The sequence below is a fragment of the Blautia caccae genome (assembly GCF_040095955.1).
Classification (GTDB): Bacteria; Bacillota; Clostridia; order Lachnospirales; family Lachnospiraceae; genus Blautia; species Blautia celeris.
In genome coordinates this window covers 1-115,343 of record NZ_JBBMFP010000017.1, presented here as the reverse complement: position 1 = coordinate 115,343, position 115,343 = coordinate 1, and the positions used below count along the sequence as shown (strand labels likewise).

Genomic DNA, 115,343 nt, shown 5'->3' with positions numbered 1-115,343 from the left:
AGACACTGGCAACCGTCTATGACGATGAATATTATGAATATGTAAACGGCAAACCGGTAAACAACTGGCTGACAGGCAGCTTTGGCGGCCCTACCACCATCCGGGAAGCCATCGTTAATTCTGTCAACGTTGTGGCAGTAAAATGTATCACAGATGTAACCCCTCAGCTTGCTTATGAATATCTGCTGAAATTCGGCTTTTCCACCATTGTGGACACCATGACTGTGGATGGAAAGGTGTACTCTGATATCGGACAGCCTACCGCTCTGGGCGGTATCACAAGGGGTGTCAGCAATCTGGAACTGACCGCTGCCTATGCGGCGATCGCCAATAACGGAACTTATATCAAGCCTATGTTCTACACCAAAATTCTGGATGAGGACGGCAATGTCTTCCTTGACAACACACCGGAGAAGACAAAAGTCATCAAACCCAGCACCGCCTATCTGCTCACAAGCGCTATGGAGGATGTTGTGGACCACGGTACCGGAACCAGGCTTCAGCTTAACAACATGCATGTTGCCGGTAAGACAGGTACCACAGAGGGTTATAATGACCTTTGGTTTGCAGGCTATACACCATATTACACCTGCACAGTCTGGTCAGGATATGATGACAACACGAAACTGCCTTCCGGCGATTACAGAACCTATCATCAGGATTTATGGCGCAAGGTCATGCAGAGGCTTCACGAGGACAAGACAGATACAGACTTCAAGATGCCGGCAACCGTAGAAAAAACTACCGTCTGCAGTGAGACAGGACTTCTTCCCAATTATGCCTGCCCTACTATCACGGAGTATTTTGAAACAGATGAAATTCCGAAGAAGCGGTGTAATGTACACTCCAATAAAGTATACACGCCGCCTGCAGAGGAAAGCAATGAGCCTTCCGATACACCGACGGATACGCCAACAGACAACAACGGCAATCCGCCGACGGATAACAACGGCGGCACACCAACGGATAATCCCGATGACACACCGACAGATAACCCCGGAGGCGACACACCTACGGACAATCCTGATACGCCCGATACTCCGGATACACCGGATAACCCGGACACACCGGCTCCCCCTGAGGGAGGCGGCGAGGACCCCGGCGGCGGCGAGACAGAATAACGCATAAAAAAAAAGCATTTCCAACCTAATCCGATTGGAAATGCTTTTTTATTCCCTTTTATTATTTGCTGAGGATCAATTTCGCTGCGCCATAGATTCCCGCATCATTGCCCAGAGTCGCAAGTTTGATCTTTGTATCCTTGCAGGCTGTAAATGCATACTGTCTGAAATACTTTTCAACACAGTCGATCAGGACCTGTCCGGCCTTGGAAACCCCGCCGCCGATCACGATCACATCCGGGTCAGCCACACAGGAGAAGATAGCCAGTGCATTGCCCAGATAGCGTGCAAACTGATCTACCACTTTCGCTGCCAGCGCGTCTCCGTCCTTATAGGCATCGAACACATCCTTTGCTGTCACATTCTCCATACTGCGCAGTATGGATTCTTCCTGGCCGGAGGCCATGGCACGTCTCGCCAGTCTTGCGATTCCGGTTGCTGAAGCATACTGTTCCAGACACCCTTTGTTACCGCAGTTGCAAGCCTCCTCTTCCTCCATCTCCACAGATGCGTGTCCAATCTCGCCGCCGGCCCCGTGTGCGCCTGTGACCATTTTTTCATTGACAATGATACCGCCGCCTACACCGGTTCCCAGAGTGACCAGGATCAGGTTTTTAGAGCCCTGACCGCCGCCCTTCCACATCTCGCCCAGTGCTGCCACATTAGCGTCATTTCCGGCTTTTACCACAAGACCTGTCAGTTCTGCCAGTTCCTTTTCAATGTTTTTTCTGCCCCAGTGAAGATTTACCGCACAGGCGATCTCTCCGTTCTCATCTACCGGTCCGGGGATTCCGATTCCCACGCCGGCTACATCCTCTTTCGCGATCTTCTTCTCTTCCATCTTAGCCAGAATGGTTTTTGCTATATCAGGAAGGATCTCTTTCCCCTCGTTCTCCACGCGGGTCTTGATCTCCCACTTCTCTTCCACTGTGCCGTCTGTCTGAAACAGTGCACATTTTACGCTTGTTCCTCCCAGATCTATTCCAAAACACCATGCAGTCATCAGTCTTCGTCCTCCTCGTTTCTCTTCTTTGCCATATTCTCCTGTACACGGCGGTACAGCTCCTGTGCCGCATTATAGCCCATCTTTTTCTGTCTGTGATTAACAGCCGCGGATTCCACTATGACAGCAAGGTTTCTGCCCGGACGGATAGGGAGAGAATGGCATACGATCCTGTTGCCAAGAAATTCTGTATATTCCTCCTCCATACCCAGACGGTCATATTCTCTGTCCTTGTTCCACTCCTCCAGCTTGATGACAAGGTCAATAGACTGGGTGTTCTTCACGCTTTCCACACCGAACAGGGTCTTCACATCAATGATTCCGATGCCGCGCAGTTCGATAAAATGGCGGGTGATATCCGGCGCTGAACCTACCAGCGTCACATCACTGACACGACGGATCTCCACCACGTCATCACTGACAAGGCGATGTCCCCGCTTGATAAGCTCCAGAGCTGCCTCACTTTTTCCAATACCGCTCTCACCCATGATCAGCACACCTTCACCGTATACATCCACCAAAACACCGTGGATGGAAATACACGGCGCAAGCTGTACATTCAGCCAGCGGATGATCTCAGCCATAAATGTGGAGGTTGTCTGCTCTGTCACCAGAATGGGCACCTCGTATTTCATAGCCAGATCCAGCATATCTTCATCGGGCTCCGTCATGGTACTGAATATCACACAGGGAATCTGGCTGGAGACAAAACGCTCAAAAGCCTCTATTTTCTTCTCACGTCCAAGATGAAGCAGGTATGTGTACTCTACATATCCGATTATCTGTACCCGCTCATTCTCAAAATGCTCCAGATACCCTGTCAGCTGCAGTGCTGGACGGTTAATATCCGGTGTGGTGATTCTTTTTTTGGAAATATCAATATCCGGTGTCTTATTATACAGTCTTAGTTCCTGTATCAGCTTTTTCAGTTCTACACCTTTCATATGGCACGCTCTCCTTTTCATATTCTTCCTATTTAGTTTATCATAAGGCATTTGGAAGTTCAACAAGCCTGTCCAAACTATTCCTTTTTTTCTTGTTCCTCATGAAAAAAACGGTAAACAGCTTCCGCTGCCCGCTCATTCATGGAAGGAACTGCCTTTAACTCCTCAAGGGATGCCTCCCTCATCTTATCCGGCCCCTGGAACTGCTTCATAAGCGCCTTTCTTCTGGTCGGCCCAATACCGGGGATATCGTCCAGAATGGAATGCACCTGCCCTTTGCTTCTTAAGGATCGGTGGAATTCAATGGCAAAACGGTGGGCTTCATCCTGAATCCTGGTGATCAGTTTAAAACCTTCGCTGTCCCTGTCTATGGGAATCTCCTCATTGTTGAAATACAGACCTCTGGTCCTGTGCTTATCATCCTTTACCATACCGCAGACCGGAATCTGCAGGTTCAGTTTGTCCAGCACTTCCAGGGCAATATTGACCTGCCCCCTGCCGCCGTCCATCATGATCAGGTCCGGGAAACGTGTAAAACTGCCGAATTCCTCATCCAGATTTTCCTTTCTCCTGGCTTCCTGCTCATCCAGGCCGTGCACAAAACGCCGAGTCAGGACTTCTTCCATACTGGCATAGTCATTTGGTCCCTGCACAGATTTGATACGGAATTTTCGGTAATCGCTGCGTTTTGGCTTACCCTTCTCATAGACGATCATGGAACCTACAGACTGGAATCCGCTGATATTGGAAATATCATAGGCCTCTATCCGCTCCAATCCCGGCAGGGCCAGTTTGCCGGCAATCTCTTTCACAGCACCGATGGTTCTGCCCTCCTCACGCTTGATACGCTCCTTGTCCTGGCTGAGTACAAGCTCTGCGTTCCTCTGGGCCAGCTCCACCAGCTTTTCCTTGGTTCCTTTCTTCGGAATCCGTATGTGCACTTTCCTTCCCTTTCTCTTTTCCAGCCACTGAGTGATCACTTCGCGGTCCTCAATCTCCTCCTGGATCATGATTTCTTTTGGAATAAAGGGTGTTCCCGCATAGAACTGTTTCAGGAAGCTGGAAATGATCTGGGCCCGCTGGTCCTCCTTGGCAACTTTCAGGTAGAAATGATCCCTTCCTATGAGCTTGCCGCCGCGGATAAAGAATACCTGCGCCACTGCGTCCTCTCCATCCTGGGCAACCGCCACAACGTCCTTGTCCTCCCCATGCTGGTCTGTGATCTTCTGCCTCTCCCCGATCCGCTTTACACTCTGTATCAGATCCCTGTACTGGGCTGCATCCTCAAAATTCATCTCCTGGGAGGCTGCCAGCATCTTTTCTTCCAGTTCTTTTAAGATTTCCCTGTGGTTTCCGTTGAGGAAATCCAGCAGCTTATCCACCTTTTTCCTGTATTCTTCCTTTGAAATATATCCCTGGCAGGGCGCGTCACACTGATGGATCTGGTGATAGAGACAGGGGCGCTCCTTACCGATATCCTTGGGAAGATTTCTGCTGCATGTTCTGAGGCGGTAGAGCTTTGTGGTAAGCTCCACCACATCCTTCACCGCCATTGCGCTGGAGTAGGGGCCGTAATAGCGGGATTTATCTTTTTTCACTCTGCGGACGATCTGTATCCTGGGATAATCCTCCCCCACAGTGACTTTAATAAAGGGATACGTCTTGTCATCCTTCAATAGAATGTTGTATTTTGGTGTGTGTTCTTTTATGAGGTTGCACTCCAGGACCAGAGCCTCCAGCTCGGAATCTGTGATGATATATTCAAATCTGGCGATCTGCTCCACCATCTGTTCCTTACGGATTCCCAGATTACGGCTGCCCTGAAAATACTGGCGCACCCTGTTTTTCAGGCTGATGGCCTTGCCCACATAGATGATGGTGTCGTCAGCATCGTGCATGATATAGACACCGGGCCTGGCCGGCAGCTTTTTCAGTTCTTCCTCTATGTTAAACATGTATTCCTCCTCACAGCTTCCGGTTGTAAAAATATCTGTCTGCCCGGAAATATTAAAGAAAAAGAAGTTACCGCCATGCGATAACTTCCTTTATTCTATCATATCCTCCTGTTAAAAGGAACAGGTGTACGATTATTTTTTTTCTTCCTCTTCCGCTGTGCTTCCTGACACGGTGTGGATCACCGGATTCTGCTCGGGTTCCGAAACTGCGGGAGCTGCTGTCCCGTTCTCCGCATCCATCGGCCCGTTTATCGCCGGGGCTGCCGGAGCTGCTGCATCTCCTGCTGTCCCGTTCTGCGCATCTGCCGGTACGTTTATCGCCGGGGCTGCTGAAGATCCGTCTTTTTCAGCAATACGTTTCTTCTCCTCCGGCTCCTTGATTCCCTTGATCTCCCTGAAAATCTTCATGAACTCTTTGCCTGTGATCGTCTCACGCTGGATCAGGAAATCAGCGATCTTATCAAGCGCTTCCCTGTTGGCACTGAGCAGGCGTTTCGCCTCATCGTAGGAAACCTTCAGAAGCTTCATCACTTCATGGTCAATCTCTGTTGCTGTTGCATCGCCGCAGTTTAACACCGCGCGGCCGTCCAGGTACTGGCTCTGGGTATCTGCAAGTCCCATAAGACCGAAACGGTCAGACATACCGTACTGGGTTATCATGGCACGGGCCACTTTTGTAGCCTGTTCAATATCGTTGGCGGCACCTGTAGTCACAGTGTCAAACACGATCTCCTCTGCCGCACGGCCGCCCAGATATCCGACCAGCATGGCTTCCAGCTCTTTTCTGGTATTCAGGAATTTCTCTTCCTCCGGCACATGCATGACATACCCCAGGGCACCCATGGTACGCGGTACAATGGTGATCTTCTGAACCGGTTCGGAGTCCTTCTGGAGCGCGCTCACAAGAGCATGGCCCACTTCATGGTAAGAGACGATCTTGCGCTCCTCTGCGCTTAAGATCCTGTCTTTCTTCTCCTTACCTACCAGTACTACCTCCACGGCTTCCAGCAGGTCCTTCTGGGAAACTGCCTTTCTGCCGTTCTTGACAGCCAGGATAGCTGCCTCATTGATCATATTCGCCAAGTCAGATCCTACAGCTCCTGACGTTGCAAGGGCAATCGCCTCCAGATCCACGGTCTCATCCAGAGAGACGCTTTTTGCATGTACCTTGAGAATATTTACCCTGCCCTTCAGATCAGGCCTGTCTACGATAACGCGTCTGTCAAAACGTCCCGGACGCAGAAGTGCCGGGTCCAATACTTCCGGCCTGTTGGTTGCCGCAAGGATCAGAAGACCTTTTGATGTATCAAATCCATCCATCTCAGCCAGAAGCTGGTTCAATGTCTGTTCACGCTCATCATTGCCGCCGAATCTGGTATCACGTGTCTTTCCGATGGCATCGACCTCATCAATAAAGATGATACACGGGGCATTTTTCTTGGCTTCCTCAAACAGATCCCGCACACGGGAGGCACCCACACCTACGAACATTTCCACAAAGTCCGAACCGGACAGGGAGAAAAACGGAACATGGGCTTCTCCGGCCACTGCCTTGGCAAGCAGCGTCTTACCGGTTCCCGGAGGGCCTACCAGCAGGGCACCTTTGGGCAGCTTGGCACCAATGGCCGTATATTTCCCCGGATTGTGAAGGAAATCAACCACCTCCTGGAGAGATTCCTTGGCCTCATCCTGGCCTGCCACATCCCGGAAGGTGACTCCGGTCTCTTTCTGCACATAGGCTTTGGCCTTGCTCTTACCGACGCCGCCCATCATACCGCCGCCTTTATTCATCCGGCGGAACATAAAGCTGAACAGGGCAACCATCAAAACAACCGGTATCAAAATACTCAGCAGGCTGTATATCAGCTCTCCTGCTATGTTGGGCTGCTCCTTGTCAAAACTTTTAACACCTGCTTTTTCAAGACGTTTGGTAAGTTCACTCAAATCCTCCATCAGTGTAACCGTCTTGGTCTGCGCTGCCATGCCAGTACCATGCTTCAGGGTAACTGTCAGAGTATCGGATTTCAGAACTACACTCTCTACTTCCCCTTTGTCCAGCATTGTGATAAATTCACTGTAATCAATTTTGCTGGTATCTTTTTTGCCTATATTTGTCATCATATTCATACAGAGCAGCATGACTATGATACAAATCAGGAGCACCAAAAGGGACTGCTTATTTTGAGGACTTTTTTTATTTGGGTCCTGGTTTCTATTTTGGTTTTGATCCATCTCTTTCCTCCTATTATTATCTCTTCTATTATACGGATTGGGGCTTGATAAATCAATAAGAAGATTGTGAAAAAGCCGACACATTTATAAAACTTTTGTTAATTTCCCTGTTATTCTGTGTAATCTGAACAAAATGATATATTTTTCCCTTAGCTACTGGAATTTCCTCTATCTTTTGTAGTATACTATGGAAGGCGACATCACATACCCCAATATTTTGTAGAATAGAGGCATAGAAAAAAATGAAAATCGGATTTGATAATGACAAGTATTTGTCCATGCAGTCAGAACACATCCGCCAGCGGATCAATCAGTTTGACAACAAACTGTATCTGGAATTCGGCGGAAAGCTTTTTGACGACTACCACGCATCCAGGGTTCTGCCCGGCTTTGCCCCTGACAGTAAGCTTCGCATGCTGATGCAGCTCAGCGATCACGCAGAGATCGTTATTGTTATCAGCGCCGGTGATATTGAGAAAAATAAAGTCCGCGGGGATTTAGGCATTACTTATGATATTGATGTGCTCCGCCTGATAGACGCCTTCAGAGGCAGAGGCTTTTATGTGGGAAGCGTTGTCATCACCCAATATTCCGGGCAGAACAGCGCCAATAAATACAAAGATAAGCTGGAAAAACTGGGCATCAAAGTTTATCTGCACTATCCCATAGAAGGATACCCCAGCAATATTCCCCTCATCGTGAGTGATGAAGGCTACGGCAAAAACCAATACATTGAAACCACCAGACCCCTTGTGGTTGTCACAGCACCCGGTCCCGGAAGCGGAAAAATGGCCACCTGTCTGTCCCAGCTCTACCACGAGCACAAAAGAGGGGTCCATGCAGGCTATGCAAAATTCGAGACCTTCCCAATCTGGAATATCCCGCTGAAGCATCCGGTAAACCTGGCATACGAAGCGGCGACAGCAGACTTGAATGACGTAAATATGATCGACCCCTTCCATCTGGACGCTTACGGTGAAACTACGGTAAACTATAACCGAGATGTGGAGATTTTCCCTGTGCTGAGTGCAATCTTCGAGCGCATCTTCGGACAGTGCCCATATCAGTCCCCAACTGATATGGGTGTCAATATGGCAGGAAACTGTATCATTGACGACGAAGCCTGCAGGGAAGCCTCCAAACAGGAGATCATCCGCCGTTACTATCAGGCCATTGACGGCCAGGCCGAAGGGACCCGCACACAGGAGGAAGTTTTCAAGCTGGAACTTCTCATGAAACAGGCTCATATTTCCACAGAAGACCGCAAGGTCACATCAGCGGCTCTTTTAAGAGCCGAAGTGACAGGATTCCCTGCCGCTGCGCTGGAGCTGGAGGACGGCCGCATTATCACAGGAAAGACCTCCGATCTGCTGGGCGCCTCCGCTGCACTGCTGCTCAATACCTTAAAGGAGCTGGCAGAGATACCTCATGAGACCCATGTTATTTCCCCGGCCTCCATTGAGCCTATCCAGAAGCTGAAAACAGCCTATCTCGGAAGCAAGAATCCTCGCCTGCACACAGATGAGGTGCTTATCGCCCTTTCAAGCTCCGCTGCAACCAGCGATGTAGCTAAGAAAGCACTGGAACAGCTTCCAAAGCTGAAAGGCTGCCAGGTACATTCCTCTGTGATGCTGTCCGCTGTGGACAGGACTATTTTCCAGAAGCTGTCTGTGCAGCTTACCTGTGAACCGGTCTACGAACACAAAAGATTATATTAAAACCAAGCAAAAAAACAGCACACCATATTCTGCATGGGGTGCTGTTTTTATATAAAATCTTATTTTTTATTCCTCATAACCGTTCGGATTGTTTGACTGCCATTTCCAGGAATCCGCACACATTTCCTTGATTCCGAATTCCGCTTTCCATCCCAGTTCTTTTTCCGCTTTCTCTGCACTGGAATAGCAGGTGGCAATATCGCCTGCACGGCGGTCTTTGATCACATACGGGATTTTTACGCCGGTTGCTTCCTCAAAGTTTTTCACAATGTCGAGAACGCTGTAGCCGATGCCGGTTCCCAGATTGTAAACCTTCAGGCCTGCTTTCTCCTCAATCTTCTTCAGGGCTTTCACATGGCCCTTTGCCAGGTCTACCACATGTATGTAATCGCGCACGCCGGTTCCGTCCGGGGTGTCATAGTCATTGCCGAATACGCCCAGTTCTTTTAATTTACCCACAGCTACCTGTGTGATATATGGCATCAGGTTGTTAGGGATTCCGTTGGGGTTCTCTCCGATCATGCCGCTCTTATGGGCTCCGATGGGGTTGAAGTAACGCAGAAGCACTACATTCCATTCCGGATCAGCTTTCTGGATATCCATTAAGATCTGCTCCAGCATGGATTTTGTCCAGCCATAAGGGTTGGTGCACTGTCCTTTCGGACACTCTTCTGTGATAGGCACAAAAGCCGGGTCCCCGTATACGGTTGCGGAGGATGAGAAAATGATATTTTTTACGCCATGTTTTCTCATGACATCCACCAGAGTCAGGGTTCCTGCAATATTATTCTCATAATATTCCCAGGGTTTCTGTACAGATTCCCCTACAGCCTTCAGCCCTGCAAAATGGATACAGGAATCAATGCTCTCTTTCTCGAAAACAGCATTCAGCGCATCCCTGTCAAGAATGTCTGCCTTATAAAAGGTAACCGGTTTGCCTGTGATCTTCTCCACTCTCTGTAAAGATTTCTCACTGGAGTTACTGAGGTTGTCCAGTACCACTACATCATATCCTGCAGTCTGCAGTTCCACTACCGTATGGCTTCCGATGTAACCAGCACCGCCTGTCACTAAAATTGCCATTTTACAACTCCTCCTTCTAACTATCCTGTTTTAAAACATATTTTCTGTTCATAACTACTTTAACACTTTTTTCCTGAAAAGAAAAGGAAAATTTTTCTCTACCTGTATTTATCTACAATGGCGTTCATGGCTGAGAGCTTTTTCTCCATATCCGCAACCAGCTTGAACTGTGTACGGCACCGGTCCAGATTATGACCCTCCCGGTGTGTCTTGAAATAAATGTCCCCGTCCAGATAATCGGCCAGAAAGCGCATTCCGCATTCATACGTCATAACCATGGCGCCTATGGGCAGCATGTCCAGCTCCTTATCTGTCAGACTGCCTGCGCAGCCCTCCACAAATCCCTTTGTATACAGCTCAAACAATTCCATGTCACATGAGACTTTTGACAAATCCCTCTCATCCTCATCCGCAGTACTGGCGCCGAAACGGATGGAATCCCCGAAATCATTGACTGCCAGTCCCGGCATTACCGTATCCAGGTCAATGATACAGATTGCCCTGCCTGTCTTATCATCTATCATAATATTGTTGAGCTTTGTATCATTGTGGGTCACCCGAAGAGGCAGCTTCTTCTCAGCCTGCAGCTCCCCCAGCACATGGGCCAGGTTCTCCCGCTCCAGCACAAACCGGATCTCCCTCTGCACGCTGCCGGCGTAACCGCAGGTATCACGTTCCACGGCCGCCTTAAAATCCTCAAGCCTGCTTGCCGTGTTGTGGAAATTTACGATCGTCTCGTGCAGGGTCTCTGCCGGATAATCCGACAGCATTCCCTGGAAATGCCCGAAAGCAACTGCACTCTGGTAGAAATCTTCTTTGTTCTCCACCTTGTCATAACAGCTTGCGCCCTCGATGAACAGATACGCTCTCCAGTAATCACCGGCACGGTCCAGATAATAAGGCCTTCCGTCCCTGGCATGGATAATGTTCAGGGTCTCCCTGTCGGCATCTCCGCCGTTTGCCAGAATCTTCTTCCTGAGCCAGGATGTGACACCCACAATATTCTCCATCAGCTCCACAGGTTTGTGGAAAATACTCTTATTCATCCTCTGGAGGATATATCTCCTCCTGCCCTGCTCCGTCTCAAATACCAGACGGAAGGTATCATTTATATGTCCGCTGCCGTATGGAATCTCCTCCACCAGCTTTCCCGGAAATGCAAAGTTCTCAATTACCTCTCTGCGTATCAGTTCCTCGCCGCTCACTTGTTATTCCTCCCAAAGTTTCTCCGGATAGAGGCCGCTTTCTTTTAATGTTCTGATGGCAGCAACTACCACCGGCTTATCCTCTTTATATGTAACACCGTACCATTTATCCATGGATTTGAGGACTTCCACTGTAGCCTTGTCTTCTGCCAGCAGCTCACCCACCACTGAGGGCAGGAAATACTCACACTTCATGGGATTGCTCTGCAGGTTTTTCTCAAGGAACAGGGGGAATCTGTCTCCAAGCTCTTTCAGTATGCTGGCTGTAAAGCCCCACATATTCATGGAAACCGTGCTTCCCTTTGGAATCTCTGTCCATGTTCTGCCTTCATCCTCTGTGTAAGCCGCTCCATCCGGCCGCTTCTCAATATGGGTCCTCTCATGGATTCCCACAAGATAATGGTTTTCGTCTGTCTCGCAGACGCCTCTTGCCACGTGTCCGTTCTCCGTGAGAGTATTCTCCAGCACATAGCCAACCATGGTATAACGGTATTTGTCATTGTCCTCATGTGTGGTCAGGTAATCATAAATCATCCGAAAGGCATGGGCACCGTAGTAATCATCTGCGTTGATGACTGCAAAAGGCGCATCCACCACGTCCATACAGCTAAGTACCGCGTGTCCGGTTCCCCAGGGTTTTACCCTGCCCTCGGGCACTGAAAATCCCTCCGGAATATTCTCCAGCTCCTGGAATACATATTCCACCTGGATATGTCTGCTCAGACGGTCACCGATCGCCTCACGGAAATCCTTCTCATTGGCTCTCTTTATTATAAATACTACCTTTTTAAATCCTGCCTTCACTGCGTCATAGATGGAAAAATCCATAATGATATGCCCCTGTTCGTCAATGGGGTCAATCTGTTTCAGGCCGCCGTAACGGCTTCCCATCCCTGCTGCCATAACTACTAATACCGGTTCTTTCATCTTCATTGCTCCTCCTTACGAATGCATTTTCCGGATGCAGGTTATCTCTTTGTTCCTGCCTGTTACCCATTATACTACACATCCTTTTTTTTCACCACATGTAAAAGCAATGGAAAGATACACTTTTTCAGTATACCATATTTGTACGATTGTTCTTTACACAATTTGATATGTTATTTATCTTAATAAATTCTTAAATTATATTTTTCTGCAGAAATCTACAATTTTTGACGATTTTTTTATGCATATAACACTATAAATAGAGTAAGCGCATCTAAATTTGACAAGTTATATCCTACAGGCAGACATAATATTTTTACTGGAAATGCAATCTGATTGTACAAATGCGGTTTTTGTTTTGACCTGGTGATATTTCTGATTACAGACAGCACCCCCTGCATTTCTTGCTGTTTTTTTTCCGTAATAGTCCAACTGACGAAACTGTATGGTTTTTCTGAAAAAGTTGTTTTATAATGTATTCATGCTATGGAGGTGTCTTATGCCGTTTGAAAGTCTTGAATTAAGAGAAGATATCAGTATCTCCAAAGTTGTCACCATACACTATTTTGAATATATGAGTGACTTTAGCTTTCCCGGTGAATCCCATAATTTCTGGGAATTTCTCTGCGTTGACAAGGGAGAGGTAGATATCATGGCAGGTGACCGGCCCCACACACTGAAAAGGGGACAGATCGCTTTCCACAAACCAAATGAATTCCACAGTCTGAAGGCCAATGGCCGGATCGCGCCAAATCTGGTGGTCATTTCATTTGAATGTAACTCTCCGGCTATGCAGTATTTTGAGGAGCTGATCACAGATATCAGTGAGACAGCCCGCTATCTCATGGCCCAGATCATCTATGAGGCAAGACGATGCATCGCCACACCGCTTGATGACCCGTATACCACACATATGGAGCGGCTCCCGGAAGCTGCATTCGGTTCAGAACAGCTCATCAAGCTTTATCTGGAGCAGCTCCTCATACACCTTGTGAGAGAGCAGATGAAAGGCCGCAGCACAGCGCCTGCTGTTGTCAAATCCATCAAGCAGAAAAACGATGCCATCATTTATAAGCGGATCACCACTTACCTGGAAGAACATATCCGCGAACATCTGACCATTGACGAGATCTGCAGGGCAAACCTCATCGGGCGTTCCCAGCTTCAAAAACTTTTCCGGGAGCAGAACCAGTGCGGTGTCATTGAATATTTCTCACGGCTTAAAATCGAGCTGGCCAAACAGCTCATACGGGAGAACCATCACAATTTCACCCAGATATCAGACTTTCTCGGCTATACTTCCATCCATTATTTTTCCAGGCAGTTTAAAAAGCTTGCAGGCATGACCCCTTCCGAATATGCCTCATCCATCAAGCTGCTTGCCGAAAGGCCATAATTCTGAAACTTCTTTCAGAATTTTATCATTGTTTTACAAGACTATTCATATTATAATGAAGAAAAAGAGCACGGTTCAATGGGGGCTCGCAATAAAGGAGAATGTGTTATGAAAATCTACAGAACAAAAGACTACGATGAAATGAGCAAAAAGGCAGCACACATCATTGCTGCTCAGATTGTATTAAAACCTGACTGCGTTCTCGGTCTGGCTACCGGATCAACACCGGTGGGCACATATAAGAACCTGGTGGAATGGTATAAAAACGGAGATTTGGACTTCTCCACACTTTCCTCCTGCAATCTCGATGAATACAGAGGCTTAAGCCCGGAAAATGACCAGAGCTACCGTTACTTCATGAACACAAACCTGTTCGACCATGTAAATATCCGCAAGGACCACACCTTCGTACCGGACGGACTGCAGGAGAACAGTGACCAGGCCTGCCAGATGTATGAGCAGATCATCCGTGACTTAGGCGGTATTGACCTGCAGCTTCTGGGCCTTGGCCATAACGGACACATCGGCTTCAACGAGCCAGCAGAGGACTTCCCGAAGATCACACATTGTGTTGACCTGACAGAGAGCACCATCCAGGCCAACAAGCGTTTCTTTGAAAAAGAATCCGACGTACCGAGACAGGCTTACACCATGGGGATCGGCACCATCATGAGCGCAAAGAAGATCCTTGTTGTGGTAAGCGGTGAGGACAAAGCGGAAATCCTGAACAAGATCATCAATGGACCTATCACACCTCAGGTTCCTGCATCCATTCTGCAGCTTCACCCGGATGTGACCATCGTTGCCGACAATGCAGCACTTTCCAAAGTAAAATAACCTTTGACCATCTCTTTTATTTTAAAAGAGGGAACAGCCATCTTGACTGCTCCCTCTTTTTTATCATTTCCTTTTATCTCATTTTCAAAAGTTCTTTCATTTTCAACTTGTTCCCATAATGCAGAACGGAGGCGCTGTACACTCTTATGGACACTGCTGCGATCACAAGGATAAAGATGAGCAGAAGTCCCATGGAGACTGCCAGATCCCCGGCTTTCATCCCTCCGGTCAGAAGAGTGAACGGCACAGAGAAGGGGGAGGAAAACGGCAGGTACATGGCAAACTTGGTAAGTCCGCTGCTTCCGCCTCCTGCAATAGCTGTGAAATACCCCAGATAAAAGCTTCCAAGGCTGATGAACATCACAGGCATCATGGCAGAATTCAAATCTTCCACTTTGCTCACAGCCGCGCCGCACACAGAGTTCATCACTGCGTACAGGGAATATCCGAGGACAAAATAAACCAGTAAGATCAACAGTGTGAACGGCGTAATACTTGAAAAATCAATGGGCACTCCGCCTATGTTAAAATTGGAAGGAACAAAAGCGGTATAACATATAAGGGCAAAGGCAATAATCCCCACCATCTGAAGAAGTCCCAGTACACCCATTGCCAGACATTTTCCAATCAGGATCCTGGACGGCTTTGCAGAGACGACCAGGGTCTCCATAACACGTGATGTCTTCTCAGACGCCACGGACATAGCCACGCCGTATCCATAATAATATACTGCGAAAAACATGATAAATACCACAGCAAGCCCCAGAATATAACCGGTAATGTCCATATCACCTGCTGCTTCCTCCGTGTATGGCAGGGAAATGGTAGACCTGGCTATGGTTTCACCGTCAACACCGCTCTCCTCCAGGATATTCTTCTGCCATATTTTATTACAGATATCCGATATTTTCTGGGAGCTTATGCCCTTCATGAAATTGGCATTCACCACACGGATATAGGGTAGACCGTCCTTCTCCTCAATGGAGATCAGAGAATTGTTCTCATTCTCCCTGATATCGCTACGGATACCTTCCTCCTCTTCCTTTTCCGCTGCCTTAAAATTCCTGTCCGGATATACACTTTTCAGGGTATCCAGATTCTTCTCAAAAATCCCTGTCTGGTCAACCAGATAGCAGATGGCCGCGTCATCGCTTACAGCCGCCTGTTCTGCGGAATTTTCCGTACCGGTCTGTTCTTCCTCCCCGCTGCCCTTCACTGCGGAAATAATACGGGGGGCCAGACACAGGGCCAGCACCATGATCATAATGATCACGGTAGATACAATGAAGGCCTTCTTTCTGGCAGCCTCTTTTAAGGTATATGCAAATACGGTTGTTATCTGTCTCATTCTGTCTCCCCTGCCTTTCTGACAAAAATCTCCTGTAGAGATGGTTCCCTGATTTCAAATTTGTCGGGATAGATTCCCGCGTCCAGCATTCTCTTCAGAAATCTGTGTGCCATCTCATCTCCGTCAATTTTATACTCTGTCTCAGCGGCACGTTTTTCAAAGACCTGAAGGCCTTCCTCCTGTGCCATTCCATCCACATCTGCATTGACTGTGACGCATAGATTTGTATGCCCAAAGGCTGACTTTATCTCTTTTAAATTACCCTGCAGGATTGTTCTGCCACGGTTCAGGATTAGAAGATTCTTACAATATTCCTCCACAGTCTCCATCTGGTGGGTGCTCAGGATAATGTATTTCCCTTCGTCCACAAGCTCAGACACCAGATCCCTGAGCATCTTTCCGTTCACCGGGTCCAGACCCGAGAATGGTTCATCCAGAAAAACAAGCCTTGGGTTGTGGATGATTGCAGAGATGAGCTGGATCTTCTGCTGGTTTCCTTTTGAGAGCTTTTCGGCCGGCATGTTTTTATACTCCATAACCTCAAGGCGTTCCATATAGCCAAGAGCCGCCTTCTTCGCTGCTTCCCGCTTCATGCCCCGGAGCATGCCGAAATAGACAAGCTGTTCCAGAACCTTTGTCTTCATATAGATGCCGCGCTCCTCCGGCAGATAACCGAAAGCCAGCGTCTCCCTGTTGATTTTCCTGCCGTTCCACTGGGCTTTCCCCTCATCAGCTTCCATGATACCCAGTATTGTCCGGATCGTTGTGGTCTTACCGGCTCCATTGGTTCCCAGAAGGCCAAATACCCCCGGTGTCTCCATGGAAAAGGACAGGTGGTCAACCGCGGTTTTTTCTCCGAACCGCTTCGTCAGATTTTCCACTACTAAACTCATATACTCCTCCTTGTTTCATACCTCTTAACGTTTCTTTTCATAGCTGCACATATATAGAACATTCTGGAACGTCCAGATAATTCCCAGTATAAGAAATGGCAGTACGCCAATGTCTACCGCAACAGTCAGCATCAGCATAAAAATAAAGATTCCTGTGTACAGAACAAAGGAATTTTTGTAGACAATATAGGCCGCTTCATACATCCTGGCCTTTTCCTGTTCATCACAGCTTCCGACCCAATCCCGGTTAAAATGAAGGGAAAGGGCATTTCCTTTTTTCTCAGGGTTCATTTTCTTGGTCTGCTCCACCAGCAGATGCTCTGAAAAAGCACACCACAGACTGTACAGTACAAACAGCGTTGACATGACTACAATGTTGGGCAGACTCTGTGCTCTGTGAAACGCATAGACAATGTTAACGCCGCTCAGCACCATTGTGATGGTAGCACAGCATGTTATGATTCCCTGACAGCGGTTGTTGTACTTTTCTATCTGTTCCGCTATCTCGTCATCCTCTCCATCCCAGTCCCGGCATTTCTTTCTGACACTCATAACCATATATATATTGGCAATACTGCCCAAAATGGACATAAGTACGATCAGATAAAAGGCGCCCCTGCCAATGACACTTTCCAAAAACCTGCCCAATTCCTCCACATCCCTGCCGTGATCGCCGATGACTAAAGCTCCGACACCGCCGAAGAGACCACTGACCAGAATGATTATCATAAATTCCAGATATCCTTTTTTCTCTTTTCTATTCCTATTCATTCCCGTCCTCCACATACCAAAAAATATCCTCCACAGACGCTCCGCATTCTTTGGCTATTTTAAGCGCCAGCGTAACAGACGGAGAGTAATCTCCACGCTCGATCAGGCTGATGGACTGCCGGGATGCTCCGACACGCCGCCCCATTTCCTGCTGGTTGATATCCAGTTTTGCCCTGTATTCTTTCAGGCGGTTGTGCAACGACATTCCCACCCCTCCTTTATGACAAAATCCTTTGTCATTTTGACAACTTTTCTTGTCATTGATTATAGCACCTGACAAAGATAGTTGTCAACCGGATATATAAAAAAACGGTGATGCCGCTGTTATATGGCAGAAGCCCAGCAGCGTGATCACCGTTTCGCACTGTTTTATTTCATTGATACCTGGTTATCGATACAGATAATCCTCGTTTTTCCGTTTTTCCCATATATACAAAACCACCAGGACACCTGCACATACCAGGGTACCGAGAAAGATTCCCAACACACTGAAATTAATTACAGATATCACCTGTCCGCTGAAGTTAATGATAAAATGGCAGAGCATGGATGCCTTCAGGGTACCGTATTTCTTAACCAGTCTGCCCAGGATCAGACCCATTAAAAAGGCATAACAGCCCTGTATCAGATTCATATGGTAAAGGCCGAAAAACAACGCCTGGAGGAAATTCGCCGCCCAGAAAGGAAAGCTTCTCTCCAGTATTTTCAGACAGAGCCCGCGCATGAGAAGCTCTTCCGCCAGGGGTGCCATCACGACCACATAGAACATAGACAGTATGGATGGCTCCGCCATGCCCAGCCCTTTCATCACTTCCATATAATGCCCCATCAGATTTGGTGCCACCACTGCAAGTATATTGAGAAGGCTGGTGACCGCAAACTGGATGAACAGGGCCACAAAAAAGATTCCCAGAATTGCGCCTGAGTTAAGAGCGGCCTTGTGGCCTCTCTCCAGATAAGCGGCACGTCTGTCAGCCATCACCCTGCGGTACCAGAAATATCCCGCCAGCAGAAAGATCCCGTAGGAGGCAGCACTGACAATATACACATACTGGTTCACTACATAATCCATGACCGGCGACTGGTACACATGGATCGCGGTCATAAATTGGCCTGTCAAAAGTATAAGAACCTGTCCGCCCAATGCCGCGGCAATCTGAATGATATACATAAGGGCAATGGGTGTCAGACTCAGCAGCAGTGTCTTTGCTTTTTCTATCATTCCTTGTTATGCCTCCAGGTCTTTAAAATGGAACTGCTTTTTGCCGCCCGCGTAGTCCCCCACAATCTGTCCGCTGCCGAACAGTTTATATTTATATGTCACAAGCCCCTCCAGTCCCACGGGACCCCGGGCATGGATTTTACCGGTACTGATTCCCACTTCCGCGCCGAATCCGTAGCGGAAACCGTCAGCAAACCGCGTGGAGCAGTTCTGATATACACCGGCAGAATCCACAAGCTGCATAAAGGTCAGCGCAGTGTCCCTGTTCTCTGTGATAATGCAGTCTGTGTGATGGGAGCCGAACCGGTTAATGTGTTCCACTGCTTCCTGTACACTGTCCACCAGTTTCACAGATAACACCAGATCCAGATACTCTGTATCAAATGCGTCCTCCTCCATGATTTCACAGGGAATGATTTCTGCCACTTCACGGGTTCCTCTCACTTTTACATGGTTCTCTCCCAGAGCTTTGCTTATGACCGGCAGAAACTCCTCTGCTGCCTCTCTGTTTACAAGCAGCGTTTCCACAGCGTTGCAGGCTGCTGTATACTGTGTCTTGGCATCTATGATTATGGGGACTGCCTTTTCCTTATCGTAACATGCATCCACATAAATATGGCACACCCCGTCGGCATGACCCATAACCGGTATTTTCGTATTGTTCATAATATACTGTACAAACTGATTGGAACCTCTGGGAATGAGCAGATCTACTGTCTCATGGCAGGACAGCAGTTCGTCGATCTCATTATGAAGCTCGGCCTGCAGCATACACCCTTCCGGCACGCCTGCATGCACGGCTGCCTGATAGATGATCTCAAACAGAACTTTGTTGGTCCTCGCTGTCTCTTTGCCGCCTTTTAAGATGGCACAGTTCCCACTCTTTAAACAGAGGGAAGAAATCTGTACCAGCGCGTCCGGCCTGGCTTCAAATATGATGCCGATCACACCGATGGGACACGTCACCCGGTAAAGTTCCAGACCTTTATCCAGTTCCCTGGCAAGCTGCACCTTTGAGAGCGGGTCCGGCAGTTTGATGAGTTCAGCGATTCCGGCGGTTACATCCTGCAGCTTATGCTCATCGAATTTCAGTCTTTTCATCACAGCTGCCGCGATCCCTGCCTTTTCAGCCGCTTCCATATCCTCATGATTGGCTTTGAATATGGCTTCCCGGTTAGCAAGAAGAGCGATTCTTACTGCCTCTAAAGCGGCATTTCTCTGCTCCCCGCTGAGGGCTGCCATGCGGAAACTGTCCTGTTTCATTTTTCTGGTTGCTTCTTTTATATTCATAGGTCTATCCTCCTGTTCTGTTTTGCTCTCTGTTACCATTCGATTTTCTCCACCGGTATGGGGTGGTCATTTTTTGTTATCTCTGTCACTTTACCGCTCCTGAATCGGATCACACGGTCAGCCATGGGGGCCAGCGCAGAGTTGTGGGTAATGATAATAACAGTCATGTGTTCCTTGCGGCAGGTGTCCTGCAAAAGCTGCAGAATCTGTTTGCCCGTATTATAGTCCAGAGCACCTGTGGGTTCATCACAGAGTAAAAGCTTGGGGTTCTTGGCGATCGCCCTGGCAATGGCTACCCTCTGCTGCTCACCGCCGGAGAGCTGTGCCGGAAAATTAGATGTCCGCTCCGCAAGCCCTACTTTTCCCAAAACAGTGGCTGGGTCCAGGGAATCTTTGCATATCTGTACAGCCAGCTCTACATTTTCAAGGGCGGTTAAGTTTGGAACAAGGTTATAGAACTGAAATACAAAGCCCACGTCATTGCGTCTGTATGTGACCAGATCCTTTGCTTTATATTCATTTACATGTCTGCCGTCCACAATGACCTCTCCCTCGGTGGCACTGTCCATACCGCCCAGAATATTAAGAGCTGTGGTCTTCCCTGCTCCCGATGCACCCAAAATCACCGCCAGCTCGCCTTTTTCCACAGAAAAACTGGCGTCATCCAGAGCTCTGATCTCCACTTCATTTTTACTGCCGTATATTTTTTTCACATGTTGGAATTCTATAAATGACATGCTTCTATCCTTCCTGCATTCTAAATAAAAACGCCTCTGCCGTTAGGCACCACTGCCGTTAAGCACACTCCGGCCCTGGGGCCAGATGTTATTTCCCATTATATCTCCATTTTGACCGGGCCGCAATCAGGTTTTTCAACAGGAGGGGGTATTTTTGATTTCTTTTACTTTTTTCTTTATTTATATTGACTTTTTGGTCTATTCATATTAATATATGAACAGATATTCATATGTTTAATATACTATAGTTACATAGATAGAAAAATAGATTTGGAGGGACTGAATATGAAGCAGGAAAAGAAAGCCTCTTCCGGTGAACTGCGGAAGCCTGAAGGTGAGAACGTTCATCAGCAGACGCATGATGAGCATTGCGGCTGTGGCTGTGAACACAGCCATGACGGTCATTCTCATGAACATACACACGAGCATACGCATGGCGAGCTTTGCGATTGTGGCTGTGACCATGACCATGGCGGTCATTCTCACGAACATACACACGAGCATGCGCATGGCGAGCTCTGCGATTGTGGCTGTGACCATGACCATGGCGGTCATTCTCACGAACATACACACGAGCATGCGCATGGCGAGCTTTGCGATTGTGGCTGTGACCATGACCATAGCGGTCATTCTCATGCACATGAGCATACGCATGGCGAGCTTTGCGATTGTGGATGTGACCATGACCATGGCGAACATTGCAACTGCGGCTGCGACCATGACCACGGCGGCCACTCTCACGAACATGCGGGCTCACATCACACCCCCGGGCATCCGGCGGACTGCCAGTGTGAACTCTGCCATCCACATGAGGAATACTGCGATATCTGCGGCGAAAGCCTTGCCAACTGCAGGTGCCATATGCCTGATGCCGACTGTGAAAAGAAAGTTTATATTTTAAAAAATCTGGGCTGCGCAAACTGTGCTGCCAAAATGGAGGCCAAAATCAAAGAGCTTCCCGGTGTGGAATACGCCTCCATTACATTTGCCACCAGTCAGCTCAGACTATCAGCCAGAGACCACGCCGCTCTGCTGCCGCGTATCCGGGAAATCTGTACTTCCATAGAATCCCAGGTTGAAGTGGTACCTCGTTTTAAAATGCCCGGTTCTTTTACCACGAAAACATACCTGATCGACAATCTGGGCTGCGCCCACTGCGCATCCAAAATGGAGGAAAAGATAAACGCCCTCCCTGAAGTGTCAAGTGCCACTCTGACATTTGCCACACGCCAGCTCCGCATTACCGCCAGACGAGATCCCGACCTTCTGCTGGACCGGATCCGGAAAATCTGTACAGATATTGAGGATGGTGTGACCATCAAGCCAAAAGACACCACTCCGAAAAGCGCAGACACGCTTCCCATTCAGGATGTCGTGCCCGCCACAAGAGTGCTCTCACAGGATACCAAAACCATTCTGGCCCTCTGCACCGGCGCTGTCCTTTTCATTGCAGGGGAAGTGCTGGAGCATATGGGGATGGAGCTGCCTTCCCTCGTGGTACTTCTTGCTGCCTATGTCCTGCTTGGCGGAAGAATCGTGCTGACTGCACTCCGCAACCTGACAAAAGGCCACGTATTCGATGAAAATTTCCTGATGAGTGCCGCTACCATCGGCGCTATTGTCATCCAAGAATATCCGGAAGCCGTGGGCGTTATGCTGTTTTACCGCATCGGAGAATATTTCGAGCACAAAGCAGTTGAGAGAAGCCGCTCCCAGATCATGGACGCGGTGGATATGAGACCCGAGACAGTCACCCTGGTAATCGGTGATGACACAAAGACCATAGCCGCCCAGGATGCTGAGGTGGGGGATATTATCCTGATCCGCCCCGGCGACCGGATCCCTCTGGACAGCGTGGTCATTGAAGGAGAAAGCCGCATTGACACTTCCCCGGTAACCGGAGAACCGGTACCTGTCAAAGCAGGATTCGGAGATGAACTGACTTCCGGCTGTGTCAATACCTCCGGACTTTTAAAGGTACGTGTTGAAAAAGTGCTGGAGGAATCCATGGTAACACGCATTCTGGATTCCGTGGAAAATGCCGCTGCCAGCAAACCTAAAATTGACCGTTTTATCACACGTTTTGCAAGGGTATACACACCTTTTGTAGTATTTCTTGCACTGGCAACCGCTGTCATACCATCCCTGATAACAGGCAACTGGAACCACTGGGTATACACAGCACTCACCTTCCTGGTGATCAGTTGTCCCTGCGCCCTGGTTTTAAGCGTTCCTCTTGCATTTTTCTCCGGTATCGGAGCCGGCTCCAAGCGAGGCATCCTATTCAAAGGCGGTATCTCCCTGGAAGCCATGCGCAATGTAAATGCAGTTATTATGGATAAAACAGGAACCCTGACGGAGGGTAACTTCGTCCTGCAGACGGTTCTTCCCGCAGACTCTGTAAACGCAGATACCCTGCTGGAACTCTGTGCAGCCTGTGAATCCACCTCCACCCATCCCATTGCGCACAGTATCGTCTCAGCAGCACAAGGAAAAGGAATGACAGTCACACGGCCTGATACCGTGGAGGAGATCGCAGGCTGCGGCATACACGCAGTCATAAACGGTTCCCAAGTACTCTGCGGAAACCGCAGATTGATGGAAAAATTCCATGTTTCTATGGAAAACATTACAACAGACGGCCTCGGTGCAGAAGTATTTGCAGCTAAGGACGGCACTTACATCGGCTGTCTTATCATCGCCGACACCCTGAAAGGGGACGCCAAATCCGCAGTCAAAAAAATAAAGGATATGGGCATCACACCTGCCATGCTCACCGGCGATGCCCGGGAAACCGCTGAGGCTGTTGCCAGAGCAGCTGGTATCGACGAAGTACGCGCCCGTCTCCTGCCTCAGGATAAGCTGAACGAACTGACGCGCCTACGCAGCACATACGGCTCCGTCATGTTTGTAGGTGACGGAATCAACGATGCTCCCGTACTGGCCGGTGCGGATGTAGGTGCTGCCATGGGAAGCGGTGCGGATGCCGCCATAGAGGCCGCCGACGTGGTATTTATGAATTCTTCCATGGAGGCCGTTCCCCAGGCACTGTCTATCGCAAGAGCCACCAGCCGTATATCCTGGCAGAATGTAATTTTCGCCCTGGTGATCAAGGTTCTGGTCATGATACTTGGCCTTTTCGGATTTGCCTCCATGTGGATGGCAGTCTTTGCCGACACCGGTGTGGCAATTCTGTGTGTATTAAATTCTATCCGCATTCTTTACAGAAAAAATCTGTGATATGCGTTGGCAGTTTTCCTGCCAAAAGAGAGGCTGTGTTCCGTCTGAAAATTCAGCGGAGCACAGCCTCTCTTTTACATCTGCTTTCTCACGATTTTATATTCATCATTCATCTGGAAGTAAGGACAGTTCTGGAATGTGTTCGTCATGAACCTGCCCATCTCGTCCTCATCTAGGTCCACATCACAGGTGTAATATCCGTATTCTTCGTCATAGACGTAATTGCTGCAATACTCACAGTTGGCTGTTTTCTTTTTCCCCATTTTCCGCTCCCTTTCCATCTCTTTTGAGTTAGGTATAGCAGAATCTTTTCTTTTTGTCAAATTTCACTATATTTTTCCTATAAATTACAGAAAAATTTATGATTCTATGATTTAAAAATACTGCAAGTGGTGTTATAATGATTGGACGATATCCCTTTATAAAATCTTTATGTCAGGTATATTTTTTTTATACAATTTTAATCTCTGGAGGAAGTTATGAAAATCATCATTTTAGGCAGTGGTAAAGTGGGCCGTACCCTTGCCGAACAACTCAGCAACGAAGGACACAATATAGTTATGGTCGATATCATCGCCAAAAAGGTCCAGGACATTACAGAAGACGCAGATATCATGGGCGTGCTGGGCAATGCATCCAGTATCAACACCCTGCTGGATGCCGGCATTGAGACTGCCGATATCCTGATCGCTGTGACCGGTTCTGACGAACTGAATCTTCTCTGCTGCCTGATCGCAAAAAAAGTCAGCAAATGTCACACCATTGCCAGGGTCCGAAACCCTGTGTACAGCAAGGAGATTGGGTTTATCAAAGAGCGTCTGGGCATTTCCATGATCATCAATCCCGAACATGCCGCCGCTATTGAAATATCCAGGCTGCTGCGTTTTCCCTCTGCCATCAAAATCGATACATTTGCAAAGGGCAGGGTAGAGCTTTTGAAATTCAAAGTAAAACCTGAATTTCACTTAGACCAGATGACCGTCATGGAAGTAGCGGAACGCTACAAGAACAATATCCTCATATGTGCCGTAGAGCGCGGAGACGAGGTAAGTATTCCCTCCGGTAATTTTGTATTGAGAGACAACGACATTATCTCTATCATTGCCTCCCCTGTCAATTCCGCACTTTTCTTCAAGAGAATCGGAATCCACACACACCAGGTCAAGAGCACCATGATCGTGGGAGGAGGTACCCTTTCCTATTATCTGGCCAAGCTTCTGCTCGCCATGAAGATCCGGGTACTGATCGTGGAAGCCAATAAGGACCGCTGCGAACAGTTAAGTGAGCTTCTGCCTGATGCTACGATCATCAACGGTGACGGCACGGATAAGAATCTGCTTCTTGAAGAGGGCCTGACACGTGTGGAATCCTTTGTAACACTCACCAATCTGGACGAGGAGAATATTCTACTGGCTCTGTTTGCCAAAAAGAACAGCAATGCAAAACTGGTGTCAAAGGTAAACCGTATTGCCTTTGATGATATCATAGAAGGCCTGGACGTGGGCAGCGTTGTATATCCCAAATACCTGACTGCTGACTATATCCTGCAGTACGTGCGTGCCATGCAGAACAGCATCGGCAGCAATGTGGAAACCCTCTACCAGATTCTGGACAACAAGGCAGAGGCCCTGGAGTTCTCCGTACACGAGGACTGCCCGTTTCTGGACACCCCTCTGGCAGAGCTGAATATCAGGGACAATCTTCTCGTTACCTGCATTAACCGGAAAGGAAAAATCACCATTCCACGGGGACAGGACAGCATTCAGCTCGGAGATACAGTGATCGTGGTCACCACTGTAAAGGGGCTGCACGACATTAAAGATATACTGAAAAATAAATAATTTACGAGGGATGAAATGAATTACTCAATTATTTCCTACATCATAGGATGGATCTTAAATTTTGAGGCACTCTTTATGCTCCTTCCCTGTATTGTCGCCGTGATATACAAGGAATCCAGCGGATGGGCTTTTGTGCTCGCCATGCTTCTGTGCCTCCTCATTGGCATACCTCTGACTCAGAGAAAGCCAAAGAACAAAATTTTTTATACAAAAGAAGGGTTTGTCACTGTGGCGCTGAGCTGGATCGTGCTCAGTATCATGGGAGCGCTGCCGTTTATATTCAGCGGCTCCATTCCAAACGTGATCGACGCTGTTTTCGAAACGGTGTCGGGTTTTACCACCACCGGTGCCAGTGTTCTGCCGGAGGTGGAGTCACTTTCCCACTGTATCCTGTTCTGGCGTAGTTTTACCCACTGGATCGGAGGTATGGGTGTCCTTGTCTTTCTGCTCTCCCTGCTTCCGCTGACAGGCGGCGGTTATCATATGAACCTGATGAAAGCGGAAAGCCCGGGACCTTCTGTGAGCAAACTGGTACCGAAAGTGCAGTCTACGGCCAAAATCCTGTACGGCATTTATCTGGCACTGACTCTGCTTGAGATTCTTTTCCTGCTCTGCGGCGGTATGCCTGTGTTTGACGCGCTGACTACCTCCTTCGGTACTGCCGGTACCGGCGGATTCGGTATTAAAAATGACAGTATTGCCGGCTATTCCACCTATATCCAGGTGGTTGTCACAGTATTTATGATTTTATTCGGTGTAAACTTCAGTGCTTATTTCCTGATCATCAGCGGTAAGCTGAAACAGGCCCTGCATATTGAGGAGATTCGCTGGTATCTGGCTATTATTGCCATTGCCATAATCACCATCACAATAAATGTGTATCATATTTACGGAAGTATCGCTGAATCACTGCAGCAGGTATCCTTCCAGGTGGCATCCATCATCACTACCACGGGATTTGCCACCACGGACTTTAACACATGGCCGGAAATGTCCAGAACGATTCTGGTCATCCTCATGTTTGTCGGTGCCTGTGCAGGCAGTACCGGCGGCGGCGTCAAGGTGTCACGTTTTGTCATCCTGATGAAGACCATTCAAAAGGAACTGCGCCAGTATCTCCACCCGCGCAGCATTAAAAAGATCAAAATGGATGAAAAACTGGTGGAGCATGAAGTTGTCCGTTCCACCAATGTATTCATGATCGCCTATGTGCTGGTGTTTGCATTCTCTGCACTGTTCATAAGCTTTGACAATCATGACCTGATAACGAACTTCACCAGTGTGGCGGCGACCCTGAACAATATCGGGCCCGGTCTGGAACTGGTTGGGCCTACCCAGAACTTCTCTATCTTTTCGGGGGGCGCCAAATTAATTCTGATTTTCGATATGCTTGCAGGAAGACTGGAATTATTCCCGATCCTTCTGCTCTTCACCAGGGATACCTGGAAAAAATTCTAAACCGGACAGATACCTGCTGCCCGGCTGCTTAAAAATGCCGTTATCTGAAAAGCTGCTGTTTTTCAGATAACGGCTGTTTTTTAGATTGGTCCTGGCGTGCAGTGTACTCCCAACCATATGCACCGGACTAATTCTGAAGAAATTTTTTATCAAATTCCGGATTGAAATAATAGTAATTATTGGAATCCAGTCTCTCTTTTGTCTTCTCCAGTGCCTCTCCGAAACGCTGGAAATGCACAATTTCTCTTGTTCTTAAAAACTTCAGCGGTTCTCTCACTTCAGGGTCTGTTATCATTCTCAAAAGATTGTCATAAACCACTCTTGCCTTCTGCTCTGCAGCCAAATCCTCTGTCAGATCCGCAATGGCATCCCCTTTTGACTGGAACTCCAGCGAAGTAAACGGAACACCTGCTGCTGCCTGAGGCCACAATGCTTTGGTATGGTCTATATAGTAGGCATCAAAGCCTGCCGCCTGTGCCTGTTCCACAGTCAGATCCCTGGTAAGCTGATAAACCATGGCACATATAATTTCCATATGAGCCAGCTCCTCCGTACCGATATCTGTCAAAAGCCCGCCAACGGTCTTAACCGGCATGGTATAACGCTGTGAGAGATACCGCATGGAAGCCGACAGCTCTCCATCCGGACCGCCGTACTGGCTGATAATAAGCTGTGCAGTTTTTGGACATGTTTTCGTGATCTTTACCGGAAACTGCAGTCTTTTTTCATAAGTCCACATCAGATACACGCTCCTTCCCATGGCATGGGACCTTCGCCCCAGCAGCCAATACAATCCTTTGTTAAAGCATAAAATTTCTCATCGAATTCTTTCAGAAGTCCTTTTCTCTGTTCAATGAGATTTTTCCTCAGGTCCATGGCCTCAGCGGATTCCGGATGGGTATCCAGATACAGGACGGTGTCGTCCAGTGCAAAACTCAGCGCACTGATTTCCTTCATCAGACGTTCTCTTTCCTGCTGCTCGGGTGACGCATTTTCGTCCGGCTTAAACTCAGTCTCGAAAGAGTTTTCTTCCAGCACGAAAAATGGCTTATTCAGTCCCGGAAAAATAGTTCCTGTTGCCAGTGCCTGATCCCAGTCATAAAGTGTCTCCCAGTTCTGCATGGGAACGGAGGCAATTGCCAAATGCTGCTGTTCCATATCATCGTCTCCTTTCATAAACAAAGACATTCTTTGACAAAATCCATCAAATTTTTCTCTGCAATGATAGTATGCGCAGAAAAAAAGCATTTCACAAAGGTAGTTTTTTCAATTTTAAATATACATTGACAGGCGAGGTATATATATGATTTAATGTAGCTAAGAAAAGGAGGTATGCTATATGTCAATCGCTTCTGATTTGATTCGCGGCCATACCGATACGATTATACTGGCGCATCTGCTGGAAGGCGACAGCTACGGATACAAGATCAATAAAGAGATACAGAGAAAGACCAGTCAACAGTATGAACTTAAAGAAGCCACCCTCTATACTGCTTTCCGGCGTCTGGAGGAAGCCGGCTGTATTTCTTCCTACTGGGGCAATGAACTGACCGGAGCCCGCCGGCGTTACTACTCCATCACCCCGGAGGGAGAACGGACTTATGAACGTCTGAAAGAGGAGTGGAATACAGCGAAACAATTAATTGATATCCTGATCCAATCAAAAAAGGAGGATGCAGCAGATGGAAAATAGACTCAGAGAATATATGGATGATTTATTCGGAGAAATCCCCCCTACCAAACAGGCAGTGGAACTGAAAGAAGAGATTCTGCAGAACCTCATAGACAAATATCATGACCTTCTGGCGGAAGGCAAAAGCCCGGAAGCGGCCTTCAATATTTCCGTAGCCAGTGTAGGCGACGTGGACGAACTGCTGTCCGGACTGACTGCAGGCTATACTCCACACCCCTGCCAGGACCAGGAAACCTATATAAAGCAAAAACGGAAATCTGCCCTTTTGTTTTCCACATCCATAATGCTTTATATTTTATGTGTATTACCTGTCATTATTGCTGACAGCGTGGGCTATGACATCATCGGCGTATGCCTGATGTTCCTTATGATCGCCACTGCCACGGGCCTTCTTATCTATAACCACATGACACGTCCCCGCTATGCAGCCAATGACGGGACCATTATAGGTGATTTCAGAGAATGGCAGGAATACAACAGCGGCAGCCGTCAGACCTTCCGCGCTGTCAACAGTGCTGTCTGGACTCTTGCCACAGTCCTCTACCTGATCATCAGTTTCAGCACCATGCGCTGGAATGTGACCTGGATCATCTTTTTGATCGCCGCTGCGGTTCAGTCCATCATCCGAGCAGCTTTTGAGCTGAGAAAGTAGGTAAGCCATGAATAGAAAAACATCCGCGGTCATCCGCATAATCTGCTGGTCCATCATTGCTGTGGCTCTGATAGCTGTACTCATACTTGGCCTCAACAAAAGATGGCACTTCACACCCTTTCAAACCGGCGGCTGGAGTTACCCGGAAAGCAGTAAATACACAGCCGGCCCCGCAAAACTTCCCGCAGATAAAATCAAGAATATAAATGTAGACTGGCTTGACGGCAGCGTCACCCTCACCACCGCAGACACTGACAAACTAACCGTTAATGAAACCAGCCGCCAGAAATTAAGCGCAGACAAACAACTCCATTATTATTTAAAAGATGACACTCTCCTGATCCAATACCGCGGTGCCACCAAAAATCTGATCTCCACCTTCAGTAACGGCCTCTCCAAAAAACTGGAGATCCAGATTCCGAAAAAATATGCCGCCTCCTTCAGGGAGATTGTGGTAGACGGTGTCTCATCGGACCTCAGCCTGGAAAATCTGAAAGCAGAAAAACTGTACCTGGACAGTGTATCCGGAGACATCACTCTGAAAAACATAAAAACTGACACCCTGACTGCAGACACCACCAGCGGCTCTCTGGATTCCACTGCCCTGATCGTTACCACCTCTGCTGTCACCAACACCACCAGCGGCAGTGTAAGTCTGGAAGGCACCATAAACGATATTCAGCATGACAGCGTCTCCGGAGATCTCCGTGTCCACTCCGATATCTGTCCTCAGAAGATCCAGGCAGACACCACCAGCGGCAGTATACTTATCAATATCCCGGACAATCCCGGGTTCACCCTTGACTACGACACCGTAAGCGGCGACATCCACACCGACTTTCCCGCCACCGGTTCCGACTCCCATTTAACCTACGAGTCCGGACAAAACCACTTCCGCATTGAAACCACCAGCGGTGACATCACTGTCAGGAAAAACCAATAATTTTTTCTTTACACCATCAAAGCGCTGCTCCAAAAGCGAAACCGGGGAGGCCTGCAGGATACTCACACCCCGCAGGTCTCCCCGGCCTCCTCGCCGCTGCTAAAACCTCAGCACAATCTTCGTTCCCTTCCCAGGCTCACTATTCAGCACAATCTTAGCATGATGCAGCGCTGCCCCATGCTTCACAATAGAAAGCCCAAGCCCGGTCCCTCCGGTCTTCCTCGAATGGCTCTTATCCACCCGGTAAAACCTTTCAAATATTCTCTCCTGCTCTTCTTTTGCGATCCCTATCCCGTTATCCTCTACGCTCCACCGCACACCGTCCTTTTCCCGTGCCAGCAAAACCTTCACATATCCACCTTCTTTATTATATTTGATGGCGTTATCCACAAGGTTATACAGCATTTCATACAGAACATGCCGGACTCCCTGTATGGATACACTCTTTCCTTCCATGAGCACAGTCACACGCTTCTTCTTTGCGGGAAGCATGAGTGTCTGGCAGATATCCTGCGTCATCTCATACAGATCCACGTCCTCAAACGGCATATTTTTACTCTCATCCAGCTTGGATATCTCAATGATATCCTGCACAAGGCTGGTCAGCCTGCTGGCCTCATCATATATCCTGCCTGCAAACTCCGGTACATCCTGGGGCTGTACCAGCCCGTCCCGCATGATCTCCGCGTAACCGGATATGGACATGAGCGGTGTCTTCAGCTCATGGGACACATTGGCAGAAAATTCCCTGCGCACCATCTCAGCCTGCTTCAGCTCTTCCACCTGCTTGGCGATCTGCACATTCTGTTCATCCACCCTGTTTAAAAGAGGCCGCAGCTCCTCATAAGCCACGTGTTCCAGGGGATGCTCCAGATCCAGCTCATTGATTGGCGCGATCAGCCTCCGCGTCTGCTTCTCCACCACAAAAAATGCCAATGCCAGTATTGCGATCAGCAGAAGTCCCAGAAGCGTAAAGCTGGAAAGCATGGTAGAAAGAACACTGTCCGTCGTCTTAGCTACCCGCAGAATATTGCCGTCATTTAATTTGACCGCATAATAAAAAGTCTGCTTTGAAAGAGTCTGGGAAAACCGCACGACCTCACCGGTTCCCTCCTTCTTGGCCTCAATGATCTCAGGCCTGTCCTTATGATTTTCCAGGTCTGATGCGTCCTTCTCTGAGTCATAGAGGATCGTTCCGTCAGGCTTTGCCAGGGTAATGCGGCTGGTAGTCAGGTCACCTGTTGTTTTGTTCAGATATTCCTTCCCCGTATTCTCCACCGCGTAGCGGATGTACTCGGCCTCATTCCTCACATCCTGCTTCATATAATGATTATATTTTCCGTACATAACAGCGCTTGCCGCAATAAAGGTCAGTATCACGGAAAGAACCACCATAATTCCCACGTGGTTCAGTATACGTTGTTTCATCTTCCATCTCCAATCCGATATCCCACTCCCCGGATGGTCTCAATCAGGTTGCCGCAGTCGCCCAGTTTCTGCCGCAGTGTCCGGATATGTACATCTACTGTCCTGGTCTCACCGTCAAAGTCATATCCCCAGATATGTTCCAGCAGCCTGTCGCGGCTCAGCACGATTCCCTGATTCTCCATCAGATAGCGGAGCATTTCAAATTCTTTCAATGTCAGTTCCACTCTCCGCTGTCCGTCCATTACCTCGTGGCGGTCCACATTTACGGAGAGATTTTCACAGCGCAGGATCTTGTCCTGTGTCTGCCTACTGCTTCTTCTCAGCACAGCCCGGACCCGGGAGATGAATTCCATCATGCCAAAGGGCTTTGTGATATAATCATCAGCCCCTCCGTCCAGTCCCCGCACCTTGTCATATTCCGCCTCCTTGGCTGTCACCATGATTATGGGAATATCCCTGGTCCTGTGCTCCTTTTTCAATTTTTCTAATATAGCATATCCGTCGTCACCGGGAAGCATAATATCCAGAAGAATCAGTTCCGGAATTTCATCCTCCAATGCTGTGAAGAGCTCTTTTCCGTCACTCAGTCCTTTGGCCTGAAATCCGGTGGTGCCTAATGTATATACAAGAAGTTCCCGAATATTTCTTTCATCTTCCACACAATAAATCATATGCGCTCCCTTCTCTGCCCATCTCATTCTATAGACAGTATACGCATTTTTTCGGGAGCGCACAAGAAAAATTTATGGAAGCTGGTAACGACTGCGGGAGAGTTCCATCACTCTCTGGAATTCCGAGTTGTCTTCACGCTTCATATGTTCCAGGTAGCTGTGAGTGTCAAAGGTATCCTCAGGCACCTGGGTGATACAGACTGCAATGTTGGAGCAGTGATCTGCTATTCTCTCCAGACTGGTGGTTATATCCGAGAGGACAAATCCCTGTTCTATGGTACATTTTCCTTCTCTCAGCCTGCGGATGTGGCGGCTTTTCAGCTCCATATTCAATTCATCGATTACCTGTTCCAGAGGTTCCACACTTTTGGCCATCTCCTGATCCTGCCCAGCAAATACTTTGTATGCGGAGTCAAAGATATCCTCAACCGCTTTGGCGATCACATGCAGTTCCTGCAGTGCCTTATCGGAGAATTTCATATTTTTTGAATACATTTCTTTTGCGGACTGCATAATATTTACCGCATGGTCAGAGATTCGTTCAAAGTCCCCGATGCAGTGGAGCATAATGGACAAGTCGTGGCTGTCCTTCTGATTCAAATCCTTCTGGCTCAGTTTCACCAGATAGGTTCCGAGGGCATCCTCATAGCGGTCCACATGGTCCTCCAGGGTCACCACCTCTTCCGCTTTCATCTCATCATATCTGTCAATGAGTGACAGCGCAGTGTGCAGAGAATCCTGGGCCTCTTTTGCCATTTTATCCACTACATGACGACTCTGCTCCATGGCAAATGCCGGTTTATCCAGGAATCGCACATCCAGAAGCTGGGTCTGCACATCCTGTACAGCCGGTTTTGTTTCCTCCTCCTTGTCGCGGATCGTGAGTTTTGCCAGCTTCTCCAGGCCTCTGGAGAAAGGAAGCAGAAGCACAGTTGCAAATACGTTAAAAGTTGTGTGTACCACTGCAATGCCTGCCGCGTTTGCCGCATGTCCCATAAATCCAAAATGGATGAAGGAATTCAGGGTGTAGAACAGAATCATGAAGATAACTGTACCGATCACGTTAAAGTATAAATGCACCATGGCAGCACGCTTTGCATTTTTCTTGGCTCCTACAGCGGAGAGAAGTGCTGTTACGCAGGTACCGATGTTCTGGCCCATGATAATGGGAATAGCAACGTCAAAGCTGACTGCACCGGTTACGCAGAGGGCCTGCAGGATACCCACTGACGCGGAGGAGCTCTGGATCACTGCCGTCAGAATGGTACCGGCGATCATACCGAGAATCGGGTTGGAAAACTGTGTCAGAATCCCTGTAAATTCAGGTACATCCGCCAGCGGCTTCACTGCGCTGCTCATACTGTCCATACCGAACATGAGAACGGCAAATCCGATAAATATCATGCCGATGTCTTTTTTCTTCTCACTTTTGGCAAACATAAGGAAGGCAACGCCAACAATGGCCAGGACGGGTGAGAATGTGGAGGGTTTAAAAAGCTGTATGAAAAAATTGTCACTTTCGATTCCGGAAAGACTCAGAATCCAGGATGTAATTGTTGTACCGATATTGGCACCCATGATAACGCCAACTGCCTGAGAGAGTTTCATGATGCCTGAATTGACGAAGCCAACTACCATTACGGTGGTTGCTGATGATGACTGGATGACTGCGGTTACGGCAGCGCCCAGGCCTACGGCTTTCAGGGGATTTGAGGTTAGTGTCTCCAAAATCCTCTCCATTTTGCCGCCTGATACCTTGGCCAGACCGTCACCCATGACATTCATTCCATATAAAAACAAAGCCAGACCGCCGATTAAGGTCAAAATACTAAAGAAATCCATACTTTTTCTCCTTTTCCTTTTGTAGCAAGGCATACTTATTACCTTTTATTCTTTCCTTATTGTAGGGGAGGTATGTAAAATCTTTTATTGGGGTTTTGTAAAATCTGTGTAAAATTTTCATTATTTAAGAGAGAATAGAATATGGGGGGGGGATTTTGGCATATGCGGACGGCGAAGGAGGGGCATAGGGAAAGGGATTCATCCGACGTTCCGCTGGTGGGCAGCTAACCTGCTGGCATTCACTAAATTCGTCGGATGAGGCCTCCTCATTAAGTGACTGCCGCAGGTGGATCTGCCCGCCGCTCCACTAAACCTACTGAATCCCTTTCCCTATGCCCCTCCTTCACCTGGGATATAATGCGGAATATACAGGGCGGATGTTCTTGAACTGTGCGGTTTAGTGACGATAGGGGAATCGTTGTCTGATAACATGGTTGTACAGGATATTTGTCTGGTAAGTCTGGTTTCGTGCTTTGTGGGTTTTATGAGTTTATTTTTGAGCGGTATTTTTAAGGTTGGAGATTTTAAATGTATTGTTGAAATAATAATAGTAATATAAGTGTTGATATTTATAGTAATATTAATTGATTTTATTTTTTAGTGTTTGTGTTTGTTATTGATATAATTATTTATTATTTAGTTTTGAGATGATTTTGGTTAGAGTTTTAATTTGCCGAAAGCATAAAGTATTTTGGGTAAAGAAGCCGCTTACGGTTTTCCCGGCAGCGGCTTGTGAGAGTGGAGTTATAGATTTTGTTCTGAGAGAATTTTTTCAAATTTCTTTTCGGATAGTATTTCGTTTGTCAGAAAGGTTCCGTTGTAAAAGAGACTGTATGTGGTAAATGGGGATGGGGCATTTTGCGCCTGGTCTTTTGATTCAAAGCGTATTGCTTGGAAGGGTACGCCTTTGTCTTTGGCCAGATTTTCTATGAGAGGAACGTATTTCGCCGTAAACGGACATTGGTGGCTGTAATAGAGAAGAAAGCCCTTCTGCTCTGATTGTGGTGTTTTTACCTGCTCTCTGAACTGCGGTTTCCCGGAAGTTTTATCGAAAGGCAGGTATAGTAGTTCGTAGTACGGCATTGCTGTATCCGCCAATTGGAAGCCTTTATATCTGAGGAAGTCCGGGTCAGAGAGATAGGGCCTTTTTTTGGGTGATGAAAGAACTGCCAGACCTTTTTTGCCCTTGGCCCTGCTGTCTTTGATGCACTCGTCCAGAAGCAGGGTGGAATATCCCTGCCCTTTGAATTTTCCGGAAACCCACAGGCAGTCAATGTACATATAGCCTTCCGCTAATATGGGAGCCCATGCCTCCTCCGCGGGAATATATTCAATAAAACATTTTCCCCGGACATCACATTTTTTGAACATCAGTCCTGCATCTAACTGCCGGGCGATCCACGCTTTCTTGGCTGCCACCTGACAGTCCTTATTATTGGAAATTGCACAGCAGATATGCTCTTTTTCAAGATTTTCCTTTGTCAAAGTAATTACGTCCATTTCATTTCTCTCCTCTTCTTAAATATGATCTATATTGCCCGTTCATTTTTTGGACCGGATCAGGACCGTCATAGACTGCCATAGTTTATTAAGCTAATAAACGGCTGTCTGTCATCTGAACCTTCTTTATTAACAATTATTCCCCGGTTAAATAAAGTAACCTCTTTTTTTCATTTGATTATAAACAGTATACTATAAAAAACATGACATAGTATGTCATATTTATTCTCTCATTATGTTAAAGACATTGTCAGCCTTCCCCGGCTGTAGTATACTCAGACTTATACTACACTGCAGGAGGATGCCATATGAAAAGAATGCTTTTAGTCTCCATGTTTCAAAATGTTGGGGATATATTAAAAACAATTGAACCAAATCTGAAAAATAAGACCGTAACCTTTATCCCCACCGCAAGTCTTGCAGAAAAATTAGGTTTCTTTGTAAAAATAGGCAAATGGCGTCTGAAAAGGATGGGACTTAAAGTAGAAGAATTAGAAATCTCCAGTTCATCTTATGAAACAATAAAAAGTAAACTGGAGAAAAACGATATCATATATATATCAGGCGGCAATACCTTTTTCCTTCTTCAGGAATTAAAAAGAACCGGCGCAGACAAACTGCTCATCAAGGAAATAAACAATGGAAAGCTATACATCGGCGAATCCGCCGGCGCGATCGCAGTGGCTCCTGATATCCGCTACAGCGCTGAAATGGACAAACCGGAAAAAGCCCCTGATTTAAAAGACTACACCGGCCTTGATTTAATTGAATTCTATGTAGTTCCCCACTACAAAAACTGGGAATTAGGAAAAGCTGCAGAAAAAATAATCCAAAAATACGCAACCACATTAGATTTGAAAATAATCACCGACAATCAGGCAATCCTCATAGAAAATGATACCTGGAAACTACTAAACAGATAGACAAAAAACAAGTCCCCACCCCGCACGGATTTCCTTCCCGCATTCCACCACCAGGCGAAAGAGACGGTACGGCAGGAGCGGGAGGGGGAGATACAGGCTGGCGAGTGTTTAGCTGAGGGGAGCGCAGCCAGGAGCCAGGCTGTATCTCCCCCTTCCGCTCCTGCCGCGCCGTTTCTTTCGCAGTCCGCCAAATGCCATATCCCCTCATTTTCACCTAAACTCCGGAATCACAACCCCCTCCCCATTCCTCATGGCCGACTCATGCCCGCAAATCCCCGCAGCCGTCCAATCAGCAGCCGTATACACATCGATCATCGGCTCCCTCTCCTCCACAATACTCCTGACAAATTCATTCACCAAATGCGGATGAGATCCATGATGACCGCCCCCCTGCTTCATATACATATCAGGATTATCCGGGTCCAGAATGGCAAATTCCGTAGTATACTTTCTGATCTCCTCAGGCAGAATCTCCGCCCTATTCGGACAATGCACCTCCTGCCTGCTAATTACTCTTCCCCTGCTGCCAATATTCGTCTCTGCCATTCCTTCCTCAAAAGCATATACATAAGGATCTTCTTCCTCAAAATTCCACTCAAAAGACATCTTATCCCCAAAGACACTGAATCCCTCCACATACTCATGGGCCGTCTCAAACAAAGAACGTGTGACATCTGCGGAAGTCTTCCCATCCTCCAACTGAAAGACCGCTGTCTCCACCGGATAAGGATTTCCATATTTCTGAACCAGCTCATCCCGCATGGTTCCGCTTCCGAAACAGTGTACCTTCGCTGCTCTCTGTCCGCTTAAAAACAACAGCGGCGACACCGCATGCGTTGCATAATGCAGCGGCGGAAGGCCTTTCCAGTAATCAGGCCACCCTTCCATATCCTGAAAATGCGTTCCTCTCAGATATTGAATCCGGCCCAGCTTCCCCTGATCGATCAAAGATTTAACATACAGGCTCTGATATGTATAAACACTTGTCTCCATCATCATATAGTTTTTTCCGCTCTTTTTCTTTGCCTCTATGATATTCCTGATCTCATCCAGCGTTGTCGCCATGGGTACAGTCACAGCGCAGTGTTTTCCCGCATTTAATGCCTGCACGGCCAAATCCGCATGTGTATGAATATTGGTTAAAATATGCACAGCATCCACATCACTGTCCAGCAGTTCCTGATAATCGCTGCAGCACTTGCTAAACCCAAACTTTCTCGAAAAATCCCTGAGCAGTTCCTCATTTTTATCACAGATGACCACCTCCTCCACATCCGGATGATCTCTGTAAATAGTCGGAAAAGCGCCTCCGAAAACAAGCCCTACAATCCCCACCTTTATCTTTTTACCATTCATTCTGATTCTCCTTTATTCCTGTATTTTCCGGTATTCCTTTGGAGAATATCCGGTTGCCTTCTTAAATCCCATACTAAAATAATATTGACTGGAATAACCCAGTTCGCTGCTGATCTCTCCTATTTTTTTATCTGTCTCTACCAATAATTTTTTTGCCTGGAGGATTCTGAGACTGCTGATATAATTCACCAGGGTACTGCCTGTCTGTTCTTTAAAAATACGGCAGATATAATTAGGACTCATACTGAAAACCTTTGCGATCTGTCCCAGACTCAAATCCTCTTCTCTGTAATTTTCCTCGACATACCTCTTGATCTTAGAAACTGTCTGCGTCGTATCCTTAGCAGTATAATTCCTGATCTCACGGCATGAAGCTATAAGAATTTTCTCTAAATATTCAAGAATATCTGAGGCATAGACCATGGCGTTTAGTTTCTGCAGACTTATTAAATCCTTCACCTTTTCCTCCGGAAGAAGACCGCAGACCTGCGTACTTAAAAATGTAGTGACAAAGAAAAGCAAATACGACCTTTTGATCCGATGCTTTTCCATATAATTCCGTATCTCAGTACACACTTTATCAATTTCTCCGAAATCACCGCTTGTCAGACCGTCCGTCAGCTTTTTTTCAAAATAATCAAAGCGCGTATAATCCGATAATTCTTTATCTGCATAATCATGAATATGAAAAACCTGGTTTTTCCCCAGAACAAAACGATATTCCAGTGCCTGCGCAGCAGCATCCGCGGCATACTGCAGCTTTCTGATATCGTCCACCCAGTATCCGATTCCGACGTTGATATCCACACCTGTACCTTTTTCTGCCAAATCTCGGATATACTTTTTCAGCAGATGTACCAATGTGTTCATAAGAAAGTTTTCTTTTTCTCCAAATACAATGCAGAAAACATCCGTCTCCATTAAAAACGGTCCCCAAAATTCCTGGGTCTGATAATACTGAGACAGGTTTCGGCAGATTTCAGCACAGATTGCTTCCCCTGTGATATCACTTTTTCCTGTTTCCACTGCCGCCATAATACAGTTAAACTGCATTTTCCGCAGATCGGATTCCAGAATCTCTTCCAGTTCTACCCGGTCCAGTTTACTGCTCTCTTTACTGTCCTTCAAAAGCTTTTGAAAAAAGGCTTCCCGATAAATGCCGTGATTGTTCTCATAAACATGCTGTACCTGCTCCTCGTGATGCTTTTCTTTGCCGGCCTGCAAAATACGCTGGCTCAGGAATTCATAATCCACAGGCTTTTCCAAAAAATCATATACCCCAAGCTGAATACCTTTCTTTGCATACTCGAATTTACTGTATGCACTGATAATGATTATTTTTATATTTCGGCCCAATCCGTTAATATACTCGCAGAAACTAAGGCCGTCCATCCCGGGCATAACAATATCCGATATTATCACATCAGGCTTTGATTCATCCAGGCTTCTCATGGCTTCCTGGCAGTTGGAATAGAACCCCACCGGGTTCAGTCCATATTCTTCCCATCTCACCTGCGTTTTCAGAGCATTCAATGTTAAGATACGATCTTCAATCACCATTACATTTATCATGACTTTCCATCCTTTACTGCTTTATACTTCCCATCATGAGGCCGCCCATAATATTTTTTTCAAAGCAGACAATAAACAAAATTGCCGGAAGCAGCATCATACATCCCGCAGCGCTGATCGCTCCCCATGGCATCTGGTACTGATTCATCTTTGGAATTGATGACATTAACATGCTCATCACCTTCACATTTTTAGTAGTAAACATCAGCGGTGTAAAAAATTCATTCAGACATGTGATAAAATTAATAATACACAGGGTTGCCATGATCGGTTTCAGCAGGGGAAGTATGATCCGCACAAATGCTCCTGCCATAGTCGCCCCGTCAATTCTGGCTGCCTCCTCCAAAGAAGACGGGATCTGACTGATGAAACCGGAATACATGATGGTTGAAAACGGGATCAAAATGGAAAAATACAAAACCACCAGTCCTGCAAATGTATCACTCAGCCCCAGATGACGCCATAATGTCATAAGAGGGATAACCGTTACCGTGCCTGGTATCATGGTAGAAAACATGATAAAGGCAAATGCCGCATTTAACCCTTTCGTCTGACATCTTGAAAATCCATAACCGGCTAACGCACATAGAAAAACGGATAGAACCAGGGAGACCGCTGTAATGATAAGCGTCCCTTTCAGATATTCCGTAAGTCCTGCCGCCTGGAACAACTGCCTGTAATTATCAAGCGTCAGATGAATCGGCTTGTACTCTATAGGCGATTTAAACAAATCCACCTGCTGTGTAAAAGAGGATTTTATGATCCAGTAAACAGGCCACATAATAATAAATCCCACAATGATAGTCAAAACCCATAGGAACATTTTCTTCTTCCCGGACATTTTCATACTCATCCCCCCTTAATAGTCCACTTTTCTGTAAATCGACAATCCCACGACTCCATAAACCGCTGTCGCTAAAAACATGACCACAGTGATCGCTGACGCCATTCCGTAATTCATATTTTTTGTTGCTTCCATATAGAGCCTGTAAGCCAAAAGGGATGTGGATGTTCCCGGCCCTCCCTTTGTCATTGCATATACAATCTCAAAGCTGTTGATCTGAGAAACACCGATGAAAATAATCATTATAATAAAAGTTCTCATAACATAGGGCAGCGATACATGAAACAATATCTTCCAGTCATTAGCCCCGTCAATCTTAGCTGACTCAAACAGTTCTCCCGGTATTCCCTGAAATGCTGCCAGCATGATAATTCCAAAGAAGGATACATTCTTCCATATATTCACCATAATAACGGATATCTGCGCTCCCGATCTATCTGAGAGCCAATTAAAGTGATACCCTGCAAACCCTATTCTTCTTATCAAATCATTTATAATCCCATAAGTATCATCAAAAGCCCAAAGAGCAGCTATAGATACAACGATCATAGACAGCCCCCATGGAATCAAAGCGATAGTCCTTATCAGCTTTCTTCCGCCGAAATTCTGTTTCAGCAAAAGGGCAAGTCCGATTCCCAGTACAATGATCGCCAGTAAGGAAACCACAGTAAAAACCAGTGTAAAAGACAAAGACTCTAAAAACTGTTTATTTGTGGTAAGTTTCTTAAAATTCAGCAGACCTGCAAACTTTTTTGTTCTCCGAATCAGATCATAGTCCAGCAGACTATAGTAAAACATCGTCACGACCGGATATATGGTTGTCCATGCCCGAATCAACAGAACCGGAAGAATGCAGATCCATGCAAATAAAATTTTCCGCTTTGTGAGCGTCAGTTTTTTCAACATTACATTCCCCTCTTCCAAATATTTTCAAAACGGAGGCTGCAGATACTACAGCCTCCATCCGCCTTAGTTTTTGCCTAATAGCTCATCAATCTGCTGCTGTCCTTTTTCCAGGCATTCCTCATAACTGATCTCATCCATAAGATATTCCTGAAGGGTTCCTGTTACCGTATCCATATATTCACTGTGTCTCTCACTTAACGTTCTGGCCTCAAATGCGTTGTCCTCCACATATGACTTATGTTCTTCCACAGTCAGAAGATCTTTTGTCAGTTCCGGATCATCCCATACACTCAGATTCGCTGTCGGTGAAAATCTACCGCATGCTTTCACATACGCTGCCTGCGCCTCAGGTGTTACCATAAATTTAATATATTCCTTTGCAGCTTCCTTTTTAGAGGAATTTTTGTTCACCACCCACATCCAGGAACTCATGGGTGCCTTATTGGTCACAAAGGTGGGCATAGGTGCACAAATAATCTCATCACCATATTTTCCTGCTTCTGAAAAAGAGGAGGAGGCAGATGACCACTGAAAATACATAGCCGCACTGCCATCCGTGAACTTCTGGTTGCCTGTCTCAAAATCCACGCTAAGATTATCAATGCTCGTCACCCCATAGGTGTGGACCAGATCATACATGAATTTAATGGCTTCCTTTGTCCCGTCCAGCGTCCAGTCATAGAAATTACCGCCAAACATGAGACACCAGCGGTTCAGATTATCCTGTAGATGCGAAGCCTTGTCCCAGGCCTCCAGCAGTCCGTACTTTCCGTCTTTTGTAAGAGCTTTTGCAGCTTCAATAAACTCTTCCTGATTCGTAGGTATGGCAATCCCGGCTTCATCAAACATTTTCTTATTGACAAAGAAAAGAATTCCCCCAAAATCAGCCGGTACTCCGTATACATGACCGTCCTTCTTTAAAAATTTATCTGCATATCCATCCATAAATTCATTTAAATCTTCTTCTGTTATCACATCATCTATAGGCTCCAAAAAGTCAGCGCTCATAAATGATAACTGCATAATCTCATCAATAAAGTACACATCCACAGAGTCATCTCCCGATGCCAGCATGGTAGTTGCTTTATTTACCGTATCCGCATACAGCAGAGGTTCTGCCTCAAAGTTGACTTTAAAATCCAGATTTTCCTCCACCAGTTTTTTAAATGCCTGTCCATACTCATCCTCATTGATGGCTGCAGTATAAACTGTTATCTCCGTCTCCTGGGTTGTTTCCTCCTGTTTTGCTTCCTTTTTGCCTGCACCGGCATCCTCTTCTGCGGAAGTACATCCTGACAAAAGCATAGTTCCCGTCATAAGCACAGCAGTCCCTGCTGCCATCTTTCTTCTCCAATTTCTTTTCTTCATACCATACTCCTTTTTCAGCTCTTAGAATCTCCTGCGCAAAAGAATCTGTAATTAGTACCGCTTGTTCAGCTAATATTAAGATATCACATCCATTTAGGAAAATCATACAATTTATTATCTATTTTTTAAGATATCATATCCATTTTAACATAAATCATTTTTATTCCTTTTAAATTTTGCTATAATATTGCCAATAGAAAAACAACCGGAGGCTATTATGAATAAATTCAAAAAATCCTTTCATAAACATTTTTCCACCTTTCGATCCAAGCTGACTGCTGCCTTTATTTTAACATCCATGATCCCCCTGCTCCTCTCCATCACTATAGCCATGTTTATCATCAACAGCTATCTGAAAAAAGAAACCATAAACCAGCTTATCTCAGACGCCAGCCTGGAAGCGCAGCAGATAGAAGCACGTCTTGGTCAGATCATTGACATGCAGAATGCGCTCTCTTCCCTGTTCTCCTCCTCACTGACTCCCGATAACGCCTCAAAAGATATCTCCTCTCTGGCACTGTCGCGTTTTGAATCTCTGCGCGCCAATGTCACCAGCCTGGAGTATGTCTATAATGTAAAGAAAATCAGAATATACTCTGACTATTTTCCATTCACCGACGGGGACAGTTTTCATTTTTTCCCTCTCGCAGACCTGGATACCACTGCCCTTAATCAAATCGCATCTGAGTCCTCTGGTGTCAACCGCCTGAAAACAGTGTCCCCGGCCGACGTTTCCTCCGCCGGCACAGCCAGCTTTTACAAAGCGATCAAAAATATAAACGGAACCATCATTGCTGTTTACTATATCGATATAGACTTGCCCAACACCATGAAAAGCATCCTGTCTCCCAACGCGGATACAACAGCCCTCACTCTTTTGGACTCTGCATCCACTCCTTTATACAGCAGCACTGAAAACCTGACCCTTTCCAATCCGCCAGACATCTGCGAACAAAACAAAGTATTCTCCTCCGAAGACGCCCGTTTCCAAATCTTAAAGAAAAGCAGATTTACTGACTGGTATTATCTTTTTGAATCATCAAAGGGCAGCACCAAAATAGTAAACCAGGCCCTTCTGGCTGGCTATCTGCTGGTCTTTTCACTGACTGTACTTTTATGCATCATTGCCGTCATCATATTCCCCATCACCCTGTCCAAACGCATAAAATACTTTTCCAGTACCATCAATAACATCCCTGATAAAGACCTTGCATCCGCCAGCGCCGCTGAAGCCATCCTGGATACCCTTGTAAATAACAACACCCCCGGTGATGAAATAGACTCCATAATCATAACATTCAGCAACTTATTCAAGAAAAACACACAGCTCAACACTGCCATAAGACAGCATGAGCTGGAAATTGAAAAATCAAAATTCACCATACTTCAGGAGCAGATCAATCCGCATTTTCTATATAACTCCCTGGATACCATACGCATATGCATGCTCATGGACAAAAAAGAGACTGCCTGCCGTCTGATCCAGTCCCTGTCCCAATTTTACCGTATCTCTCTGAGCAAAGGAAAAGACATCATTACCATCGAACAGGAACTCCGTATGATAGAAGCCTATCTCCAAATCGAACAGGCCGGCTATGACGGAAAGATCACATGGAAAATAAGCTGCAGCGGCCAGGCATCCTCCTTCGGAATCCCTAAATTCACACTGCAGCCCATAGTAGAAAACTCCATCATACACGGAGATTTCGCCTCATCACCTACACCCCTGTCAATCACAATAACCGTGGAATACAAAGAATCGATCAAGATAATCCTAAAAGACAACGGCCCCGGAATTCCTCCGGACCGCCTGAAAGAACTGAACCGCCTGCTGGCCTCCCAAACCCTGGTCCCCACCACGGGCTACGGCCTCCAAAACTGCAGCCAACGCATCCGCCTCCACTACGGCCCCGCCTATGGCCTCCAAATTACCAGCACCCCAAAAGGCACCCAAACCACCCTGACTCTCCCCCCAATACTCCCCTAACCCTGCAGTTCCCCACTGCGTTACCCTGTGTTCTCCCCACTTGCCCCAGCTGATTAATGAGGAAGCCCTTGCTGACGAATTTAGCAGCCGGGAGCAAGTTAGCTGAGGGGAGCGCAGCCAGGAGCCAGGCTGTATCTCCCCCTCCCGCTCCTGCCGCGCCGTCTCTTTCGCCGTCCGCCTATGCCACACCTCTTATCCTTCTACAGCTAAACTCTCTCAATAACCTCCGTCACCAACCCCGCAAACTCCCGCGAAACCCTGTCCGCCGTCTCCTGCACCTCCTTATGATCCAGCTTCTCACCCATCCCCGCAGCCTGATTCGTAATACAGGAAATCCCGCAGACTTCCATTCCCATATGCCGTGCAGCCATAGCCTCGCAGGCTGTACTCATCCCAGCCGCATCAGCGCCCCACACTCTGCACATCCGAATCTCCGCGGGTGTCTCATAATTCGGTCCGCTAAACTGCATATATACGCCTTCTTTCAGTGTAATACCCAGCTTTTCCGCCGCATCCTTCACCACATTACGCATCCTTACACTGTAAACCTCACTCATATCCGGGAACCTGGGCCCCAGCTTATCCATATTCGGCCCAATCAAAGGACTCGGCACAGCGGTGGTGATATGATCCCGGATCAGCATAAAGTCTCCCGGATCAAAATCAAAGTTTACTCCTCCTGCCGCATTGGTCAGAATCAGCTTTTTCGCTCCCAAAAGTCCCATAAGCCTCACCGGCAGCACAACATCTGTCATGGGATATCCTTCATAATAATGGACACGCCCCTGCATGATCACCACAGGCACCTTCCCCACATAGCCAAATACAAACCGCCCCTTATGCCCTTCCACAGTGGAGGTCGGAAATCCCTCAATATCCTTATAATCTACAGTATCCTCAATCCGGATCCCGTCCGCATAATCCCCCAGTCCGGACCCCAGTACCAGAGCCACCTCCGGTTTAAAATCCGTTCTCTTTTTCACACTTTCCAAACACCTGAATAATTTTTCTTCTGCCTGATTCATACTTACATTCCTCTCTTTCCCAATCTGCCGCAAATGCTCTCACAGACTGCCCTTTCCCGGACACACATCTGCATACCTAACATTATAAAGCATTTCCCATTACAGAAAAAGGACTAAACCCTTTTTTCATTCAAAAAAAGAGGGCATGTCTCCATGTCCTCAAAAACTCCTAATCTGATCATCCTCATCTTCTGTTGTTTTTACAATGGCTTTTATCACAACCGGATAACTCACCGTATCATTTACTTTCACCATAACCCGGTCACCCTCCCGGTGTCCGCGGATGGCCTTTCCAAGGGGAGATTCGATACTGATCTTATTGTCAAGAGAGTTGCCTCGGATGGACGTTACCAGCTTGTAAGTCTCGGTCTCATCATCCTCTTCATAGTAAATTTCTACCACATTGTTGATTCCCACTTCATCACTCTTTGAATTATCTTTTACAATGGCGGCAGTCTTCAGCATTCTCTCCAGATACCGGATACGGCTCTCGTTCTTGTTCTTATCCTTCTTAGCCGCATAATACTCAAAGTTTTCGCTCAGATCCCCCTGTGCCCTGGCCTCCTTGACAGCCTCTATGGCTTCTTTTCTGACCACCAGCTTCCGGTATTCGATTTCCTCCTGGATTTTCTTTACGTCATTCTCTGTCAGCTGTTCCCGCATTTCTCTCTGCCTCTTTTCCTGATATTTCCGGTTACGATATCTTGGTTCCCGCCTCGGCCAGAAAACCACGTTTAAAAAGCTCTTCCGCTATCTCATCCAGGGTCTGCTCGCTGTCTGCAAGAACCGTATGGTAGTGATAACCCGAAGTGATATTCTTCAGAGGACTTGATTGTCCTCCCTGTATGCCTCTCACAAACTCAGCAGCCTTCTTTCTGGAATCAACAGACAGATCTGCCCTGAGCTGTCCATAAACCTCATGACGTATGAACACGTCCTCCACTTTGCCTCCGCAGTCAACGATCAGATTCAGCTCCTCCAGAATCTCACTGTCCTTATGGCACACGTAGAACACACGGCTCGCAAACACCGGGGCATGAAACACATACCCCCGGTGCGTGGAAAGAATATCCTGTTTCTGCGCCCGCAAAAGTGCAATATCCTGCACAATCACCTGGCGGCTGACCTGGAACCGCTGTGCCAGCTTCGTACCGGAAACAGGTTCCGGGCTGCGCCTGATATATTCTAAAATTTCCTGTCTGCGTTTTTCGCCGTTCATCCTCACTTATTCCTTTCTCGCTGTCCTTTTGCGGTGCTTCCTTTCATACTCCCAAAGCCGGCCCGCTGCACCTGCCGCTAACAGGACACGGGATGCAGATTTTTCAGGGAAATATCAAGAATCGGTGAGGAATGCGTCAGCGCCCCGCTGGAAATATAATCCACGCCGATAGATACAAGCCTTTCCACATTCTCCCTGGTCACATTGCCGGAACACTCCGTCTCAGCCCTTCCGTCAATGATTCGGATGGCCTCCTTCATCATCTCCGGTGTCATATTGTCCAGCATGATGATATCAGCCCCTGCTTCCACGGCCTCCTTCACCATATCAAGATTTTCTGCTTCTATTTCAATCTTACGCACAAAAGGTGCATATTCTTTTGCCATTTCCACAGCCTTTGTCACACTTCCTGCTGCCCCTATATGATTGTCTTTTAATAAAATACCATCCGACAGATTATATCTGTGATTATATCCGCCGCCCACTTTTACTGCGTATTTCTCAAAAACACGCATATTCGGCGTTGTCTTTCTGGTATCCAGAAGTTTTGTCTTGCTGCCTGCAAGCAGATCCGCGATCTGCCTTGTATAGCTGGCGATCCCGCTCATTCTCTGCAGATAGTTCAAAGCAACACGCTCACCGGAGAGAAGTACCCGGATATCTCCGTGAAGCGTTGCCATAAGCTGACCGTTTTTCACCCGGTCACCGTCATTTACATAAAACTCCACCTCTGTCTTTTCATCCAGAAGCTCAAAGACTCTTTTAAAAACATCAAGTCCGGCTATCACACCATCCTGCTTACAGATCAGCTGCACCTCGCCGGGGCATGCCCCGCGCATTACCGCATTGGTGGTAATATCCTCACTGGTTATATCTTCCTGCAGAGCCTGCATGATCAAATGGTCTGCATTTAATTTCATTGTAATCTGATTCATACCGCTTTTTTCACCCTTTCGATTTCTTTCAAAACGCTCTCTCCGTACATCCTCTGAAGCTCTTCCTGCCTCGGAAAGCCTTCTCTCTCCGCTTTCGTCAGAAGCATGGCTGCCTTTTCCCGGCATATTTCTCCATTCTCCTGCTGCTCACGCTCTGAGATCCGCAAAGCCGCACGCTTTGCAAACACCAGACTCTCCAGCAGGGAATTACTTGCCAGGCGGTTTGCGCCGTGAACGCCGTTGCAGCTTGTCTCTCCTGCCGCGTAAAGATTTTCCATTGTAGTCCTGCTGTCCAGATCCACTTTTACACCGCCCATAAAATAATGCTGGGCAGGCACAACAGGAATACATTCCTTTCTCACATCATACCCTTCCTCCAGACATCGCTCAAAAATATTGGGGAAATGAGACATGATCTCTTCCTCCCCAAGGGGGCGCATATCCAGCCACACATAGGGTTTGTGGTCTATCTCCATCTGCCTGTGGATGGCGTCTGCAAGAATATCCCGGGGAAGCACCTCATTGGCAAAACGCTCCATATTGGCATTGTATAATTTCGCACCCTCCCCGCGCACGGACTCCGATATAAGGAATCTGCGGCCCGGTTTCTTGGAATATAAGGTTGTAGGGTGAATCTGTACGTAATCCGGATGCTCCAGCTCAACGCCGTGCTTCAGCGCAATAGCAAGGGCATCTCCTGTCAGATGAGGAAAATTGGTGGAATGCTCATAAAGCCCGCCGATTCCGCCGCAGGCCCAGATTGTATCCCGGGCTGTGATTCCAAATGTACTGCCGTCCTCCCGGCGTGCCACAATACCGTAACACCGGTTATTCTCCTCCAGTATATCAATCATGGTTGTCCTTGTCAAAATTTTTACATTGGGAAGTTTCTGGACTGTTTCCAGCAGCCTGCTTGTGATCTCTTTTCCTGTGATATCTTTGTGAAACAGGATTCTCGGCCTGGAATGGGCACCTTCCCTGGTATAAGCCAGTTCCCCATCTCTGCGGTTAAAATCCACACCACAGGCGATCAGCTCCTCTATCACTTCTCTGGAGGAACGGATCATCATATCCACGGATTCTTTCCTGTTCTCATAGTGTCCGGCTTTCAGGGTGTCCTCCATGAATGCATCATAATCCTCTTCATCCCGCAGCACACAGATGCCTCCCTGAGCCAGAAAAGAATCACTGTTCTCCAGGTCATCCTTTGTCAGCATCAGAACCTGTTTCTCTCTAGGCAGGTGAAGAGCTGCAAAAAGCCCCGCAACACCTGTTCCCACGATCACGATATCTGTTTTTTCTCTTTTCATTTTCTCCTAAACCTTCTTTCCATCCGCAGCCTGCCGTTTCACAAAGGCAGTGCGGGTTACACTACTTTGCGGTCTCGAGCATCCGGTTCAGAGGCACATTGGCCTTTCTGCGGAGGCTGTCGTCCACACTTACCTCTCCTTTATTGTATTTCAGACAGTCGCGCACCTTTTCCAGGGTTATCTTTTTCATGGATGTACAGGTCTGTCCGCCGGGCAGTGTATAGAATTTTTTGTCCGGATTTTTCTGCTGCAGTTCGTACAGCACACCGTTTTCTGTTCCGATAATAAATTCTTTTTTATCACTTTTTGTGGCATGATCAATGATGCCTGATGTGCTGCCCACATAATCAGCAAGCTCCAGTACTTCCTTTGTGCACTCCGGATGCACCAGAAACTCCACACCTGGATGGCAGCGTTTTATTTCTTCCACCTGCTCTTTCTTTACTTCTTTATGTACATAACAGTAACCGTCATTGAGAATCACATTTTTCTCCGGGACCTGTTTCGCCACATAGCTGCCCAGGTTTTCATCCGGAATAAAAAAGATATTCTTATTGGGAAGTTTCCTTACTATCTCAACCGCGTTTGAGGAAGTCACACATACGTCTGCGTATGTCTTCAGTGCGGCACTGGAATTGATATAGCAGACAACTGCCAGGTCCTCATACTCTTCTCTCATTTTTTCGATCTTACCGGCAGCCGCCATATGGGCCATAGGACAATCCGCTGTGGTGTCCGGCATGAGTACGGTTTTTTCAGGGTTCAGGATTTTTGCACTCTCTCCCATGAAAGTTACCCCCGCAAAGACCAGGGTACTGGCTTCCAGCTTTGTGGCAATCTTGCTCAGATAAAAAGAATCTCCAATATAATCCGCACATGCCTGCACCTCACCCGGCACATAGTAGTGGGCAAGAATCACTGCATCCTTTTCTTTCTTCAGTTCCTCGATTTCCCGATAAATGGAATCCACGGTTTCTCCTCCTCGATTTTACGAATTTTTAACATTATACAACTTTCCTTTACATCTGACAAGACAGTTGTAAAATTGTACTGTAATACATACAAAAAAGAGACTGCACCATGTACAATCTCTCCCATGTATTTCTCTACTTTTTCAAACACCCGACCCCATACATCATCATATCCTCAGCCATGGCCGCAATCTCCTCCGCCCCTGTCACCATGCCCTCTCTCAGCCACTCTTCCAAAAGGCCAATGCATCCCGCACTGGCAAACGCATAGAAATATTCTATTTCCTTCGGAGACGCCATGGCAAAGAACCGGGAGTACGCTTCCACACATTTTTCCCGTCCGAGGCTCAGAAGCCGTACAGCAAAGTTTTTATCCCCGTAATCACCCAGCGTCACGGTACAGAGATCCGCGTTTTCCTTCAGACACCGGAATATCTCCGTAGTGATCTTCAGCGGAGTCAATTCCCTGTTCTCCACTGACAGGAGCGGCTCCAGCGCTCTTTCAATATCCCTGGTCATCTCCTCCTCTATCTGTTCCAGCAAGTCGTAAATGTCTTTATAATGTGCATAGAAAGTCCCTCTGTTGATACCTGCAAGACCGCACAGCTCTCTTATGGAGATGCTGTGTATGGGTTTTTCGCGAAGCAGTTCCATAAATGCTTTTCTGATAAGCTGTTTTGTCATTCTGGTTCTCTGGTCGCCTGATTTTCCCATAGGACGGCCTCCTTTCTCAAATGCCCGACACTTTTTGCCTGAACTGTTCAAAAACCATCCAAATGGCTCAAATCTGCCGATTGTTTTCCTGTTATACTCTCATTATAATAAATAATAGAAAGAGAATCAACTGAGTTTATATTCCGACCCCGGAATGCGCATCAAATATTTGTGTCAAAAAGGAGATGTTTCCTTATGAAAACACTATATCTTGTTACGGGAGCAGACGGCCACCTGGGCAGCACCATTGTTCGTCTGCTGAAAAAACAAAATCTCCCTGTAAGAGGACTGCTTCTCCCCGGAAAAGCAGAGCCGGATATCCGCGGTGTCCGGTATTTCCACGGAGACATACGGAAACCGGAAAGCTTAAGACCCTTTTTTGAAAATACCGGACACAGCAGCCTGGCCGTCATACACGCTGCCGGCATGATCTCTATCGCTGAGGATGTGACCCCGGAGTTATACGACGTCAATGTAAACGGAACGAAAAACATAATTGCCATGTGTCTGCAGTACAAGGTAAAAAGGCTTCTCTATGTAAGCTCCGTACATGCGATCCCGGAGCAGAATAAACTGAAAGTCCTGCATGAGACAACCAAATTCTCCCCTGACCTGGTGGTCGGCGCCTATGCCAAGACTAAAGCGGAGGCAACCAGAGCGGTACTGGAAGCTGTGCCAAAGGGACTTGACGCTGTGGTTGTCCATCCTTCAGGAATTTTAGGTCCCTTTGACACCTCGGGCAATCACCTGGTACAGATGGTAACTGATTATATAGAGGGACGTCTTCCGGCCTGTGTAAACGGCGGCTATGATTTTGTAGATGTCCGCGATGTGGCTTCCGGCTGTCTGGCTGCCTTAGAGCGCGGACGGAAAGGTGAATGCTATATTCTCTCAAACCGCCATTATGAGATAAAAGATGTTCTGAAAATGGTAAAAATGCAGAGCGGCGGCAGACGCCTGCCGGTTCTACCCATGTGGATGGCAAAGATGGCGGCGCCTCTCATTGGGGGAATCTGCCACATAAAAAAACACCGTCCTCTGTACACCCGCTATTCCCTGTATACCCTGCAGAGCAATGACCGGTTTGACCACACAAAAGCCACTGCTGAGCTGGGTTTTAAGCCAAGAGATCTGTTCCAGACCATTGCAGATACAATTACCTGGATGAAAAAGAAAAGCCACAGTATTCTGTTTTAAAATGACATACTCTTACCATTTGAAAAGGCGGACGGCCTTCCTAACCCCTTCGGAAGATACCGTCCGCCTTGTATTGTCACTGCCAGTTTATCTTATTTTCCATTATGATCTTCTGCTTTTCGGCCCGAATACAGCCGATTTCGTAACAGTCATAATATCTGCTCAGATGCGCTGCTATCCGGTCTGCTGCCTCCCGCTGCACCACCAGTATAAATCCCACACCACAGTTGAACGTGGAGAGCATTTCCCTGTCACTGATATTTCCGCACTGTCTGATAAAGCGGAAGACAGGCAGTGTCTTTATCCTGTCAAGCTCTATCACAGCGCTTAAGCCGTCCGGAATCACCCGGCACAGGTTCCCTTCTATTCCGCCTCCTGTAATATGGGCCATGCCGTGAACACCGCTGTTTCCCATTATGCCTTTCAGCGCTTTATAGTAAGGCGTGTGGGGCTTCATGATCTGTTCTATAAATGTCATACCCTCCACCTTTTCCAGTTTGATCTCCGGCATCCGGTCCATGAGCATACGGACAAGGGAATAGCCGTTGGTGTGCAGCCCGTTAGATGCAAGGGCCAGCACCGTGTCCCCCTCTTCCATGGCGGAGCCGTCAATGATCCTGTCCTTCTCCACAATGCCGGCAATGCTGGAGGTGAGCACATATACCCCCTTTTCCACCACGGCAGGCTGTACGCTTGTCTCCCCTCCCACCAGGGAACATTCATTCTCCCGGCAGGCATCCGATACCCCTTTGACCAGAGCACTGATGGTGTCTTTCTCCGCGTTTCCGCACACGATCGTATCCAGCACGGCAAGCGGTTTTGCCCCCATGACAGCAATGTCATTGACCAGATGATTTATCATATCATGGCAGATGGAGTCCGTGTAGCCATACTCCATGGCAAGCTTCTGTTTTGACCCCGGCTCCTCTGACTTCAGAACCAGCACAGGGTTCTTTATCTCCGGAAAAGAAATATCGTAGAGAGAAGCAAACGGCCCGAGTCCGTTCAGAACCCTTTTATCTCCTGTCTCCAGGTGCTTTGCCATCTCTTTTTTGATCGTGTCTGTGTAGGCAATATCCACTCCTGCTTTACTGTAGGACAATTCCTCACCGTCCTTCTCACAGCCCGAAAGCAGTTCATCCACCGTCACCTCCATGACCGCGGAAAGCTCCGGCAGCAGCTCCACATTGGGAAATGTACTGCCCTTTTCCCATTTGGATACGGCCTGAAAAGAAATATTCAGCCTGTCTGCAAGCTGCTGCTGCGTCATTCCCAGTTCTCTTCTTTTTCCTGAAATAAAACCTCCTATTTTTACGCTGTCAAGCATGGCTTTTCCTCCTCGTCTTTATGCCTTAATCATACCCCTGCACCACGCTTTGGACAATAACGGAATATTTGAATTTCATCTCATTTTTCAACTGCCGGTAGAGTCCCTCTTTTATATCTTCTCCAAAGTCCTGCCGTCAGCAGCAGGGTCGAAACCTCAGCAGCAGGAAAAGCCAGCCAGATACCATCCATTTTCCAGATAAAAGACAGCACAAAGGCGAAAAACAGGATGGCAGCAACACCTCTTGCAAAAGCAATGGCAAAAGATTCCCTTCCACGCTCCACCGCTCCCATAAAAGCCGCTGCCACAATGTTGATCCCAGCCGGACAAAAGCCCAGAAAATACAGCCGCAGTCCACAAAAGGCAATATCCGCAAGTTCCTGATTCCCCTCACTGTTAAAAATCCCAATCAGATTCTGAGTAAATGCAAACGCGGCCGCACTGAACAGAATCCCCACAGCCGCAGCCAGCAGAACCGCACTTAAAAGCACCGCGGTACTTTCCTTTTTCCTGCCCTCCCCGTAAAAACGGCTGATCAGAGGCTGGCTTCCCTGCGAAATACCGGTAAATACAGATACAGCTACCAGGGCCAGATTCGCCACGATCCCGTAAGCCGCCACCCCTGTATTGCCCGCCAGACGCAGAATCAGCAGATTAAACACAATGAGCACAACTGCGGAAGACAGCTCATTGATAAATGCGGATATACCAAGACTGCAGATATCCAATACCCGCCGCCCAAGCGCTCTTTGATCAAAGCTCCAGGTAAACCGGTTTTTCCCTCTGATAAAATGCAGAGACAAGAGTCCTATACTGATGACCGGAGCAAACCCGGTGGCAAGAGCCGCCCCGAAGATTCCCATATTCAAGGGGAATAAGAATACATAATCAAGCAATATATTAGAAAAACTCCCGGTCAGCATAGCCGCCATGGAAAGACGGGGGCTGCCGTCGTTTCGGACAAATGCAATGAGTATGTTGTTCACAATGAAAAACGGAGCAAATCCCAGTATGGTCTTCAGATAACTCCCTGTCATCTCCTGTATGACACCCTCAGCTCCCAGGATTTTTGCCACAGCATCGGATGCGGTAAAACCAAGGAACAGAAGAACCAGCCCCACCGTAATCCCTGCCGCCGCTGAAGCGGTGAACACCTGATTTCCCTTCTGCACCTCTTTCTGTGCCCGACAGATAGCAAAACGTGTGGCACCACCGATTCCCAGCATCAGCCCCAGTCCGTTAATGATACTGTAGACAGAAATAGCCAGATTCAGCGCTGTCAGGCCATCTGCCCCCAGACGCTTTGAGATAAAAAAAGTGTCCGCCAGAATATAACAGGACAACCCCAGCATTCCCAGAACATTTAAGGATATGTATTTGTAAAATTCTCTATTCATTTGTTTCTGCATAAGCCAGTCTCCTTGCGATTTTAAAAAAAATGCCCAAATACATTCCTTCCATGACCTACCGGAATGTATTCAGGCATTTTCCGTCTACCCGGTGGCAGACGGATGCTCATGCTATTGTATATCAGCGGAAGGATTTTTGCAAGAGGGATTTTGTATCCGGTTGACTTCCATCTTATTCAGGATTCCCTCCGCCGTCACACCGGGATGTGTGGCAATGATACGGCAGACCTGTTCGGTAAATTCCGGGGAACAGCCGTATTTTTTTGCCATATCTTTTATATTCTCCCCTTTTTTCATTCCCCGGCTGATATTCTCCACTGCTTTTCGGGTATCGGTTCCCACCGGAACTTTTACTGGGGTATCCGTGTGGGGAATGTCTATGCGTTTTACCTGTATCTCTCCGTTCCCGGTCTCCAGAACTGCCATGGTTATATCCTGGTTAAAGCGGCGTTTTCCGCAGCTCCCCGGATTGAGGAAGAGATGTCCGTCCCTTCGTTCCTCCAGATATTTGTGGGAATGACCGAATACGACCACATCCACACCGGTCAGATTTCGGGGGATTTCTTTTTTGTTATGCACCATATAGAAGGTAATACCGTCCAGCTCAAACCGAAGGGATACCGGTATCTGTTCCGCCCATTCTTTGTCATTATTTCCTCTGACAATGTAGAGAGGTTTATCTTTTGAAAGTTCATCCACGATTCTTTGGGTGTTAATATCTCCGCCGTGAAGAACCACGTCACAGGTATTTACAATTTCCATCACCTCAGGACGCAGAAGCCCGTGGGTATCGGATAAGACTGCTATTCTCATTTAGCTGCTCTCCATCTAATTAGATTTTGTAACTGTCTGTCCGGTGGAACAGTTACAGGATTTCTTTTATCTTATCCGAAATCATTTTCTTTGTAAAGCACCCGCCATTCGTTTATGAAAATTTTGTCGCTCCCATCATAGCGAGCATAGCCACGCCTCCGGCTATGTAGACGCCGTGCACTACCAGGCATATTTTCATCAGATTGTTCTTAACCTTCCCTTTTGTGTAAGCGGTAATCGTGAAAATACCCCCGACAAGCATCACCGCAATATACACCAGGATAATGATCTCAGCCGCAGGTGACTCCAATGCCCACGGATTCCATCGAATCGGGAAAATTGTAAACGGGAAAAATATTAAAACAGTACTTATCGCAGTAAACAGTTTTTCTTTCATCATCTATCTCCTCTCTGCCTGTCCGAAACGGATACAGGCTGCAAACAGACACACCACCGTGCAACCCACTGCCACAGGTATGAACGGCATCAGTTCAAAAGCAAAGGTCCCCATATTGGATGCCAGCTCATGCATCCTGGATGCAGCCATGAGAAACGGGTAGCACATGGGGTACGCAAACCATATTTTTGTGTTAATAAGAAGGACGGACGGCACAATAGATGCCATTCCCACACCCATGGAAAAAATGGGAGTCTGAATACTGACAGCAAGCATCCAGAAAAACGCGGCCATGGGAATGGAGGAAATGTAAATGATCCCCGCTTCTCTCAGTATATCCATAACCGGCAGCATGAAGTTATAATCCTGGATTCGGGATGCGATCGCCGCACTTGGAAAATATGCCAGGGTCATAAAAAACATCTGCACTGCTGCCAGCAAAAGAAGGATAGAAAATTTCACCAGGCAGAGGCGGGCCGCAGATACAGGCAGAGCCAGCATCTTCAGTATTCCTTTATTCTTCCGTTCTGTCTGCACCAGCATCACGGTACTGATCACAATACTTGCAGGAAACATGAACCAGGCATATCCCATAAAGCTCTGTATGAAAAAGTTATTTTCCGGGGATATCCCTTCATTTCCTATGGTAAAGTTAATATCCGCATTGATCACAGCAGTCAGCCATATGAGAAATACGGGAATCACTAAAATCCAGAGGATGCCGGAGCGACGTGTCTTTTTCAGTTCTACTCCTGCTAATGATAAAAAACTCATGTGAAATGCCTCCTTATTTTAAAATAGATGATCTCCAGCAGTCCGAAACCTGCCGTTTCCCCGCAGGATATAATCAGGCATCTAACTGCCTGCGCCCCATTAAGATTCGGATATACCTTCATGGGCATCATAAATGGCAGATAAGAGAGTATCCCGCCTCCATTTTGGAGAATGGAAGTCATAAACAGACAGATCGTGCCGATTCCCAGCGATATCCACATATTTTTACAGATGGAAGAAACTGCAGTCATACAGAGGAGCAGCGGAAGGAACATGGCAAAAGAAAATCCCATGCTCTTCCAGATCTCTGTCGTAAAGATGCGGTCTGCAGAAAACCACTTCCATCCGCAGAACCAAAGAGCTGCACCTCCCAGTACAAGCGCCCCGGCTGTCAAAACCAACAGCACACTGCATTTTCCGAAAAACAGACTCTCCGGACGCTTTGGAAGGGTATCCATGCGCTGCATGGCATTGTCTGCAAATTCTGTATGGTACATAATACATGCGCCGATAATAAGGAGAAAAGACAGCAGCATAGACATGAGCTGCCAGTTGGCTCCCATTAAAATAACTGCCGGGGAATCCTGTTTGTTTACAAAGCTCTCCGGGCGGGCTCCGATATTTACCACCGGGGCTGCCGCTGCCAGAAGTCCGCCAGCCAGAAATGCGGGAAAGAATCCGGTCCGCTTCAGCTTATTCCACTCCAATGCAGATGTCATTTTCCTGCACCTCTCTTTCTGTTATCCTCCTCCACCATTGCCAGAAATGTATCTTCCAGATTGTCAGAGGGATATCCTTCAAAGTCAGCCATCTGCCGCAGTTCCTGCAGATTCCCTTCAAAGAGGAGACGGCCATGATTCAGGATTCCGATATCATCCGCCATGAGCTCTACCTCAGGAAGCAGGTGGGAGGACACAAGGACTGTGCAGTCGTATTTCTTCGGCAGGGAACGGATCAGAGTCCTGATCTCATGGATTCCCACCGGGTCAAGACCATTGGTCGGTTCGTCCAGGAATAAAATAGGCGGGCGTCCGATAAGCGCCGAGGCCAGCCCCAGCCTCTGTTTCATACCGAGGGAATACTTTCTGGCAAGGCGTTTCCGGTACTGGGTCAGCCCTACAAGCTCCAGAGCATCCGATACGCTGGATTTCGGAAGACCCAGGATTTTTCTTATAATCTCCAGATTCTCTTCCCCTGTCAGGTTGCCGTAAAAAGCGGGTGCTTCTATGAAAGACCCCACTTCCCTGAGAATTTTCATCCTGTCTCTGGGGAAGGTATTGCTGTTAATGGTAAAACGGCCTTTTGTAGGCTTTGTCAGTCCCAAAAACATTTTCATAGTAGTGGATTTACCAGCCCCATTCGGTCCCAGAAATCCGTAAACACTACCCTTTCGTATATGCATGTTCAGGTCAGCGACAGCGGTAAAGTCAGCGTATTCTTTTGTCAGATGGTATGTTTCTATAATATTCATTTTCATGTCTCCCTTCCGGATTCTTTTTCTTTGTTTCTGTCTTTATTATAGAAAGCCAACCTTACATCTGCATTCTGATAACCTTACATTTACCTTACATTTCGGTATTATTCCCACGGGCAGGCGGATTTGCTGATATAATAAGGATACGGGGAGCTACTCAGCCGGATGAATAGATACAAATACGGAAAATATATTTGCAGGGAGGTACAGACAATGGCAAATGATCATTTGAAAAGAAAAAGAATACTTCTTGTAGACGATGAACCGGAGCTGCTTGATATGGTTGTCTCTATTTTACAGGAAGAGGGATATTTACAGATAAAAACCGCAAAAAATACGGCGGAGGCACTGGCTGCCTGCCGTGATTGGAATCCTGAGTTTGGCATTTTTGATGTTATGCTGCCGGATGGCGATGGTTTCTCCCTGTTTCAAAAGGTCCGGGAGTTTTCTGACTTTCCCATCCTTTTTTTAACCGCACGCGGGGAGGATGAGGACAAATTTACAGGACTTGGCCTGGGTGCTGATGATTATATGGTAAAACCGTTTCTGCCCAGAGAACTGATTCTGCGGATTCATGTTATATTAAAGAGATGCTATCGGAATGAATCAAATCTCGTGTATCTGAAAGCCTGTGCCCTGGATTTTGACCGGGCAGAAATTATACGGAACGGGGAACATATTGCCCTGACTGCCAAGGAATTTGAACTGCTGCAGGTTCTCAGCCGGAATGCCGGCAGGATCGTGACGATCGATATGCTCTGTGAGGCAGTTTGGGGTGACAATCCGTTTGGCTATGAAAACTCTCTTATGGCGCATATCCGGCGGATAAGGGAAAAAATTGAGGAAAACCCATCCAGACCGGAATCCCTTCTGACCGTCAAGGGACTGGGATATAAACTGCTCATGGAGGACGTACGATGAAAAGTATTCTGAAACTGATCAAACGGTTTATTGTAACCATGCTGTTTTCCCTTGTGCTGCTGCTTTTCCTTAATTTTTTTCTCCTGCTCCTTATCTCATATAAGCAGGCAGCCAACCACGGAGCATGGTCATCTGCAGATACTGTGGCCTCTGCCCTTACTGAGAACGGGGATGGAACATACCGGTTGTCCGCCCAGGGAGAGGATATCCTTTCCAGGACAAATGCCTGGGCTATCTTAGTGGATAATGAAACCGGATATATTCTCTGGAACAGCAGCAATCTTCCGGAGGGGATTCCCACACAGTATTCAGCAGCCAGCATTGCCATGGCGGTCAGAGGGTATATCAATGATTATCCCATCACTACCAGCGGGTACGGGGATGATTTGATCATGCTTGGTTTTCCGAAGAAATCTTACTGGAAATTAATATCCAATACCTTTGACTATAATTTCATCAGAAATTTTCCTAAAACGGTGCTGCTGTTTTTAAGCTGTAATCTCATCCTTATATTTTTCGTTTATATGGTCGTTACCTCCGGAGTTCTGCGTTCTGTAAAGCCGGTCATACAGGGAATTGAGGCACTTCCTGCTGAAAGAGACGTCTATGTCAAGGAAAAGGGACTGCTGTCAGACCTGGCTGTTTCCATCAATAAAGCTGCGGAAAAACTCCGGAATCAGGATTATCAGCTTCAGAAAAAGGAGACTGCCCGTGCAAACTGGATTGCCGGAGTATCCCATGATATCCGAACGCCGCTCTCTATGGTTCTGGGATATGCAAGCCAGATTGAGGAGAACAGGGATTTGCCGGAAAGGGAGCGAAAGAAAGCACGAATCATCCGGCAGCAAAGCCTGCGGATGAAGAATCTGGTCAATGATCTGAATCTGGCGTCAAAACTGGAGTATAATGTGCAGCCTCTTCATATGGATACTGTAAATTTAGTTTCCCTGGTCAGACAGACCGCTGTGGATTTCCTGAATCTGGACCTGGAGGGAAAATATCCAATCGAATGGGTCGCAGGGGAGGATATGCAGAACTGCTGTGCAAAAGCGGATAAGGGGCTTTTAAAACGGGCGGTTTCTAACCTGATTACAAACAGTCAGGTGCATAATCCGGATGGCTGTACATTGTTCATGTCTGTGGGGAGAACAGAAAAGATGTGCAGAATCGTGGTGGAGGACAATGGCACCGGAGTCACCGATGAAGAGCTTGAGAAAATCCGGAAAGCCCCCCATTATATGGTCTGCGACAGAGAGACAGGAAACCAGAGGCACGGGCTTGGGCTGATGCTGGTCAGGCAGATTGCAGAAGTGCATGGCGGAGACATGGAGGTCTCACATGGAAAAGCCGGCGGATTCCGGGTTGTTATCCGGGTGCCGGGAACAGAATGATACTATGATGAGATCTGACGATTGATATCCTGCAGGATTTTATCTATGTTATTGCCATGGACGTATAGAATTTTTTGTTCCTTTTTCCTCTGGCCTATTATTTTATAATACAGTCCGTGTTTCAGCACATCTGTGTTGAAGATAATATATCTCTTGCAGTGTAATACAGAATTGTCAAAATGCAGGTTGTCTGATGAAAGGAACTGGCTGCGCGGCAGGTATTGTTTCATCTTTCTCTGCCAGTTTATATGCCCGCCGATTATGAGCATTTTTTCGCCTTTCATCAGCGCTGTATGGTCTTCTGTGCGGTGGGATTCTTCGTGATTTTGATATGCTTTTGCCTGTGAATCCACTGTTTGTAAATGTACTTCCTGTGCACATTCAGTCCGGGCACGTTCTTGCAGTACGCATTCTGCTTGTGCGTGTTCTGTCTGAGCACTTTCTGCTTGTGCACGTCCTGCCCGGGCGCATCCTACCTGGGCGCATTCTGTCCGGGCGCATTCTGTCCGGGCGCATTCTGTCCGAACGCGTTCTGTCCGAGTGCATTCTGTCCGGACGCGTTCTGTCCGAACGCTTTCTGTCGAAGGATTTTCTGTCTGGATGTATTCTGTCTGAGCGCTTTTTGTTCGAGCGTTTTCTGTCTGGGCGCATCCTGTCTGGGATTCTGTCCGAGCGTTTTCTGTCTGAACACATCCTATCCATTCACATCCTGTTTTTGCAGATTCTGTTTGTATGACACCTGCGCCTTTACCTCCTGTCTGTGTAAACGGGAAAACATAATTCCGCAGGCTGATCAATTCCTCCCGCTCCAGCGCATTTTTTTCCTCCGTATTTTGAATCTTCACCTTCAGCTTTTCTTTCTCTTTTTCACATTGCTCCAGGCAATTTTCCAATTCCCTTTTCTTTTGTTCCAGATACGCTGTCCTGCTCTGCAGGTTCTCTATTTTATTGAGGAATTCCTTCCTATCCTTCTCAGCTCTTCGCTGACGGTAGCGGTATTCCTCCGGATCATTCTTTTCACATAACTGCTGCAGACTATGGATATATTTACACAAGCTTGCTATGAGTAATGTCTGTTTATACTCCTGCCATTTCATTCCCTCTGACAGGGAACAGATAAAGTCTATATCTTTCTGCTCCAGCTCAATTCCTGCAAGCATACGCAGGTTCAAATGAAAATATTCAAATACTGTCCCGGGATCAGGCACAGTTCTCTCTGTTTCTGTCCCATCCAGATAATAGCAGGTATAATAGGATTCCATCCGCGGATGACCCTTCTGCAGATTTCTGTGCAGTCTTCTGCCTCCGTTTTCTGTAATTTCCGGCTCCGGCAATGTTTCCAGATCCTCTTCATATGATTCAAGAATCTGAAGCCCCAAATAAAAATCATAATCCTCATGTACCGGAATTTCCAATTCTTCAGCTATTACCAAAAGAACCATCATCTCCGACGCGGCATGTACCATATCATTGCTGTCCTGAACTATCTTTTGAAACATGGAGCCATCTATGTATTCTGCTTTTTTTAACTGGTTCTTAAGATTACGGTAACCCTTTTCCAGAATTTCTGTAAGGTCTTTGTATCGCCTGTGCTCATCTGCATCACTGTCCTCTGCAGCTTCTTCTTCCAGGCGTATCCGTTCAATCAAACCCACTGCCATGCTTGCCGGAAGCCTGTCAGCCACGAGAAACCAGGATAAAAAGTCCGAATCTTTGTAGCTGGAATTTTTATATGCATCGTAACATGTTTCGCCTTCCTTTTCCGCATATTCCATTATGGCTTCTCTGCACGTCTCATTTCTGACGATTGCATATGCCAGAAAAAGAATACTTTCCACCTGTACCTCCTCGTGATCCATATTCAGCGCAGGGCCTACTGCTGCTGCAAGTAACTGGGGAAGTTCTTCCTGTCCGCGTTTTAACAATTTTCTCCTGATAATGGCATCAAATACATGCTCCTTCTGTTCCTGGTTCCACAGTATGCTCTTTTTCACAACACTGCCCATTTGCGATAACTCGAAAAATCCTTCTCTGCCATCTGCATTCATCATAGCCTGAATCAGCATATTCCGGGATTCTTTTGAGGATTCCATACACCAGTCAATAAATGCCGCCTTAGAATGCACACAGCATCTTAAACCTTCACACACAATGTTTTTTTGTACCATAAAAAACCTCCTTCAGATATGGAATAAAATAATTTGGTAAATTTGGCGAAATGCCTGATTTTGTTGAAAAGATAAAATTAGATATTTTAGATTGGCAAAATCTTTGCCTGTTATTGTGGAAATACAATACCATATTTTGTCTCGAAATGCAAGGACAAGATTTATTTTTTCCGGGCATGACTTATCCACCAAGTCATGCCCTTATCTGCCATGGCAAATGGAAATCCCGGCTATTGTGGATAACTTGCCACCTTAATGAGACCTTCCGGCCCATTTTCTCATAGTTTTCCACAGTCAAATTGAAAGGTCCCCCCGTTGGAACATTCGCTTTTCGGCCCCTTTTGCTGCAAAAAGAGTAGACCCTGCTCAACAGGCTGGTAAAATATAAGAAGAACCTCCTCCTTTTCCTGCATGATTTTTCCGTGCCATTTGAGATAACATGAGCGAAAGAGATTTGAGGAAGTACAAAAATCCAGAAAGCCCTGACACTTCCAGTGAGTCTGACTTAGTCTATGAAAGATTACCTGCTATTCCGTTCCAATATCTTAGAATTATAGGCATTTCTGGCGATTCTGATCAGATTCTCATCGTGCTTTACCTACTATTCAACTCTAATATTTTAGAATTATAGGTATTTCTTAAGTTTCCGACCAATTTTTCTTCCTGCTTTACCTACTATTCATTTGTAACATTTTAGAATTATAGGTATTTCTTAAGTTTCTGGCCAATTTTTCTTCCTGCTTTACCTACTATTCATTTCTAACATTTTAGAATTATAGGTATTTCTTAAGTTTCTGGCCAATTTTTCTTCCTGCTTTACCTACTATTCATTTCTAACATTTTAGAATTATAGGTATTTCTTAAGTTTCTGACCAATTTTCCTTCCTGCTTTACCTATATTTCAATCTAAGATTTTAAAATTATAGGTATTTCTTAAGTTTCTGGCCAAATTTTCTTTCTGCTTTACCTACTATTTCAATTCAACATCTTAAAATTATAGGCATCCCTTAATGTTCCGTAATAGTTCAGACAAGCTGAACCGTTACGCAGCCAGCGCAATATAAAGAAAAATGTTCTTATCCGTGCATCGCGAAATATATTGCCGGGCACAAGGCACACAGCCAATCATCAGCATAAAACCGGCTGCTCTTTGATAAACATGAGGATAAAACCAGCCAGCAGCAGCAAGGAAGACCCCCAGATAGCCTGACTGCCCAGATGTGCAGTAACTAGTGCCCCGGTAGTTGCGCCTATGGCGAAAACCAGGATGATAAAATAATAGTGGGCACTCTTCCGCCTAAGCGTTTTATCTTTGGTTATATGATATCTGCAGAGCATTTCCGTGGCACTTCGGATGTTGCCGATACACATGGTAGTAGCACATGGAAGACCATGAAATTTTCGGAAGCTGTTGACCTGCATGGCACAGGCAAAGGACATCAGGGCATTGGCACTTATATTCAGGGATTGAGGGAGAAAACCGGTGATGATCAGTAAAAAAGATTCTATCAGAAGAATAATCTGCCTCCAGTGGATTTTGTCATTTTCCCTGAAAAGGCAATGTACCCGCTCCGTAATATAAACGCCCAGGAAAAAAGCGGCGAGGGGAATGAGATAATGAAGCGCTGTCTTCCATTGGCCCTGGGCCAGATTTTGACCGAGCAGAACAATATTACCGGTTTGTGCATTGGCAAAGACTTTGCCGCGGCAGTTATAGGAATAGGCGTCCTGAAAACCGCCGGCCAGAGTTAGAAATATGGCAAGAGGCATGGACTCTGACATTTGCTTTTTTTTAATTTCTGGTTTCATGATTCCTCCTGTTGACCGCTGTCGGTTTGGGTTGTTTTTTATTCTTTTATATATTATACTTTTGTGAAGCAAGATGTAAAATATATATTTCGTATCGCTTTTATATCATAATAATATATCAGACAGCGGTTATTGTTTATTACAGCCAAAAAAGAAGGAAATTGATAGCGAAGAGCAAACGATTGCCACAGAGATTGCAGCGTCTAAAGGAAAGGCAGAGTAACTTTAATGAATATAACATATGATTATTATAAAATTTTTTATTTCGTAGCGAAATATCACAGCTTTACAAAGGCGGCCTCTGTTCTGATGAACAGTCAGCCCAATATTACCAGATCCATGAATAATCTGGAGCACGAGCTGGGATGCAGACTTTTGGTGCGCTCCAACAGGGGCGTAAAGCTAACACCGGAGGGGGAAATGCTCTTCCGGCATGTATCCCTGGCTGTGGAACAGATTCAGGCCGGAGAGGAAGAACTGCGGTCAGCGCAGTCCCTGCAAAACGGGCAGGTTTCCATCGGAGCCAGCGAAACGGCACTGCATGGGCTGCTTCTGCATAAACTCGGGGAATTTCACAGGAAATACCCGGGAGTAAGGATACGGATTTCTAATCAGACCACGCCTCAGGCCATACAGGCTTTGAAAAACGGTACCGTAGATTTTGCCGTTATCACAAATCCATCGGGCATCACCAGGCCATTAAAAGAAATTCCGCTGAAATATTTCAGGGAAATCCTTGTAGGCGGGCCGCAGTTTTCCGGGTTTTCCGAAAAAACATGGCATCTCGGGGAACTGAAACAGTTCTCCTTTGTGTGTATGGATAAAAGATCAAGAAGTTATGAATTGTATGGGGACTTTTTCCTGGAACACGGCTTAACCTTGGAACCGGATTTGGAGGCTGCCACCATGGACCAGGTTCTGATGATGGTGAAAAACGGGCTTGGAATCGGATTTCTTCCCGAAGAATTTGCCGGGGATGCTTTGGAGAAAAATGAAATTTTCAGAATTCCACTGCATATAGAACCGCCGAAGCGCTCCATATGCCTGATTCAGGATATGGAGCGCCCGCTCAGTGTTGCAGCTAAAAAATTAAGCGAACTTTTGCAACATCAATAAATTGTGTTGAAAATGTCTTATTCTTTATTTCCCGAAGCCCTTTCCGGTTAATTTACAGCTTCTTCCTCCCCATCCTAACATCCTCCATCAACGCCTGGAGTTCATCCGACATATGGTCAAACAAATAATTTTTCCCATTTTGCCCCTGGTTCAGATAATTGCTTCGGATCTCTATGTCTGCAGCCTGAATCTCCTCTTTCAGGCCGGCGGCTGAGAGGCGGCTCGCGCCCTGGCCCAGAATGATGATCTGCTCCAGTGCGTCAGAGGTTGCCACGGTAACCCGGTGTTTTCTTCCAATCTCATGGACCGTTTTCTCAATGTACTGGTCCGCTGTTTCCGCCTCTTTTGTATAAACTACATAGATATTGTGGTATTTCATTACTTCTCCCGTATTGCCCTCCACTTTATAGGCATCATATACGAGAATCAGTGTGTTCTTCTTATATCCCTGATAATTGCTGAGGATGTCCATGAGCTTATTTCTGGCGGCCTCAATGCTGGCATTGGCAAGATCTTTTAACTCTTCCCATGCAAATATAATATTATAGCCGTCTACCAGCAGGTATTCCTCCTCTGTCACCTGCTTTGCAGGCCTGTATTGCCTGGAGGAAGATGACTCTGCGCTTACGGTACGTTTTCTGTTGAATGGATTTCTTTCCTTTTTGGCAGTTCTGTATGTGCGGGCAAAGATTTCTTCCAGCTCTTTTTCATCTGCCAGACCGCCGCCCGTGTAAGAGGAAGGTGATATCTGAGCGGATGATTCCTGAACCGGCTTCTCTTTTTTCTCCAGACTAAGGCCGCTGTCCAGATGCATGTAATCCCGCACTTTATCATAACTCACCACAAAACCGGCGCCATGGGAACAGAAAACAGAGCCTGTGGGATTTTCCGTATCCTTCTCGGAATCATAGCCTTTTTCAGCGATGACCTCCTCCGCATTGTGGCAGGGTTCGTATCCCTTCAGTGTGCAGGAAAGACGTCCGTGGCCTTTGGTATAGGCGATCACTTCTGTCTGGTAATCCCGCATGGCGGATACAGGGGCGGTACCTGTCAGTATGGTCATATCCCCCTCTATGATCGGTTCGGAAAATGTACCGTACATTTTCTGGATGTCTGAGAGCGCCCTTCCCACCTTGTCGGAGGGGATTTCCAGCCGGTATTCGTAGACAGGTTCCAGCAGCAGACTGGTTGTACATTTCAGTCCGTGGCGCACGGCACGATAAGTAGCCTGCCGGAAATCTCCGCCTTCTGTATGCTTTAAATGTGCTCGTCCTGTCACCAGTGTAATCTTCATATCCGTGATCTCGGAACCTGTCAGCACACCTCTGTGGCGTTTTTCTTCCAGATGTGTCAGCACCAGACGCTGCCAGTTTCGTTCCAGGATATCCTCACTGCAGGCTGTCTCGAACTGCAGGCCGCTGCCCCGCTCTCCCGGCTCCATGAGAAGATGCACCTCCGCATAGTGGCGGAGAGGTTCAAAATGCCCTACCCCTTCCACCGGCTCTGTGATGGTTTCTTTGTACACGATACTTCCCGCTCCAAATTCCACTTCCGTGCCAAATCGTTCCCCGATCAGCCGTTTCAGAATTTCTATCTGCACCTCTCCCATAACCTGTGCATGGATTTCATTGGACTGCTCTTCCCAGACAATGTGCAGTTCCGGTTCCTCCTCCTCCAGCTGGCGGAGCTTCAGATACATCTGGTGCACATCACATTCCGGCGGAAGCTGGATCTGATAGGTGAGAACAGGCTCAAGTAGCGGCAGCTCCGACTCAGTCTCAGCGCCCAGCCCCTCTCCGCAGTATGTCCTGGACAGCCCTGTCACCGCGCACACTGTCCCTGCAGGTGCCTCGCTCACAGCACGGAAACCGGCTCCGGAATAGATACGGAGCTGGTCCGCTTTTTCCTCCCAGATCTCATCACTGTCTGCCTGTTCATCACGGCGGTTTGTCAGCATTCCTTTCACCTTCAGAGTTCCGCCCGTGATCTTCATATAAGTCAGACGGGTCCCCTGGGCGTCCCTGGCTATTTTGTATATCCTGGCGCCGAAATCCTCCGGGTATTTCGGACAGGCCGTATAGGTTTCCAGACCCTGCAGAAACTCCTCCACTCCTTCTATTTTCAGGGCAGAGCCGAAATAGCAGGGAAATACTTTCCGCTCCGCTATCAGCCGGACGATTTCTCCCTGCTCCACAGTGCCATCAGACAGATATTTCTCCAGTACGGCCTCATCACTCATAGCCAGATTCTCATAAAAGGCCTCCTGTTCCTCCTCAAAGGCTATACACCTTTCATCCAGGCGTTTCTGCAGTTCTTCCAGCAGCTTCTGCCTGTCAGTTCCCTCCTGGTCCATTTTATTGATAAACAAGAACACAGGAATCTTGTATCGGGTCAGAAGCCTCCACAATGTCTGCACATGTCCCTGTACGCCATCAGCGCCGCTGATGACCAGGACCGCGTAATCCAGTATCTGCAGGGTCCTTTCCATCTCCGCCGAAAAGTCCACATGCCCCGGAGTATCCAGAAGTGTCACTTCCTTTTCTCCCAGTTTTACCTCAGCCTGTTTGGAAAAGATTGTGATTCCCCGCTCCCGTTCCAGGTCATAGGTGTCCAGAAATGCATCCTGATGGTCCACACGCCCTGGTTTTCTGATACTGCCCGTCAGATACAGGATACTCTCAGCCAGTGTTGTCTTGCCGGCATCCACATGGGCCAACAGACCCACACTCATATGTTTTGACGTTTTATAAAACGATTTATTCTCTCTCTTTTCGGATGTATTTTCCATGAAAATACCCCTTTCTGTGATATATAATACAGTGCTTATCATATCACAGAAAGGGGTGTAAGTCGATAAGTATCATCGCATAAACAAGCTCATGTTAACCGACAAGATCACAGCAGCCATACAGCGGTGGAATGGTTATCATATAAAGGATACAGGAACTGCAGTAAATTCTCTGTTCCTAAAACCGTTCTATTCGTTTTTCTTTGCCACCGCCACAATAGGGATAAATACTATACACAACACTACTGCCAGGCATACATATCCCTCATATCTCCTCCATAATACCTCCCCCGTTGCTTTTAACAGCAAAAAATTAAGTAGTGGATTTATAACAGCAATTCCCAACATAGATATCCGTCCAGCTCGCAGGACATGGGGCCAGTTTCTGTTATTAAAATATACCCCCGCAATATGAATCCGAAACGGTCCCTGACTGTAATAATTAATCTTATTCTCATCATAGAAGGCCGGCAGAGTCTCTCTTGCAAACAGCAAAAACCATGCCCCAAATAAAAAACTCAGTCCTTCTATGGTAAAGAAACCAGTGAAAAATATCTCTTTCCCAACCTCTGCATATAGCAAAAGCCATATTTCCACCCCGGCAAGAACCATGCACAGCAAGTAGCGAATCATATTCTTTCTCTGTTTTAACCTTTTTTCTTCCTGTTCCTCCGCCGATAAGCGAAGGGAACCTGAAACGAGAGCATCTACCTCCGGCTTTGTCAGTGTTTTTTCCTCACTAATGCGCTGAGCCTGCAAAAGCTCTGTCACCGTTACACCCAGAATCTCCGCCAGCGGGCCCAGGAGTGTAATATCCGGCAGACTCAACCCCCGTTCCCATTTGCTGACTGCCTTGTCTGATACAAATAATTTTTCTGCAAGCTGTTTCTGTGTATATCCCTTTTCTTTCCGCAGTTCCAAAAGGAATGCGCCGAATCGTTCTTTGTCAATCTCAAACATGTTATCTGCCTCCTGCTTTCTAACTCAAAAGCTTATAATAAAAGGCACGATTTGGCAATCGACCGGCAGTAGAATTGTCTTTTTTGACAGCAAATACTATAGAATCAGGAATCAAACACGATTCCTTTTTGCATATGCCTTAGGTGTAATCCCGGTTTTGCGCCGGAACATTTTAATGAAATAGCTGACATCACAAAAACCTGTCTGTTCAGCAATTTCTGTGATACTCAAACCCGAGGTCTCCAGTAACGCCGCTGCTTTGGACAGGCGGTATTCCAGCAGATACTCCGTGATAGTCATATTCATCATCTGCTTAAAATAACGGCAGCATTCATTTCGGCTCATAGACACATGATCTGCCAGCGCAGCCAGAGAAAATTTTTCCTGATAATGTTCATGAAGATAGGCGATCAGGTTCAGAATCTTCCGGGTATCACGGGCTGCCAAGCTGGGCTTCGTCTGGTCAAGCAGATTTGCTGCAAACAAAGCCCAGACATCCTGAAGGATATGCTGGGTTTTCAAACGGAATGCAGGAGAGGTATCCGGACAGTGATCGCCTACCCACATAAGCTTCGGAAATATCTCCTTTGTCCATGCATCACGGCCACGGAATACAAAGTACGGCGTATTACAATCAACTATAGGACGATAGTATGCTTCCTCGTAATAACTGCCATGGCTGCCGTACAGAATCTCAGGATGGAAAATCAGCGTAAAATACTTTGCAGTCTTATATCCCGGCGCCGGACGGATGGAGTGCAGAAATCCCGGCATAATAAAAAAACCGTCCCCCGCCGCTACTGTCTGTTCGTATTCCAGCACATATACATTTACTGCCCCTTCGCAGATCACGGAAATTTCAATCGTAGGCTGCTTGTGCCAGTTTACAAATCCCTTGTTATATTCACTTAGGTCATCCCGTGAAAGAATAAAACGAAAAGCTTCATCATAAGCAACAAGGGCGTTCATCTCCTGATCGATCGGCACCTGGCGTTTCTCCATTGTAAATCTCCTCCTCGCAGCAATACAATTATATTTTTTGAGAATATATCCATAGAAAAGCATACATTTTTTATAATATAATTATATCCATGGCATTCCGATATAGCAATACAAAATCGGAAAATCTACAGACTGCATCATGCGGATCCATAAAATGACCGCATCCGGAGGTATTACATATGAAAGCAAGACGTTCAACGGAACTTGTGGAAAAGAAAGATTTTTATAAGGAACTGTTCTCCCTTGCGATTCCAATCGGAATGCAGAACCTGCTTGTTGCCCTGATCGGCGCGTCCGATGCGCTGATGCTGGGACGGCTGACACAGGATGCTGTTTCCGCGGTTTCCCTGGCAAACCAGATTGCATTCATCATGAGCCTGTTCAGCGGCGCTGTGGTCGGCGGCGGCGGTGCTCTGATCGCCCAATACTGGGGTAAAGGCGATTGGACCATGGTTAAAAACCTGTTCTGTATGCTCATAAAATGGGCATTTGGCATCTCCTTCGTTTTCTTTGCCCTGGCAATGTTCGCACCGGAGCTATTAATGCGGATTTATACGCCGGACACTGCCCTGATCAAAATCGGAGCCTCCTATCTCCGTGCGGTGAGCCTTTCTTATCTGTTCACCGGCGTTACACAGTGTTACTATCTGATAATGAAACTGGAAGGTAAGGCGCCTAAGAGCGTTTTGATTTCCGTTGTCACCCTCATAACCGACGTTGTGCTTGACTTTTTCCTGATCTACGGTTTCGCGGGGGTACCTAAACTGGGGGCAAACGGTTCCGCTTATTCCACTGTTGTTGTAGAACTGGTGGCGCTCATCTGGTGTATCGCGGAATCTCACCGTGGAGAAAGCATTCGTCCCGACCTGCAGGGGGTTCAATGGTTTTCCATCGATATAACCAAAGATCTGTTCAAAATCGCGCTTCCCATGCTGGGCAGTTCTCTTGCGTGGGGATTCGGATTTTCCATGCACTCACTGATCATGGGACACCTGGGATCCGATGCCACTGCAGCTGCATCCATCGCGTCCGTAGCACAGGAGCTTATAACCTGTGTCTGCAAGGGTATTTCTGTGGGCGCGGGAATTATGGTCGGTAAACTCCTTGGACAGAATCTGTTTGACAAGGCCAAAGAATACGGAAAAAAATTCTGCCATATTTCCATCTGGGCAGGTATTGTCCATATGGCACTGCTCTGTATCCTCGGTCCCATCGTGGCGGAGTTCTTCGTGTTATCGGAAACCGCAAAGCACTACCTGGTCATCATGCTGGTCTTCAGCGCGTTCTATGTATTCGCCTATTCCATCAATACAGTTATTGTCTGCGGTATTTTCCCTGCAGGCGGTGATGCGGGGTACGATGCGCTCAGCGTTTTCTTCGCCTCCTGGTGCTTTGCACTGCCGCTGGCACTGCTCGGAACTTTCGTATTTCACTGGCCGGTCATCGTGGTATATATCCTAATGTGCGCAGATGAGATCGTGAAAATCCCCTGGCTGTACCCCCGATATAAAAAATACCTCTGGCTGAACAATCTTACACGCGAAGAGAGCTCAGAGATGGTAAACGCGTAAATGATATCCATACCCGGCTTGAGGCGTTATTTTGCTGTGGACTCTGCCAAATCCTCCATCTTCTGGATCCGCTCCAGTACAAGGGCTGCTTCATCCAGCATGGCAGATATGAGATTGTATTCAAATACAGCAATCTCTCTTTTCTCCTCAAGTACCATGCCGACCACAGCAGAAACCTTGTCATCCTCCATAACCGGAAGATAAATCGCCTTTGCGTTTGGAAGTGTATGGGTAGTGCATCCGGCTCTGTGTCCGTTTTCAAATACCCATTTGACCACGGCCTGCTCCGCCCGGGAGGTATAGCCTGCCCTCAGGATTTCCTCCTCTTCCTCTTCTATCCCGCTGCGAAGATAAACAGAGGGGACCTGGATCACACCGTGTTTCTTCATATATATTAACACAGTAAACTGCATCAGTTTTTGGATCTGGCCGGCCAGCTCATCGCTGACCTGCTGCCTGGTCTTTGCCCGTCTTAATTTTTTGCTGTTTACCAACAGAATTTCCGTGCGGTATGCGCGCTTTGCGTTTTCTTCGTTCTGCTTCTGAATCTTTGACATATTCCAGGATGTTAGAAGGCTGACTGTGAACATCATGGCAAATGTCACCGGATAGCTGGCATCATACGCCTGAAGGCTGTGAACCGGCATGGTGAAAAAATAATTGAACAGCATCACACTTAGAACTGAGGCAAGCACAGAGCACACATACCCCTGGGTAAAGATGGCGGTCAGCATCACTCCCAGCAGATATGACATAATGATATTGGCTTCTGTCATCTGAAAATGCGAGAGCAGAAAACCGCCGGCTGTACTGACTGTCATCATGCCCAGCATGATCCAGATATCCGTTCCTTTCAGCCCCTGCAGGAATTTTCCGGTCTTTACCACAGTATAAGACCGCTGACCGATTCCGCTCTGCAGATCCGGGATGATGTATACGTCAAGGCTGGGGGCATATTGATTCAAGCTTTCGACCAGGGTTTTTCTGGTCTGTCCGAACAGAACCCTGTGCGCAGTTCTGCCCATAACAATTTTCGTCACATTGCTGACTTTTGCGTATTCGGCGATCTGCCTTGACACATCCTCTCCGTTTACCGTGGCAATCTTTGCGCCCAGGCTCCTGGCAAGACGCATATTTTCGTCCCTTCGTCTTTTCACCTTTTCATCTGCGTTCTGCAGATATCTGGTCTCCACATAGAGAGCCGTAAATTCCGCGTGAAAGGCATAGGCCAGGCGGGCTGCTGTGCGGATGACCTTTGCGTTGGAAGGCGCCGGGGAAATGCAGGTCAGAACATGTTCCCCGGTAGAGTATTCCCCGGTTCCAAACAGCTTCTTCTCCTCCTCCGCCAGATGGTTCACTCTGTCGGCCATACGGCGCAGGGCAATCTCGCGGAGGGCGATCAGCTTATCTCTCGTAAAAAAGTTCTGTAAAGCCCTCTGTGCCTGAATCTCCCGGTATATCTTTCCTTCCTTCATACGCTGGATCAGCTCTTCCGGCTCAATATCCACAAGTTTTACCTGGTCCGCCCTGTCAAACACGCGGTCCGGAATGGTCTCTCTCACCATAACGGAGGTAATCCCGGTCACATTGTCATTCAGACTCTCCAGATGCTGGATATTTACGGTTGTATACACATTGATCCCGTGCTCCAGCAGCTCCTCGATATCCTGATAGCGTTTCCTGTGACGGCAGCCGCGGATGTTGGAATGTGCCAGTTCATCCACCAGAATCACTTTGGGACGGCGTTTTAGAGCAGCGTCCAGGTCAAATTCCCTGATTTTGACCCCTTTATAGTCCACCATCAGAAAGGGAAGCTGCTCCAGTCCCTCCAGAAGTGCGGCAGTCTCCGGTCTTGCGTGGGGCTCCACATATCCGGCGATCACATCCACCTGCTGCTTTTTCAGTTCTCTTGCAGCTTCCAGCATAGCGTACGTCTTGCCTGTTCCGGCTGCGTAACCCAAAAAGATCTTAAGCTGTCCCATCTCTTTTTTACGGACCTGAGCTTCCTCTGCCCGGATCTTTTCCAGCATCTTTTCAGAACTTGGTCTTTCCATTGTGTCCATGGCATCTCCCTGCCTATATTTCTCCTATGGCCTTCGCGATTTCCAGATTACATTTCAGGACATTCACCCGCTCATGTCCGAAGACACCAAGGGTCCTGCCATCCGTATTCTCCTCCACGATCTTTCTGAGTTCTTCCTCTTTAAGCCCGGTCTTTTCAGCAATGGAAGGAATCTGGATCCTGGCGGATTCCGGTGTGATGTTCGGGTCCAGGCCGGAACCGGAGGCTGTGAGCAGATCAGCAGGAATGTCACCCTTCTCCACATCCGGGTTCTTCTCCAGAAATTCCTCTACTGATTTCTCCGCGCGCTTCTTCAGTTCTTCATTGGATGGAGCCAGGTTAGAACCGCCGGAACCCACCCCTGTGTAGCTGCCGTCCTCTTTTTCTTCCTCTGTATAAGTGTTGTAATCCACCCCGGATACACGGCATTGAAAATACCTGGGATCTCCGGAAAAATCCTGCCCCACAATAGCTGAGCCCACTGCTTTTTCCGGGTCATCTGTTTTCTCTCCCTCTGCCGTGATCAGGCTTCCGTTCGCCTGATGCGGAAACATAAGCTGCCCCAGCCCGGTCAGTGCAGCGGGATAGGCAAATCCGCAGAGAACCAACATGAAAACCGTCAGAACCAGAGCGCTCCTAAAATATTTTAAAAATGATCTCATAGCATCTTCCTCCCTACATTCCCAGCACTGCAAGCAGCGGAGCCACCAGACAGTCTATGATCTTAATTCCGGCAAACGGTACGACGATACCACCCAGGCCGTAAATACCCATATTTTTCAAAAGCATGCGCTCCGCGCTCATGGGTTTGTACTTGACACCCCGCATGGCAATGGGAATCAAACACGGTATAATGACCGCATTGAAAATGAGTGCTGATAAGATAGCTGACATAGGTGTTGCCAGCTTCATGATATTTAATATCTGCATCTGCGGTATCACCATAGTGAACATGGCCGGTATAATGGCAAAATACTTTGCCACATCGTTTGCTATACTGAATGTGGTGAGGGAGCCTCTTGTAATAAGAAGCTGTTTCCCTATTTCCACCACTTCCAGAATTTTGGTGGGGTCAGAATCCAGGTCCACCATATTTGCCGCCTCTTTTGCCGCCGCTGTGCCTGAATTCATGGCCAGCCCTACATCTGCCTGGGCAAGAGCAGGGGCGTCATTGGTTCCGTCACCTGTCATGGCTACCAGTTTTCCCTCCGCCTGTTCCTTCTTAATCGCCTGTATTTTATCCTCAGGCCTGCATTCGGCAATAAATCCATCCACACCGGCCTCTTTCGCAATGGTCGCGGCAGTCAGCGGATTGTCGCCTGTGCACATAATCGTCTTGATCCCGATTTCACGAAGTCTTGCAAACCGCTCGATCAGACCCGGTTTCACAGTATCTTTCAGATAAATAACACCGTAGATCACAGCGTCTGCCTCCACAACCAGGGGCGTTCCCCCAAGCCCCGCGATCTGTTCCACTATCGCGTCCAGATCTCCCGGTATACTGCCCCCGTTTTTGAGAACTCTTTCTTTGATGGCATCTGCGGCACCTTTTCTGATTTGAGAACCGCTGTCCAGATTTACACCTGACATTTTGGACTGGGCTGTAAATTCAATAAATTCCATCTGTTTTGCTGCGCTGTCGTCAATTCTTGTTCCCATGCTCTTAGCCAGCTCTGCCGTTGATTTTCCTTCCGGTGTGGGGTCACAGAGGGAGGCAAGTGCGGCATAATCTATCAGGTCCTCCCTGCTTTTCCCGGCAACCGGATAGAACTCTGCTGCCAGACGGTTTCCAAAGGTTATGGTACCTGTCTTATCAAGAATCATGGTATCCACATCCCCGCAGGCTTCCACAGCCTTTCCTGACATGGCAATCACATTGAATCTGGTAACTCTGTCCATACCCGCGATTCCGATCGCTGACAGCAGACCGCCAATCGTGGTCGGAATCAGGCAGACCAGCAGGGCAATCATTGTAGATACGGGTATCTGCACTCCCGAATAAGTCGCAAAAGGATACAGACACACAACCACGATCAGAAAAATAATCGTGAGGCCCACCAGCAGGGTATTTAATGCGATCTCATTGGGAGTCTTCTGGCGGGATGCCCCCTCCACCAGGGCAATCATTTTGTCCAGAAACGACTCACCCGGCTTTGATGTGATCCTGATCTTCAGCCAGTCACTGACCACGGTGGTTCCCCCCGTAACAGATGAAAAATCAGTTCCCGCCTCACGGGTGACAGGTGCGGATTCCCCTGTAATAGCAGATTCATCCACAGACGCGATCCCTTCTATTACTTCTCCGTCATTCGGAATCGTCTCCCCAGCCTTTACAAGTACCACGTCATCCTTTTTCAGTTCAGATGCGTTTACAATAGTTTCCGTACCGTCTCTGCCGAGAAGACGTGATTTTGTATCCTGCTTTGTCTTTTTCAAGGTCGCCGCCTGCGCCTTACCACGTCCCTCCGCTACAGACTCTGCAAAATTTGCAAATAATACGGTTATAAAAAGTACAGCGCAGACGATTCCATTATAAATCCTCAGATATCCAAGTGATGCGTCGTCCCCAAAAATAGTGGGAACAATAGTCATAAGCAGCGTGAGCACAAATCCCACCTCCACCACAAACATGACCGGGTTCTTCACCATATATTTCGGACTCAGTTTCTGAAACGCACCGATAATGGAACTCTTTAAAATGTCCTTTGTCACGAACTTTGTTTGCTGTTGTTTTTTAGACATTCCTCTAACATCCCTTTCTTAAATTTTATGAAAACCACAAGGTCAGATGCTCTGCGACCGGTCCCAATGCCAGTGCCGGGAAAAAGGTCAGAGCAGCGAAAATATATACAATAAATACAAGCAGAATGGTAAATACCGTATTATCTGTACGCATGGTACCGATGGAAACCCTTGTGCTCTTCTTTGCAAGCAGTGAGCCGGCAATGGCAAGCTGGGCTATAATGGCTATGTAACGGCCGAAGAACATCGCAAGTCCTGTTGTGATATTCCAGAAATAACTGTTGTCGGACAGTCCTTCAAAACCGGAGCCATTGTTTGCCGATGCTGAGGCGTATTCATACAGCACCTGGGACAGGCCGTGAAAACCGGGATTGCTGATACCTTCCAGACCGGCCTGTGTGGATACGGCAAGCGCCGAGAATCCCAGGATCAGCAGCGGATGGACGATCAGAACCAGAGCAACCAGCTTCATCTCTCTTCCTTCGATCTTCTTGCCCAGATACTCGGGAGTACGGCCAACCATCAGACCGCAGATGAATACAGCTAAAATGGCATACATCAGCATATTCATAAGGCCCACGCCTTTTCCTCCGAATACACAATTGAGCATCATATGCAGAAGCGGTACCATTCCGCCAAGAGGCGTCAGTGTATCATGCATGTTGTTGACAGTACCTGTGGTGAAGGAAGTTGTCACAGTTGTAAACAGAGCGGACTGGTCAACTCCAAACCGGACCTCCTTGCCCTCCATGCTCCCCATTTCCTGGCTGATGCCGGCTGTCTCAAGAACCGGATTGCCGGCCTTCTCAGATACAAAGCACAGAGTCAGACCGATGAGGAATATGACAGACATTGCCGCGAATATGGTCCTTCCCTGTTTGCCGAAGACAGGTTCTTTTTCCTTCCTCTTCCTATCCTGACACATCTTTCCAAAGGTAAGTACACAGGCACCCGGAAGGATCATCATGGAGATCAGCTCCACAATATCCGTGATCACTGTCGGGTTCTCAAATGGGGTGGAAGAGTTGGCTCCCAGAAAACCACCTCCGTTTGTCCCCAGATGTTTGATGATCTCAAGGGCCGCTATGGGTCCCATGGCAAAGTCCTGTAGTTTTCCGTGAATGGTCTCCACTGTAATGTTGGAGCCAAAAGTCTCCGGGCATCCCTGCCAGATCAGCACAAGGCCAAAGATGAGAGACCAGGGAATCAGGATACGTGTGGTGATACGCACCATATCCTCATAGAAATTTCCCAGGTCCTTACTCTTTCCCGCAAGTCCCCTGCAGAATGCCATACAGGCCGCATATCCGGATGCCGCGGAGGTGAACATCATAAAAATGATCACCAGCATCTGGCTCAAATAAGAAAGCCCGGATTCACCGGAATAATGCTGCAGGTTTGTGTTTGTCATAAAGCTTATGATCGTATTGAAGGAAAGGGTCGGCTCCATTGCCTCTATCCCGTTTGGATTCAGAAACAGTACATACTGCAGTCTCAATACCAGATATCCCGCAAAAACCATAACTGCATTTGCCATGAGAAGGCTCAGTGCATATGTTTTCCAATTCATACCTTTTCTGTCAATCCGGCAGATTCTGTATATCCCGTTGTCCACCCTGTCAAAAAAAGGGTCCGCAAATGTTTTCTTTTTGGCCGCAATGTGATACATGTATCTCCCCATGGGAATGACCGCCAAAACAAAAATTGCCAAAGTCAGCGCTATCTGTAACATGACTTTTATCTCCTCCTGTCATTTTCTAAATTCCCGTTGCTGATCTTGTTGTCTATAATTTCTCGGGATATACCAGGGCATAGAATAAATATGCCGCTATCAGTAAAATCACGATTCCCAGCAATATCATGTGATCTCCTCCTGTCCTTAATCTATGTTTTCATTTTTTCCTAGAGTGTGTTTGAAAATTGCTTTCGGCAAGCTGTGCGTCACAATTTGTGGGAGATTTGACCCCGATGAAGGAGGCGTAGCGGGCTACGCTGACTGAATTGGGGGCAAATCTCCCGCAAAGTGGGGCGTGCAGATTGTCGGAATGAATTTTCTAACAGGCTCTACGCCTTATCTTCTGTGCTGTCTGTATCTACCTGTCTGCTGCACCATCCGGCAAACAGCACCATCAGTCCGAAGCAGGCAAACAGTATAACCACCATAGCCAAGTCCATCATTTCAGGTCCCTCCTTTATCTTTCAGGCTGTAACTGATATTATCACGTCCTGCCCTAAATGCGCATAAGGGAAACGGCAGGTGTATTAAAATTGGATTAATGGCAGCTTGAAAGCAACTTCTGACCTAAAGAATTTGCTATTTTGCCTGAATGTTAAAATGCGTTGCTTGTGGCAACGGGCAGTTTTGTCTAAAATAATGGTAACGATAGAAAGAAAGGAGGCTATCCCTAATGCTCAACGAAAATATAAAAGAAATCAGAAAATCAAAAGGACTTTCGCAGCAAGAGCTTGCTGTCAAGCTAAACGTTGTGCGGCAAACAGTTTCTAAATGGGAGCAGGGACTGTCAGTTCCCGATTCCGAGATGTTAATCTCCATATCAGAACTGCTTGAAACACCTGTAAGCACGTTGTTGGGAGAAACTGTTATTGAAACGGAGGTTGATAGCTTAAAAGCAATTTCAGAAAAATTGGAGGTAATAAACTTGCAACTGGCACAAAGAAAGGCCATGAGGAGAAAAATTCTTCACTGGCTATTTATCTCATTGTGTGTAGTCATAGCAGCAATTTTTGCAGTTTTATTCGTATCAGAAAGCCCTTATTTTGGATGGGATTATAGTCATCCTGAAACTGCTGTTCTTGGAGTGGCATTTCACTCATTTGAATGGCTGTTTGTCAGAGCAGCCCCGCTTATCCTTGTTGGTGCAATCATAGGGATTTTCTTAACACGAAAGAAAGAATAAAACCATCCTGCTCTGATATGATACCTCTTAAGCAGACAAGGCAAATAACCAAAATCTACTTAGGAGGTATTTTCATGTCCAAATCACCAGATACGCCAGAGTTCAGAGTAATGGTTTCTCAAGAATATCTTAACATACTAGACTCATATCGCTTTCCGGCAGATAAATATCAGATCGGTTGTAAAACTTTAAAAGAATAAGTGATTAAATATAGGTGGTATGGAATCGTTGCCTCTCAAATCTAAAATGGGAGCTGCATATTCTTCTGATTTAAAAAAGATGTGTGTGGAGGCTGTTTTGCCTGGTGATGGGAGTGTCGATGATATTGTTGAAAAATATAGTATTGATTGTCAGTTATGCATGTGTTTAGATAACTTCTGAAGCTTTCCCGCGATACCTTTGAAGAGTATTAAAATCCTTGAAAACACTGAATTTTCAAGGATTTTAATACTCTTCAAACTATGCCACTTTACTATAGTCAACAATTGAAATCTCCTGCATTACTTTCTTTGCCTGTTCTATAATATTTTCCAATTGTTTCACAACGTCCGCTGTATAAATAACTTCATTGCATTCTATGCATTTATAGCAAGGAACATTTCTGACAATTACTATGCAGCTCCCCAAATCTGTCACGTCTGTTGTCAATCCTTTTTCAGCCTTAGCTCCGCATTCCATACATAACATATTTATTGCTCCTTTCTGGTTTTGAAATCTGCTTCCAATATTCAATTCAAAAAAACCCACAAACTTGACATTTGTGGGTTTTCCATACATTGCAATATGCAATTGATTATCGTTTGCTGAACTGCGGTGCACGACGAGCTGCTTTGAGACCGTATTTCTTTCTCTCTTTCATTCTCGGGTCACGAGTCAGGTAACCTGCGGATTTTAATACAGGTCTGTACTCAGCGTCTGCCTCCAGTAATGCTCTGGAGATTCCGTGACGGATAGCGCCGGCCTGTCCTGTGAATCCACCGCCATGAACGTTTACTAACACGTCAAATTTGTCTGCAGTCTCTGTTGCCATTAACGGCTGACGAACAACAACTTTCAGTGTCTCTAATCCAAAATATTCATCAATATCTCTTTTATTGATAGTGATTTTACCTGTTCCCGGTACTAAGTAAACACGAGCTACAGATGATTTTCTTCTTCCTGTTCCATAGAATTTTGTACTAGCCAATGTTCTCTACCTCCTATTAAAATGTTAATACTTCTGGCTTCTGAGCTGCATGGTTGTGTTCCGGTCCTGCGTATACGTGCAGCTTTTTAATCATGGATCTTCCTAAAGGTCCTTTCGGAAGCATTCCTTTAACAGCGAGTTCAAGAACCTTCTCCGGTTTTTTAGCCATCATCTCTCTCAGTGTGGTTTCTTTCATTCCGCCAACATAGTCAGAGTGATGATAGTAAATCTTCTGGTCTAATTTTTTACCAGTTACGCTGACTTTCTCAGCATTAACGATGATTACATAATCACCTGTATCGACATGAGGAGTGAAAACTGGTTTGTTTTTTCCTCTTAAAACTTTAGCTACTTCAGATGCAAGGCGGCCTAAGGTTTTGCCTTCAGCGTCCACTACATACCATTTTCTTTCAATCTTATCCGGATTAGCCATATAAGTGTTCATGGTTTTACCTCCTAATTTTCAGCATATACAGTAATATTCAAATTCATAAATTTATAATGAAAAATACCATACCGGGGCTTTTGGCTAGGTATTTTCGCACTACGTCACATTGAGATATTATATTACACTTATCCGGGCATGTCAACAGGTTTTATCGAAAATTTTGGCAAAAAATAAGCCATTTAGAGAGCTGTCTTCTTATATAATATTAACAGAACTCCTGATTTTATGATTTACGAATCTGTTTTTTCTTTTTCAGTATAAGAATGACTCCTCCAAAAGCTGCAGCAGTCAGGGTCAGATACAGTACAACCGGAGTCTCATCCCCTGTCTTTGCATTGCCGGCACCGGTCGTCTTTGTGCCTTTACTTCCGCTTCCCGTGTCATTTCCCTGACCGGAAGGTTTGGTACCGGGCTTTTTATCATCGCCGCCTGTTCCGTCATCCTTTCCATCATCTGTTCCCTTATTCCCGTCATCACCCGGGTCTTTGCTGTCATCACTCGGGTCTTTGCCGTCATCCTCTTTGCCATCATCACCCGGGTCTTTGCCGTCATCCTTTTTCTCTGCGCTCGTCTGTGCCAATTCCACAGTCTTGTCAAAAACAGCCGCTTTCAGACTCACCTGGTACGCTTCGCCCGGGTCAATGCTGTCAGTGATATCAAAGGAAAAGCTTTCGTCTGCTGCACCGTCCGTCATATAATCACGCTGTGATGCAGTATACACAGTTTTTCCTCCCTGTGTGACCTCAAGCATAATAGGGACGGAGAGAGACGGATTCTCATTTTTTGTATAAACAGATGCAGGAATCCGGTTCATATAACTGCTGATTCCATCCTCAATTTTTATACTTGTGTTTACCACTGTTTTTCCATCTTTATTTTCCAGCACGGCAGTGCCGCTGATCTGTTCTGTGACCTCATCGTCCGCCTGATACATATGACCTCTCACATATGAAAACGCGGATTTGAAATACGGAATATAAAATTCACTGTTGTGATCTCCATTCTCTATAAAGAAGCAGTGGTCAACACCCCGCTCTGTGAGGGCTGCATCCAACTGGATTGCCGGAACTCCAAAACCATAGAGGTCCTGATTTCCGCACATAAAATACATGGAAAAATACTGCAGGTACTCGGTTGATACCTCTTTTACAATCTCATTCGGACTGTATGCGCCGCCCATACTGAAAGCGCCGAAGAAGCTTACCGCCCCTGAGAATATATCAGGATTGCGCAGGGCCAGGCCGTATGCCCCCTGTCCGCCCATAGACGCACCTGCTGTCAGACGATATCTTGCGTCCCTGATCGTCCTGTAACGCGCATCCATCATAGGCACCATCTCATCTGTGACCATTTTCTCCCAGTCATCTCTCCACCAGCTATCCTCCTCACTGTTTGGTATGACAACTATCATTTCATCTATGAGGCCTTCCTCAATCGCTTCATCTAAAAGGCGGTCCACATTGTCTGTCATGTATGAAGTATGGTCGCTGTTAAACTGATGCAGCAGATAAGTGGTGGGATAATTTCTGTCAGATTCAAAATACCCCTCCGGCAGATATACCAGATATTTTTCCTCTGCGGTTCCCTCTTTCTCCGTTGCCGATGCCGCATAAGCCGAATCATAAGATGTCTCAAAGAACCTGGAATGATTTCCATACATATAAATCCTGTCATTTCTGCTGATATAGGTATCCTGGAATTTTATCTCCTGTACACTGCCGTCCGTAAATGTGATCTTTCTTTCTGCACTATATAGATAAGAAGCAGTGCCATCTTTATCCTCTGTCTCAAAGATTGTGATGCCTGTATCCTCTATCTCTGTAATCCCTTTGTCATGTATCAGTTCTTCTGCTTCCTTTACTCTGTCTTCTTTCTTATTTCCTGATGAAAAATAATCTTCCGCAATAGTTCCTGCATATTCTTCTAATCTGCCCTCTTTCAGACAGGTATTCTGATATGCCGCTGCCGCTGCCACAGATTCTTTTATTTCCTTTTCCGGCACTCTGGAGGGCAGGCCCTGCAATTTGTTGTAGGCTGCCTGGCTGTAAAGACCTACAGGTCCGCTGTACCAACCGCCGCCGCCATACGGAGGATCATTGTACACATGAACGTATACAGTATTCGTACCGCCGTAATTTAAGATGCTGGAGTCTATGGAGAACTTGCTGAGCACAGCCCAGGTCGTCTCCTTGGTACTGCTGCCATCCTCATTGACGCCTGTTCCTCCAACCCTCTTACCGTTGACAAAAACTTCCCCTCTGTCATCCATGTACCCGATTAAGAGAGTCAGATTTTCTTTTGTGAAATCTTCCGGCAGTTCAAAGGTTCTGGCATACCAGCCCCAGCCTGTATTCATATACCATATCTTAGTAATATTTCCAAATCCCTGCTCCCAGTTTCCAAGGGCAGGCTGAACCACTGACCAGGATTCATATTCCTCTGAAGTCAAGGTATCTGCCTTAAACGGATCTGATAATCCTACATAATTAAAATACCAGTCTCCCATCAGATCGATCTGCTGTTCATCCTCAGCGTTCCCGGTATCCTGAATGCGAATCAATGTGGCTGTATCGAGATCCATACGGACACCAAGAAGATTCACATACATCTGAATCGTGGAGGAAGTCTTATTTACCTTATTCGGAACCTTGACACCGCCCTCGTAAGTGCCGGGACCGTTTATATTCTGAGAAATTGTTGTATCGTACAGAACTTCCTTTGTATTCGGATCAAGAACTGCAACTGTTATATCCATTTTGCTGTTCCCGCCCTGGAAAAAATCCGCATATTTTTTCCCAATCTCTATGGAATAGCTGACCTCTGCTGTCTTGTCGTTTCCCGTAAGCGCTGCTTTTTTCAGGGAAACAGACCCGGATGCCATGCCTGAGATAAAGCGGTTTGTCATACGGCTAACCACTCTTTCCAGGGATTCCTGCAGATAATCTGTGCTGTAAGAGCCTGTCCTGACTGTAAATTCATGGTAATCAAAGGAAATAGATTTCTCCCAGCTGATAAACAGAGCTCCCATATCACTGGTGGAATGGGCCATATTTGTCCATGCATCGCCTGCAGGGGCGTCCATATAAGTATAGAATCTGGTATAAAAATTCGGATCTGCCTCGTGGCACTGTACCAGGTAATCATACACATCACCGTATATCTCATACCAGGGGTTGTCACTGCTGACGAAATCGCCCCGAATACTTGCAATCATGCCAAATGTCCCGGGTGCTGTAAGGGGAACGCTGTCTATCGCTTTGCTGTCCGCTTCCAGAGGCTTCGGCATATCAGCATCCGATTCCTCCGGAAGGCTTCCGCTGTCCGGATCATGGAAATCTGCACCGGTGCTGTCTTCCGCATTGCCCGTTTTCTCAGCATCTGCTTCTGCATTCTTTTCTGAATCCTGCTGTTTCGGCATATCCGTAACTGAATCTTTATCAAAATCCAAAGTATCTGCATCCGAATCTTTTGCAGGTGACTGTAATTCTGCCTGACTCGCGTCCGGCTTCTGCTCTGCATCTGATTCTTTCCCGGCCTCTAACTGACGCGCATCCAATTCTTTTTCATTATCCTGAACATCCGAACGGTTCACATCTGTTTCTTTTTCCGCATCCCGGACATCCGAGCGGTTCGCATTCGATTCTTTTTCCGCATCCCCAGCATCCGAACGTTCTGCATCTGATCCTTTTTCCGCATCTCGGACATCCGAGCGGTCCGTATTCGATTCTTTTTCCGCATCTCCAGCATCCGAACGCTCTGCATCTGATCCTTTTTCCGCATCCAACGCTTCCTCTACATCCCGGGAATCCAACGTCTCCTGCGGCGTATCCGAATCTGTGTCCGGTATTTCTCCGGCTGTCTTATCCAGGTCTTCCTGCCCTGTCTTTGTATCCGCAGATTCTTCCGGATCCTTTGCATCTTCTGCCGGTTCCTGGTCATCTGCCTGTTTCGTCTCTGTCAGCCCAAGAATATAGGCGAGATATCCTCCTGCTCCGGTTCCGACTACCGCCCTGTTTCCAGCACCCGGAATGGTATTATATTTTGCATCCACATCTGCCGCAACAAGCTCCATGACCTGCCGCACATCCATATCCAGAGTAAATGCCGGTTTTACCAGAATCATGTCAATCCCTTTTTCACCGGACATAGTTTCCCCCAGCATGTCCTCCATTCCTTCCGGATATTCCCCCAATCCATCATCCGGAAGCAGATACATAACCGGATAGCGCATTCCCCCATCCGGATCATAGCCCTCGGGCAGCACGACCTGATACCCGCAGGTATTCCCGTTCCACTCCACACTCTGCCTGTCAGACACTTCAGTCTTCGCCTTGATCTCCAGCGGCGAAAGAACACTGCCCAAAACCATAGACAATGTCAGCAAAATTGTCACAATTTTTCTCTTCATAAAAGCTCCTCCTGTACATCTTGACATATGAACCGCATTCTCTCCTCTGCATTTCCGTCATATTGTCAGTTTTATACATTTAAAATACAGGATAAGCATTCTTCACAGTAAGCAGATTCGCTTCTTAAACAATCAAAAATGATTCTCTTCACCGTCCCCGGTGCGTTCTTCCACCAGTATCTGTTTTATTTCATATTCCCCCCTCTCTTTTTTCCTGTACAGCCGCCGCTCTTCCCTCCATTTTGCAGGAAGTACCCCCATACGTTTTTTAAAATTCCGTTCAAAGGATGATATGGAGAGATAGCCGCACTTTTCTCCGACTATCCTTATTGGCTCCATGGTATTCTGCAGCATCCGGCACGCCTCCCTGACTCTTATGCAGTTAATGTAATCCACCGGTCCAAGCCCCTTCATCTTCTGGAAAACCTTGCGGAAATGGCTCTCACTGAAATGACACATGTCAGCCAGCTGCCCCACTTTTATCTGTTCCATATAATGGTCATAAATGTAGTCAATAGCCGGCAGAAGCGGCAAACTCACAGCCTCCTCCTCCACCCTGTGTTCCAGTACATCATAAAGCATAAACAAAAAAGAACACAGAAGGCTCATCACCTGCATTTTATATGTCCCTTTTTTCTCTCCCGCCGTCCGGAAAATCTGCTTTAAAAGAAAGGTAAGCTGTTCGTATTTTCTCTCATCTAAAATGCGGACTCCATAAAAAAGCTGCCTGCATATCTTCATATGCATTCTCTCATCAATAAAGGAAAACAGCTTCACAAAATCTTCCAGGTCCACAAACAAATATCCCCACATGTTGTACATGCCCTTCTCATTTCTGGTAGCATGCAGAAGATTTGGCGCCACAAGACTGATACTTCCCTGACAAAATGCCGCTTCCTCCCCCTCGCTGATGATCGTCCCCTGTCCTTCATAACAATAACCAATCTCCAGATAATAATGAAAATGAAGTGGGTCATTAGCCCCTGCCTTCGCCCACGCGATCTTATCCAGTACCAGCAACGGATAATCCGGATATATTCTGAAAATATGGTCCTCTACATAACGCTTCTTTTTACGCCCCACTTTTTCTTCTCCTGCTTTTTATATTGCAAATATGCGTTTGCCTTTTTTATTATTATACATTATATTTGTAGAATTGTGTCATTATTTGTCATATTTATCCGTGATTTACTGGTATTTACTCTGAGAACTCTTTTCTTTATTGCAGTTTTTTATATTTTTCGATATAATAGGAGAGCATAAAAAATAAGGGAGAGAAAGACTATGAATGAACAAAAAGAATTCAAGCCTTATATTCCGGCCGAGCGCGTAACGCCGGAATTAACTGTCACCTCCATTGTTATGGGTATCATTCTGGCCGTCGTATTCGGCGCCGCCAATGCTTACCTTGGACTTCGTGTAGGTATGACAATCTCCGCGTCCATTCCCGCAGCCGTTCTCGCCATGGGTGTAATCCGCGTTATCATGCGCAAAAATTCCATCCTGGAGAGTAACATTGTACAGACCATCGGTTCTGCCGGTGAGTCCCTTGCTGCTGGTGCCATCTTTACATTACCTGCCCTCTTCTTATGGGCCGCTGATGGCAAAATGGAAACCCCGAGTATTCTGGAAATCACTCTGATTGCTCTGCTGGGCGGTCTTCTGGGTGTACTTTTCATGGTACCTCTGAGAAATGCCCTGATCGTAAAAGAGCATGGTATTCTTCCTTATCCGGAAGGAACCGCGTGTGCGGAAGTCCTTCTGGCAGGTGAAGAGGGCGGCGCAAATGCCTCCACAGTATTCGCCGGTATGGGATTTGCAGCAATCTTCAAATTCGTTATCGACGGTTTTAAACTGGTTCCCAGTGAAGTTTCCCTGAGAGTAAAGGGCTTTGCAGGTGAAATCGGAACACAGATCTATCCGGCTGTTATGAGTGTTGGTTATATCTGCGGACCACGTATTTCATCCTACATGTTCGCCGGCGGTCTGGTGAGCTGGATGGTTCTGATTCCGGCTGTTGTACTTTTCGGTGCTGATCTGACTCTGTATCCGGGAACTGCCCCCATTGGACAGATGTTCGCAGAAGGCGGCGCAAGCGCTATCTGGGGCAGCTACATCCGCTACATCGGTGCAGGTGCTCTGGCTGCCGGCGGTATCATCAGCCTGGCAAAATCCCTGCCTCTGATCATCCGTACATTCAGTGATGCCATGAAGAGCCTGAAAGGCAATACAAACACCAATACAACCAGAACAGGACAGGACATCAACATGGGTGTCATTCTGGGCGGTGTTCTACTTATCACAATTGCCATCTGGCTGGCTCCTCCGATTCCGGTTACCTTCCTGGGTGCCATTATCGTGGTGATCTTCGGCTTCTTCTTCGCCACTGTATCTTCCAGGATGGTAGGTCTGGTGGGAAGCAGCAACAACCCTGTTTCCGGTATGGCAATCGCAACACTGCTGATCGCTACTATCCTGCTGAAGGCAACAGGCGACAGCGGAATCCACGGAATGCAGGGCGCTATTGCCATCGGTTCCATTATCTGTATCGTAGCTGCTATCGCAGGCGATACTTCACAGGATTTGAAAACAGGATACCTTCTGGGCTCCACACCTAAAAAACAGCAGATTGGTGAGTTCATCGGTGTATTCGCAGCTGCTCTTGCCATCGGCGGTGTTTTATATCTGCTGAACGCAGCTTGGGGATTCGGTTCCGAGGAACTGGGCGCACCTCAGGCCATGCTGATGAAGATGATCGTAGAGGGTGTTATGGAAAACAACCTGCCGTGGACACTGGTATTTATCGGTGTATTCCTGGCAATCGCAGTGGAGATCGTGGGGATTCCGGTACTTCCGTTCGCAATCGGTGTATATCTTCCGGTACAGTTAAATGCCTGCATTATGGTAGGCGGACTGGTTCGTCTGGCATTTGACAAGATGAACATGAAAGACAAGAAGAAAAAAGACGCCATCATCAATGACGGTGTACTCTACTGTTCCGGTATGATCGCAGGTGAAGGTCTGATCGGTATCCTTCTGGCAGTCTTTGCCGTATTCCATGTGGATAAGGCCATTGACCTTTCCAGCAGATTCAATCTGCCTGCATCTGTTTCCAATATCGGAAGCCTTGTAGTATTCGCACTTGTGATCCTGAGTCTGCTTAAATTTTCTCTCTGGAGAAAACGTAAAGAGAACAAATAATGAAAAAAAAAGAAAATGTAATTGATAAAAACTATCTGGAGTTTATCCCTGAAAGAAATTCACTTCTCACCTGGAAAACGGACAAAAAGGGCATTGTGACCCTGGATGTTGAGAATACCGGTTTCTTTAACCGGCTCGCTCAGAAATGCTTCAACCGCCCGAAATACACCCATGTCCATCTGGACAAGCTGGGAAGTTTCGTCTGGCCTTTGATTGACGGCAAAAAGAACATCATTGAACTGGGCAAAGAGGTGGTCGCACACTTCGGGGAAGAGGCTGCTCCTCTCTATGAGAGGCTGGCAAAATTCTTTCAGGTACTGGAAAGTTATCATTTCATTAAGCTGAACAAAGATGTGTAAAAGAACAGCGCACCATGGATATTATCTGCCATGATGCGCTGTTTTTATTTTTCTGTATCATAGGGCCAGTCCATGATCCCGCCGAAGTCATACACCTGGGTGTAACCCGCCTTTATGAGTTTTTTCGCAGCCTGCGCGCTGCGGTTACCGCTTCTGCAGTAGACCAGTATCTCCTGATCCGGGTCAGGCAGTTCCTCCAAGGGCTCACTGCCGATGGTCTCATTGGGGATCACCAGTGCCCCGGGCACATGGCCTTCCTTGTATTCCTCTTCTGTACGGACATCCAGGATCACAATCTTATCATCCTTGTCCATGCGCTCTTTTGCCTCCTCTGCTGTGATCTTTTTATACTCTGTTTTCACTGTGTCCTCCTGTGCTGCATTTGTATCCTGGCCGTTCTTATTTTCTCCGCATGCGGCCAGTGCGGCTGCTATGACTCCCGCCGCTATAACAGTCTGAAGCCATTTCTTCTTTCTCTTCATACGTTTTCCTTACCTCTGCCGGTAAGTCCATAAAATTTATAGGATTCTGCTATTTCCGGCAGATTATACATTCTGTGATTAATTATGTTACAGTTTATACTGTAATTATAATTGTTGCAGTTATATTTGTCAAGCATTTCCGAAAAATACTGCTGCTGATTGTAAACTTTATTATTTTTATAAGTTGACAATATTCTTCTGATATTTTATAGTTATTCTCATAGGTTCTTTTTACGGATACATCTGAAATACTTAAAAAGCCCGAAAGATGAGGTATGAAAAATGATAACTACATTGCAGAAAAAAGTTATAAACGGCGGTACTCTTTCCAGGGAGGAGGCAATCCTTCTGTCTTCTGCCCAATTGGAACCTCTGTGCGAAGCAGCGGATCAGATACGCAGGCATTTCTGCGGGAACGCTTTTGATATGTGTTCCATTATCAACGGCAAAAGCGGAAAATGTCCGGAAGACTGCAAATACTGTGCCCAGTCCTCCCATTATTCTGCTGATACAGCCGTTTATCCCCTCCTAAGCACGGATGAGATTCTGCGGGAAGCAAAGGCAAACGCGGCTGACGGCATCCTCCGCTTCTCCATTGTCACCTCCGGGAAACGACTGAGTGATCAGGAAGTGGAACAGGTCTGTGACAGTTTCCGGAAGATCAGGGAAACCTGTGGAATCTCCCTGTGCGCTTCCATGGGTCTGCTCTCCCAAAAACAGTTTAAAATGCTGAAATCTGCCGGTGTGGTCCGTTACCACAACAATCTGGAAACATCCCGCCGCTTTTTTCCTCATATCTGCACCACTCATACATATGAAGATAAAATACAGGCAATCCGGGACGCCAGGGAATCCGGCCTCACGGTATGCAGCGGCGGAATCATCGGGCTTGGCGAAACCATGGAGGACAGAATTGATATGGCGCTCACCCTGCGGGATCTGCAGATCCGCTCTGTCCCCATCAATGTTCTGAACCCTATCCCCGGCACCCCTCTGGAGCATAATGCGCCTCTGCCCGAGGACGAAGTCTGCCGGACTGCTGCCATTTTCCGATTTCTTCTGCCGGACAGCATCCTGCGCATGGCAGGCGGCCGGGGGCTCATGGAAGACCAGGGACGCCGCGTATTCCGGTCCGGCGCAAACGGAGCTATCACACAGAATATGCTGACCACTGGAGGAATCGCTGTCCGTGAGGACCGGCAGCTTGCGGAGGAACTGGGATTTGAAATCAGGCTTTACGAGTAATGGAAGAAATCAACGGTAATTTTTTTTAGAAAGGAACTTGAAATCTGATTTTCTCTCTGCTATACTGGATTCTATAAAAGAGCTTATGCGGATTATAATAATCGTTTGCATAAGCTCTTTTTTTGTTGTTTTACGGGTAACTGATCATAACTTGCCCGGAGCCTGTTTGAAAATGTGTTCCGGCAAAGTGTGACACACAGCCTGCCGAAAGTGATTTTCAGACACACTCTGGCAGGCAGAAAGGAAGGTTCTATTTATGAAAAACAATTATAAAGCACTGGCAAAAAATATTGGAATGGAACTGCTGGGAAGTGTCTTTATTGCCGTTGGCATCTACAACTTTGCCGTAGCCTCACACTTTCCCATGACAGGATTTTCCGGTATTGCGTTGATATTAAACCGCCTGTTTCAGCTTCCCATCGGTATATCCATTATTGTTCTGAATATTCCGGTGGCGATTCTCTGCTTCCGGCTTTTGGGGCGGCAGTTTTTTCTCCGTTCCCTGCGTGCCATGATCATCTCTTCGGTGATGATCGACTATCTGGCGCCGCTGCTGCCCGTCTATGAAGGAAGCCGGATGCTGTCAGCCATCTGCACCGGTGTGCTGGGCGGTCTTGGCTATGCCATTATTTATATGCAGAATTCCTCCACAGGAGGCACGGATTTCATTATCATGGCTGTAAAGGCATTGAAGCCTTATCTGTCCCTTGGAAAAATCGCCTTTTTATCTGATGTGGGAATCATTCTCCTGGGCGGTATTATTTTCCGGGATATGGATGGGATCATTTATGGAATGATCATCAACTTTCTGTTTGCTATTGTTGTGGATAAAGTGGTCTATGGAATCAATGCCGGTAAGATGACTCTGATCGTGACTGAGCACGGACAGAAGGTCACAGAGGTCATTGACGAGTGCTGCGGCAGAGGCAGCACCATCCTGAAAGGCGTCGGCGGCTACCGGATGGACGAAAAACAGGTGGTGATGTGTGCCTGTAATAATAAGCAGATGTATTTTGTCCAGAAAGCAGTGAAGGAGACAGATCCGGATGCCTTTATCATTGTTCTGGAATCCAATGAGGTGCATGGGGAAGGGTTTGAGATGCTGAAGATTGGGGAAGGCGGAACCTGTTAAAGAACAGATTGTGAGAAATAAAAATAGAGATTAAATATACTGCCTTCTGAAACTCCACATTCAGAAGGCAGTCTTCATTATACATATTTTCTTATGTAATCAACGATCATATCCATCGCTGTCCGAGAAGGAGTGGCTCCGTTCAAGATAAGATCCGCCCTCCATTTTGACGGCTCTACATACTGGTCATGGCGGTATCGCACTGTATCCAGATATACATCCGTGATTTCTTCACGGGAAAGGCCGTTCTGCATATTGCGTTTTAATCTCCTGAGAATCCGTTCGTCCGCCCGGCAGTCCACAAAAAGCTTCAGATCCAGCAGGCTGCAGATGGCATCATCATAGAGGGTCAGCAGGCCTTCCACCAGGATGATCCTTGTTTTGCCGCAGTCTCTTTCTCTTATGATATCCTCGTATAGCTGCTGCAGATACATGGTATCCGGATGGTTATCATCCACATATTCTCTGTCTCCTGTCAGAGCACGGACCCTCGGCCGCAGCTCTTCCGGTTTGAAATACTCATCCATATGAAAGACTTTTGGGCTTTCCTTTTCCAATATCTCTGCCAGTTTATTACACAGTGTGGTTTTGCCTGACGCACTGCCTCCGGCAATACCGATAACCAGAGCTTTTCCTTTTTCCATATGTAAAAGCACCCGCCTTTCCGCTATTCTGACACCAGGGATTTTCCTAACCGGTATGCTTTTTCCACACCGTCGGAATGTTCCATATCGCCTTTTGCATCCATCCCGGGAACGGTCAGAATCCCTTTATTTTCCCAGCGCAGATAGGAACAGGTATCCTCATAAGCAGCAACCGCAGAGCGGTAAACACCATCGGAAGCGGAATCCAAAAGCAGCGCAGCATAGCGGATATTGAATCCTTTTTTTGCCCTGGCGTAGAGTCTGTCTATGGCTGCCTTTAACTGTGCACTGATGGAAAACCAGTAAATGGGGGACGCAAAAACAATCATATCCGCATTGTCTACTTTGTCCAGTATCTCTGCCATATCATCCTTCTGCACACACACTCCGTTATGTGTAAAACAGAATTCACAGGCCAGACAGGGTGCAATTTTCATATGCCCGAGGTTTACTTTTTCCACCTGATGTCCCTGTTCCAATGCTCCTTTTATGAAGGCATCTGCCATGATCTCTGTATTTCCCTTTTTGCGGGGACTGCCGTTTAATACTAATATATTCATTCATTTTCCTCCTGTACCTGTTTCTATCACTATAACATTGCGGAGAAAAAAAGTCACTACGGAGGGTCAAATTGTCTGCTGGAAAATTTTCCGAACGCAGAAATACCCGCCCCGTTTGCGGACAGGACAGGTATTTTTCAGTTGTATTTCATGCAGTTCTGACTATCATGATTCCTCTATGACCAGAGGCACCACTGCCCCTTTTTCCACATCAATCAGCCCGCAGTCTGTCAGCTTCAGAGCCGGGCTGACCGGCAGGCCCAGGGTACACAGGGACATAATTGGATTGTAGTGTTCATATCCCAGATTCTCCAGGCTCCTTCTCACATCACCCAGCATTCTTCCGATATCATCCGCCGGAAGCTCTGAAAGAATGCCGCATACAGGGAGAGGCAGTTCTGCTGTTATCTGCCCGTTTTCGGCGGTACAGATGCCGCCCTGCAGCTCTATCAGCCGTCTTGCTGCTATGAGCATATCCTCCGGATCAGCACCAATCACCATGAGATTGTGATGGTCATGGTAATATGTGGTGGCCGCCGCACCGCGTTTCAGACAGTTTCCGGTCACGAATCCGTATCCTATATTACCGTTTTTGCCATGGCGTTCCAGCACAACTGCCAGCACGCAGCCGCTTTTTTGCCATTTTAAATGACCGTTTTCCACTTCCATCCGAACCTGCTTTTCCCTTGTCTGGGTGCGTCCGTCTCTTACCTCTATGACACGGACTTTAACGGTTCCCCGGCTTTTTGGTACTTTCGGTTCCAGGTCTTCTGCTTCGATCTTATCAATATGCACGGAGTGATAAAATTCAGTGGGAAAACCATAGGGTTTTAGCTGCCTTTTTGTCTCCCCTTTGCAAAAGATCTCCTTACCGTCCTTGAACACGCGATCCGGTTCAAAGTCAGAGACTGCCTGTTCCCTGATAAGCTGGAAATCTGCCTTTCTCCCCGGTGCCAAAGTGCCTCTGTCCCTGAGATTCATACGTCTTGCCGGGGTATAGGAGGCGCAGTAAACAGCTTCCTCAAGGGGAAATCCCATCTCTACTGCCTTTTTCACAATATAATTGAGCTGGCCTTTTTCCAGAAGGGCATCTGCCATGGTGTCATCCGTAACAAAACAACAATGCTCAAAGAGGTTGTTTTTTATAATATAATCCAAAATCTCCGGTTTCAGCATTTTCTCCTGCAGTTCCACGAACATGCCGTTTTCAAAACGCTGTCTGATCTCCTCAAGGGTGTGCTCTGTATGGTCACCGTCAATTCCCCTGAACAGGAACTTCGCCAGATCCAGGCCGATAAGAGAAGGGCAGTGGCCCTCAATAACAGCCTGCGGATCTTCCTCTCTAAGGTAATCCAGAAACTTTGTGATCTCCATCTCAGTCCCCTTGACGATCTGGCGGTAATTCATGATTTCCCCTACACAGACAACGCCTTCTTCCCTCATGAGGTGCTTCATTTCCTCAAATCCGATGACACCTCCGGTCGTCTCCAGGCTTTCATTTGTGGAGGGAACACTGCTGGGGATTCCGTAGAAAATATCAATCGGTGAATCTTTTGCCCCGTTGATCATCTCATGGATTCCCTGCACACCCATGACATTGGCAATCTCGTGAGGCTCGGACACCAGCGTGGTAACCCCGCAGGAGGCTGCCCGTTCCCCAAAGGAAACAGGTGTCATCATGGAGCTTTCAATATGCATGTGTATGTCGATAAACCCCGGCAGCATCAGACAGCCGCTGCCGTCCAGCACCTCATCCGGAGAAAGCGCATTCTCCTGCCTGGTATCCACATAATAAATCCTTCCATCCTGCACATATACATCAGCCGGCATAAAGCATTTCAGGTAGGAATTGTAAACTTTCGTATTCTTTATGAGTAAATCCGCCTTTTCCACAGGGCACCTCCCATCTTACACAATTGAGTAGAAATAAAGCAGACAGACTGCCACCAGCACCCACATGACAGGACGAATCTCTTTTATCTTTCCTGCTGAGATCTTCATCACCACATAGGTGGGAAGGGCAGCGCAGATGCCGTTGGCAATGTTGTTTCCGAAGATGGTAAATGCAATACATACAAAGGACGGAAATGCCTCTGTAAAATCATGGAATTTGATGTTTTTCATTGCTCCCAGCATATTGATTCCAATGTACATCAGCACCGGCGCAGTAGCTGCTGAGGGAATCATCAGCGCGATCGGAGCCAGGAACAGGGCCAGCCCGAAGAAAACAGAAGTAAACACTACGGAAAGTCCTGTCTTACCTCCTGCCTCCACGCCTGCAGAGGACTCCAGGTATGTTGTCATACTGGGCATTCCGAACAGAGCGCCGAAACTGGTAGCCACTGCATCCACCTTGAAGCATTTGTCAATGCCCGGAAGATTGCCGTCCTCATCCAGATACCCCGCCTTTGCGCCAACGCCCAGCACGGTTCCGAAAGTAGAGAAAAAGTCGGGTACAAAAAGTGCGATCAAAAATGGAATATATGCAAAATTAAGTGCGCCCAGGAAATCCACATGCAGGAACTGCCCGCTGATATTGGCCGGCATGGTAAACAGGCTTTCCGGCATTTTTGTGACGCCAAAGGGAATCCCCACCAGTGTGGTAAGGGCAATGGCCAGAATCATATCTCCCGGCACATTTCTGGTTTTAAGTACCAGTAAGATCACAAAACCGATGACTGCAACAATAACCGCAGGAGCGGTCAGGTCACCGAATCCCAGACTTTTCTTCGCTTCATTTGCGATAATAAGACCACAGCTTTTCGCCCCTAAAAGCGCGATGAACAGACCGATGCCGGCACTCACCGCGTGTTTCAGACTGACGGGAATGACTTTCACTACAGCTTCTCTGAGTCCCAGAAAAGAGATTGCAATGAACAGCACGCCGCTCCAGAAAATAACACCGGAAGCCACATCAGGCGCAATGCCGTCGTTAGCTATCATTGCTGTCACAATACCCACACTGCCCAGTCCCGGGGCAAGCGCAAACGGCCGGTTCGTGTAGAATGCCATCGCACAGGTTGTAAGGATGACCAGTAAGATCAGCACCGTGAACATTACGTGCTTGTCCAGTCCTGCGGACTCCATCATGTTGGGCACTGTTGCCAGAACATAGGCCATGGTCACAAATGTAGTCAGACCGGCCAGAAGCTCTGTTCTGACATTGGAATGAAACTCTGATAATTTAAATTGTTTTTCCAACCACTGTTTCATATAGATTTTCTCCTGCCTTTCTCAATCGTATAACTCCTTGATTCTTTTCCATTTTCATTGTATGATAACCGTAATCGGAAGTCTAATTCATCTTAACTATAAATTCTATTCCAAAGTGGAATAGTGCCCCCAAAAACCATATCCGGCATAGGACCCGGTACCTTGCTGTACCATCCGGTATTCCAGCCATTCGCTGAGAAGAGGTCAGGAGAAATCTATGAATATCCACGAATTGAACTATGTGCTTTGTATTGCCAAACATCAGAATATGACGAAAGCCGCCCAGGAGCTTTTTATTTCCCAGCCGACCCTCAGCAAACATCTGGGAAAGCTGGAGCGGGAACTGGGCATCAAACTATTCAGCAGAGTTGACAACTGCTATATCCCCACTTACGCGGGAAGGCGGTATATGGAATACGCCTCAGGCGTACTGGAACTGACTCATGACTGGGAGAAGGAGCTTGCGGATCTGCGCTCTCTCAATGACGGAGAACTGAATGTGGCTTTCCCCCTCATGCGCAGCTCCTGCATGATACCCAGGATCCTGCCGGCATTTCGCCGGATACATCCCAACATCCGTCTGAATTTTCTGGAGGAGACATATGCGATCCAGGAGCGTCTTCTTACTGACAGCCGGATTGACTTTGCAATTTTCAGCGACGGAAACCTGCACCCCAAGCTGGAATATGAAACTCTGGGCCGGGAAGAAATCCTGCTGGCAGTTTCCCCCCGACATCCTCTGGCGAAAGAGGCCAAATGTAAAGTCTGTCAGGATGGCCCTTATCCCAAGGTGGATTTGTCACAGCTCGGCAGTGAAAAATTCATACTGCATTTTCCGGAGCAGAATACAGGTGCCATAACGGAACAGCTTCTGAAAAAATACGGCATTGAGCCTAAGGTTCCGTTCTATACCCGGAATACCCAGGCTGCACTTCTGCTGGTGCAGCAAAATGAAGGAATCTGTTTCGCACCGGAGACTTACATAAAAAACATGACGTTTTCTACACCGCCGGTCTGCTTTTCCCTTCATGATTCGGATGCCTTTACACGTACCATTATCGCATATCGGAAGGGGGCTTATCTGACCTCCTATGCACTGGATTTTATTCAGATATCAAAGGATTATTTTGGCGGTGATCTGCATAAACGGTAAATGGAATTCCCTTACAGAATGCCCATAGTGCCCCTGAAATATACTTTGATGCTGCACTCGGCATCCGCATTATGCGCCAAGCAATTCCTGTGCCGGTTCTGCCAGTGCCAGTATGTCGTCAATGGAAACGCCGAATACCGCTGATAAAACCACCAGATTATCCAGAGAGGGAAGAGCCGACCCGCGCTGCCATTTGTAGATTGCCTGTGGAGTGACAAACCCAAAGATGTCCTGCAGGTCTCTGACAGACAGATTCTGCTGCTTTCTCAGCCTCAGTATGTTTCGCCCTGTGTTGATCATATCTATGGTGGGGATAATCATTCCGGTCCTTTGATCCCTGTCTGCTTTTGCAGGCACTGCTGCCTTTGTATCTGCATACATACCTTTCACCTCCTGTTCTTTTCCTGTGTGCCGGTGTCTTATTTTCTATCACGGCATTCCTGCTTTTTATGCTTTAAAATTATAAATCGGTTTCATAATATCAATAATATCCACGGAATCCTGTATAACATCCAGAATATCTTCCAGTCTTTTATATGCCATGGGTGCCTCATCAAGCGTTCCCTCTCCCACCGATGTAGTGTACACATTTTCCATGGATTTTTTATAATCTTCCATGCTCAGATTTTCTTTAGCGGCAGTTCTGGACATGATTCTGCCCGCCCCGTGCGGGGCCGAAAAATTCCAATCCGGATTGCCTTTTCCAAGTGCCAGCACACTGCCGTCACGCATATTAATGGGAATCAGGATTTTCTCCCCCTTGTGAGCTGCGATAGCTCCTTTTCTCAGTATTTTCTCCTTGATATCTATATAATTATGCACCGTATGAAATCCATCCGTACCTGTAAGACCAGCCCTGTCCAACAGGATTTCTGCCAGCAGCTCTCTGTTTCTCTTGGCAAATTCCTGACAGATTTCCACATCGTGAAGATAATCATCAAAATATTTTCCATAGACAAAGCACAAATCCTCCGGCATATCCGGCACATGATTGGTCCACTGCAGTTCCTTCAAGGCTCCCTGGATTTCTTTTCTTCTGCCCGCCGCTTTATACTCATCAATCAGTGCATCTCTCTTGATAAAATACTCCTCTTTTCCCTGGTGAAGCTCCACAGCCAGCTTCTGATAAAATTCTGCTGTCTGTTTTCCCAGATTACGGCTTCCTGTATGAATGACAAGATAATTTGTTCCGTCCGAAGCCCGGTCAATCTCTATAAAATGATTGCCTCCGCCCAGTGTTCCCAGACTCCGCTCCAGCCTTTTTGTATCCTTAAGACCCCGGTAACAGCTCAGACGTTTCAAGTCAAAACGTGTTTTTCTTTCCTTCCAGACATTTTTTCCGGAAGGAATAAAGTGGGCGGCCTCATCCAGCCTCTGCATAGGAATCTCACCTTTACCAAGATTCACTGTGTACATACCGCATCCTATATCCACGCCCACCACATTGGGAACTGCTTTGTCCGAAACGGTCATAGTAGTTCCGATCGTACATCCTTTTCCGGCGTGTACATCAGGCATAATACGGATTTTGCTGCCTGCTGTAAATTCATAGTCACACATCCTCTGTATCTGATCCACTGCCTCCTGCCCGATCACTTTTGCAAAACAGACCGCTGTGCTGACCTTGCCTTCGATTTCTAACATAATCTTTCATCTCCTTTTTCAAAATGCTTCTGTCTCCGGGATTTTTAGTACACACCGAAGGGCTTTTTTGTCATATAAAAAAGTTCGGAAAACTTTCCTATATGACCAAAAAGCCGCCCATCCATATAGGATCAGCGGCTTTCAGATTCTGCACATCATAAAAATCACCCGGCATGTTCCGGCACCTTTTCCCTATATGAACCCACTGCAAATAGACTCTGATTTTCACTCAGAGCATCCCTGTGTTCTTTATAGAGAGAAGTATGTACCAAAACTGCTGTGTTCTTCATCATGATATCCTTTCCGGGATTTGACTCCCGCGTTTATTTTCTGGTTCTACTATAGCATATGGAAGGGGATTTGTCATTATACCTGTAGTATAAAATTATACAGAGTCTCGTCTCAAAATCTCTTCATATATCCTTAAATCCTCATCCTTAAACACATTAAACACCACCCTCTCCATCCCGCTGTGCCCCAGCCACTCTCCCACGGTCTTCACTGCGATCTCCGCGGCCTTATGGTTGGGGAAATGAAATTCCCCGGTGGATATACAGCAGAAAGCCACGCTTTTAAGGCCCTTCTCCTCAGCCAGACTGAGACAGGATTTGTAGCAGGATGCGAGCTGCCGGCAGTGGTGTTTTGTAAGGTTCTCATAGACAATGGGTCCCACTGTATGCAGAACATATTTACAAGGCAGGTTGTATGCTCCTGTGATCTCTGCCTCTCCGGTGGCCTCCTCATGCCCCTTTCTCTCCATAAGCCTGCTGCATTCCTCCCGCAGTTCTATACCTGCCGCAGAGTGTATGGCATTATCGATGCACCCGTGGCAGGGAACAAAGCACCCCAGCATCCGGGAATTGGCAGCGTTTACAATGGCATCCACGGATAATCTGGTGATATCCCCCTGCCACAGGGATATTCTGGTACTGTTCTGTCCGGTTATGCCGTATGCCTCACGAATCGTGGGAATGTGCTCCACATCCACAATCCCCTTCTCCCAAGCCTCCTTCTGCAGAAAAGCATCCTGTATTTCCAGAAATTCCGCCGAAACGTGACCCGGCATACGGATGTTCATGAGTGAACGCAGTGTGGCGCGCCGTTCTGCCTTTTCCACCCGCAGGCCCCGGTACTGAACGGAATCCTCACATAAATAATGGATCAGATAATCCAAACGCTCTTCCTGGGTCATATCCTTAGCTCTCATCTTCCATTCTCCTCTTCCAAACGCTCAGGATCCTGCCGATATCTTCACTGATACAGACAGACTTTCCCTCTATTTCCTGCGGCGCATAGGCTTCCCCCAGATTGATGCACCCATACACCGCCTCCGGCCATTGGCTGGTAAGGCGCCAAAAACTGAACTTGATGATACCGGGTGTATTCATCCCGCAGCCCAGCTCCAGAAATAAGACCCTGCTTCCTTTATGGGTCTCCAAAAAATTCTCATACCGCCCGCAGGCTTCGTGCCATCCCTCATCCTCCACAAACGTGCTGTCTGCTCTCAGATTCATAGTCATGGGCTTTTTGCAGACAGGGCAAAGCGGAATCAGTTCACCCGGAATGCGCATATCCTTCTGTTTGGCGATCATGCGGCGCACGGTCTCCTCATTATCATAGGTTTTCTTATGGCACGGTACGGAACACTGCCACAGCCCAAAGTCCCCCTGGGTATAGAAAAGCCGCTTCTTGTCAAACCCGGCTCTCTGAAAACAATGGTCCACATTTGTGGTCAGCACAAAATAATCCTTATCCTTTACTAACTGAAGCAGATCCGTATAGACCGGCTTCGGCACCTCCCGGTACCGGTTCAGGTAAATATATCTGCTCCAATAAGCCCAATATTCTTCCAGGGTCTCATAGGGATAAAAACCTCCGCTGTACATATCATGAAACCCGTACTTCACCTCAAAATCACGGAAGTTTTCCCGGAACCTCTCCCCGGTGTATACAAATCCGGCAGAAGTGGAAAGTCCGGCTCCGGCTCCGATCACCACCGTCTCGGCTGTCCGCAGTTCACGGTACAGATTTTCCTCTTTCTTCTCCTCTTTTCTGTTCAAAGCGTTCAAAGCCTCCATCAGCCCCAATAAACCTCCCTCCTATCTTCGATGTACTGCCTTGCAGGGACATACCTCCTGACAGTTTCCGCAGCGCAGGCAGTGCTCCTGCAGGATCACATATGGAACTGCAGACATATCAATACACTTCTGCGGGCACTTTTTAAGACATTCCCCGCAGCCGCTGCAGGTCTCGTCAATATAATAGTCTCCGCTGACAGGATGTCTTTCCTGTGCGCCGCCCAGGGAAAAAGTATGCCGCACCACGGGTTTTGCTGAGAGGTCAAAATATTCGCCCTCCCCCTCATACATTCGGAATACCTCCAGTGCAGTACGGCTTTCCTCCTCCGGATAAATCTCCGCCATATAAGGATTCGCTTCAAATACCTGGGCAAGTCTGCCGCTCCCTATATTCTCCACCTTACCTCTCACGGATACGGCTTTCCTCTCCAGTGAACCCTTCCCCTGTGTCATGCCGCTGACAGCCGCGTATTTTCTGTCCGTAAGCTGTCGGTAAAAGGCTTTTCCCTTTGCCGTAATAAAATAAAGACTGTCCTCATCAGTTAACATAATATCAATCACTCTCGTTGCAGGAAGCCCCTGTTCATCCACAGTCGCAAACACTGCGGAATGTATCTCTTCTCTCAATATCCTGAGGATTTCTGCTGTTTCCATACTGCTTTCCCCCTTCTGAATTTCCGGAAATGAAATGCTGTCTTCCCTTTTATTTTATTATAAAACAGGGCTCTCCCGCTCCACAAGAGCGCACTTGAAAGTGCTATAGATGCCTTTTTGATACTAAGTATCCAAACGCCCCTCACAGTCGTTTTCTTCCTACGCGAAGTACATATCCCGCCCGGAAGGCTTTTTTCCACATAAAAAGGGATATCCCCGAAGAGATATCCCCAATACTACAGAGTGTCCAGCCAGCCTGTGATCATTTCTCAAGCTCACCAAATACCTCCTGACTGACGGGATAATAATAGTGGAATCCGCTGACCATGGTACAGCCAAGGTCTCTCAGGAATCTTTCCTGCTCCTCATTTTCTACCCCTACGCTGAGCACTTCCAGATTCAGCTTCCTGCACAATTCCACCACGCTTTTCACTACCACTTTCCCCTCCGGCTTGTCGATCTCGCTGATCATTTCCTGCCTCAGTTTAATGCCGTTGATTCCGCAGTAGAGATAATGAAAGAATACACGGTCCAGTTCCAGACCCGCCAGATATACATCAAAGCCGAACTGCCTGAGCTGTTTGATTGTTTTCGCATAAATTTCCGACTGGCTCATCTCCACCATCTGATTTAGCTGGACAATGATCTGCTTCCTGTCAATATGATACTGTTCTGCTATGGCATACAAATGGTTTGCGAACTGTTCATCACCAATATTCTCAACGGTAAAATTAAACAGCAGCCTGAGAGAACGCCCCTTCTCTGCCTCCTGCTTCAGAAACTGGCAGCCCTGGCGGTAGATCTCCATGTTCATCTTACCCGTGAGCTGCTTGCGCTTCATGACATCCAGAAATTCATTTGGCCTTAAAAGCCCCCTGTTTGGGTTCTGCCACCGGACCAGTGCCTCGGCACCGCAGATTCTGCCGCTGTCCAGGCTTACCATGGGCTGCAGATACATGAGAAATTCTTCATGCATCAGTCCGTGGATTGCCTCATGTTCCATTGCATAACCGGATATGGTCTCTCTCTCCACATATTCGTCATAGAGGGCGTAATCCAAGACATGTATCTTGGCATATTCCATAGCCACTTCACTGAACTGGATCGTCTTCAGGGGATCTTCATCCACATTGGTCATTCTGTAGATACCTGTGTGCAGCTCCAGAAAATATTTCTTCTCTTTCTTTTTAAATTCCTCAACTATATTTTCCTGCATATCCCGGATCCGCTTCTTCAGCCCTTTGATTCCGGTATACTCCACAAAGAAAATATAATAATATTCATTAAAGCGGGCAAACGCCTCTTTTTCGTGCATGACCAGCTCTTCACAGGTATCACTGATAAGCCGCAGTGCATTCTCCGCCTCCTTGTATCCGTATATATGACTCACCACATCAATGCCGGCGTATAAAAAGAGCACCGCATAGTGATTCCTGTTCTCCTCAACGATACATTTGGAAAACTTTTGTTTCCAGGATGTCAGATTGTCCCTTCCGGTAACGTCATCCTTATATGCCATCTGCTCCATCTGACGCCTTTTTTGCCAAAAGTACACAGGAAAAAATACAAGTATGGCAATGGAAAACAGAATAAGGCCGAAAATGATCCTAAGATAAATGCCGGACTTTCCTTCCGGGTTATCCCCTTTGGCGGCATAGCCGGCATATGCCCCCTGTATTTTCGCTGTGTCAATATTCTGAAACGCTTTTTCCAGCTTCTCAATATCTGCCGTTTCCATACTCTTTGTATAGGCCAGACTTATGCTTTTCTCTTCTCTGTCCTCCTCATAGACGATCAAATCCCGGCCCTTTACAAGCCCGGCGTCTTTTATCTCCTCCTCTGTAAGGCCCAGCGTCCATACCGCATCTGCCTGTATATTCCCGGCCAAAGCCAGGCGCCTGTCCTGATCAGAGGGCTTGATATACTTTATGGTAATATCTGCGGCTTCCCCTGCCTGCCTCAGAAGGTCAGGCAGGACACCTCTGTAATCCTCTGCTGTCTCGTCGTAAAATTCAAAAGGCCAGGAATCCGGCATGCCGGCCACATACACCTCATTTCCGGCCCGGCACACTGAGGGTGTGAAAATAAACATGGCTGCTGTAATCACTGCCAGATAACGGATAATCTTATTTCGCATCTCCCATTTTCCCCTTTTCTTCAGATGTCTGATGAAGCTGTATCTTCTGTCTCTTGATCTGTCCCCAAACATTTTTCTTTTTCTTATATCCGAAAAATGCCGTCATTCTTGTAAACGCCTGGATAAACCGGAAAAATACGCTCTCCGCAATGCACAGATAGACAGCCTTCACCACATCCAGCACGGACAGTCTGATATTCTGCGTGTAAATCCTGGCAAAAAACGCCGTTATAGTCAAAACCGCTCCATAGAGCGCATAGATCAGGAAAAACATGATCATAAAAGGCACATTGATCAGATTCACCATATATGCCAGCACAATGGTCAAAAGCCCAAACAACTCGATAAACGGGGACAGCAGTTCATACAGAAGATAATACAGATATGAAATGTATCCCACCACTCCGAATTCCGGTGCCAGGAACATTCTTCTGTGTTTGTTCAGACACTGGAAGAGTCCTAAGAACCATCTTCTCCTCTGTTTCTTTAAATCCCCGATACTGGAAGGACACTGACTCCAGCAGATCGCGTCCGGTATGTATCGTATCCCATAGGGTATTTTATTGATACGGCAGAAGGCATGAAGTTTTACGACCAGCTCCATATCCTCTCCCATAGTGGAGGCATCGTAACCGCCCACGCTGGCGACCATATCTTTCTTAAAAAGTCCGAACGCCCCGGATATGATCAGGTTGCCGTTAAATTTATCCATAAGGATTCTGGATGCCATGAAAGAGCGGTCATACTCCAGTATCTGCATTCCCACAATGGGGTTCCAGGGCATGTGATAGTCCACAAGCTCGCCCTCACTCAGCACCGCACAGTTGGATATCCTCACCAGGCCGCCCACCGCCACAATGGTGTCATCCTCCAGCACCGGGCGGACAATATATTTCAGAGAATCCTTCTGCAGCACACTGTCCGCATCCATACAGATAAAATACGGGTATCTGGACGCATTGATACCCATATTCAGGGCATCCGCCTTACCGCCGTTTATCTTCTGGACCAAAGTGATATTGATCCCATTGACCACAGCCTCGTATACATTCTGTTCCTTTCTGCATTTGATCTGCCGGTTAATAGGCCGCATCACCTTTTTCAGATGAAAGGCATCCAGCAGTACCTGGGTAGTCGCGTCCTTTGATCCGTCATCCACGACAACGATCTCATACAGCCTGTAATCCATCATGAGCAGGGATTTCACCGTGTCAACCACTGTGACCTCCTCATTATAGGCGGGAACTACAATGGACACAGGAACGTAATAGTCATGGCTGATCTCATTGTGGTATCGTCTCTTTTTACTCTCCTTGTACAGGTCAAGAGAGCCGGCGATCACAGAAGCGATAAGAAATGTGGAATAGCCCAGCAGGTAGATGACAAACAGGGCACCCACCACTGTATAAAAACACTTAACAAATTCAAACATCTGTCTCCCTCAGCTCCATTTCCTGGCCTTTGATCTCTATTTTCTCTGTGACATAATTCAGGATCTCTCTGGCATAACGGTCACGTCCATTATACACATCGAATAAATCCTTCTTTGGTATTTTAAGACCCATGATCAGGGTCTCCGCGCTGTTCAGCCGCACATACCAGTTGACAGCCTTCAGCCCTTCTTTCAGACAATCCACTGTATCAGGACCGGGATAGGATTCCAAAGCCTGGGCCGCAACCGCGGCATATTCCCAGTCCAAATATTCATGGTACTGCAAAAAGCGCTGCAGCAGCGCACGGACCGGCTCATACGGATATTTTCTGAAATAACGGACTGCCTCCAGACGGATTTCCTTATCTACTGTCTCCTTGGAGAGAAGTTCCAGGAACTCTTTCCGGAAATCCTCACCCAGAAACCGGATGAACTGCATGACAGGAAGTACCAGCCGGGTATCAAACCTGCTCCTGTGCTCAAACAGCAGGCGGGCAAGTTCTCCCCTGTCACCTGTAAATTTAAGAAGCCCGTCAGACAGCAGCTTTTAGCTGTGGCAGATCTCATTATCCTCCATTTTCTCCCAGGCGGCCAGCACTGCCTCTTTGTTCCCGATCATATAAAGAGCCCTCAGCGCGTTCTCCCTGACGAAGACACCCTTGTGGACTACCATACGGATCATAAAATCCATCAGGCCGTCATAAGCCGTGTGACCTTTGTCTATGCCGAACTTCTCTACAAGACTGGCAAAATAAGCCTGCTCAATTTCATCCCTTTTCTCATATACAGGGACTAATTCCAGGAAAACCCGGCGCATTTGTTCCAGGTACTTTTCCGTTCGCCCGGCCGGCATCTGTCTTCGTATCTCCTCCATGGATAATTCAAAGGCTCTTAATTTTTCCAGTTTTTTCAGCCTCCGTATCAGCCCCGTAAAATATTCCTCCCGGACATCAACGCCGGCTTCCATCTGCTGTATCTGTCCCGTAATCTCATCTACCATCTCCAGGCTTTGGTGCTCCAGACGCCGCCCTCTGTACTTGTCAATAAAAATGTAGAGTACATTAAACACAAGGACAGCAATACAGCTTGCCATATAGACATATAAAATCACTTCCGGTTTGATTGAAAGTATGTGCATTGTCTCCTCCTTCGTGTTTTTTATCTGTTCCAGATATCCTGTATCATATAATAGGACTGCTTCAGCCGTTCATGGTACGTGGGATTCTTCCCCCACCCCTTCAGCTCCTTCCGGTTCATTTTAATCCTGTTATCCTTCCCCGCCTCTGTTCCGATTCCGGCATATATCCCTTTCACGGACAGATTTTCGATTCCATAGTTCTCATAATAATCATCATGGACCTGCATCTGGGATGGATTGGAGAAATTCAGCAGATCCCATGGAAGCCGGATCTCAATATCATCCCCATCGGCAATAAAATCCGACACAGAATGGTAATCCCGGTCGTAGGGATTTCCGTTTCCATAGGTAAGTCTTCCCGTCTCAAACTTTTCTGACATCCTATCCTCCTCGTCCGCTGCATTCACATTGCCGATCTGGAGTGCCATATATATCTTGTCAAAAACAGGAGTATCCTTATCCGGCACTTCAAAATACGGGTTATCCTCCCCATATGCCTCACTGTACACCACCCGGAAGACATCATAGCGCTGCTGTACAAGAACACGGCTGTTCTCTTTTCCGTCCAATACAACCAGAAAATCAGCCTGCCGGTCAAATTTTACATCCTCGCCCTCCGCATAATAACTCCCTGACTTGGGCGTGATATCCAGCGGAATATAGATTTTCTCATTTTCAAAATCCAGATTCTCCTTGTGGATACGGAAATAGATGAACTTCTCATCGTATTTCATGGACAAGGTGTAATCTCCGTTTTCTGAGAGTAAATCGTCCCCGCTCCACTCCTCTGTGTCTCCGTCCGTATAGCAGACGCTCTCCTCCTCCCCGGGGTCAAAGGACATCAGTCCGAAAAACTGTTCATTTGTCTGAAAATCACTCCAATAGGCCGTCTTGGTCAGGTCTACATTTGCCATGGTATTCCAGGTTCTCTTGAACCACTCATCCTGCCAGGAGAAGATAATACTCCCCGCGCACCCCGCCTTTTTGATGTCCTCATAGCTGGACACCAGGGCATTTCCCTGCTCTTTCTCCGACATATATCCCTGGGAACGGGCTGTGTGAAAATCAAGCTGTGCCCTGCCTCTTGACGTGGGCACGCCAAACTCGGATATGACCACAGGCATGGTATGATGGCGGTTCAGCATTTCCAGATAGATTCCGTAGGTGTTATAGCTGCCGTCCTCCTGCAGATAGTCCTTCGCATAAGGTATCTCCTCTTTCCAAGAATCATAATGACTCAGATAGTCCGGATAATAGGAATACACATGGTAGGACGCAAACTGACCGGAAAGAAATTTATCTGTGGAGGCAATATGCTCCACATCCACCTGTGCACATTTCATAAACAACTGGTTGATCTCCTCCGGATAGTCCATGGGGTCCGTTGTAGGCCAGTTAGAAAATGCCACCAGGCGCTGTTCCTTATATTTTTCGCTCTCATACATAATGATCTGGTCACCGGCCTCTGCCAGCATGGCTTCAAAGGGTGTGGCATCTTCGGTCGTATACATATACTCCCCCCGGTAGGAACTGTTCTCCCGGCGCATATGGTCCGTATACGCAACCGTCACATCCTCCCACTCTACACCCATGATATATCCCAGCACCCACCGGGAGATATCCTTTGTATAGGAACCGCTGGCGTTGGATGTGCTGTATCCCAGGTTCATTTTCTTCCTGCCGTGGATGATATCTACCAGAGTCCTGCAGTCCTCCTTAAAAGTTTTTAAAAAGGAATCATCAAAGGCATCCACGTGTGAATTCTGTATATAATCATTGACCCATACCCCGTGGATAATGTAAAGAGGCTCCGGGTTATCCCTGTTATATTCATACACAGCTTCATAAAAATCACTGGAAAGAATGGTATACACACGGATGGTATTTGCCCCCATATCCTGGATCATGCGGAACCATCTCAGATACGTTTCCTTGTCAATGGCATACTCCGTGGCAAAATGTCCCGGTATTCCGGCACCCAGATCTACCCCTTTTATCTCAAATGGCTTGGGCCCTTTTCCTTCATCCACCAGGATTTCTTTACCGCTGACCGTTGTAAAAGTATCCGGTTCTTTGTCCGGCCGAAAATCAATATAAAATCCCCACCGGTAATATGCCGTGTTCAAAAAGAGAACCAGAATTATCAGCGAAACAGCACCGATCAAAAATTTCTTCAAAGTATGTTTCCTCCGTTACAACGCATTCTAATCATTAAATTTTTTGTTGACAGACTCGTGGCTGTAGGAGTACAGGGCATCTATATGCTTATCCATCCAGCCCATACGGCTGACAAGGCGTTTTTCATACTGTTCCACTGCCTCATCATAAGAGCTGATCTGCCGCCCTTCCCCTTTCAGAAGGTCGTTCTGCGGTTCAAAGGTATATCCCCATACCTGGAAATTTCGGTCTATAGCACATCCCAGGTATTCCTGTACCTCTTCCATATATGCCTTTACATGGTCATCGCTGAGTATCCCTTTTCTGAGTTCTCTGTATCTGTCGATCACCTTTTCGGTAAACGCCTCATCCTTGGCAAGCATGAAAAACCATGTTCTGTTCTGCATAAAAAAACCTGCCATGGACTGCTGGTATTCCATGTAGTTATCACAACAGTTGTTAAAATCCCAGACCGCTGTCTTCAGCTTACCCGATATATCCTTGTAAAAATAGGTGGAAAAAATACCGGCATCTGTATTCTGCGTCACCTCATTGATAATGAAATAATCCACAAAATTATCTACGTCTATAAAGTTCCGATAGCCATAGCGCCTGGATGTATAATCATACGAATACAGGGACTTCTCAAACTCTGAAAAATCCCGGCTGATATAATCCGTAATCTCCGGTGTCAGCTTTCTGGCACCCGGATATTTAACCTCCACCTTGCTCGTCATCCGCCTTGCGTACTCTGTGAAGTTATCCAGATAATCCACATCATTGACACTCTCCCTGTCCACACAGACAATATAGCTGGAGGCATTGGATTTCCCGTCATACTCAGTCACCTCTACTCTGCCTTCCCCTACACTGATCTGTTCTGCCATCACGTATACGCCCTGGTATTTATCGTTCAAGAACACCTCGCAAAAACGCACATCCGGTGCCCATTCCATGATCTGGCCCGAGAGGTTATACCACATATAATTCCGCATCAGGGTCTTATCCAGATAAGGGCCGTGCAGTACCCAGGTACTGTCCTTTTCCATTCCCATAACCTCATATCCCTTGTCCATGCCGTCCTCATCCGTGAATTTAAACAAATACCCGGCCTTATCAAACAGCCGGGAGGAATTTCCCCTGACACGGATCTGTATATCTGACTCCACCTGGGGCGTGTCCTGCAGAGTATTTAGCTCCCCTTTATTTTCCATGATCTTCATCTCTGCATGGATAAAGGTATTTTTCACCTGGCTTACTTTCTGGCCCTCCTCCGGTCTTCCCGGTATGGCCTGCCCGCCTGTCTCAATGCTGACCACCGGAAGGCGGGAGGAAAAGGAGGACGGTTCTATGGACAGATTGGTGTCCTCCACCTCTGTATTGTAAGACAGATGCTGCTGTACCCTCACATTCTCAGGTTCTATGAATTTCGCGATTCCCAGCACTGCAAGCAGTGACAGCAGAACTGCTCCCACGTATAACCATTTACTTTTCATTGTTGTTACCCGCTGATCTCATCATTCTGAGTTACAATATTGACATATTCGATAGATTCCAGTTCATACAGCATCTCCGCAATACTCTTCTCCTTTTTATTGGAGAGAAGATATATCTTTCTGGGCATCTCATATATAAGCTCAATGGATTCCCGGCTTGTGTTCTTGACTCTCAGCATGGCCTTTGCCTCAAAATAGTCAAATACAATGGCTTCCATCCTGCGCTCCATATTCCTCGCGCCCCGGATGATGAGAAGGATCCTGTTGTCGTTTTTCACTCTTCCCAGAACCAACAGGACCAGGAACACCACACCGCTGCCCACACAGGCCACCACATAATCGCCCACACCGCAGCAGATTCCCACAATGATGGTCCAGAAAATATAAGTAGTATCCCGGGAATCCTTGATCGCCGTCCTGAATCTCACAATGGACAGCGCACCTACCATACCGAGGGACAGGGCAATGTTGTTGCCTATAACCGTCATGACAGTGGCGGTTAAGACCGTAAGGGTTATGAGGGACACATTGAATTTTTTGGAATACACTCCGCCTGCATGGGTGAAATAATAGGACAGGTAAATAACGCCTCCGAGAATCACCGCTACGAGTATATTCAGAATGATCTGCTCTGTATTCAGAGAACCTGTCTCCTCAAACATAGAATAAAGATAATTTTTCATTTATGCTTTTTCCTCTCTTTCTGCAGCCCGGCTGCTGTATGTCAGAATAAAAAATGAAGGCTGGCGCTTCTGGAAAGACTGTATTTGCTCACGGAAAGTGGGCTTTTTCCCTCCAAGCTAACCATCTGTTTAATATAACTCAGCATAAAACCGCTGTATTTTACTTCCATCACCACCAGGTATTTATCCATCACAGGATTCTGGTTCAGATCTGCCGCAAAAATGCGGAAGTCGCTTTCCGTGGCTTTGATATCAAAGTCAAAAGTGATGCGGGTCTTATTTTCACTTGCTATATAGGCTTTTCTCTGGTACTCCACAATGGATTTCGGACGGTACAGCATCATATTCATAAGCCCGTAGCATTCCTTTGCAAAGGGGTCCTCATACTTAAGCAGACACCCGTACCTGCCCCGGGACAGTTCTATGGCGTCTTCTCTGGATACGCGCAGAGACCTCTTTTTCTGATTATCCCCCTGCTTCTGCTTCATTTCCAGCATAGCAAAATCAGAGGTGGGCGAATAGGTCCGCAGACGGATCTTTCTGCGGATCTCCAGCCCGTCTTCCTTCTCGTAAAAATCCCTTTCCTGCAGTGTATCAAAATACAGGCTTCGGACAGCATATCCGCTCACCCCGTTGTGGGGATCCGGATGCAGTACTTTCTCAAATGTGTTGTCCAGCCTTCTGAACTGATCATATGACATCAGATATTTCTTCTCCTGACGCAATACTTCTCTCATGTATTTTCCCCTTTCTCCTGGAATGTGTCCAACTCCAGCAGTTCCAGCACCGGTTTCAGATAGTGCCAGGAAAATCCCAGATTCTCATTTGGTATCTCCTCCCTGAGATGCTCCCAGCTCTCTTTAACTGCTTCTATCCCGTCTTCGTAATAGGTGTTCTTGGGTTCCAGATCATGGGTGCCGGGCCTCTGCATTTCCGTAATATGGATGATTCCCTTTCCGTATTTTTCCGCGATCTCTGCTTCGCCCCATATCTGGCCCGCCTCATCTGTTTTATCATAATTCATGACAGCTACAGCGTCACAGCCCGTCCGGATCAGCTTCTCCAGTGACTGTTCAAGACCCATGGAATCGTAAAAATTGGGGATGCAGAGGATCACAAGCAGATTCCGCTTCTCTGCCGCCTCATACGCTTTGGCGGCGTTCTGCACAAACTGCGCCATTACCGTGACCGGATCTGTGTCCCACCGCTCCAAAAGATAGGGTTCCACATCCCACACAATGCCGCAGAATTCTCCGTCCGCTTCCGCCTCTTCATTCCATCTGCCCACAGTATCAACAGCCGCAAGCATGGACTCCCCGCTTTTCTGAACTGCCCACTTTGAGTCCCCGGCCAGATAGTAGACATCCTGGCCTGCCTTTCTGCGGCGTCTCAGATAATCTTTTATCACATCCATATCCGTATCTGCCGGAACCTGCTGGTATATGGCCTCACAATCCAACATTTCCATAGCCTTCTGCACCTCTTCCTCCGCACCCGGAAGCATGTATTCCTCTTCCCATGAAAAAATACTGGTTTTACAAACTTTTACTTCCACGTCTTTTCTGTCATTTTGGCAGCCTCCCACGCAGCAGATCAGAATACAGAGTGCCAAAAAAAACACGGCTTTTCTTCCACCTGCCATGAATACCTCCTGCTTCTTACTCTATTGGATTAAAATTGAATTTCATATAATTTCAAAACAATTTCATTATAACATAAGGAAATATGAATGCATATTAATTAATTATTAATATGGAATGCCATTGTATGGAAAGCAAAAGGAGCTTCCTCAAAAAGGAAGCTCCCGCATCACCTGTCACTGTTTCTTTTTTACCGGATAACAAACCTCCGTCACAAATTCCTCCGGATTCTCTGTATCCTTTGGTCCCACGTGGTAAATGTTAAATCCCACCCCGTCAAACTCATATCCGTTATCCGCGCACCACCTGGCCACAGCTTCGTTTACCCGGGTGATCTTTTCATACCGTCCCTGAAAAACCGCGCCTGCATACTGCACTGAGGGCATGGTCTTAAATTTTACATGTTCGATATCCCGGTATGTGCCGATGACCGTCCGCTGTACCTCCACATCCACATCGCTCTCCTTATAATCCCCGTCATAAAAGACAGCCATGTCATAGCAGGGGCTGTCAAAGCGCAGCTCCATATCTGCCGTCTCATCCCTCATGATATGCCACAGTCTTCCCTCCTCCTCATAGGCAGGAATGACCTGACGTACACTGGCTACATACCGTTTCGGCAGCGTCTTCAGACTTACATCATATCCCATAATGCTTCCATCCTTTCTCATCCATTCAATGGTACTGTCGATCAGATGTTTCCGCTGCCTCAGTATCTGCTCCTGTTCCGCGGTTTCCTGCCTCTTGATCTCCAGAAAATGCTTAAGCTCCTCCGCGTCTGCATACTTTCCCATGATCTCCCGGATCACGGACAGGCCAAAGCCCATATTCTTCAGCACCTGAATACGTTCTGCGTCCAGAAGCTGGGATTCTTCATAGTACCGGTATCCGGTAAACGCATCCACCTTTCCCGGCTTTAACAGGCCTATTTCATCGTAATGCCGCAGCATGCGGATACTGATTCTCGACAGCTTTGAGAAATCTCCAATCTTTAACATAGTTTCCACCTTTCACATATGTGACTTTCTGAGCTCACTTACAGTATAGGGTGTAACAGTGTGGGAGAGTCAATACGTTTTCTCAAAAAACAGTCTGGACCAAAAGCATATAAAACACGGTGCCTCCCGCTATGGACAACAGCATCTGCCGTTTCCACAGATGCAGCGCGATCACCAGCAGGATTGCCAGAAGTTCCGGTATCCCATGGCTGCCTGTGAAAATGCTGACATTTTTCAGACAGTAAATGACCAGAAGCCCAAAAACAGAAGCGGGCAGCACTTTGCCAAGATACTGTATGTATTTCGGGGTTGGCTTTCCTGCCGGAAAGAGCAGAAAAGGCAGAAAACGTGTGAGTACGGTTCCAAGCACCACCATGGCTATGGTAATGATCTGCTGTGTAAGAGTCATTGGCAAACTTCCTCGCTTTCTTTCTCAATGGGTTTCCTAAGCAGCGTCAGCACGCCGATAATGGCCAGCATGGCAGGGATCATGAAATTCTCCGCCCCGAACGCCAGCAGGCACAGAAGAGACAGGCCAAGCCCCAGAAGGGAACTGACATGGTTCTTCTCCTTCAGCCACTGCTCCATAAAGATGACCACAAACATGGCTGTCATAACAAAATCAAGCCCTTCTGTATTGAATTTCAGAAGGGAACCGAAGATACCTCCCAAAGTGGCGCCGGAAAACCAGTAGAGATAATTCAACAGCGTCACAAAGAACATAAACCAGCCCTCATCCACATCCTCCGGTATCTTTGCCGTATAGTTGATGGTAAAGCTCTCGTCACACATTCCGAAAATCAGAAATCCTTTTTTCCAGCCCGTGTTCCTGTATTTGTCCAGCATGGAAATGCCGTAAAATAAATGCCTTGCATTTATCATAAGAGTCATCACAAGAGCCTGAAGCGGGTTAAACGCCCCAAGCAGCATGTTGACCACCACAAATTCTATGGAGCCTGCAAATATTGTCAGACTCATGATCATAGGGTACCAAAAACTGAACCCCGACACATTCATATAAATACCATACGTCAGCCCCACAAACCAAAACCCTGCAAAAATAGGGATGGTATAGGGAAATGCCGCGCGGAATGCACGGAGAATTCTCTTTGTCTTTCCTTCCATTTTCTTTTCCTGCCTTCTTATCTCTTGTCTCTTTCTTTCATGTTGTCCGCCTCTTTCCGGCTAAACCCGCGTTCTGTGTTCCATTTTATCAAAATATGCGATAAATGAAAATAGAAAAAAGCCGGCTTTTCACTTTGATATGCCCCCTGTCAAGTAGACAGGTTAAATATCTAAAATGAAATGCAGATGAACGATCACACAGATTTGTGTG

General features: G+C 47.0%; 101 protein-coding genes and 3 pseudogenes (1 of these 104 running past the window's edge). 25 read left to right on the top strand and 79 right to left on the bottom strand.

What is annotated here, in order from left to right; translation table 11 throughout:
* A protein-coding gene (locus WMO65_RS17925) for a PBP1A family penicillin-binding protein (RefSeq protein ID WP_033140721.1) crosses the window boundary here: on the top strand, positions 1-1,121 show its final stretch. It extends 1,498 nt beyond the left edge of the window; the window shows 1,121 of its 2,619 coding nt (coding positions 1,499-2,619); the start codon falls outside the window, past its left edge; the stop codon is at positions 1,119-1,121.
* 61 nt (positions 1,122-1,182) lie between these two features.
* Here the strand turns inward: WMO65_RS17925 and WMO65_RS17920 are convergent, their stop codons facing one another.
* The 4 genes from WMO65_RS17920 to ftsH form a co-directional block, all read right to left on the bottom strand.
* On the bottom strand, positions 1,183-2,124 hold the full coding sequence (locus tag WMO65_RS17920; RefSeq protein ID WP_148393536.1) for an ROK family glucokinase: 942 nt from the start codon (positions 2,122-2,124) through the stop codon (positions 1,183-1,185).
* Complete coding sequence (gene hprK / locus WMO65_RS17915) at positions 2,124-3,068, bottom strand: HPr(Ser) kinase/phosphatase (RefSeq protein ID WP_033140723.1); 945 nt, start codon at positions 3,066-3,068, stop codon at positions 2,124-2,126. The genes WMO65_RS17920 and hprK overlap by 1 nt, the downstream gene beginning before the upstream one ends.
* 77 nt (positions 3,069-3,145) lie before the next feature.
* Entirely contained in the window at positions 3,146-5,023 is a 1,878-nt protein-coding gene (uvrC, locus tag WMO65_RS17910; RefSeq protein WP_033140724.1) for an excinuclease ABC subunit UvrC, read from the bottom strand.
* 132 nt (positions 5,024-5,155) lie between these two features.
* Positions 5,156-7,255 (bottom strand): ATP-dependent zinc metalloprotease FtsH, encoded by a 2,100-nt coding sequence (ftsH, locus tag WMO65_RS17905; RefSeq protein ID WP_148393535.1) that lies wholly within the window; start codon positions 7,253-7,255, stop codon positions 5,156-5,158.
* 242 nt (positions 7,256-7,497) lie between these two features.
* Here ftsH and WMO65_RS17900 point away from each other — a divergent pair, with 242 nt between their 5' ends.
* Complete coding sequence (locus WMO65_RS17900) at positions 7,498-8,973, top strand: DUF1846 domain-containing protein (protein ID WP_033140726.1); 1,476 nt, start codon at positions 7,498-7,500, stop codon at positions 8,971-8,973.
* Between the two features lie 66 nt (positions 8,974-9,039).
* On the opposite strand, the gene galE is transcribed toward WMO65_RS17900, so the two are convergent.
* From galE to WMO65_RS17885, 3 genes are all read right to left on the bottom strand, one after another.
* Positions 9,040-10,056 (bottom strand): UDP-glucose 4-epimerase GalE, encoded by a 1,017-nt coding sequence (gene galE, locus WMO65_RS17895; protein WP_033140727.1) that lies wholly within the window; start codon positions 10,054-10,056, stop codon positions 9,040-9,042.
* 98 nt (positions 10,057-10,154) lie between these two features.
* A complete protein-coding gene (locus tag WMO65_RS17890) occupies positions 10,155-11,261 on the bottom strand; it encodes a phosphotransferase enzyme family protein (RefSeq protein ID WP_187370677.1) in 1,107 nt (368 codons plus the stop codon).
* Between the two features lie 3 nt (positions 11,262-11,264).
* A complete protein-coding gene (locus WMO65_RS17885) occupies positions 11,265-12,188 on the bottom strand; it encodes a nucleotidyltransferase family protein (protein ID WP_103731803.1) in 924 nt (307 codons plus the stop codon).
* Positions 12,189-12,687: 499 nt separating this feature from the next.
* Between WMO65_RS17885 and WMO65_RS17880 the strand changes: the two genes are divergently transcribed.
* Positions 12,688-13,584 carry a helix-turn-helix transcriptional regulator gene (locus tag WMO65_RS17880; protein WP_033140729.1) on the top strand — a complete coding sequence of 299 codons (897 nt, stop codon included), beginning with the start codon at positions 12,688-12,690 and terminating at the stop codon, positions 13,582-13,584.
* 108 nt (positions 13,585-13,692) lie between these two features.
* Positions 13,693-14,421 (top strand): glucosamine-6-phosphate deaminase, encoded by a 729-nt coding sequence (gene nagB / locus WMO65_RS17875; RefSeq protein WP_033140730.1) that lies wholly within the window; start codon positions 13,693-13,695, stop codon positions 14,419-14,421.
* A 73-nt stretch (positions 14,422-14,494) separates the two neighbouring features.
* On the opposite strand, the gene WMO65_RS17870 is transcribed toward nagB, so the two are convergent.
* The 8 genes from WMO65_RS17870 to WMO65_RS17835 all read right to left on the bottom strand — a co-directional run bounded on the left by WMO65_RS17870 (position 14,495) and on the right by WMO65_RS17835 (position 21,408).
* The gene (locus WMO65_RS17870; RefSeq protein ID WP_148393534.1) at positions 14,495-15,769 is read right to left on the bottom strand and encodes an ABC transporter permease; all 1,275 of its coding nucleotides are present in this window, start codon (positions 15,767-15,769) and stop codon (positions 14,495-14,497) included.
* Positions 15,766-16,662, bottom strand: coding sequence for an ABC transporter ATP-binding protein (locus tag WMO65_RS17865; protein ID WP_033140732.1), 897 nt, complete (start codon positions 16,660-16,662; stop codon positions 15,766-15,768). Before WMO65_RS17865 ends, WMO65_RS17870 begins: the two co-directional genes overlap by 4 nt.
* Positions 16,663-16,686: 24 nt before the next feature.
* A complete protein-coding gene (locus tag WMO65_RS17860) occupies positions 16,687-17,433 on the bottom strand; it encodes a DUF3169 family protein (RefSeq protein WP_033140733.1) in 747 nt (248 codons plus the stop codon).
* Positions 17,426-17,638: a helix-turn-helix transcriptional regulator gene (locus WMO65_RS17855; RefSeq protein WP_349064592.1), complete on the bottom strand. Its 213-nt coding sequence runs from the start codon at positions 17,636-17,638 to the stop codon at positions 17,426-17,428. The genes WMO65_RS17860 and WMO65_RS17855 overlap by 8 nt, the downstream gene beginning before the upstream one ends.
* A 183-nt stretch (positions 17,639-17,821) precedes the next feature.
* Positions 17,822-18,655 (bottom strand): CPBP family intramembrane glutamic endopeptidase, encoded by an 834-nt coding sequence (locus tag WMO65_RS17850; protein ID WP_148393533.1) that lies wholly within the window; start codon positions 18,653-18,655, stop codon positions 17,822-17,824.
* A gap of 6 nt (positions 18,656-18,661) precedes the next feature.
* Positions 18,662-19,945 (bottom strand): glutamate-5-semialdehyde dehydrogenase, encoded by a 1,284-nt coding sequence (locus WMO65_RS17845; protein ID WP_148393532.1) that lies wholly within the window; start codon positions 19,943-19,945, stop codon positions 18,662-18,664.
* A 32-nt stretch (positions 19,946-19,977) separates the two neighbouring features.
* Positions 19,978-20,682 (bottom strand): ABC transporter ATP-binding protein, encoded by a 705-nt coding sequence (locus WMO65_RS17840; RefSeq protein ID WP_033140735.1) that lies wholly within the window; start codon positions 20,680-20,682, stop codon positions 19,978-19,980.
* A gap of 234 nt (positions 20,683-20,916) precedes the next feature.
* Positions 20,917-21,408 (bottom strand): hypothetical protein, encoded by a 492-nt coding sequence (locus WMO65_RS17835; protein WP_349064589.1) that lies wholly within the window; start codon positions 21,406-21,408, stop codon positions 20,917-20,919.
* A gap of 135 nt (positions 21,409-21,543) precedes the next feature.
* Between WMO65_RS17835 and WMO65_RS17830 the strand changes: the two genes are divergently transcribed.
* Positions 21,544-23,922: a heavy metal translocating P-type ATPase gene (locus WMO65_RS17830; protein ID WP_148393530.1), complete on the top strand. Its 2,379-nt coding sequence runs from the start codon at positions 21,544-21,546 to the stop codon at positions 23,920-23,922.
* Positions 23,923-23,996: 74 nt separating this feature from the next.
* Here the strand turns inward: WMO65_RS17830 and WMO65_RS17825 are convergent, their stop codons facing one another.
* On the bottom strand, positions 23,997-24,185 hold the full coding sequence (locus WMO65_RS17825) for a DUF6472 family protein (protein ID WP_033140856.1): 189 nt from the start codon (positions 24,183-24,185) through the stop codon (positions 23,997-23,999).
* A gap of 216 nt (positions 24,186-24,401) precedes the next feature.
* Between WMO65_RS17825 and trkA the strand changes: the two genes are divergently transcribed.
* The gene (gene trkA / locus WMO65_RS17820) at positions 24,402-25,763 is read left to right on the top strand and encodes a Trk system potassium transporter TrkA (RefSeq protein ID WP_033140842.1); all 1,362 of its coding nucleotides are present in this window, start codon (positions 24,402-24,404) and stop codon (positions 25,761-25,763) included.
* A gap of 15 nt (positions 25,764-25,778) precedes the next feature.
* Positions 25,779-27,221 (top strand): TrkH family potassium uptake protein, encoded by a 1,443-nt coding sequence (locus tag WMO65_RS17815; protein WP_033140841.1) that lies wholly within the window; start codon positions 25,779-25,781, stop codon positions 27,219-27,221.
* 127 nt (positions 27,222-27,348) lie between these two features.
* On the opposite strand, the gene WMO65_RS17810 is transcribed toward WMO65_RS17815, so the two are convergent.
* Together WMO65_RS17810 and WMO65_RS17805 are read right to left on the bottom strand one after the other, a co-directional pair.
* Positions 27,349-27,960 (bottom strand): manganese catalase family protein, encoded by a 612-nt coding sequence (locus WMO65_RS17810; protein WP_033140840.1) that lies wholly within the window; start codon positions 27,958-27,960, stop codon positions 27,349-27,351.
* Entirely contained in the window at positions 27,960-28,379 is a 420-nt protein-coding gene (locus tag WMO65_RS17805) for a spore coat protein CotJB (RefSeq protein ID WP_054353525.1), read from the bottom strand. The genes WMO65_RS17810 and WMO65_RS17805 overlap by 1 nt, the downstream gene beginning before the upstream one ends.
* Positions 28,380-28,560: 181 nt before the next feature.
* On the opposite strand from WMO65_RS17805, the gene WMO65_RS17800 reads away from it, so the two are divergent.
* Genes WMO65_RS17800 through WMO65_RS17790 form a run of 3 tightly spaced genes read left to right on the top strand, consistent with a single transcriptional unit; the run spans position 28,561 to position 30,509 of the window.
* The gene (locus tag WMO65_RS17800) at positions 28,561-28,914 is read left to right on the top strand and encodes a PadR family transcriptional regulator (protein WP_033140838.1); all 354 of its coding nucleotides are present in this window, start codon (positions 28,561-28,563) and stop codon (positions 28,912-28,914) included.
* Positions 28,904-29,566 carry a permease prefix domain 1-containing protein gene (locus tag WMO65_RS17795; RefSeq protein WP_033140837.1) on the top strand — a complete coding sequence of 221 codons (663 nt, stop codon included), beginning with the start codon at positions 28,904-28,906 and terminating at the stop codon, positions 29,564-29,566. The genes WMO65_RS17800 and WMO65_RS17795 overlap by 11 nt, the downstream gene beginning before the upstream one ends.
* Positions 29,567-29,573: 7 nt before the next feature.
* Positions 29,574-30,509 carry a DUF4097 family beta strand repeat-containing protein gene (locus tag WMO65_RS17790; RefSeq protein ID WP_148393529.1) on the top strand — a complete coding sequence of 312 codons (936 nt, stop codon included), beginning with the start codon at positions 29,574-29,576 and terminating at the stop codon, positions 30,507-30,509.
* Between the two features lie 99 nt (positions 30,510-30,608).
* Here WMO65_RS17790 and WMO65_RS17785 read toward each other — a convergent pair whose 3' ends face one another.
* From WMO65_RS17785 to WMO65_RS17770, 4 genes are all read right to left on the bottom strand, one after another.
* Entirely contained in the window at positions 30,609-31,937 is a 1,329-nt protein-coding gene (locus WMO65_RS17785) for a sensor histidine kinase (protein WP_033140835.1), read from the bottom strand.
* Entirely contained in the window at positions 31,934-32,608 is a 675-nt protein-coding gene (locus WMO65_RS17780; RefSeq protein WP_033140834.1) for a winged helix-turn-helix domain-containing protein, read from the bottom strand. The genes WMO65_RS17785 and WMO65_RS17780 overlap by 4 nt, the downstream gene beginning before the upstream one ends.
* A 72-nt stretch (positions 32,609-32,680) precedes the next feature.
* Positions 32,681-34,450 carry a Na/Pi cotransporter family protein gene (locus tag WMO65_RS17775; RefSeq protein WP_033140833.1) on the bottom strand — a complete coding sequence of 590 codons (1,770 nt, stop codon included), beginning with the start codon at positions 34,448-34,450 and terminating at the stop codon, positions 32,681-32,683.
* A 744-nt stretch (positions 34,451-35,194) separates the two neighbouring features.
* The gene (locus tag WMO65_RS17770) at positions 35,195-35,950 is read right to left on the bottom strand and encodes an N-acetyltransferase (RefSeq protein WP_148393528.1); all 756 of its coding nucleotides are present in this window, start codon (positions 35,948-35,950) and stop codon (positions 35,195-35,197) included.
* A 308-nt stretch (positions 35,951-36,258) separates the two neighbouring features.
* On the opposite strand from WMO65_RS17770, the gene WMO65_RS17765 reads away from it, so the two are divergent.
* Positions 36,259-36,873, top strand: coding sequence for a Type 1 glutamine amidotransferase-like domain-containing protein (locus tag WMO65_RS17765; protein ID WP_033140831.1), 615 nt, complete (start codon positions 36,259-36,261; stop codon positions 36,871-36,873).
* A gap of 210 nt (positions 36,874-37,083) precedes the next feature.
* Here the strand turns inward: WMO65_RS17765 and WMO65_RS17760 are convergent, their stop codons facing one another.
* From WMO65_RS17760 to WMO65_RS17740, 5 genes are all read right to left on the bottom strand, one after another.
* Positions 37,084-38,229, bottom strand: coding sequence for a Gfo/Idh/MocA family protein (locus tag WMO65_RS17760; protein ID WP_148393527.1), 1,146 nt, complete (start codon positions 38,227-38,229; stop codon positions 37,084-37,086).
* A 12-nt stretch (positions 38,230-38,241) separates the two neighbouring features.
* Entirely contained in the window at positions 38,242-39,801 is a 1,560-nt protein-coding gene (locus WMO65_RS17755; RefSeq protein ID WP_033140829.1) for a response regulator transcription factor, read from the bottom strand.
* Between the two features lie 13 nt (positions 39,802-39,814).
* The gene (locus WMO65_RS17750) at positions 39,815-40,648 is read right to left on the bottom strand and encodes a carbohydrate ABC transporter permease (RefSeq protein ID WP_052099365.1); all 834 of its coding nucleotides are present in this window, start codon (positions 40,646-40,648) and stop codon (positions 39,815-39,817) included.
* Positions 40,649-40,660: 12 nt separating this feature from the next.
* Complete coding sequence (locus WMO65_RS17745; protein ID WP_052099360.1) at positions 40,661-41,551, bottom strand: carbohydrate ABC transporter permease; 891 nt, start codon at positions 41,549-41,551, stop codon at positions 40,661-40,663.
* A gap of 63 nt (positions 41,552-41,614) precedes the next feature.
* Positions 41,615-42,919 carry an ABC transporter substrate-binding protein gene (locus WMO65_RS17740; RefSeq protein ID WP_148393526.1) on the bottom strand — a complete coding sequence of 435 codons (1,305 nt, stop codon included), beginning with the start codon at positions 42,917-42,919 and terminating at the stop codon, positions 41,615-41,617.
* Positions 42,920-43,136: 217 nt separating this feature from the next.
* On the opposite strand from WMO65_RS17740, the gene WMO65_RS17735 reads away from it, so the two are divergent.
* A complete protein-coding gene (locus tag WMO65_RS17735; protein ID WP_148393525.1) occupies positions 43,137-44,906 on the top strand; it encodes a sensor histidine kinase in 1,770 nt (589 codons plus the stop codon).
* Positions 44,907-45,112: 206 nt separating this feature from the next.
* Here WMO65_RS17735 and WMO65_RS17730 read toward each other — a convergent pair whose 3' ends face one another.
* From WMO65_RS17730 to WMO65_RS17700, 7 genes are all read right to left on the bottom strand, one after another.
* Positions 45,113-45,931, bottom strand: coding sequence for a purine-nucleoside phosphorylase (locus WMO65_RS17730; RefSeq protein ID WP_148393524.1), 819 nt, complete (start codon positions 45,929-45,931; stop codon positions 45,113-45,115).
* Positions 45,932-46,090: 159 nt separating this feature from the next.
* Positions 46,091-46,594 (bottom strand): transcription elongation factor GreA, encoded by a 504-nt coding sequence (gene greA, locus WMO65_RS17725; protein WP_033140824.1) that lies wholly within the window; start codon positions 46,592-46,594, stop codon positions 46,091-46,093.
* Between the two features lie 31 nt (positions 46,595-46,625).
* On the bottom strand, positions 46,626-47,150 hold the full coding sequence (locus WMO65_RS17720) for a transcription repressor NadR (protein WP_033140823.1): 525 nt from the start codon (positions 47,148-47,150) through the stop codon (positions 46,626-46,628).
* A 77-nt stretch (positions 47,151-47,227) separates the two neighbouring features.
* Positions 47,228-48,085: a carboxylating nicotinate-nucleotide diphosphorylase gene (gene nadC / locus WMO65_RS17715; RefSeq protein ID WP_033140822.1), complete on the bottom strand. Its 858-nt coding sequence runs from the start codon at positions 48,083-48,085 to the stop codon at positions 47,228-47,230.
* Entirely contained in the window at positions 48,082-49,395 is a 1,314-nt protein-coding gene (locus tag WMO65_RS17710) for an L-aspartate oxidase (protein WP_033140821.1), read from the bottom strand. Before WMO65_RS17710 ends, nadC begins: the two co-directional genes overlap by 4 nt.
* A 61-nt stretch (positions 49,396-49,456) precedes the next feature.
* Positions 49,457-50,365 carry a quinolinate synthase NadA gene (gene nadA / locus WMO65_RS17705; protein ID WP_148393523.1) on the bottom strand — a complete coding sequence of 303 codons (909 nt, stop codon included), beginning with the start codon at positions 50,363-50,365 and terminating at the stop codon, positions 49,457-49,459.
* Positions 50,366-50,501: 136 nt separating this feature from the next.
* On the bottom strand, positions 50,502-51,080 hold the full coding sequence (locus WMO65_RS17700; protein WP_033140819.1) for a TetR/AcrR family transcriptional regulator: 579 nt from the start codon (positions 51,078-51,080) through the stop codon (positions 50,502-50,504).
* A 195-nt stretch (positions 51,081-51,275) separates the two neighbouring features.
* On the opposite strand from WMO65_RS17700, the gene WMO65_RS17695 reads away from it, so the two are divergent.
* On the top strand, positions 51,276-52,277 hold the full coding sequence (locus WMO65_RS17695; protein ID WP_148393522.1) for an NAD-dependent epimerase/dehydratase family protein: 1,002 nt from the start codon (positions 51,276-51,278) through the stop codon (positions 52,275-52,277).
* Between the two features lie 76 nt (positions 52,278-52,353).
* Here the strand turns inward: WMO65_RS17695 and purM are convergent, their stop codons facing one another.
* From purM to WMO65_RS17660, 7 genes are all read right to left on the bottom strand, one after another.
* On the bottom strand, positions 52,354-53,604 hold the full coding sequence (gene purM, locus WMO65_RS17690; protein ID WP_148393521.1) for a phosphoribosylformylglycinamidine cyclo-ligase: 1,251 nt from the start codon (positions 53,602-53,604) through the stop codon (positions 52,354-52,356).
* An 80-nt stretch (positions 53,605-53,684) separates the two neighbouring features.
* Entirely contained in the window at positions 53,685-55,013 is a 1,329-nt protein-coding gene (locus WMO65_RS17685) for an MATE family efflux transporter (protein ID WP_148393520.1), read from the bottom strand.
* Positions 55,014-55,124: 111 nt separating this feature from the next.
* A complete protein-coding gene (locus WMO65_RS17680; protein ID WP_306799924.1) occupies positions 55,125-55,826 on the bottom strand; it encodes a metallophosphoesterase family protein in 702 nt (233 codons plus the stop codon).
* 112 nt (positions 55,827-55,938) lie between these two features.
* Entirely contained in the window at positions 55,939-56,226 is a 288-nt protein-coding gene (locus WMO65_RS17675) for a hypothetical protein (protein WP_243128855.1), read from the bottom strand.
* Positions 56,227-56,997 carry an ABC transporter permease gene (locus WMO65_RS17670; protein ID WP_148393518.1) on the bottom strand — a complete coding sequence of 257 codons (771 nt, stop codon included), beginning with the start codon at positions 56,995-56,997 and terminating at the stop codon, positions 56,227-56,229.
* Positions 56,994-57,716 (bottom strand): ABC transporter permease, encoded by a 723-nt coding sequence (locus WMO65_RS17665; protein ID WP_148393517.1) that lies wholly within the window; start codon positions 57,714-57,716, stop codon positions 56,994-56,996. The genes WMO65_RS17670 and WMO65_RS17665 overlap by 4 nt, the downstream gene beginning before the upstream one ends.
* Positions 57,713-58,468: an ABC transporter ATP-binding protein gene (locus WMO65_RS17660; RefSeq protein WP_033140812.1), complete on the bottom strand. Its 756-nt coding sequence runs from the start codon at positions 58,466-58,468 to the stop codon at positions 57,713-57,715. Before WMO65_RS17660 ends, WMO65_RS17665 begins: the two co-directional genes overlap by 4 nt.
* Positions 58,469-58,684: 216 nt before the next feature.
* Here WMO65_RS17660 and WMO65_RS17655 point away from each other — a divergent pair, with 216 nt between their 5' ends.
* Both WMO65_RS17655 and WMO65_RS17650 read left to right on the top strand, forming a co-directional pair.
* Entirely contained in the window at positions 58,685-59,392 is a 708-nt protein-coding gene (locus WMO65_RS17655) for a response regulator transcription factor (RefSeq protein WP_148393516.1), read from the top strand.
* On the top strand, positions 59,389-60,783 hold the full coding sequence (locus tag WMO65_RS17650) for a sensor histidine kinase (RefSeq protein ID WP_148393515.1): 1,395 nt from the start codon (positions 59,389-59,391) through the stop codon (positions 60,781-60,783). The genes WMO65_RS17655 and WMO65_RS17650 overlap by 4 nt, the downstream gene beginning before the upstream one ends.
* A 2-nt stretch (positions 60,784-60,785) precedes the next feature.
* Here WMO65_RS17650 and WMO65_RS17645 read toward each other — a convergent pair whose 3' ends face one another.
* Both WMO65_RS17645 and WMO65_RS17640 read right to left on the bottom strand, forming a co-directional pair.
* Complete coding sequence (locus WMO65_RS17645; protein WP_148393514.1) at positions 60,786-62,951, bottom strand: hypothetical protein; 2,166 nt, start codon at positions 62,949-62,951, stop codon at positions 60,786-60,788.
* Positions 62,952-64,079: 1,128 nt separating this feature from the next.
* Positions 64,080-64,760 carry a YoaK family protein gene (locus WMO65_RS17640; RefSeq protein ID WP_033140809.1) on the bottom strand — a complete coding sequence of 227 codons (681 nt, stop codon included), beginning with the start codon at positions 64,758-64,760 and terminating at the stop codon, positions 64,080-64,082.
* 228 nt (positions 64,761-64,988) lie between these two features.
* Here WMO65_RS17640 and WMO65_RS17635 point away from each other — a divergent pair, with 228 nt between their 5' ends.
* On the top strand, positions 64,989-65,876 hold the full coding sequence (locus WMO65_RS17635) for a LysR family transcriptional regulator (protein ID WP_148393513.1): 888 nt from the start codon (positions 64,989-64,991) through the stop codon (positions 65,874-65,876).
* Between the two features lie 52 nt (positions 65,877-65,928).
* On the opposite strand, the gene WMO65_RS17630 is transcribed toward WMO65_RS17635, so the two are convergent.
* The 3 genes from WMO65_RS17630 to WMO65_RS17620 form a co-directional block, all read right to left on the bottom strand.
* Positions 65,929-68,664, bottom strand: a complete 2,736-nt coding sequence (locus tag WMO65_RS17630) for a translation factor GTPase family protein (protein WP_187370676.1) — start codon at positions 68,662-68,664, stop codon at positions 65,929-65,931.
* 189 nt (positions 68,665-68,853) lie between these two features.
* Positions 68,854-69,624 carry a helix-turn-helix domain-containing protein gene (locus tag WMO65_RS17625; protein WP_148393512.1) on the bottom strand — a complete coding sequence of 257 codons (771 nt, stop codon included), beginning with the start codon at positions 69,622-69,624 and terminating at the stop codon, positions 68,854-68,856.
* A 111-nt stretch (positions 69,625-69,735) separates the two neighbouring features.
* On the bottom strand, positions 69,736-70,626 hold the full coding sequence (locus tag WMO65_RS17620; RefSeq protein WP_187370675.1) for a helix-turn-helix domain-containing protein: 891 nt from the start codon (positions 70,624-70,626) through the stop codon (positions 69,736-69,738).
* A 179-nt stretch (positions 70,627-70,805) separates the two neighbouring features.
* Here WMO65_RS17620 and WMO65_RS17615 point away from each other — a divergent pair, with 179 nt between their 5' ends.
* Positions 70,806-72,197 (top strand): MATE family efflux transporter, encoded by a 1,392-nt coding sequence (locus WMO65_RS17615; RefSeq protein WP_148393510.1) that lies wholly within the window; start codon positions 70,806-70,808, stop codon positions 72,195-72,197.
* Positions 72,198-72,223: 26 nt separating this feature from the next.
* On the opposite strand, the gene WMO65_RS17610 is transcribed toward WMO65_RS17615, so the two are convergent.
* The 6 genes and pseudogenes from WMO65_RS17610 to WMO65_RS17590 all read right to left on the bottom strand — a co-directional run.
* Positions 72,224-74,260 (bottom strand): DUF4118 domain-containing protein, encoded by a 2,037-nt coding sequence (locus tag WMO65_RS17610; protein ID WP_148393509.1) that lies wholly within the window; start codon positions 74,258-74,260, stop codon positions 72,224-72,226.
* A 13-nt stretch (positions 74,261-74,273) separates the two neighbouring features.
* A complete protein-coding gene (kdpC, locus tag WMO65_RS17605; RefSeq protein WP_148393508.1) occupies positions 74,274-74,921 on the bottom strand; it encodes a potassium-transporting ATPase subunit KdpC in 648 nt (215 codons plus the stop codon).
* Between the two features lie 13 nt (positions 74,922-74,934).
* Positions 74,935-77,001: a potassium-transporting ATPase subunit KdpB gene (gene kdpB / locus WMO65_RS17600; RefSeq protein ID WP_033140800.1), complete on the bottom strand. Its 2,067-nt coding sequence runs from the start codon at positions 76,999-77,001 to the stop codon at positions 74,935-74,937.
* A 25-nt stretch (positions 77,002-77,026) separates the two neighbouring features.
* On the bottom strand, positions 77,027-78,733 hold the full coding sequence (gene kdpA / locus WMO65_RS17595) for a potassium-transporting ATPase subunit KdpA (RefSeq protein ID WP_103733014.1): 1,707 nt from the start codon (positions 78,731-78,733) through the stop codon (positions 77,027-77,029).
* A gap of 52 nt (positions 78,734-78,785) precedes the next feature.
* Positions 78,786-78,863 (bottom strand): potassium-transporting ATPase subunit F, encoded by a 78-nt coding sequence (locus WMO65_RS26575; RefSeq protein ID WP_081624793.1) that lies wholly within the window; start codon positions 78,861-78,863, stop codon positions 78,786-78,788.
* 30 nt (positions 78,864-78,893) lie between these two features.
* A pseudogene (locus tag WMO65_RS17590) lies at positions 78,894-78,995 on the bottom strand (DUF6783 domain-containing protein); the annotation flags it as partial.
* Here WMO65_RS17590 and WMO65_RS17585 point away from each other — a divergent pair.
* Positions 78,948-79,157, top strand: a pseudogene (locus WMO65_RS17585) (DUF6783 domain-containing protein). The pseudogenes WMO65_RS17590 and WMO65_RS17585 sit on opposite strands and share 48 nt — an antisense overlap.
* Positions 79,158-79,409: 252 nt before the next feature.
* Positions 79,410-79,919 carry a helix-turn-helix domain-containing protein gene (locus WMO65_RS17580; RefSeq protein ID WP_148393507.1) on the top strand — a complete coding sequence of 170 codons (510 nt, stop codon included), beginning with the start codon at positions 79,410-79,412 and terminating at the stop codon, positions 79,917-79,919.
* Positions 79,920-80,378: 459 nt separating this feature from the next.
* On the opposite strand, the gene WMO65_RS17575 is transcribed toward WMO65_RS17580, so the two are convergent.
* The 5 genes from WMO65_RS17575 to WMO65_RS17555 all read right to left on the bottom strand — a co-directional run bounded on the left by WMO65_RS17575 (position 80,379) and on the right by WMO65_RS17555 (position 87,044).
* Positions 80,379-80,606: a YgiT-type zinc finger protein gene (locus WMO65_RS17575; RefSeq protein ID WP_148393506.1), complete on the bottom strand. Its 228-nt coding sequence runs from the start codon at positions 80,604-80,606 to the stop codon at positions 80,379-80,381.
* 106 nt (positions 80,607-80,712) lie between these two features.
* The gene (gene rpsI, locus WMO65_RS17570; RefSeq protein WP_033140797.1) at positions 80,713-81,105 is read right to left on the bottom strand and encodes a 30S ribosomal protein S9; all 393 of its coding nucleotides are present in this window, start codon (positions 81,103-81,105) and stop codon (positions 80,713-80,715) included.
* A 16-nt stretch (positions 81,106-81,121) separates the two neighbouring features.
* A complete protein-coding gene (gene rplM / locus WMO65_RS17565; RefSeq protein ID WP_033140796.1) occupies positions 81,122-81,550 on the bottom strand; it encodes a 50S ribosomal protein L13 in 429 nt (142 codons plus the stop codon).
* A 226-nt stretch (positions 81,551-81,776) separates the two neighbouring features.
* Positions 81,777-85,961: an alpha/beta hydrolase-fold protein gene (locus WMO65_RS17560; RefSeq protein ID WP_187370674.1), complete on the bottom strand. Its 4,185-nt coding sequence runs from the start codon at positions 85,959-85,961 to the stop codon at positions 81,777-81,779.
* A gap of 132 nt (positions 85,962-86,093) precedes the next feature.
* Positions 86,094-87,044 carry an AraC family transcriptional regulator gene (locus WMO65_RS17555; RefSeq protein WP_148393504.1) on the bottom strand — a complete coding sequence of 317 codons (951 nt, stop codon included), beginning with the start codon at positions 87,042-87,044 and terminating at the stop codon, positions 86,094-86,096.
* A gap of 201 nt (positions 87,045-87,245) precedes the next feature.
* Here WMO65_RS17555 and WMO65_RS17550 point away from each other — a divergent pair, with 201 nt between their 5' ends.
* Both WMO65_RS17550 and WMO65_RS17545 read left to right on the top strand, forming a co-directional pair.
* A complete protein-coding gene (locus tag WMO65_RS17550) occupies positions 87,246-89,162 on the top strand; it encodes an OPT family oligopeptide transporter (protein WP_033140793.1) in 1,917 nt (638 codons plus the stop codon).
* On the top strand, positions 89,162-89,521 hold the full coding sequence (locus WMO65_RS17545; RefSeq protein ID WP_148393503.1) for a PqqD family protein: 360 nt from the start codon (positions 89,162-89,164) through the stop codon (positions 89,519-89,521). Before WMO65_RS17550 ends, WMO65_RS17545 begins: the two co-directional genes overlap by 1 nt.
* A gap of 44 nt (positions 89,522-89,565) precedes the next feature.
* Here WMO65_RS17545 and WMO65_RS17540 read toward each other — a convergent pair whose 3' ends face one another.
* Positions 89,566-90,003 carry a rhodanese-like domain-containing protein gene (locus tag WMO65_RS17540; protein ID WP_148393502.1) on the bottom strand — a complete coding sequence of 146 codons (438 nt, stop codon included), beginning with the start codon at positions 90,001-90,003 and terminating at the stop codon, positions 89,566-89,568.
* 282 nt (positions 90,004-90,285) lie between these two features.
* Between WMO65_RS17540 and bioB the strand changes: the two genes are divergently transcribed.
* The 3 genes and pseudogenes from bioB to WMO65_RS17530 all read left to right on the top strand — a co-directional run bounded on the left by bioB (position 90,286) and on the right by WMO65_RS17530 (position 92,380).
* A complete protein-coding gene (bioB, locus tag WMO65_RS17535; RefSeq protein WP_033140791.1) occupies positions 90,286-91,248 on the top strand; it encodes a biotin synthase BioB in 963 nt (320 codons plus the stop codon).
* Between the two features lie 185 nt (positions 91,249-91,433).
* Positions 91,434-91,508: pseudogene (locus WMO65_RS26570) on the top strand (hypothetical protein); the annotation flags it as partial.
* Complete coding sequence (locus WMO65_RS17530) at positions 91,505-92,380, top strand: YitT family protein (RefSeq protein ID WP_148393501.1); 876 nt, start codon at positions 91,505-91,507, stop codon at positions 92,378-92,380. The pseudogene WMO65_RS26570 and the gene WMO65_RS17530, both read left to right, overlap by 4 nt.
* 77 nt (positions 92,381-92,457) lie before the next feature.
* On the opposite strand, the gene WMO65_RS17525 is transcribed toward WMO65_RS17530, so the two are convergent.
* The 4 genes from WMO65_RS17525 to WMO65_RS17510 all read right to left on the bottom strand — a co-directional run bounded on the left by WMO65_RS17525 (position 92,458) and on the right by WMO65_RS17510 (position 96,797).
* Positions 92,458-93,024 (bottom strand): uridine kinase family protein, encoded by a 567-nt coding sequence (locus WMO65_RS17525; RefSeq protein ID WP_033140779.1) that lies wholly within the window; start codon positions 93,022-93,024, stop codon positions 92,458-92,460.
* A gap of 23 nt (positions 93,025-93,047) precedes the next feature.
* Positions 93,048-93,584 carry a flavodoxin family protein gene (locus tag WMO65_RS17520; RefSeq protein ID WP_033140778.1) on the bottom strand — a complete coding sequence of 179 codons (537 nt, stop codon included), beginning with the start codon at positions 93,582-93,584 and terminating at the stop codon, positions 93,048-93,050.
* Positions 93,585-93,749: 165 nt separating this feature from the next.
* Complete coding sequence (locus WMO65_RS17515; protein ID WP_148393500.1) at positions 93,750-95,477, bottom strand: adenine deaminase C-terminal domain-containing protein; 1,728 nt, start codon at positions 95,475-95,477, stop codon at positions 93,750-93,752.
* Positions 95,478-95,492: 15 nt separating this feature from the next.
* The gene (locus tag WMO65_RS17510) at positions 95,493-96,797 is read right to left on the bottom strand and encodes an NCS2 family permease (RefSeq protein WP_148393499.1); all 1,305 of its coding nucleotides are present in this window, start codon (positions 96,795-96,797) and stop codon (positions 95,493-95,495) included.
* 217 nt (positions 96,798-97,014) lie between these two features.
* Here WMO65_RS17510 and WMO65_RS17505 point away from each other — a divergent pair, with 217 nt between their 5' ends.
* Positions 97,015-97,950: a LysR family transcriptional regulator gene (locus tag WMO65_RS17505; protein WP_148393498.1), complete on the top strand. Its 936-nt coding sequence runs from the start codon at positions 97,015-97,017 to the stop codon at positions 97,948-97,950.
* 69 nt (positions 97,951-98,019) lie between these two features.
* On the opposite strand, the gene WMO65_RS17500 is transcribed toward WMO65_RS17505, so the two are convergent.
* The 17 genes from WMO65_RS17500 to azlC all read right to left on the bottom strand — a co-directional run bounded on the left by WMO65_RS17500 (position 98,020) and on the right by azlC (position 115,132).
* Positions 98,020-98,271, bottom strand: a complete 252-nt coding sequence (locus WMO65_RS17500) for a helix-turn-helix domain-containing protein (RefSeq protein WP_148393540.1) — start codon at positions 98,269-98,271, stop codon at positions 98,020-98,022.
* A gap of 126 nt (positions 98,272-98,397) precedes the next feature.
* Positions 98,398-99,594, bottom strand: coding sequence for an RtcB family protein (locus tag WMO65_RS17495; protein WP_148393497.1), 1,197 nt, complete (start codon positions 99,592-99,594; stop codon positions 98,398-98,400).
* A gap of 385 nt (positions 99,595-99,979) precedes the next feature.
* A complete protein-coding gene (locus WMO65_RS17490) occupies positions 99,980-100,786 on the bottom strand; it encodes a protein-ADP-ribose hydrolase (RefSeq protein ID WP_148393538.1) in 807 nt (268 codons plus the stop codon).
* 4 nt (positions 100,787-100,790) lie between these two features.
* Positions 100,791-101,672, bottom strand: a complete 882-nt coding sequence (locus WMO65_RS17485) for an SIR2 family NAD-dependent protein deacylase (RefSeq protein WP_148393539.1) — start codon at positions 101,670-101,672, stop codon at positions 100,791-100,793.
* Positions 101,673-101,693: 21 nt separating this feature from the next.
* Positions 101,694-102,326, bottom strand: coding sequence for a pyridoxamine 5'-phosphate oxidase family protein (locus tag WMO65_RS17480; RefSeq protein WP_033140765.1), 633 nt, complete (start codon positions 102,324-102,326; stop codon positions 101,694-101,696).
* A 262-nt stretch (positions 102,327-102,588) separates the two neighbouring features.
* Positions 102,589-104,463, bottom strand: coding sequence for an EAL domain-containing protein (locus tag WMO65_RS17475; RefSeq protein WP_148393496.1), 1,875 nt, complete (start codon positions 104,461-104,463; stop codon positions 102,589-102,591).
* Positions 104,453-105,895, bottom strand: coding sequence for a glycosyltransferase family 2 protein (locus tag WMO65_RS17470; RefSeq protein ID WP_033140763.1), 1,443 nt, complete (start codon positions 105,893-105,895; stop codon positions 104,453-104,455). The genes WMO65_RS17475 and WMO65_RS17470 overlap by 11 nt, the downstream gene beginning before the upstream one ends.
* Entirely contained in the window at positions 105,888-106,334 is a 447-nt protein-coding gene (locus WMO65_RS17465) for a HEAT repeat domain-containing protein (protein ID WP_243128854.1), read from the bottom strand. The genes WMO65_RS17470 and WMO65_RS17465 overlap by 8 nt, the downstream gene beginning before the upstream one ends.
* 108 nt (positions 106,335-106,442) lie before the next feature.
* On the bottom strand, positions 106,443-107,033 hold the full coding sequence (locus tag WMO65_RS17460) for a hypothetical protein (protein WP_243128853.1): 591 nt from the start codon (positions 107,031-107,033) through the stop codon (positions 106,443-106,445).
* A gap of 20 nt (positions 107,034-107,053) precedes the next feature.
* Complete coding sequence (locus WMO65_RS17455; protein WP_148393495.1) at positions 107,054-109,210, bottom strand: hypothetical protein; 2,157 nt, start codon at positions 109,208-109,210, stop codon at positions 107,054-107,056.
* Positions 109,211-109,237: 27 nt separating this feature from the next.
* On the bottom strand, positions 109,238-110,686 hold the full coding sequence (locus WMO65_RS17450; RefSeq protein WP_033140760.1) for a CotH kinase family protein: 1,449 nt from the start codon (positions 110,684-110,686) through the stop codon (positions 109,238-109,240).
* A gap of 5 nt (positions 110,687-110,691) precedes the next feature.
* On the bottom strand, positions 110,692-111,369 hold the full coding sequence (locus tag WMO65_RS17445) for a DUF4956 domain-containing protein (RefSeq protein ID WP_033140759.1): 678 nt from the start codon (positions 111,367-111,369) through the stop codon (positions 110,692-110,694).
* Positions 111,370-111,410: 41 nt separating this feature from the next.
* Positions 111,411-112,106, bottom strand: a complete 696-nt coding sequence (locus WMO65_RS17440) for a polyphosphate polymerase domain-containing protein (RefSeq protein WP_033140758.1) — start codon at positions 112,104-112,106, stop codon at positions 111,411-111,413.
* On the bottom strand, positions 112,103-113,011 hold the full coding sequence (locus WMO65_RS17435) for a hypothetical protein (protein ID WP_148393494.1): 909 nt from the start codon (positions 113,009-113,011) through the stop codon (positions 112,103-112,105). Before WMO65_RS17435 ends, WMO65_RS17440 begins: the two co-directional genes overlap by 4 nt.
* 174 nt (positions 113,012-113,185) lie before the next feature.
* On the bottom strand, positions 113,186-114,007 hold the full coding sequence (locus WMO65_RS17430) for a MerR family transcriptional regulator (protein WP_148393493.1): 822 nt from the start codon (positions 114,005-114,007) through the stop codon (positions 113,186-113,188).
* Positions 114,008-114,089: 82 nt separating this feature from the next.
* Positions 114,090-114,416, bottom strand: coding sequence for a branched-chain amino acid transporter permease (locus WMO65_RS17425; RefSeq protein WP_278247695.1), 327 nt, complete (start codon positions 114,414-114,416; stop codon positions 114,090-114,092).
* Positions 114,413-115,132 carry an azaleucine resistance protein AzlC gene (gene azlC, locus WMO65_RS17420; RefSeq protein ID WP_148393492.1) on the bottom strand — a complete coding sequence of 240 codons (720 nt, stop codon included), beginning with the start codon at positions 115,130-115,132 and terminating at the stop codon, positions 114,413-114,415. The genes WMO65_RS17425 and azlC overlap by 4 nt, the downstream gene beginning before the upstream one ends.
* Positions 115,133-115,343: the final 211 nt, after the last annotated feature.

Bases quoted from the DNA above. Each gene is read 5' to 3' on its own strand.
- WMO65_RS17795 (WP_033140837.1), top strand. From the start codon at position 28,904: ATGGAAAATAGACTCAGAGAATATATGGATGATTTATTCGGAGAAATC.
- purM (WP_148393521.1), bottom strand. From the start codon at position 53,604: ATGCTTGACAGCGTAAAAATAGGAGGTTTTATTTCAGGAAAAAGAAGA.
- WMO65_RS17790 (WP_148393529.1), top strand. From the start codon at position 29,574: ATGAATAGAAAAACATCCGCGGTCATCCGCATAATCTGCTGGTCCATC.
- WMO65_RS17450 (WP_033140760.1), bottom strand. From the start codon at position 110,686: ATGAAAAGTAAATGGTTATACGTGGGAGCAGTTCTGCTGTCACTGCTT.
- WMO65_RS17615 (WP_148393510.1), top strand. From the start codon at position 70,806: ATGAAAGCAAGACGTTCAACGGAACTTGTGGAAAAGAAAGATTTTTAT.
- WMO65_RS17640 (WP_033140809.1), bottom strand. From the start codon at position 64,760: ATGAAACCAGAAATTAAAAAAAAGCAAATGTCAGAGTCCATGCCTCTT.
- WMO65_RS17540 (WP_148393502.1), bottom strand. From the start codon at position 90,003: ATGAAGAGAAAGAAGAAATGGCTTCAGACTGTTATAGCGGCGGGAGTC.
- rplM (WP_033140796.1), bottom strand. From the start codon at position 81,550: ATGAACACTTATATGGCTAATCCGGATAAGATTGAAAGAAAATGGTAT.
- WMO65_RS17655 (WP_148393516.1), top strand. From the start codon at position 58,685: ATGGCAAATGATCATTTGAAAAGAAAAAGAATACTTCTTGTAGACGAT.
- WMO65_RS17720 (WP_033140823.1), bottom strand. From the start codon at position 47,150: ATGAACGGCGAAAAACGCAGACAGGAAATTTTAGAATATATCAGGCGC.
- WMO65_RS17635 (WP_148393513.1), top strand. From the start codon at position 64,989: ATGAATATAACATATGATTATTATAAAATTTTTTATTTCGTAGCGAAA.
- WMO65_RS17670 (WP_148393518.1), bottom strand. From the start codon at position 56,997: ATGAGTTTTTTATCATTAGCAGGAGTAGAACTGAAAAAGACACGTCGC.
- WMO65_RS17550 (WP_033140793.1), top strand. From the start codon at position 87,246: ATGAATGAACAAAAAGAATTCAAGCCTTATATTCCGGCCGAGCGCGTA.
- WMO65_RS17760 (WP_148393527.1), bottom strand. From the start codon at position 38,229: ATGAATGGTAAAAAGATAAAGGTGGGGATTGTAGGGCTTGTTTTCGGA.
- WMO65_RS17460 (WP_243128853.1), bottom strand. From the start codon at position 107,033: ATGCACATACTTTCAATCAAACCGGAAGTGATTTTATATGTCTATATG.
- WMO65_RS17435 (WP_148393494.1), bottom strand. From the start codon at position 113,011: ATGGCAGGTGGAAGAAAAGCCGTGTTTTTTTTGGCACTCTGTATTCTG.
- WMO65_RS17580 (WP_148393507.1), top strand. From the start codon at position 79,410: ATGCTCAACGAAAATATAAAAGAAATCAGAAAATCAAAAGGACTTTCG.
- WMO65_RS17660 (WP_033140812.1), bottom strand. From the start codon at position 58,468: ATGAATATTATAGAAACATACCATCTGACAAAAGAATACGCTGACTTT.
- nagB (WP_033140730.1), top strand. From the start codon at position 13,693: ATGAAAATCTACAGAACAAAAGACTACGATGAAATGAGCAAAAAGGCA.
- WMO65_RS17430 (WP_148393493.1), bottom strand. From the start codon at position 114,007: ATGTTAAAGATTGGAGATTTCTCAAAGCTGTCGAGAATCAGTATCCGC.
- WMO65_RS17480 (WP_033140765.1), bottom strand. From the start codon at position 102,326: ATGGAAACAGCAGAAATCCTCAGGATATTGAGAGAAGAGATACATTCC.
- WMO65_RS17675 (WP_243128855.1), bottom strand. From the start codon at position 56,226: ATGATGAAAGAAAAACTGTTTACTGCGATAAGTACTGTTTTAATATTT.
- WMO65_RS17575 (WP_148393506.1), bottom strand. From the start codon at position 80,606: ATGTTATGTATGGAATGCGGAGCTAAGGCTGAAAAAGGATTGACAACA.
- WMO65_RS17785 (WP_033140835.1), bottom strand. From the start codon at position 31,937: ATGAAACAACGTATACTGAACCACGTGGGAATTATGGTGGTTCTTTCC.
- WMO65_RS17900 (WP_033140726.1), top strand. From the start codon at position 7,498: ATGAAAATCGGATTTGATAATGACAAGTATTTGTCCATGCAGTCAGAA.
- WMO65_RS17865 (WP_033140732.1), bottom strand. From the start codon at position 16,662: ATGAGTTTAGTAGTGGAAAATCTGACGAAGCGGTTCGGAGAAAAAACC.
- uvrC (WP_033140724.1), bottom strand. From the start codon at position 5,023: ATGTTTAACATAGAGGAAGAACTGAAAAAGCTGCCGGCCAGGCCCGGT.
- WMO65_RS17880 (WP_033140729.1), top strand. From the start codon at position 12,688: ATGCCGTTTGAAAGTCTTGAATTAAGAGAAGATATCAGTATCTCCAAA.
- WMO65_RS17765 (WP_033140831.1), top strand. From the start codon at position 36,259: ATGAAAAGAATGCTTTTAGTCTCCATGTTTCAAAATGTTGGGGATATA.
- greA (WP_033140824.1), bottom strand. From the start codon at position 46,594: ATGCGGGAACAGCTGACAGAGAATGACGTAAAGAAAATCCAGGAGGAA.
- WMO65_RS17850 (WP_148393533.1), bottom strand. From the start codon at position 18,655: ATGATAGAAAAAGCAAAGACACTGCTGCTGAGTCTGACACCCATTGCC.
- WMO65_RS17630 (WP_187370676.1), bottom strand. From the start codon at position 68,664: ATGGAAAATACATCCGAAAAGAGAGAGAATAAATCGTTTTATAAAACG.
- WMO65_RS17855 (WP_349064592.1), bottom strand. From the start codon at position 17,638: ATGTCGTTGCACAACCGCCTGAAAGAATACAGGGCAAAACTGGATATC.
- kdpA (WP_103733014.1), bottom strand. From the start codon at position 78,733: ATGTTACAGATAGCGCTGACTTTGGCAATTTTTGTTTTGGCGGTCATT.
- WMO65_RS17870 (WP_148393534.1), bottom strand. From the start codon at position 15,769: ATGAGACAGATAACAACCGTATTTGCATATACCTTAAAAGAGGCTGCC.
- WMO65_RS17505 (WP_148393498.1), top strand. From the start codon at position 97,015: ATGAATATCCACGAATTGAACTATGTGCTTTGTATTGCCAAACATCAG.
- WMO65_RS17500 (WP_148393540.1), bottom strand. From the start codon at position 98,271: ATGATTATCCCCACCATAGATATGATCAACACAGGGCGAAACATACTG.
- nadC (WP_033140822.1), bottom strand. From the start codon at position 48,085: ATGAATCAGATTACAATGAAATTAAATGCAGACCATTTGATCATGCAG.
- WMO65_RS17485 (WP_148393539.1), bottom strand. From the start codon at position 101,672: ATGGAGGCTTTGAACGCTTTGAACAGAAAAGAGGAGAAGAAAGAGGAA.
- WMO65_RS17815 (WP_033140841.1), top strand. From the start codon at position 25,779: ATGAATTACTCAATTATTTCCTACATCATAGGATGGATCTTAAATTTT.
- WMO65_RS17520 (WP_033140778.1), bottom strand. From the start codon at position 93,584: ATGAATATATTAGTATTAAACGGCAGTCCCCGCAAAAAGGGAAATACA.
- WMO65_RS17560 (WP_187370674.1), bottom strand. From the start codon at position 85,961: ATGAAGAGAAAAATTGTGACAATTTTGCTGACATTGTCTATGGTTTTG.
- hprK (WP_033140723.1), bottom strand. From the start codon at position 3,068: ATGAAAGGTGTAGAACTGAAAAAGCTGATACAGGAACTAAGACTGTAT.
- WMO65_RS17810 (WP_033140840.1), bottom strand. From the start codon at position 27,960: ATGTGGACTTATGAAAAAAGACTGCAGTTTCCGGTAAAGATCACGAAA.
- WMO65_RS17710 (WP_033140821.1), bottom strand. From the start codon at position 49,395: ATGAAAAGAGAAAAAACAGATATCGTGATCGTGGGAACAGGTGTTGCG.
- trkA (WP_033140842.1), top strand. From the start codon at position 24,402: ATGAAAATCATCATTTTAGGCAGTGGTAAAGTGGGCCGTACCCTTGCC.
- WMO65_RS17885 (WP_103731803.1), bottom strand. From the start codon at position 12,188: ATGAAAGAACCGGTATTAGTAGTTATGGCAGCAGGGATGGGAAGCCGT.
- WMO65_RS17775 (WP_033140833.1), bottom strand. From the start codon at position 34,450: ATGGATTTCTTTAGTATTTTGACCTTAATCGGCGGTCTGGCTTTGTTT.
- WMO65_RS17530 (WP_148393501.1), top strand. From the start codon at position 91,505: ATGAAAAACAATTATAAAGCACTGGCAAAAAATATTGGAATGGAACTG.
- kdpC (WP_148393508.1), bottom strand. From the start codon at position 74,921: ATGAGATCATTTTTAAAATATTTTAGGAGCGCTCTGGTTCTGACGGTT.
- WMO65_RS17830 (WP_148393530.1), top strand. From the start codon at position 21,544: ATGCCTGATGCCGACTGTGAAAAGAAAGTTTATATTTTAAAAAATCTG.
- WMO65_RS17780 (WP_033140834.1), bottom strand. From the start codon at position 32,608: ATGATTTATTGTGTGGAAGATGAAAGAAATATTCGGGAACTTCTTGTA.
- WMO65_RS17610 (WP_148393509.1), bottom strand. From the start codon at position 74,260: ATGGACACAATGGAAAGACCAAGTTCTGAAAAGATGCTGGAAAAGATC.
- WMO65_RS17470 (WP_033140763.1), bottom strand. From the start codon at position 105,895: ATGTTTGAATTTGTTAAGTGTTTTTATACAGTGGTGGGTGCCCTGTTT.
- WMO65_RS17740 (WP_148393526.1), bottom strand. From the start codon at position 42,919: ATGAAGAAAAGAAATTGGAGAAGAAAGATGGCAGCAGGGACTGCTGTG.
- WMO65_RS17800 (WP_033140838.1), top strand. From the start codon at position 28,561: ATGTCAATCGCTTCTGATTTGATTCGCGGCCATACCGATACGATTATA.
- WMO65_RS17495 (WP_148393497.1), bottom strand. From the start codon at position 99,594: ATGTTAGAAATCGAAGGCAAGGTCAGCACAGCGGTCTGTTTTGCAAAA.
- WMO65_RS17620 (WP_187370675.1), bottom strand. From the start codon at position 70,626: ATGGAGAAACGCCAGGTGCCGATCGATCAGGAGATGAACGCCCTTGTT.
- ftsH (WP_148393535.1), bottom strand. From the start codon at position 7,255: ATGGATCAAAACCAAAATAGAAACCAGGACCCAAATAAAAAAAGTCCT.
- WMO65_RS17510 (WP_148393499.1), bottom strand. From the start codon at position 96,797: ATGAAACAGTGGTTGGAAAAACAATTTAAATTATCAGAGTTTCATTCC.
- WMO65_RS17700 (WP_033140819.1), bottom strand. From the start codon at position 51,080: ATGGGAAAATCAGGCGACCAGAGAACCAGAATGACAAAACAGCTTATC.
- WMO65_RS17490 (WP_148393538.1), bottom strand. From the start codon at position 100,786: ATGACCCAGGAAGAGCGTTTGGATTATCTGATCCATTATTTATGTGAG.
- WMO65_RS17770 (WP_148393528.1), bottom strand. From the start codon at position 35,950: ATGGACGTAATTACTTTGACAAAGGAAAATCTTGAAAAAGAGCATATC.
- WMO65_RS17750 (WP_052099365.1), bottom strand. From the start codon at position 40,648: ATGAAAATGTCCGGGAAGAAGAAAATGTTCCTATGGGTTTTGACTATC.
- azlC (WP_148393492.1), bottom strand. From the start codon at position 115,132: ATGGAAGGAAAGACAAAGAGAATTCTCCGTGCATTCCGCGCGGCATTT.
- WMO65_RS17525 (WP_033140779.1), bottom strand. From the start codon at position 93,024: ATGGAAAAAGGAAAAGCTCTGGTTATCGGTATTGCCGGAGGCAGTGCG.
- WMO65_RS17840 (WP_033140735.1), bottom strand. From the start codon at position 20,682: ATGTCATTTATAGAATTCCAACATGTGAAAAAAATATACGGCAGTAAA.
- WMO65_RS17730 (WP_148393524.1), bottom strand. From the start codon at position 45,931: ATGAATCAGGCAGAAGAAAAATTATTCAGGTGTTTGGAAAGTGTGAAA.
- galE (WP_033140727.1), bottom strand. From the start codon at position 10,056: ATGGCAATTTTAGTGACAGGCGGTGCTGGTTACATCGGAAGCCATACG.
- WMO65_RS17625 (WP_148393512.1), bottom strand. From the start codon at position 69,624: ATGTTTGAGATTGACAAAGAACGATTCGGCGCATTCCTTTTGGAACTG.
- WMO65_RS17695 (WP_148393522.1), top strand. From the start codon at position 51,276: ATGAAAACACTATATCTTGTTACGGGAGCAGACGGCCACCTGGGCAGC.
- WMO65_RS17475 (WP_148393496.1), bottom strand. From the start codon at position 104,463: ATGCGAAATAAGATTATCCGTTATCTGGCAGTGATTACAGCAGCCATG.
- WMO65_RS17755 (WP_033140829.1), bottom strand. From the start codon at position 39,801: ATGATAAATGTAATGGTGATTGAAGATCGTATCTTAACATTGAATGCT.
- WMO65_RS17645 (WP_148393514.1), bottom strand. From the start codon at position 62,951: ATGGTACAAAAAAACATTGTGTGTGAAGGTTTAAGATGCTGTGTGCAT.
- WMO65_RS17425 (WP_278247695.1), bottom strand. From the start codon at position 114,416: ATGACTCTTACACAGCAGATCATTACCATAGCCATGGTGGTGCTTGGA.
- WMO65_RS17735 (WP_148393525.1), top strand. From the start codon at position 43,137: ATGAATAAATTCAAAAAATCCTTTCATAAACATTTTTCCACCTTTCGA.
- WMO65_RS17745 (WP_052099360.1), bottom strand. From the start codon at position 41,551: ATGTTGAAAAAACTGACGCTCACAAAGCGGAAAATTTTATTTGCATGG.
- WMO65_RS17920 (WP_148393536.1), bottom strand. From the start codon at position 2,124: ATGACTGCATGGTGTTTTGGAATAGATCTGGGAGGAACAAGCGTAAAA.
- WMO65_RS17665 (WP_148393517.1), bottom strand. From the start codon at position 57,716: ATGACATCTGCATTGGAGTGGAATAAGCTGAAGCGGACCGGATTCTTT.
- WMO65_RS17465 (WP_243128854.1), bottom strand. From the start codon at position 106,334: ATGCAGTTCATCCGGTTTCTGGGTGAGGATTTCCGGAAAGAGTTCCTG.
- WMO65_RS17545 (WP_148393503.1), top strand. From the start codon at position 89,162: ATGAAAAAAAAAGAAAATGTAATTGATAAAAACTATCTGGAGTTTATC.
- WMO65_RS17805 (WP_054353525.1), bottom strand. From the start codon at position 28,379: ATGGAACAGCAGCATTTGGCAATTGCCTCCGTTCCCATGCAGAACTGG.
- WMO65_RS26575 (WP_081624793.1), bottom strand. From the start codon at position 78,863: ATGATATTGCTGGGAATCGTGATTTTACTGATAGCGGCATATTTATTC.
- kdpB (WP_033140800.1), bottom strand. From the start codon at position 77,001: ATGTCTAAAAAACAACAGCAAACAAAGTTCGTGACAAAGGACATTTTA.
- WMO65_RS17825 (WP_033140856.1), bottom strand. From the start codon at position 24,185: ATGGGGAAAAAGAAAACAGCCAACTGTGAGTATTGCAGCAATTACGTC.
- bioB (WP_033140791.1), top strand. From the start codon at position 90,286: ATGATAACTACATTGCAGAAAAAAGTTATAAACGGCGGTACTCTTTCC.
- WMO65_RS17680 (WP_306799924.1), bottom strand. From the start codon at position 55,826: ATGAGAATAGCAGTCTTATCCGATACCCACGGGCTTCTGCGTCCTGAG.
- WMO65_RS17685 (WP_148393520.1), bottom strand. From the start codon at position 55,013: ATGCAGAAACAAATGAATAGAGAATTTTACAAATACATATCCTTAAAT.
- WMO65_RS17440 (WP_033140758.1), bottom strand. From the start codon at position 112,106: ATGAGAGAAGTATTGCGTCAGGAGAAGAAATATCTGATGTCATATGAT.
- WMO65_RS17845 (WP_148393532.1), bottom strand. From the start codon at position 19,945: ATGAATATAAAAGAAGCAACCAGAAAAATGAAACAGGACAGTTTCCGC.
- WMO65_RS17650 (WP_148393515.1), top strand. From the start codon at position 59,389: ATGAAAAGTATTCTGAAACTGATCAAACGGTTTATTGTAACCATGCTG.
- WMO65_RS17445 (WP_033140759.1), bottom strand. From the start codon at position 111,369: ATGAAAAATTATCTTTATTCTATGTTTGAGGAGACAGGTTCTCTGAAT.
- WMO65_RS17860 (WP_033140733.1), bottom strand. From the start codon at position 17,433: ATGAATAGGAATAGAAAAGAGAAAAAAGGATATCTGGAATTTATGATA.